We start from the raw sequence: 83315 nt of genomic DNA on the forward strand, positions 1-83315 counted from the left end.
GTGTGGACGTAAAGCGAAGCAGTCCACACAACCGGCCCCGGAGGACCGTCACCGCACCCAAAACAACCCCGCCCGCCGCTGGGGGTACCTCCCACGCCCTTTAGGCAGTGGGGGAGCAACGGCGAGCAACACCTGCGGTGCCGCAGACGGGTACGTGGGCGGCGCCGCAAAGCGCAACGGCGAGCAACCACCACGGCGCGAAAGCCAGGTACGTACGGGGGCGCCGCAAAGCGCAACGACGAGAAGCCCCGCGGCGGGAAAGCCAGGTTCGTACGCGGCCCCCCGCGGAGCGGCACCGCACGGTGGCCCAGCCGAAACCGTCCGTCGTCCCCCCGATACGCTCGCGGGGTGCAGAAGAACATTCCCGACTCCGCCTTCTCCGACGACGACGGCTCCGCCGATCCGGCCCTGGCCGCGGCCCTGGCGGCCTACGGAACCGACCGGTCCGCCGAGCCCGAGGTGCTGACCGCACTGGCCGGCGCCCGCCTCCTCGTGCCCGTCGTCGCCCTCCTCGGGGAGGTCGAGACGGGACCGGACGGGCTGCGTCGGGAGAAGACCAGCGACATGGCCGTGCCCACCCTCCAGGCCCCGGACGGCCGCCGGGCCCTTCCCGCCTTCACCAGCATGGCGACCCTGCACCGCTGGCGCCCGGACGCCCGGCCGGTGGCCGTGCCGCTGCAGCAGGCGCTGCTGGCCGCCTCCCACGAGAAGGCCGACACCGTCGTGATCGACCTGGCGGGACCGGTCACCTACCAGCTCACCGGGCCGGCGCTGCGCGCCCTCGCCGAGGGACGGACGACCGCCGACCCGCTCGCCGACCCGGCCGTCACCGAGGCCCTGCGCGCCCTCCTCGCCGCCGAGCCGGCCGTCCTCGTCGCCCGTCTGGCGCCGTCCCGGGAGACCGACGGGACCCTCGCCCTGGGCCTGGCCGCCGACGCCCCCACCGCCGAGGTCGCCCAGCGGCTGGCCCAGGCGCTGGCCTCCGACGAGGTCCTGCGCGCCCGGCTCGTACGGGGCCTGGACCTGGCGCTCCTGCCGCCCGGCGCGGCGACCACCGGGGAACCGCTCTACCAGCGCTGACGGGCCCAGCCGTCGGGCCCGTCAGCGAGGGCTCGCCGGGCAGTGCCACGTCGCCTCCCCGGACCGCCCCACCGCGATCCGGAAGATCGCCGACGGGCGGGTTCGTCTTCCGGGCCGCACAATGCGAGGAGAGCTCAAGATCCACGCGAGGAGGGCCCCTATGGAGACGACGGAGACCCCTTCGGTCGTGACCCGCACGGTCGTGTCCGAGTTCCTCGGCACGCTGCTCCTGGTGTTCTTCGCCGTCGGCTCGGCAGTGGTGGCCGGCGAGTACATCGGCACCTTCGGCATCGCCCTGGCCTTCGGTTTCGTCATGCTGGCCCTGGCCTACGCGCTCGGCCCGATCTCCGGCTGCCACATCAACCCCGCGGTGACCCTGGGCATGCTGCTGTCCCGCCGGATCACCCCGCGGACGGCCGTCGAGTACTGGGTGGCCCAGATCCTCGGCGCCATCGTGGGTGCCGCGCTGCTCTTCCTGGTCGCCAAACAGATCCCGGGCCTGCAGACCCACGCGGCCTTCGGCACGAACGGCTGGGGCGACCGTTCGGCGGTGCACCTCAACCTCGGCGGTGCCTTCGTCGCCGAGATAGTGATGACCTTCCTCTTCGTCTTCGTGGTGCTGGCGGTCACCCACCGGATCGCCGTGATCGGCTTCGACGGCCTGCCGATCGGTCTGGCACTGGCCACCGTCCACCTCTTCGGCATCCCGCTGGACGGCACCTCCGTGAACCCGGTCCGTTCCATCGGCCCGGCGCTGTTCGCGGGCGGCGCGGCCATCACCCAGCTGTGGCTCTTCATCGTCGCGCCCCTGATCGGCGGGGCGATCGCCGCGGTGGTCCACCAGGTCACCCACCCGCCCGAGGAACCGGTGCTCGTCGCCGACCAGGCCTCGCCCCGCGAACCGACCGCGGGCCCCGGCGAACGCGTCTGACCCCGCGCGACCCGGCGAACTCGTCCGACACGACGACGAGCCCCGGCCACAGCGGCCGGGGCTCGTCGTCGTGCGGTGCTGGGTGACGCAGAAGGGGCCGCCGGACCGGCGGCCGAGGGGGCTAGCCGTAGACCGGCCCGGTGAACTTCTCGCCGGGCCCCTGCCCCGGCTCGTCCGGGACGACCGACGCCTCGCGGAAGGCCAGCTGGAGCGACTTCAGGCCGTCCCGCAGCGGTGCCGCGTGGTACGAGCCGATCTCGGTGGCGCTGGCGGTGACCAGGCCGGCCAGCGCCTGGATGAGCTTGCGCGCCTCGTCGAGGTCCTTGTGCGCCTCGCCGTCCTCGGCGAGCCCCAGGTTGACCGCCGCCGAGCTCATCAGATGCACCGCGACGGTGGTGATCACCTCGACCGCCGGGACATCGGCGATGTCACGGGTCATGGCATCGAAGTCGGGGCCCGCCGCATGGGCGGCGCCGGACGGCTGCGGGGCGTCGGACGGCTGCGGGGTCTGGTCACTCATGTCTTAAGGGCTTCTTCCTGAGGAGGGGTCGTCCCCAGCCTATGGCCCCGCTCCGCGGACCCGGCGTCCGGGAGTGCCGCCCTCGTCCGGCCGGGCCCACGCAGCCGCGTACGAGTGGGGGCCAGGGCTTGACTCGTGTATTCTGGTGTTCCGACCGGCCGGACACTCATGTGACCGGCCCACAAGTGGAGGCTCCGTTCTCCCACCCGGCCAACCTCAGGTTGGCGGGTCAACGGTCCGGCTGCGCCCCGCGGAGACTTCGCGGCGGTGCTCCAGATCTATGTGGAGCCCCGCCTGTGTCCCGTCCGGGGCATTTTGCTTTTCATGTACCGGCGCGGTTGGTCACACCGAACAGACGTTACGCGGCAGTCCGCCAGGCCGTCGCGTGGTGCTACCGAGGAGGATCCATCAGCGCCGAGCCCCGCATCAACGACCGGATTCGCGTCCCCGAGGTGCGACTCGTCGGTCCCAGTGGCGAGCAGGTCGGCATTGTGCCGCTTGCCAAGGCCCTGGAGCTTGCGCAGGAGTACGACCTCGACCTGGTCGAGGTGGCGGCGAACGCCCGTCCGCCGGTCTGCAAGCTCATGGACTACGGAAAGTTCAAGTACGAGTCGGCCATGAAGGCCCGTGAGGCGCGCAAGAACCAGGCGCACACGGTCATCAAGGAGATGAAGCTCCGGCCGAAGATCGACCCGCACGACTATGACACCAAGAAGGGTCACGTCGTCCGGTTCCTCAAGCAGGGTGACAAGGTCAAGATCACGATCATGTTCCGTGGTCGCGAGCAGTCCCGCCCCGAACTGGGCTTCCGACTGCTGCAGCGGCTCGCGGAGGACGTCCAGGAGCTCGGCTTCATCGAGTCGAACCCGAAGCAGGACGGCCGCAACATGATCATGGTCCTCGGTCCGCACAAGAAGAAGACCGAGGCGATGGCCGAGGCCCGTGAGGCGCAGGCCGCCCGCAAGGCGGAGCGCCAGGGTGGTGCTCCCGTGGAGGAGCCCGCCGGGGAGCCCGCCGAGGCGTGATCCATGGGCGAGAGCCCCGGATTCATGCCGGGGCAACCCGCCCCGGACACCAACCGATACATCTGACGCTCCCGCCAGCCGGCCCGTGCCGGTGGGAGCGCCACTGACGAGGAGAGAACGGCGCATGCCGAAGAACAAGACGCACAGCGGTGCCAGCAAGCGCTTCAAGGTCACCGGCTCCGGCAAGGTGCTGCGCGAGCGCGCCGGCAAGCGCCACCTGCTCGAGCACAAGTCGTCCCGCGTGACGCGTCGCCTCACCGGCAACGCCGAGATGGCCCCGGGCGACGCCGCGAAGATCAAGAAGCTTCTCGGCAAGTGAGTCACCTCGCCCCGCCGACCGGGCGGGGTGCGTGACTCGGACCGGGACCCAATCGATTCGGGCCGTGTGACGACAACCACGGCCCCGCTACAAGGAGTTAACAAGTGGCACGCGTCAAGCGGGCAGTCAACGCCCACAAGAAGCGTCGGGCGATCCTCGAGCAGGCCAGCGGCTACCGCGGCCAGCGCTCCCGCCTGTACCGCAAGGCGAAGGAGCAGGTCACCCACTCCCTCGTCTACAACTACAACGACCGCAAGAAGCGCAAGGGCGACTTCCGTCAGCTGTGGATCCAGCGCATCAACGCCGCTGCCCGCGCCAACGGCATGACCTACAACCGCTTCATCCAGGGTCTGAAGGCCGCCAACATCGAGGTGGACCGCAAGATCCTGGCCGACCTCGCGGTCAACGACAGCAACGCGTTCGCCGCGCTCGTCGAGGTGGCCCAGAAGGCCCTGCCGAGCGACGTCAACGCCCCGAAGGCTGCCTGAACAGCCTGACGACGTGGCCGTGACGACCGACGCGGTCGTGACGCCGTCGTGATCGGACCCGCAGGCCCCGGGCCTGCGGGTCCGCCGCTTTTCCGGCCGGGCCGCCCGGCTCCGGCCCCCGCACCGAACCACAGAAGCGAGCCGCCGCCCATGGGCACCCCCGAGCTGATCTCCCCGCGTTCCCCGCGCGTCACCGCCGCCCGGCGGCTGGCCCGCCGCGCCTTCCGCGGCAAGGAGCGCCGGTTCATCGCCGAGGGCCCGCAGGCCGTACGGGAGGCCATCGCGCACCGCACGGACGGCGACGCCACGCTCATCGAGCTGTTCGCCACCGTCGAGGCCGCCGAGCGGCACCACGAGATCGTCGGGGCGGCCCGCGCGGCCGGGGTCCGGGTGCACCTCGCCGACGACCGGACCATCGGGGACATCTCCCAGACGGTCACCCCGCAGGGCCTGCTCGGCGTCTGCCACTTCCTCGACTCGCCGTTCGAGGAGATCCTCGCCGCCCGCCCGAGGCTGGTCGCGGTGCTCGCCCACGTCCGCGACCCCGGCAACGCCGGAACGGTGCTGCGCTGCGCGGACGCCGCCGGCGCGGACGCCGTGGTGCTCACCGACGCCTCCGTCGACCTCTACAACCCCAAGTCCGTACGGGCGTCGGTCGGTTCCCTCTTCCACCTCCCGGTCGCGGTCGGCGTACCGGTCGAGCAGGTGGTGTCCGGGCTCAAGGGCGCCGGCGCGCGGATCCTCGCCGCGGACGGCGCCGGCGACCGGGACCTGGACGCCGAGCTGGACGCCGGTTCCATGGGCGGGCCCACCGCCTGGGTCTTCGGCAACGAGGCCTGGGGCCTGCCCGAGGAGACCCGGGCGCTCGCCGACGCCGTCGTCCGCGTCCCGATCCACGGCAGGGCCGAGAGCCTCAACCTCGCCACCGCCGCCGCGGTCTGTCTCTACGCCTCGGCCCGCGCCCAGCGCGGCCCCGGTGGCTGCCGCGCCGCGTCACCCGCCTGAGGGGCGTCCACCGGAACGTCCCGGGTGGTACGAGCCGAACTAGTAGTCTTGCGTGCCCGGGGGCCCGGAAGGGGGTAACGGGGATGAGTGTGAGGACTTCCGGCATCACAGCACGCGCTGACGGCGGCCCGGCCGCCGGCCCGCGGCCGGCCCGCGCGGTGGCGTCCGCCGCCCCGGAGGCCGGGCTCGGGCTCGACCCCGACGACCTTCCGGACGGCCTGGTGGTCGCCGACGCGACCGGCCGGGTCGTCTGCTTCAACGCCGCGGCCGCCGGGATCACCGGCCTCGCCCCCGAGGACGCGCTCGGCCGCCCCCTGGAGGAGGCCCTGCCGCTCCAGGACATCGAGGGCCGCCGCTGGTGGCGGCTGACCGACCCCTACGGCGGGCTCGCCATCCGCCGCGGCCAGCCCGAGCGCAATCTGCTGCTCGGCGGCCGCGAGGTGCTGGTCTCCGCCCGCTACGTCCGCGGCCGGCCGGGCGGGCCGGTCGAGCGGCTGGTGATCGCGCTGCGCGGCACCGAGGCCCGGCGCCGCACCGAGCTCAGCCACGCCGAGCTCATCGCGACCGTCGCCCACGAGCTGCGCTCGCCGCTGACCTCCGTCAAGGGCTTCACCGCCACCCTCCTCCAGAAGTGGGAACGCTTCACCGACGACCAGAAGCGGCTGATGCTGGAGACGGTCGACGCCGACGCCAACCGTGTCACCCGCCTGATCGCCGAGTTGCTGGACATCTCCCGGATCGACTCCGGGCGGCTGGAGGTGCGCCGGCAGCGGGTCGACATGATCGCCGCGGTGCGCCGGCACGTCCAGGCCCAGACCACCGCGGGTCAGCGGCCGGACCGCTTCCTGATCCGGATGCGGGAACCACTGCCCGATCTGTGGGCGGACCCGGACAAGGTGGACCAGGTGCTGGGCAACCTCCTGGAAAATGCGGTGCGCCACGGCGAGGGAACGGTCACCATCGAGGTCGGACCGGCAACGGAAGCGACCAGCACGGAGGGGACGAGCGTCACCGTGAGCGACGAGGGCCCCGGCATCCCGGAGGAGTCGATGAGCCGCGTGTTCACCCGCTTCTGGCGGGGCAGCAAGCGCGGCGGCACCGGCCTGGGCCTCTACATCGTCAAGGGCATCGTCGAGGCCCACGGCGGCACGATCACGGTCGGCCGGGCACCCGCCGGCGGTGCCCAGTTCCGATTTAGCCTGCCCGTCGCGGCCCCGGCCTTCTTGGCGTAAGGGGAAGCGGCGGGCGCCCCGCACCGGGGACCTCGGGCCGGCCGCGCTGCCCGTCCCCCTTAGACTTGACCTTTGGCACCTTTGGCGCACAGGCATCGCGGGCGCAGCGCGGGTTCGGCCCTCACGACCCATGTGATCGAAGAGCCGAGACGAAGCGAGCCGAGCCAAGCCAGTCCACCGGAAGCACGGGAAGAGATGTCCGCACCCAATAAGTCGTACGACCCTGTCGAGGTCGAAGCCCTGAAACCGGAAGAGATCGCCGCCCGGCTGGACGAGGCGCTGGCCGCCATCGCCGCCGCGGCCGATCTGGAGGAGCTGCGCGAGGTGAAGGTCGCCCACGCCGGTGACCGCTCGCCGCTCGCCCTCGCCAACCGGGAGATCGGTGCCCTGCCGCCGCACGCCAAGGCGGACGCCGGCAAGCGCGTCGGCCAGGCCCGCGGCCGCGTCAACCAGGCACTCAAGGCCCGCCAGGAAGAGCTGGAGGCGGAGCGCGACGCGCGGGTGCTGGTCGAGGAGGCGGTGGACGTCACGCTGCCCTACGACCGCGTCCCGGCCGGCGCCCGGCACCCGCTCACCACGTTCATGGAGCGGGTCGCGGACGTCTTCGTCGCGATGGGCTACGAGATCGCCGAGGGCCCCGAGGTCGAGGCGGAATGGTTCAACTTCGACGCCCTGAACTTCGTGCCGGACCACCCGGCGCGCCAGATGCAGGACACCTTCTTCGTCAAGGCCAACGGCGCCACGTCCGACGGCGGCTCCGCCGCGGGCGATGAGTCCGGTGTCGTGCTGCGCACCCACACCTCGCCGGTCCAGGCCCGCACCCTGGTCGACCGCGAGCCGCCGGTCTACGTCGTCTGCCCGGGGCGGGTCTACCGCACCGACGAGCTGGACGCGACGCACTCCCCGGTCTTCCACCAGATCGAGCTGCTCGCCGTCGACGAGGGCCTGACCATGGCCGACCTCAAGGGCACCCTCGACCACATGGTCCGGGCGCTGTTCGGCCCCGGCATGAAGACCCGGCTGCGGCCCAACTACTTCCCGTTCACCGAGCCGTCCGCCGAGATGGACATGGTCTGCTACGTCTGCCGTGGCGAGTCCGTGGGCAACCCCGACCGTCCGTGCCGCACCTGCTCCAGCGAGGGCTGGATCGAGCTGGGCGGCTGCGGGATGGTCAACCCCAAGGTGCTCATCGCCTGCGGCGTCGACCCGGAGAAGTACAGCGGCTTCGCCTTCGGTTTCGGAATCGACCGGATGCTGATGTTCCGGCACAACGTGGAAGACATGCGCGACATGTTCGAGGGCGACGTCCGGTTCACCCGGCCGTTCGGGATGGAGATCTGATGCGGGTCCCGCTTTCTTGGCTGCGGGAGTACGTCGACCTGCCGGCGACGGCGACCGGCCGGGACGTACAGGAGAAGCTCATCACGGTCGGCCTGGAGGTCGAGACCGTCGAGCGCCTCGGCGCGGACCTCAAGGGTCCGCTCGTCGTCGGCCAGGTGCTGACCATCGAGGAGCTGGAGGGCTTCAAGAAGCCGATCCGCTTCTGCACGGTCGACGTCGGCCGGACCAACGGCACCGGTGAGCCGCAGGAGATCGTCTGTGGCGCGCGGAACTTCTCGGTCGGCGACAAGGTCGTGGTCGTCCTCCCCGGCGCCGTGCTCCCCGGCGACTTCAAGATCGCCGCGCGCAAGACGTACGGCAAGACGTCGCACGGCATGATCTGCTCCGGCGACGAGCTGGGCATGGGCGACGACGGCTCGCACGGCATCATCGTGCTGCCGCCGGAGACCGAGGTCGGCACCGACGCCATCGAGCTGCTGGAGCTCGTCGACGAGGTGCTGGACATCGCCGTCACCCCGGACCGCGGCTACTGCCTGTCGATGCGCGGCGTGGCCCGCGAGGCCGCCACCGCCTACGGGCTGCCGCTGCGCGACCCGGCGCTGCTGGACGTCCCGCCGCCGAACGCCACCGGCTACCCGGTCCAGGTCGCCGACCCGATCGGCTGCGACCGCTTCACCGCGCGGACGGTCACCGGCCTGGAGCCCGGCGCCCGCACCCCGCTGTGGATGCAGCGCCGGCTGCAGAAGGCCGGTATGCGCCCGATCTCGCTGGCCGTCGACATCACCAACTACGTGATGCTGGAGCTCGGCCAGCCGCTGCACGCCTACGACCGCGCCACGGTCGAGGGCCCGATCGGCGTCCGCCGGGCCACCCCCGGCGAGAAGCTGACCACCCTGGACGGCACCAAGCGCGCGCTGGACGCCGGGGACCTGGTCATCACCGACAACCGCGGCCCCATCGGCCTCGCCGGTGTCATGGGCGGCGCCAACACCGAGATCGCCGCCCCGGTCACCGACCCGGAGACCGGTGAGCTGCGCGGCACCACGGACGTCGTGATCGAGGCCGCGCACTTCGACCCGATCGCCATCGCCCGTACGGCGCGCCGGCACAAGCTGTCCTCCGAGGCGGCCAAGCGCTTCGAGCGCGGGGTGGACCCCGAGGCGGCGTCCGCGGCGGCCCAGCGCACCGTCGACCTGCTGGTGCTGCTCGCCGGCGGCACCGCCGGGGAAGGCGTCACCGAGGTCGTCTCGCCCCGCGGGCCGCGCACGATCACCATCCCGGCCAACCACCCGGACAAGGTCGCCGGTGTCACCTACGGCCGGGAGACCGTCGTCCGCCGCCTCCAGCAGGTCGGCTGCGACGTCTACGGCCAGGACGAGCTGGTCGTCACCGTGCCGTCCTGGCGGCCGGACCTCTCCGACCCCAACGACCTGGCCGAAGAGGTCATCCGCCTGGAGGGCTACGAGAACCTGCCCTCCACCCTGCCGAAGCCGCCGGCCGGCCGGGGCCTGACCGAGCGTCAGCGGCTGCACCGCAGGGTCGGCCGGGCGCTGGCCGGCGCCGGCTACGTCGAGACGCTGAACTACCCGTTCACCGGCTCGCACGTCCTCGACCAGCTCGGCATCGAGCCGGACGACCCGCGCCGCTCGGCGGTCACCCTCGTCAACCCGCTCTCCGACGAGGAGCCCGACCTCCGCACCACGCTCCTCCCCGGGCTGCTGGGCGCGCTGCGCCGCAACTACGGCCGGGGCACGCACGACCTGGCGCTCTTCGAGACCGGTCCGGTCTTCCGGGCGACCGGTGACGAGAAGCCGGCCAGCCGGCTGGTCGTCGACCGCCGGCCGACCGACGACGAGATCGCCTCGCTGGACGCCTCGCTGCCGCAGCAGCCGCGGCGCGCCGCGGTGGTCCTCGCCGGCCACCGCGAGCAGCCCGGCTGGTGGGGCGCCGGCCGCCCGTCCGACTGGGCGGACGCCATCGAGGCCGGCCGTACGGTCGCCCGTGAGGCGGGCGTCGAGCTGATCGTCCGTCAGGACCAGCACGCGCCGTTCCACCCGGGCCGGTGCGCGGCGCTGCTCGCCGTCGTCGACGGCGAGGAGGTCCTCGTCGGCAACGCCGGTGAGCTGCACCCGCGGGTCATCAAGACGCTGTCCCTGCCGGAGCGCACCTGCGCGATGGAGATCGACCTGGACCGTCTGGAGCGGGCCGGCACCGGCCCGCTGAAGGCGCCCACGATCTCCTCGTTCCCGGTCGCCACCCAGGACGTGGCGCTGGTCGTCGACGACACCGTCCCGGCGGCGGACGTCGAGGCCGCGCTGCGCGACGGAGCCGGTGAACTCCTCGAAGCGCTGCGGCTGTTCGACATCTTCACCGGTGAGCAGCTCGGCGCCGGCAAGAAGTCGCTGGCGTACGCGCTGCGCTTCCGCGCCGCGGACCGCACGCTGACCGCGGAGGAGGCCTCGGCCGCCCGGGACGCGGCGGTGGCGGCTGCGGTGGAGCGGACCGGAGCGGTGCTGCGCGGCTGACCCGCGCACAGGCCCGGACGAGGGCGTGGACGGCAACGGCCGGCCACGCCCTCTCGGCTATCCGGCCGACCGGCGGGCAGCTCGCCCGCAGAGCGTTGCGCCGGTGGACCCCTCGTCGCATGCGGTGCCGATTTGTCGACGATCCGATCCATACACCATCACCCAATCGGGTGGTGGTCTACGGTTCGTCGTGGAACGGACACGGAACGTCGCGAGAATCGTTCCGGTCGAGCCAGGACCACCGGCTGGGGGAACCATCGGCATGATCCGAGCCTGGGTGAGGACAGGCGCAAGCGCCGGGGCGCGGCGTGCCCGGCGGGGCTTCGTCCTCGTGCTGCCGGGACTCTGGGTGCTGGGGGTGGTCAGCTGGGAGCTCTGCCAGCCGACCAGCGGCCGGCTGCTGCAACTCCTCGCCGCGGCGCCGGCCATCGCCTGTGCGGGCACCGGCCGCCGGCAGTGCGTCCTGCTCGGCGGGGTCTGTGCGCTGGTCGCGCTGGTCCCGTTCGGCGTGGCCGGGGCCGGCCCCGGCCCGGGCACCCGCCTGATGACCTGCGGGGCGATCCTCGCGGTGGTCGGCGCCAGCTATCTGACGGCCGGTCGCCGGCTGCGATTGCTGCACGAGCTGGAGCGCACCCGCGAGGTCGCCACGGCCGCCCAGCGGGTCCTGCTGCGGCCGCTGCCGCCCCGGATCGGCGGACTGGTCCTGGCGGCCGACCACCTCTCCGCGAGCGAGGGTGCCGTGGTCGGCGGGGACCTCTACGAGGTCGTCGGCACCCGGTACGGCGTCCGGGCGGTGATCGGCGACGTCCGCGGGCACGGCCTCGCGGCCATAGGCACGGTCGGGGCGATGCTGGGCGGCTTCCGCGAGGCCGCGCACGACGAGCCCGAACTCACCGGCGTGCTGCGGAGGTTGGAGCGGACCCACCAGCGGCACCTGGGGGAGCGGGCGCGCCGGCCGGACCCGGCGGACGGCGGCGGTGCGGCGGGCCCGTCCGGGGAGGAGTTCGTGACGCTGCTGCTGGTCCAGATCACCCAGGACGGCTCGGTGACGGCGCTCAACTGCGGGCACCCCTGGCCGTACCGCCTCGTGTGGCGGGCGGTGGACCCGGTGGTGCCGCTCACCCCGGGTGAGCCGATGCCGCCGCTCGGGCTGTTCCCGCTCCCGGCGGACGCCGCGCCGGTGTGCTGCGGGCGGCTGCGGCCCGGGGAGGGACTGTTCCTGCACACCGACGGCGCGGTGGAGGCCCGGGACGGTACCGGGGAGTTCTTCCCGCTGGCGCAGCGGCTGCACAGCAGCGTGGCGACGGCCGCCGGGGCGCCCGGGCCCGCGCCGGCCGGGGTGGTGGACGACGTACGGGAGGCGCTGCTGCGGCATGCCGGCGGGCGGCTGCCGGACGATGTCGCGTTCGTCCTGCTCTGCGCGGACGGCACGGGCGGCGATCCGGCCGTACCGGTCACCGCCACGGGCGCGCACACCCCGTGGGAAGCCGGGTTCACCACGCTCAACGGGCGGAGTGGTTGAGGGAGATGGGGAAGGGCCGGCGGACGGTGTCCGCCGGCCCCGGGGTCCTGCCGGGCCCGGACTCAGTACGGGTAGAAGCCCGAACCGCTCTTGCGGCCCAGCCGGCCCGCGTCCACCATTCGCTGGAGCAGCGGGGGAGCGGCGTACAGGGGCTCCTTGTACTCCTCGTACATGGACGCGGCGACCGAGGCGACGGTGTCCAGGCCGATCAGGTCGGACAGCTTGAGCGGGCCCATCGGGTGGGCGCAGCCCAGCTCCATGCCGTTGTCGATGTCCTCACGGCTGGCGATGCCGGACTCGAACATCCGGATCGCGGAGAGCAGGTACGGGATGAGCAGGGCGTTGACCACGAAGCCGGAGCGGTCCTGGGCGCGGATGGCGTGCTTGTCCAGCACGTTCTGGACCAGCGCCTCGGAGCGCTTGATGGTCTCCTCGCCGGTGGTCAGCGCCGGGATGAGCTCCACCAGCTTCTGCACCGGCGCCGGGTTGAAGAAGTGGATGCCGATGACCTGGTCCGGGCGGGAGGTGGCCACCGCCAGCTTCACCAGCGGGATCGAGGAGGTGTTGGACGCCAGGATCGCGTCCGGGCGGCTGACGACCTGGTCGAGAACCTGGAAGATCTCGGTTTTGACCTGCTCGTTCTCCACCACGGCCTCGATGACGAGGTCGCGGTCGGCGAACTCCCCGAGGTCGGTGGTGAAGCTGAGCCGGTCGAGCGTCGCGTCGCGTTCCTCGGTGGTGATCTTGCCGCGTTCGGCGGCCTTGCCGAGGGAGTTGGTCAGGCGGGTACGCCCCAGCTCCAGGGCCTCGCCGGTGGTCTCGGCGACCATGACGTCCAGCCCGGCGCGGGCGCACACCTCGGCGATGCCTGCGCCCATCTGGCCGCAACCGACCACTCCGACGCGTTCGATGTCCGTCACCTCGTGCCTTTCGCTGATCTTCAGGACCGGCGGTACGCCGTAAGGGTCCGGCGGCCGCCTCGGCCCCGACGTTACTCCGCGCGGTGCTGGGCCACGGCTTCCGGGGCGGGCATTCTGAGCCCGCAGGACGGGACGAACCGGACAAGCTGGGGATTTTTGATGAGACGGATCACACGCAGGGTGTTCGGCAGGGCGGCGATCGGTATGGCGGGCTCCTTGCTCGGGGCGGCGGCCGGCGGACCGGCCGGGGGAGCGGCGCGGCGCGAGATGCGCGGGATGTGGCTGGCGACCGTCGGCAACCTGGACTGGCCCTCGCGCCCGAAGCTGACCGTGGCCGAGCAGCAGCGCGAACTGCGCGCCCACTTCGACGCGGCGGTCGCGCACCGGCTCAACACGGTGTTCTTCCAGGTGCGGGCCGCCGCGGACGCGCTCTGGCCGTCGCCGTACGAGCCCTGGGCCGCGTCGCTGACCGGGCAGCAGGGCCGCGATCCGGGCTGGGACCCGCTGGACTTCGCGGTCCGCGAGGCGCACCGGCGCGGCCTCGAACTGCACGCCTGGTTCAACCCGTACCGGGTCGCCAACCACGCCGATCCGGGCCGGCTGACCGCCGACCACCCGGCCCGCCGGCACCCCGAGTGGATCGTGCCGTACGGCGGCAAGCTCTACTACAACCCCGGTCTGCCCGAGGTCCGCACCTTCGTCCAGGACGCGATGCTCGACGCGGTGGAGCACTACTCCGTCGACGGGGTGCACTTCGACGACTACTTCTACCCGTATCCGGCCGCCGGCAAGAGCTTCGACGACGACGAGGCCTACGACACCTACGGCGAGGACTTCGACAACCGGGCCGACTGGCGGCGGGACAACATCGACCGGCTGGTGTACGAGATGGCGCAGCGACTCGACGACGGCGGTCAACAGGAGGACCGCGGGGTGCGGTTCGGCGTCAGCCCGTTCGCGGTCTGGCGCAACCAGGCCACGGACCCCAACGGCTCCCGCACCCAGGCCGGGGTCGAGACCTACGACGACCTCTACGCCGACACCCGCCGCTGGGTGCGTGAGGGCTGGCTGGACTACATCGTGCCGCAGGTCTACTGGCCGATCGGCACCAAGGCCGCCGACTACGCCGAACTGGTGCCGTGGTGGTCCCGGACCGTGGACGGCACCGGCGTCGACCTCTACATCGGCGAGGCGCTCTACAAGGCCGGCGACAGTCAGCCGGCGGCCTGGAAGAACCCGGCCGAACTGTCCCGCCATCTCACCTTCGCCCGCGACTACCCGCAGGTCGGCGGGCACGTCTACTTCTCGGCGAAGTCGGTGGCCAAGGACCGGGTGGGCGCGCTGGCCCGGGTCGTGCGCGACCACTACGGCAGCGCGGCACGGCCCTAGGGGCATCGCCCCGGGTCCGTCCGCGCGGCTCGGGTCGGGTGGCGGGGCCTCGCGGCCCCGGTGGTCCTCGGTCGGTGGGTCGAGGGGGTGTCAGCGGCCGGGTTCGACGTCGGAGGTCTTGGCGTGCCGGACGACCGAGTCGGGCCCGGGCGAGACGATCGCCTCATGTCCGTCCTCCGCGCGGACGCGGTAGGGCGGATCGCCGTTCGTGCCCAGTACCTCGACGATTTCCACGACCCGGTCGTGATGCCCGACGGTCCTGCCGTGCACCACCAGCCGGTCGCCCTTGGTCGCGTGCATCAGGGTCCTCCCCGCTTCGGGCGGCCATGCGACCCGAACGGCCGACGAGGGGACGGCCGAGCGGTTGAACGGCCAACGGATTTTGGGGTTTACGGGCCTCGCGCGGCCCGGACGGCGCGCTATCTGCCGTCGCGGCAAGTTTACGTCCGCGGGGCCGCGGCGCACCCGGGGAACGGGCCGCCGGTTCCGCTCGAACCGGCGGCCGGGCCCCGGGACGCCGCGGCCGGGCCGGTCACCCGCGGGCCCGCTGGGTGACCGCGATGCAGGCCAGGACCGCCAGTGCCGTCGCGGGCGCGGCCGGCGGCAGCCGTTCGCCGAGCAGCAGCACCGACCAGACCAGGGTCAGCAGCGGCTGGGCGAGCTGGAGCTGGCTCGCCTTGGAGACGCCGATCACGGCCATCCCGCGGTACCAGACCACCAGCCCCAGGAACTGCGAACCGGCCGCCAGCCACAGCAGTCCGGTGACCGCGTGCGCGGTCAGCCGCAGCGGCTCGGTGGTCAGCGCGACCGCCGCGCCCGCCACCGTCACCGGCAGGCACAGCACCAGCGCCCAGCCGATCACCTGCCAGCCCGGTATGTGGCGGGCCAGCCGGCCGCCCTCGGTGTAGCCGGCCGCGCACACCAGCAGCGCCGCGAACAGCAGCAGATCGCTGCGGCCCGGGGCGCCGCCGCTCTGCTGCACCGCGAAGCCGAGGACCACGGCGGCGCCGATCAGGGACGCCACCCAGAAGGTGCGGGACGGGCGGGCCCCGGTCCGCAGGGCCGAGCAGGCGGCGGTGGTCAGCGGCAGCAGGCCGACCACGACGGCCGCGTGTGACGTGGTGGAGGTTTGCAGGGCCAGCGTGGTCAGCAGCGGGAACCCGAGCACCACACCGCCCGCCACGACCGCGATCCCGGCCCAGTGGCGCCGCTCGGGGAGGCGCACCCGGAGGACGGCCAGCGCGCCGCCGGCCAGTACGGCGGCCAGCACGCTGCGCAGCATCACCACGGTCCACGGCCCCATGCCCTCAAGCGCCCAGGCGGTCCCGGGGAAGGTGAGGGAGAAGGACGCCACGCCCAGGCCGGCGAGCAGGACCCCGCGGGCGGCCGGGGTGCGGCCGGTGGCCCCGGCGGTCTCCGGGGCGGCGCCGCCGGCGGCGGTCGCGGAGGACGGGGCGGGGGCGTTCACCGCTACCGGAGCGGCGGCAGTAGCGCTATCGTTGGTTCTCATGCAAGAGCGTAGCAGTGTGGCAGAGCTGGCCGCGAGCCTGAGGAATGAGCTGGACCGCTACTCTCCCGGAGAGAAGCTGCCGTCGAGCCGGACCCTGGTGGAGCGGTATCGCGTCAGCCCGGTGACCGTCTCCCGGGCCCTCGCCGAACTCGTCGCCGAGGGGCTGGTCACCACCCGGCCCGGCGCCGGCGCCTTCCGGGCCGAGCCCCCGGCGGCGGCCCCCAAGCCGGTCGACACCTCCTGGCAGGAGATCGCGCTCAGCGCCGAACCGGGCGGCGACCAGGTGCCGCGCAGTGTCGACGCCTCGGGCGTGGTGGCCACCCTCGCCCGCCCGGCCCCCGGCGTCATCGAGCTCAACGGCGGCTATCTGCACCCCGACCTGCAGCCCGAACGCGCCCTCGCCGCCGCCCTGGCCCGGGCCGGCCGCCGGCCGGGCGCCTGGGCGCGGCCCCCGGTCGACGGCGTGCCGGAGCTGCGCGCCTGGTTCGCCCGGGAGATCGGCGGTCCCGGCGGCGCGCTCGCCGCGAGCGACGTACAGATCACCGCGGGCGGCCAGAACGCGCTGACCGCCGCGCTGCGCGCGCTCGCCGCGCCCGGCGCACCCGTACTCGTCGAATCGCCGACCTACCCCGGCATGCTCGCCGTCGCCCGGGCCTCCGGCCTGCGTCCGGTCCCGGTCCCGGTGGACGCGGACGGCGTACGGACGGACCTGCTCGCCGACGCCTTCCGGGCCAGCGGCGCCCGGCTCTTCGTCTGCCAGCCGCTGTTCCAGAACCCGACCGGGGCGGTGCTCTCCGCCGAGCGGCGGCGCGAGGTGCTCCGGGTGGCCCGGGCGGCCGGTGCCTTCGTGATCGAGGACGACTTCGCCCGGCTGCTGGTCCACGACGACGCGGCCGGGCTGCCGCCGACCCTGATGGCGGACGACCGGGACGGCACCGTCGTGCACATCCGCTCCCTGACCAAGGCCACCTCGCCCAACCTCCGGGTGGCCGCGCTGGCCGCCCGCGGTCCGGTCCGCGACCGGCTGCGCGCCATCCAGGTCGTCGACAACTTCTTCGTGCCCGGGCCGCTCCAGGAGACCGCCCTGGAACTGGTCGGATCGCCCGCCTGGAGCCGTCATCTCCGGTTCATCGCGGGGGAGTTGACCGTCCGCCGGAACGCGCTGACCACGGCGCTCGTGGACCGGCTGCCGGCCCTCGCCGGGCCCGGCGCCCCGTACGGCGGCATCGCCGGCCGGGACGGCGGACCGTTCGTGCCGTGCGGCGGCTACCAGCTCTGGCTGCGGCTGCCGGACGGCGCCGACGAGGCCGCGCTGACGGATGCCGCGCTGCGTGCCGGGGTCGCGGTCGCGGCCGGCCGCCCGTACTTCGCCGCCGAACCACCGGCCGGGCACCTCCGGCTCAGCTTCGCGGCCGCGGCCGGCCCGGCCGAGATCACCGAGGGCGTCCGACGGCTGCGCACGGCCTGCGACGAGCTGGGGGTGGCCGTCGCATGACGGCGCACGGCGGCACGGCGGCGGCCGGGGGCACACCGGTTCGACGCCGCCGCCGCCCGTCTGGGAATCTCCCGGCATGAACGCGCACGCCCTCGACGGCTACGAGATCTCCACCGACCCGGCCCGCCTGGACACCGACCTGGTCCACACCTGGCTCGCCACCGACGCCTACTGGGCCCTGGACCGGCCGCGGGCCCTGCACGACCGTGCCGTCGCGGGCTCGCTCAACTTCGGCCTGTACGCGTCCGGTTCCGGCCGCCAGGTGGCGTACGCCCGGGTCGTGACCGATCACGCCACCTTCGCCTGGCTCTGTGACGTCTACGTCTGCCGGGACGACCGCGGCAAGGGGCTGGGCACGGCCCTGGTCGAGGCCATCGCCGACCACCTGGCGCCCAGCGGGCTGAACCGGCTCACCCTCGCCACCAAGGACGCCCACGGCGTCTACGAGAAGGTCGGCTTCCGGCCGCTGGTGGCGCCCGAGCAGTGGATGACCCTAGGGCTGATCGACCCGGGCCCGCTCGGGATATGAGCGGCTCCGCTCGGGATCCGCGCAAGCGAGGTCCGGTCGGCCGGTCCTCCTCTTACCATCGGCGAATGAGCGTTCGCCTCACCCTGCTGGCCGCGGCCCGCAGCTCCGCGCTGCTCGCGACGCAGTTCGACGACGACCGCCCGCTCGACGCGATGGGCTGGCAGGAGGTCGAGCGGGCCGCGCCCGTGCTGTGCCGGCTCGCCGCCGCCGAGCTGCGCTACTGCTCGCCGTCCGCGCGCTGCCGGGAGACCGGGGAGGGGCTGGGCCTGCGCCCGCTGCCCCAGCCGGCGCTGCGCGACTGCGACATGGGGCGCTGGCGCGGCCGCACCCTGGGGGAGGTCACGGCCGCCGAGCCGGCCGCGGTCGAGACCTGGCTGGCCGACCCGCGCTCGGCCCCGCACGGCGGGGAATCGCTGCTGGCCTTCATCACCCGCGTCGGGCGCTGGCTGGACACCCGCCCGGTCGAGGACGCCGCGGGACTGCTCGCGGTCGGCGAGCCCGGCGTGGTCCGGGCCGCCCTGGTCTACGCCCTCCAGGCGCCGCCGCACGCGTTCTGGCGCATCGAGGTCCAGCCGCTGTCGGTGGTCACCCTCACCGGCCACGCCGGCAAGTGGGACCTCCGGCTGGAGTCATGAGGGGCCCCGTCCTCGGTCCTGCGCGTCTCCGGTCCCTGTTCGTCTCCGGCCCTGCGCGTCCTCGGTCCCGCGCGTCGCCGGTCCCGTCCTCACTCTCCGTCACGGACCGTCACCACCCGGAAAGCCCATCCCGGGTACTCCGCTGTCCGGGGCATGTGCACCCGCTGTGACCTGCGTGAACGGTGACGGCGGCGGCATCTTCCCAGGTCGCGGGCGGCGGCCGCGGCGCCCATCGAGGTGCGGGCCGGCGGGCGGGGCGCTTCTCTGTGGGGTATGCACATAAGCCACATTCCTCTCTATGCGCTGGCGGCCGGTGGTCTGGCGGTGTCCGTCCTGCTCTTCGGTGACGGGGACGGCGCGGACGCCGCCACCGACGCGGTGGGCGAGGCGGTGGGCGGCGCCGCGTCCAAGGCCGCCTCCGGCCTCGCGCCGGACGCCTCCGGTGCGGTCACCGTCCAGCCCGAGCGGGTGGCGCCGGGCGGGGCGTTCTCGGTGTACGACGGCGGCCTCTGCGCGGGCGGGTCCGCCGAGGCCCGCTTCGACGGTGCGGACATCCCGGTGCTGCGGCTGTCCGCGATGGGCAACCAGGCGGGCGCCACCGCGGCCCTGCCGGCGGGCGTCGCCCCGGGCACGTACCGGGTCACCGTCGTCTGCCGCGGCGGAACGGACACCCGGCAGCACCACGCGGTGTACGAGGCGGCCGGCGGCCGGGCGGCCGGTGGCAGCCGGGAGGACGGGGGGCGGAAGGCGGCGAAGGCCGCCACCGGCACCCTGACCGTCACGGACGGCCCGCTCCTGGCCACCCCGGTCTCCGACGGCACCGGGGCGTTCTCCGGCGGCGCGGACCCCGAGGACGGCGCCCCGGCGGACAGGGCGCTCTCCGACGATGCGCGGCTGGATGAATCCCGGCTCGATGATTCCGGGCTCGATGATTCCGGGCTCTCCGACGGGCCTTCCGACGACTCCGGCCGGTACCTCCCCCAGGGCGGCTCGCGCACCGGTCTCGGCGGGGCGGCCGACCGCGACGGCGACCGGACGGCGGCGGTGCTCGGCGGACTGGTGCTGGTCGGCGCGGCCGGCCGGGGCGTGTACGCCTCCCTCCGGCGCCCCCGCCGGGCCCAGGGCTGACGGCGGTGACCGGTCCACCGCCGCCCCGGCGTGCCCCGGCCGGCGGGCTGCTCCTCGGCCTGCTCACCGCCCTCCTCGCGGCCGGCACCGCCCTCCTCGTACTCGTCGTGCCCCCGCTGTACGGCCGGGACGCGACCAGCGAGGTCGACGACGGCACCCACACCGTCCCGCGCAGCGAGATCGCCCGCACCCTCAGCGGCCAGCTCACCCTCCCGTTCCGCACCGGCCCGGACGCGGTGCGCTGCTCGGGCGATCTGCGGCCGGTACGGTCCGCCGCGGTGCGCTGTACGGCGCACTTCCCGGTCGGCCGGGACCGCCACCTGACCGTCGAGGTCACCCACGTCCAGGACAACAAGGTGACCTACCGCCGGCGCTCCGTTCCCCACTGAGTCTCCCCACTGAGCCCCCTTCCGGCGGGCCGGCGGTCTCCGGCCCGCCGGGGACCCGGCCCGTCAGGTGAGGGCGGTGCGCAGCGCCGTCAGCCAGTGGTCGGTGGTGCGGCGGGCCAGGCCGGATTCCGGCGCGTACGCCTCGAAGAAGTGCCAGGCGCCGGGGACGTCCTTGACCTCGACCGGAACGTCCGCCTCCGTCAGGCGCCGGGCGTACTCCAGCCCTTCGTCGCGGAGCGGGTCGAGACCGCAGGTCAGGACGTACGCGGGCGGCAGTCCGGTGAGGTCGGTGGCCCGGCCGGGGGCCGCGTAGGCGGGGGTGTCGGGGCCGCGGTCGGGGCCGAGGTAGACGTCCCAGGTGTGCGCGATGCCCGGGCCGTTGATGATGCGCCGGTCCTCGATCCGCCGCCGGGAGGCGGTCCGGTCGCGGTCGTCGAGGCAGGGGATCAGCAGGCACTGGAAGGCGATCCGCGGCCCCTGGCGGTCGCGGGCCATCAGGCAGACGGCGGCGCTCAGATTGCCGCCGGCGGAGGCCCCGGTGACGGCGATCCGGTCGGGGTCGATGCCGAGTTCGTCCGCCGACGCGGTCATCCACTCCAGCGTGGCGTAGCAGTCCTCGACCCCGGCCGGATAGCGGTGTTCGGGGGCCAGCCGGTAGTGGACGTTGACCACCACCGCCCCCGCGGCGACACAGGCGTGGCGCGCCATCGGGCTGGGCCCGTCCAGCTCCCCGTACGCGAAGCCGCCGCCGTGCAGGTAGAGGACGCCGGGCAGCACCCCCTCGGCCCCGGCGGGGCGCAGCACCTGCACGTCGAGGGGGTTGCCGTCCGGCCCCTGGACGGTCAGTTCCCGCACGGTCACCCGCGGGTCGTGGGCCGGCATCAGCGGTGCCATGAGCTGCCGGAAGCCGCTGCGCACCGCCTCGATGTCGGCGTACGGGTCGGCGGGTCGTGGGGGCAACCGGTCGAGGATTCCGGCGAGTTCGGGATGCGGGCGGACGGTGGTCGTGGTGGTGCGGCCGGTCATGGGGTTCCCCGTTCCTGTGGTGCGTGCTTCCAACCATCTCATTGAGATGGTCTCGGTGAGAGGGAAGGTATGGTCTCAATGAGAGGGTGTCAAGGGGAGTGGGAGGCGGCCGAGGATGGCGGAGTACAGCCCGGCGAGATACGTCGTGCTCGGTCTGATCGCCCGGCACGGCGCGATGACGCCGTACGAGCTCAAGTCCCGTGTCGAGGACGACATCCAGCCGTTCTGGCCGATCCTGCATGCGCAGCTGTACCGCATCCCGGCGGAGCTGGCGGCGGCCGGTCTGCTGCGCGAGGAGACCGAGACGGCGGGCCGCCGCCGGCGGATCTTCCACCTCACGGCACCGGGCCGCGCCGCCCTGGAACGCTGGCTCGCCGACCCGGACACCCCCGAGGCGGAGACCCGCGATCCGGCCCAGCTCAAGCTGTTCTTCGCCGATCTCGGCGCCGCCGCGGACATCGTCGCGCTGGCCACCCGGCAGGCCGAACGGCACCGCGGATGGCTCGCCCACTACGAGTCGCTGCGCGCGGCCCTCGATCCGGCCCAGGACTCCCGGCAGCGCTCGCGGGCCCGGCTGCTGCGCCTCGGCGTGCTGCACGAGCGGGCCCACGCGGAGTTCTGGGAGTCGGTGGCCGCCGACCCGGACCGGCTGGACGACTGAGGAGGGCGGCAACCGCCGCTACCGGACCGACCGGACGACTGAGGCGGGCGGGCAACCGCCGCTACCGGACCGACCGGACCGCCGCCGCCTCCCGGGTCAGCCATGCGTTCGCCGCCTCGACCCGGCCGCCGACCCGCAGTTTCGCGTAGGCGTGCTCCAGGTGCTTGTCGACCGTGCGCGGGCTGATCGCCAGCCGGTGCGCGATCTGCTGGTTCGTCAGACCGCGGGCCAGCAGGGTGAGTACGGCGGACTCCCGGCGGGTGACCGGCGGCGGGGCGGGCGCCGCCGGGAGCCGGGTGAGGACCCGGGTGAGCCGGCTGCGCAGCAGTGCGGCGGTGGCCACGTCGTCGTCGGAGAAGTCGCTGCCGCCCCGGTTGATGACCACGCACACCTTGCGCGGCGGTTCGCCGGCGCCGCCGGCCGGGAACGACATCGCGAGCTGCTGCTCGGCGCCCAGCGGCCGGTACACGTCCGAGTAGGCGGCCAGCGCGTGGTACTCCCGGCAGGTCTGCAGCGTCGAGCGGCGCATCGGCGTACCGGGACCCACGGTGGTGTGCAGCACGAGCGGGTCGGAGCCCGCCTCGCGGGCGAAGGCGTCGCGGAGGTCCTGGCCCAGCAGTCCGGCGGGGACGGTGAGCGGGCGCTCCGCACTCCCGGCGTGCGGCGACCAGACGATGCTGTCGCCCGGGACCGCACCGAGCAGCAGCGGGAGCAGCACCGGAACGAGGGTGTCCTCGTCGACGGCATCGATGACGGCATCCATCAGGAGGTCCACGACGGCGAGGATCCGCCGCAGGCCGACCTCCGCGGCCGGGGTCATGTTTCCAGCGTGCCGAGGGGGGCCGGGGCCCGTCAAGGCAGGTCCGCCCGGCCCCCGGGGTGCCACCCGGCCGGCCGGGGGAAGACCGGCCGGGCGCGTCAGGCGCCTTAACGCCCGACGGCATAGACGCGGTTGACCGGGCTCTCGGCGGCGAGCCGCCAGTGGTGCAGCCCGGCGTGGTCGGCGATCGTGCGCATCGCCTCCTCACCCGCGTGGTTACCCAGCGCCTGCGGTCCGTGCTGGGCCAGCGCGGACGGCAGGCAGACGGCGACCGAGGCGGCGGTCAGCGCCCGGCCGACGGGGTTGGTGTTCTCCTGGGCGTTGCCCGACGCGTTCGGCTCGACGATCATGCAGGTGCCGCCGTCGGCCAGCGCGTGCTCGGCGTGCCGGAGCGCGCCGCCCGGGTCGCCGATGTCGTGCAGACAGTCGAAGAACGTGATCAGGTCGAAGTCCTCGCCCGGGAAGTCCTGTGCGGTGGCGACGTCGAAGCTGACCCGGTCGGCCAGTCCCCGCTCGGCCGCGATGCCACGGGCGGCCTCCACCGACGGGCGGTGGAAGTCGAAACCCCGGAAGGACGACCGGGGGAAGGCCCGGGCCATCAGCGTCGTGGACCAGCCGTAGCCGCACCCGACGTCGGCGACCCGCGCACCGCGCTCCAGCTTCTCCACCACGCCGTCCAGCGCGGTCAGCCACTCCGGTACCAGCGCGGCCGCGTAGCCGGGGCGGAAGAACTTCGCGGTGCCGGCGAACAGCGCCGGTCCGTGCTCCTCCCAGCCGACCCCCTCGCCGGTGCGGAAGGCGTCCATCAGGCTGTCCTCGGTGGCGTACACGGCCTGCAGCATGGTGAAGAACCCGGCGGCGTACGTGCTCCGGTCCGGGTCCGCCAGCACGGCGGCGTGCTCGTCGGGCAGCTGGTAGGTGTCGGTCCCGGGGGCGTAGGTGACGTACTCGCCGGCCACCTGGGCGTCGAGCCATTCGCGGACGTAGCGCTCGACCAGGCCGGTGCGGGCGGCGAGCCGGGCGGAGGTGACCGGACCGGCGCCGGCCATGGCCGTGTAGAGGCCCAGCCGGTCGCCGAGCGAGGTGCACAGCCCGGCCACCGCGGCCCCGCCGTCGGTGATCACCTTCTCCAGGAACTCCTGCACCCGCTCCTGGTCCACGGCGCCCAAGGGGGCGCCGGCCGAGGTCGAAGTCGCCACGTCCCGCACCTCCCGTCGCCTCCACGAGCGGCCACCCTCGCCTTCACGAGCGGCCACCAGGTCGTCTTCCACTCCACCAGCCCGGCGGTCCCGCGCGCCATACGGGATTCGCCGTATACGGCGGCCCCGGGCGCCCGCCGACACTGGGAGTGAGGAGGTGCGGCGCCATGCGCAAGAAGATCGACTGCCGTGACTACCCGAGCGAGACCAACTGCTCCCTCGTGATCTCCGGCGAGGAGGAAGAGGTGGTGCGCGCGGCCACCGAGCACGCGATATCCGTCCACGGCCACACCGACGGCCCCGAGCTGCGGGACCAGATCCGGTCCTCCCTGAAGAACGAGATGCCGCAGCCCGCCTGAGCCGCAGTCGCCCGAGCCGCGGCGCACCCGCCCGCCGGGGACCGCCGAGGCCCTCCGCCGCCCCGCAGCACGGGGCGGCGGCCGCACGCGCGGCCGGGAAAAGGGCGCAGCATCATCAAAAGGGTGCGGCATCAGCGCGTAACCTCAGGGCATTGCATAAAACTGCCACGGTCCGTATAGTCATGCCATCAACGAGGAGGGTCCATGACGGTACGAGCGGCAGTGGCCGGTGCGAGCGGGTACGCGGGCGGTGAAGTCCTGCGTCTGCTGCTCGCCCACCCCGAGGTGGAGATCGGCGCGCTGACGGCCAACTCGAACGCCGGGCAGCGCCTGGGCGCACTCCAGCCCCATCTGTTCCCGCTGGCCGACCGCGTCCTGGACGAGACCACTCCCGAGGTCCTCGCCGGCCACGACGTCGTCTTCCTGGCGCTGCCGCACGGCCAGTCCGCGGCCGTCGCCGAGCAGCTCGGCCCGGACGTCCTCGTCGTCGACATGGGCGCCGACTTCCGGCTGAAGGACGCCGGCGACTGGCAGGCCTTCTACGGCAGCGAGCACGCCGGGACCTGGCCCTACGGGCTCCCCGAACTGCCGGGTGCCCGCGCGGCGCTTGCCGGGTCCCAGCGCATCGCGGTGCCCGGTTGCTACCCGACGGCCGTCTCGCTGGCCCTCTTCCCGGCGTACGCCGCGGGGCTCGCCGAGAACGAGGCCGTGATCGTCGCCGCCTCCGGCACCTCCGGCGCCGGCAAGGCCCCCAAGCCGCACCTGCTCGGCTCGGAGGTCATGGGCTCCATGTCCCCGTACGGCGTCGGCGGCGGCCACCGGCACACCCCCGAGATGATCCAGAACCTCAGCGCGGTCGCGGGCGAGCGGATCTCGGTCTCCTTCACGCCCACCCTGGCGCCCATGCCGCGCGGCATCCTGGCCACGTGCAGCGCGAAGGCCAAGGACGGTGTCACCGGGGAGTCCCTCCGCGCCGCCTACGAGAAGGCCTTCGCCGACGAGCAGTTCGTGCACCTCCTGCCCGAGGGCCGGTGGCCGGCCACGGCGGCCGTGTACGGCTCCAACGCCGTCCAGATCCAGATCGCGCACGACGCGGCCGCCGGCCGCATCATCGTGATCAGCGCCATCGACAACCTCACCAAGGGCACCGCCGGCGGTGCCGTCCAGTCCATGAACATCGCCCTCGGTCTCGACGAGACCACGGGGCTCTCGACGATCGGAGTCGCGCCGTGAGCTGGGGGTCCCGCCCAGCGGTAGCTGGGGGAGCGCGCGCAGCCGCCGGGCCGCAGTTGACGACGAAAGCCGCGCCGCTGCGCTGCGCGGGCGACGGTGACATGAGCCGCTTCCGCGGCGGAGCGAACAAGGAGACACAGTGAGTGTGACGGCAGCCAAGGGGTTCACGGCGGCGGGGATCGCTGCCGGGATCAAGGACAGCGGGAACCCGGACCTGGCCCTCGTGGTCAACAACGGGCCCCGTCAGGCCGCCGCGGGCGTCTTCACCTCCAACCGCGTCAAGGCCGCCCCGGTCCTCTGGTCCGAGCAGGTCCTCAAGGGCGGCGCGGTCTCCGCCGTCGTCCTCAACTCCGGCGGGGCCAACGCCTGTACCGGCCCCAAGGGCTTCCAGGACACCCACGCCACCGCCGAGAAGGTCGCCGAGGTCCTCGGCCTGAGCGCGGGCGAGGTGGCCGTCGCGTCCACCGGCCTGATCGGCGTCCTGCTCCCCATGGACAAGCTGCTCCCCGGCATCGAGACCGCCGCCGCGCAGCTCTCCGAGCACGGCGGCGAGAAGGCCGCCATCGCCATCAAGACCACCGACACCGTGCACAAGACCGCGGTCCACCAGGGCGACGGCTGGACCGTCGGCGGCATGGCCAAGGGCGCCGGCATGCTCGCGCCCGGCCTCGCCACCATGCTCGTCGTGCTCACCACGGACGCCGACCTCGACGGTGACGTCCTGGACCGGGCCCTGCGGGACGCCACCAAGGTCACCTTCGACCGGGTCGACTCCGACGGCTGCATGTCCACCAACGACACCGTCCTCCTCCTCGCCTCCGGAGCCTCCCAAGTGGCCCCGGAATACGCGGAGTTCGCCGCCGCCGTACGGACCGTCTGCGACGACCTGGGCCAGCAGCTGATCCGGGACGCCGAGGGCGCCAGCAAGGACATCAAGGTCGAGGTGATCAACGCCGCGAGCGAGGCGGACGCCGTCGAGGTCGGCCGCTCCATCGCCCGTAACAACCTCCTCAAGTGCGCCATCCACGGCGAGGACCCGAACTGGGGCCGGGTGCTCTCCGCCATCGGCACCACCGCCGCCACCTTCGAGCCGGACCAGCTCAACGTCGCCATCAACGGCGTCTGGGTCTGCAAGAACGGCTCGGTGGGGGAGGACCGCGACCAGGTCGACATGCGCTACCGGGAGGTGCGGATCACCGCCGACCTCGCCGCCGGCACCGAGTCCGCGGTCATCTGGACCAACGACCTCACCGCCGACTACGTCCACGAGAACAGCGCGTACTCGTCATGACCACTACCCGCAAGCACACCGCGCTGCCCAAGGCCCGCACGCTCATCGAGGCGCTGCCCTGGCTCACCCGGCACCACGGCAAGACCGTCGTCATCAAGTTCGGCGGCAACGCGATGGTCGACGAGGAGCTCAAGCGCGCCTTCGCCCAGGACGTGGTCTTCCTGCGGCATGCCGGACTGCGCCCCGTCGTCGTGCACGGCGGCGGCCCGCAGATCAGCGCCCATCTGGACCTGCTCGGCCTGTCGTCGGAGTTCAAGGGCGGCCTGCGGGTCACCACCCCCGAGGCGATGAACGTGGTCCGGATGGTGCTGGCCGGCCAGGTGCAGCGCGAGCTCGTCGGGCTGCTCAACGAGCACGGTCCGCTCGCCGTCGGCATGACCGGCGAGGACGCCCATCTGATGACCGCCACCAAGCACTACGCCGACATCGACGGTGAGCGGGTGGACATCGGCCGGGTCGGCGAGATCACCGACATCGACCCCGGCGCGGTCCAGGCGCTGCTGGACGACGGCCGGATCCCGGTCATCTCCTCCATCGCCCGCAGCAACGACGAGGAGGACGTACAGCCGGGTGCGTCCGGTGCCTCCGGTGCCTCGGGCGTCTTCAACGTCAACGCCGACACCGCCGCGGCCGCCCTGGCCGCCGCCCTCGGCGCCGAGACGCTGATGGTCCTCACCGACGTCGAGGGCCTCTACGAGGACTGGCCGAACAGCGACGAGGTGATCTCCCGCCTGACCGCCGGCGAACTGGAGAAGCTGCTGCCCGACCTGGCCAGCGGCATGGTGCCGAAGATGCAGGGCTGCCTGTACGCGGTGCGCAACGGCGTGCGCACCGCCCGGGTCATCGACGGGCGGGTCCAGCACTCGATCCTGCTGGAGATCTTCACCGACGAAGGAATCGGCACGATGGTCGTGCCGGACGCGGAAACCGAGGGGGAGTCATGAGCCAGGAGGCGCACGATCAGGGCCCGTTGACCAACGAGGGCCTCACCCGGCGCTGGCAGGGCGCCATGATGGACAACTTCGGCACCCCGCGCGTCCCCCTCGTCCGCGGCGAGGGCGTCAAGGTGTGGGACGCCGACGGCAAGGAGTACCTCGACTTCCTCGGCGGTATCGCGGTCAACGCCCTCGGGCACGCCCACCCCGCCGTGGTCCGCGCGGTGTCCGACCAGATCGCCACCCTCGGCCATGTCTCGAACTTCTTCGTCGCCGAGCCCACCGTGGCCCTCGCCGAGCGGCTGCTCGCGCTGGCCGGCGGGCGTCCCGGCCGGGTCTACTTCTCCAACTCCGGCGCCGAGGCCAACGAAGCCGCCTTCAAGATCGGCCGGCTGACCGGGCGCACCCACATGGTCGCCACCGAGGGCGGCTTCCACGGCCGCACCATGGGCGCCCTCGCGCTCACCGGCCAGCCCGCCAAGCAGGCCCCGTTCGCCCCGCTCCCCGGAGACGTCACCCACGTCCCGTACGGCGACGTGGCGGCGCTCCGGGCCGCCGTCACCACCGACACCGCCCTGGTCGTCCTGGAGCCGGTCCAGGGCGAGAACGGCGTGGTCGTACCGCCGCCCGGCTACCTCCGGGCCGCCCGCGAGATCACCGCCGCCACCGGCACCCTGCTCGTCCTGGACGAGATCCAGACCGGCATCGGCCGGACCGGGCACTGGCTGGAGTCCCAGGCGCAGGGCGTCGAGGCGGACATCATCACCCTCGCCAAGGGCCTCGGCGGCGGCCTGCCGATCGGCGCCACGCTCGCCTTCGGCCCCGCCGCCGGCCTGCTCACCCCCGGGTCGCACGGCTCGACGTTCAGCGGCAACCCAGTCGTCTGCGCCGGTGCCCTCGCCGTCCTCGACACCATCGAGGCGGACGGAATCCTCGGGAACGTCAAGCGCGTCGGCGAGCGGCTGCGGGACGGGATCGAGGCGCTGGGCGACCCGATGGTCGGTCAGGTCCGCGGCGCGGGCCTGCTCCTCGGTATCGTCTTGACGGAGCCGCTCGCGCCACGCGTGCAGCAGGCGGCTCAGGACGCGGGTCTCCTGGTGAACGCGGTCGCGCCGGACGTCATCCGGCTCGCCCCGCCGCTGATCGTCTCCGACGACGAGGCGGACACGTTCCTGCGGAGGCTCCCCGCCGTCCTCAGCACGGTCCGCCAAGGGGCCGACGGGGAACAACGATCCGGAGACTGACGAGACCGATGAGCGAGCCGCAGGACAACGAGGCGTACAACGGCGGTCAGGCCGTACCGCAGACCCGCACCGCCCGCCACCGCCGGATCGTGGACATCCTCAACCGGCTGCCGGTGCGCTCCCAGAGCCAGCTCGCGAAGCTGCTCGCCGACGACGGCCTGTCCGTCACCCAGGCGACGCTCTCCCGCGACCTGGACGAACTGGGCGCGGTGAAGATCCGCAACACCGGTGGCGAGCTGATCTACGCGGTGCCCAGCGAGGGCGGCGACCGCAAGCCGCGCGCCCCGCTGGGCGAGTCCGCCAAGGAGGAGCGGATGCGTCGCCTCTCCGGCGAACTCCTCATCTCCGCCGAGGCGTCCGCCAACCTCGTCGTGCTGCGCACCCCGCCGGGCGCCGCCCAGTTCCTGGCCTCCGCCATCGACCAGGCGGAGCTGCACGACATCCTCGGCACCATCGCCGGCGACGACACCCTGATGCTCATCAGCCGCGACCCGCACGGCGGCCAGGCCCTCGCCGACCACCTGCTCCGCCTGGCCCAGAAAGCCCGCTGAACCGTCTCCCGCCTCACCGGCGGGAGCACAGGGAGGTGCCGGCGGTCGTTCCCTCTACACCTTCGCCTCGTGCCACGACACGCACACCAGTTGGTCGCCGCGCTTCTCCCACAGATCGCACAGCCGGGCGCGGACCACCGGCGGGTCGGTCCTACGGTCGTGGAACTCGGTGACGACCCGGTTTCCCTCGAAGCGCCGGACCGCGTATTTCTCTGCGAAGTCGATTCCGTGCTGGTGCTCCAGATCGAGGTTCGCGAGAGCGTAGCGCTGTGCCGTGTCGGGGTATTTCTCAAATACCTCCGTGATCGCGGAAAAGAATTCGGCATCCTTGTCGGGTGCGTAGGCCATGGCTTTCTCCTGTTCAACGGGAACGAGGTGGCCCCCCGTCCGACGGGCAGCCCTTGCAGCCGCCCGCCCGCCACCAGGCTGCTTCCGCCGTGTTCGGTGCGCCAGTTGAGCCGGCGATCGGTCCGTGCTGTGAGGCTGTACGGGTGATATCGGCGGCGCAGCGGGAGTCGCCCACTCAAGGAGGAGAATTCCCCGGCGTGCGGCGCGGACGTCGCACGGAGAGAAAGCGGCGGTCGCGCGGAGAAGAGGCGGCAAAAGAAAGCAGGGCGGCAAAAGAAAAGCAGGGGCGCTTGCTGTGGCATGAGAGAAGAGCGCCCCCGCATGGCAAAAGGCCCTGCCGCACAGAAGTGCGGCAGGGCCTTTCCTCGGGCCTTGGGCCCTTTGCACCGTCGGGACGACAGGATTTGAACCTGCGACCCCTTGACCCCCAGTCAAGTGCGCTACCAAGCTGCGCCACGTCCCGGTGCTGCGGCCGGCCGGAGTGGTCCCGGCCGGGGCGTGCAGAAGAAAAATACCCTGTCCCGGGCCGTGATTCCAAAGCGGGGTCCCCGAGGGGCGCTTCCCGGTCTCGCGGCGGGGTGGTGGCTTCCGTGTTTCGATGGGGGTATGGGTGAAATGTCCGACGGTGCGGGGATCCGGGCGCGGCGGGTGTACGAGCCGGCCGAGAAGGCGGACGGGGCGCGGGTGCTGGTGGACCGGCTGTGGCCGCGCGGGCTGTCCAAGGAGGACGCGCGGCTGACGGAGTGGTGCAAGGAAGTGGCGCCCTCCTCGGAGCTGCGGCGCTGGTACGGACATGAAGAGGGGCGGTTCGAGCGGTTCGCCGAGCGGTACCGCGCGGAGCTGGCGCGGGAGGAGGCGGTCGGGGCGGCGCTGGAGCGGCTGCGGGGGCTCGCCGACGAGGGCCCGCTGACGCTGCTGACGGCGACGAAGGAGCTCCCGCTCAGTCATGTCGCCGTGCTGATCGAGGTGCTGGAGAAAGGACTCTGAGGGGGTTCGGTATGCGGCTGATTCCTCCGCCCCTCGTCGACCGCACTTCGCTGACCTGGTCATTCCCCCGTTCATTGACGAAACATACGGTGGAGTGCATACTTATGCCTATCGAAGAATGCAGGTAAGGAGAGACCCGTGACCGAGCGCGTCGTACTCGCCTACTCGGGAGGCCTGGACACCTCCGTCTGCATCGGCTGGATCGCCGAGGAGACGGGCGCCGAGGTCATCGCCGTCGCCGTGGACGTCGGTCAGGGCGGCGAGGACCTGGACGTCATCCGCAAGCGGGCGCTCTCCTGCGGCGCGGTCGAGGCCGAGGTCGCGGACGCCAGGGACGAATTCGCCGACGAGTACTGCCTCCCGGCGATCAAGGCCAACGCGCTGTACATGGACCGGTACCCGCTGGTCTCCGCGCTCTCCCGGCCGGCGATCGTCAAGCACCTGGTGGCCGCCGCCAGGAAGCACGGCGCCACCACCGTCGCCCACGGCTGCACCGGCAAGGGCAACGACCAGGTCCGCTTCGAGACCGGCATCTCCTCCCTCGCCCCCGACCTGAAGTGCATCGCCCCGGTCCGTGACTACGCCATGACCCGGGACAAGGCGATCGCCTTCTGCGAGGAGAAGAACCTCCCGATCGCCACCACCAAGAAGTCGCCGTACTCCATCGACCAGAACGTCTTCGGGCGGGCCGTGGAGACCGGCTTCCTGGAGGACATCTGGAACGCGCCCATCGAGGACGTCTACGAGTACACCCGGAACCCGGCCACCCCGCGCGAGGCCGACGAGGTCGTCATCACCTTCCACGAGGGCGCACCGGTCGCCCTCGACGGCAGGCCCGTCACCGTCCTGCAGGCCATCAAGGAACTCAACCAGCGGGCCGGCGCCCAGGGCATCGGCCGGATCGACCTGGTCGAGGACCGTCTCGTCGGCATCAAGTCCCGCGAGGTGTACGAGGCGCCCGGCGCCATCGCGCTGATCACCGCCCACCAGGAGCTGGAGAACGTCACCGTCGAGCGTGAACTCGCCCGCTACAAGCGGCAGGTCGAGCAGCGCTGGGGCGAGCTGGTCTACGACGGCCTGTGGTTCTCACCGCTCAAGCGGGCGCTGGACGGCTTCGTCGACGAGGCCAACCGGTTCGTGTCCGGCGACATCCGGATGACGCTGCACGGCGGCCGCGCCGTGGTCACCGGCCGGAAGTCCGACCAGTCGCTGTACGACTTCCACCTGGCGACGTACGACACCGGCGACACCTTCGACCAGTCGCTCTCGAAGGGCTTCATCGAGCTCTTCGGCATGTCCAGCAAGATCGCGGCGCGGCGTCAACTGCGGGCGTGACCCGACGCGACCCGGCCGGAGCCCGGCTCGTTGGCCCGGCGACACTCCGTACCACGGCCGCCTCCCCGCCCAGCGGTGGGGAGGCGGCCGCACATCCCACCCCTTGCGAGGAGCAGCAGTGAGCAGCAACAGCGGTGACGTCCGGCTCTGGGGCGCTCGGTTCGCCGACGGTCCCGCCGAGGCCCTGGCCCAGCTGTCGGCGTCCGTCCACTTCGACTGGCGCCTCGCGCCGTACGACCTCGCCGGCTCGCGGGCGCACGCCCGGGTCCTGCACAAGGCCGGGCTGCTCAGCGACGACGAACTGGCGCGGATGATCGCCGGGCTCGACCAGCTCGAAGCCGACGTCGCCGACGGCTCGTTCACCGGAACCGTCGCCGACGAGGACGTGCACACCGCCCTGGAGCGCGGGCTGCTGGAGCGGCTCGGCCCGGACCTCGGCGGCAAGCTGCGGGCCGGCCGGTCCCGCAACGACCAGGTCGCCACCCTCTTCCGGATGTACCTGCGCGACCACGCCCGGATCATCGGCGGACTGATCGCCGACCTCCAGGAGGCGCTGATCGGCCTGGCCGAGGCCCACCCGGACGTGGCGATGCCGGGCCGTACGCATCTGCAGCACGCCCAGCCGGTGCTGTTCGCGCACCACGTGCTGGCGCATGTGCAGTCGCTGTCCCGGGACGCCGAGCGGCTGCGGCAGTGGGACGAGCGGACCGCCGTCTCGCCGTACGGCTCGGGCGCGCTGGCCGGTTCGTCCCTCGGGCTCGACCCGGAGGCGGTGGCCCGGGACCTCGGCTTCGAGCGCGGCAGCGCCGGCAACTCCATCGACGGCACCGCCTCCCGCGACTTCGTCGCCGAATTCGCGTTCATCACCGCGATGATCGGGGTGAACCTCTCGCGCATCGCGGAGGAGGTCATCATCTGGAACACGAAGGAGTTCTCCTTCGTCACCCTCCACGACGCCTTCTCCACCGGCTCGTCGATCATGCCGCAGAAGAAGAACCCGGACATCGCGGAGCTGGCGCGCGGCAAGTCCGGCCGCCTGATCGGCAATCTGACCGGCCTGATGGCGACGCTCAAGGCGCTGCCGCTCGCGTACAACCGCGACCTGCAGGAGGACAAGGAGCCGGTCTTCGACTCCTGCGACCAACTGGAGCTGCTGCTCCCGGCGTTCACCGGCATGATGGCCACCCTGACCGTCCACCGCGAGCGGATGGCGGAGCTGGCCCCGGCCGGGTTCTCGCTCGCCACCGACATCGCCGAGTGGCTGGTCAAGCAGGGCGTGCCGTTCCGGGTGGCGCACGAGGTCGCCGGCAGCTGCGTCAAGGAGTGCGAGGCGCACGGCATCGAGCTGGACCAGCTCACCGACGAGCAGTTCGCCAAGATCTCGCCGCATCTGACCCCCGAGGTCCGCGAGGTGCTCAACGTCCCCGGCGCGCTCGCCGCGCGCAGCGGCCGCGGGGGCACCGCGCCCGCCGCGGTGGCGGTCCAGCTCGCCGAGATGCGTGCCGACCTGGTGGGGCAGCAGGAGTGGGCGGCGGCCAAGCAGCCGAAGTAGGCAACGGCACGGATCCGTATCGGCGGCCCGTACCCGGAGGACATCCGGGTACGGGCCGCCGTGCGTGCAGCATGAATGCCTCTGGTGAGACATCAATGTCTCATTCGGCTATCCTCTGTCTCATGGCCGTGGATCGTGAACGCGTACTCAAGGAAGCCGCCGCGCTGCTGACCCGCCGGGCGTCGACGTCGATGGACGAGATCGCCCGGGCCGCCGGCATCAGCCGGGCCACCCTGCACCGGCACTTCGCCGGACGGGACGCCCTGATCAGAGCGCTCGAAGAACACGGCATCGCCCGGTTCACGCAGGCGATGGACACCGCCCGGCTCGACGACGGCGACGCCCCCGGCGCGCTGCGCCGGCTGATCCGGGAGGCCGAACCGGTCGCCGCCGTCCTCGCGTTCCTCTTCACCGAGAACCAGCTCTTCGAGGACGGCGAGATCAACGCCGGCTGGGCGGAACTCGACGCCCGCATCACCGCCCTCTTCCGGCGCGGCCAGGAGGACGGCGACTTCCGCCTCGACCTGAGCGCCGCCTGGTTCACCGAGGCCTTCTACGGCCTGATCGGCGCCGGCGCCTGGGCCGTCCACGAAGGACGGGTCGCCCGCAACGACCTCACCCACTCGATCGCCGAGCTGCTGCTCGGTGGCATCCGACGGAGCATGGAGAAATGACCGAGACCATAGCGTCAGGCCGGGCCGGTTCGGCCCATGTGGACGACCAGCCCCGCCCCGGACGCTGGCTCGCGCTCGCCGTCCTGGTCCTGGCCGTCCTGCTGGTCGGCGTCGACGCCACGGTCCTCGGCCTCGCCACCCCCTTCCTCAGCGAGGACCTCCGCCCGTCCGGCACCCAACTGCTGTGGATCGGCGACATCTACTCCTTCGTCATCGCCGGCCTGCTGGTCTCCATGGGCAGCCTCGGCGACCGCATCGGACGCAAGAAACTGCTGCTGATGGGCTCGGTCGCGTTCGGCGCGATGTCGGTGCTCGCCGCCTACTCCACCAGCCCGGAGATGATGATCGCCGCCCGGGCACTGCAGGGCGTCGCCGGCGCCACCCTGATGCCGGCCACCCTCGCGCTGATCCGCAACCTCTTCCACGACCCCAGGGAACGCAGCCTGGCCATCGGCATCTGGGGCGCGATGGCCTCGGCCGGCATGGCCGTCGGCCCGGTCCTCGGCGGCTTCCTGCTGGGCCACTTCTGGTGGGGCTCGGTCTTCCTCATCAACCTGCCGGTGATGCTGCTGCTGGTCGTGGTCGGCGCCAAGGTGATCCCCGAGTCCCGCAACCCCGACCCCGGCCCCTGGGACATCCCCAGCGTCCTGCTGACCCTGGTCGGCATCGTCGGCGTCGTCTACGCCATCAAGGAAGCCGCGGTGGACGGCTACCGCTGGGACGTCGCGGTGACAGCCGTCCTCGGCGTCCTCGCCCTCGTCGTGTTCGTCCGCCGGCAGCTCACCCTGGAATCCCCGCTGCTCAACATGAAGCTCTTCCACCACCGGGGCTTCTCCGGCGCCGTCCTCGCCGACCTGCTGACCATCCTCGGACTGTCCGGACTGGTCTTCTTCCTCTCCCAGTTCCTCCAGATGGTGCAGCTGCGCTCGCCGCTCAACGCCGGACTGGTCGAACTCCCGGCCGCGGTCGGCGCGGTGGGCGCCGGCCTCGCCGCCGGATGGGTCGCCCGCAAGCTGTCCGTACGGATCGTGGTGGCGGGCGGCCTGGCCATGGTCGGGATCGCGCTGGCCGGCTGCACCACCCTGCACGGCGACACCGGCACCGCCGCGATGTGCGTCATCCTCTTCGTCGTCGGCGTCGGCGCCGGCTTCTCCTTCACCGTCACCGCCGACGTCATCCTCTCCAGCGTCCCCAAGGAGGAGGCCGGCGCCGCCTCCGCGGTCTCCGAGACCGCCTACGAACTGGGCGCCGCGCTCGGCATCGCCCTGCTCGGCTCCATCGTCACCAGCATCTACCGCGGCTTCCCCGCCCCGGCGGGCATCCCCGAGCACGCCGTCGGCGCGGCCCGGGAATCGCTCGGCGGCGCCGTCGAGACCGCCGTCCAGCTCCCCTCCCACCAGGGCGCGGCCCTGATGAGGGCGGCTCAGCACTCCTTCGTGGGCGGCGTGGACGCCGCGGCCGCGGTCGCCTCCGGCGTACTGCTCGCCGCGGCGGTCGCCGCCTGGTTCCTGCTCCGCGGCCAGGAACTCGCCGACAGCCGGTAACCCCGCCGCACGCCCCTCCGCTCCGCCGGACGGCGGTCGCACCCCCGCCCCAGGGCGTGTCTGATGGATCACCCCGCCCCGCACCCGCGATGATCCACGGGACACGCCCTGGGGGCGACTGTCCCCCGCCCGTTCACGCCCGGTACGCGCGCTGGTGACCGGCCGTCAGGCGCGGCTCGTTTGACTCTCCGGTCGTCCCCCTACGGACGGCCCGCTCAGGAGAGTGACGCAGTGCGCGACATCGGACGACGGTCCTTCTTCACCGCCGCGGGGGCCCTGGCCACCGCGAGCGCCATCGGAAGCAACGCCTACGCCACCGGCCACGCCCGCGACGCGGCCACCGCCGACGAATACGTCGACGTCCAGCTCCTCAACATCACCGACCTGCACGGCTATCTGCAGGGCGCGCCCGGCGCCCACTCCGTCATCACCGGTGCCGGCGGGAAGACCTACACCGTGGGCGGCGTCGCCTACATGGCCGCCCACCTGGAGCGGCTGCGCGACGGCCGCCGCAACTCGCTCTTCTTCGCCCCCGGCGACCTCTTCTCCGGCTGGGAGTTCGACGCCGCCGCCTTCGCCGACGAGCCCACCATCGAGGCGCTCAACGCCATGGGCCTGGACTTCGCCTCCGCCGGGAACCACGAATTCGACAAGTCCGCGCGCTTCCTGACCTCGCACATGGAGGACGGCGACGCCTTCCCGACCGCCGGGCGCGACGACGACTTCAAGGACTCCACCGGACGCCGCTTCCGCGGCGCGGACTTCCCGTACTACAGCGCCAACATGGTGTGGAACGCCACCGGCGAACGCGTCCTTCCGCCGTACAACATCGTGCACGTGGACGCCGGCCGCGGGCGCCGGCTGCCGATCGGCTTCATCCATCTGACCGCCATCGGCACCGAGTCCTTCCCCGGCTCCTACCAGCCCGGCCTGCGCACCCTGGACGAGCTGGAGACCGCCAACCGCTGCGCCGCCGAGCTGAAGTCACGCGGCGTCAACGCGATCGTGCTGAGCATGCACGACGGCGCGGTGGCCGGCAGCGACTTCTCCAGCGGCAAGAACCCCTCCGGACCGGCCTACGAACTGGCGCTGCGCGCCTCGCCGGACATCGACGCCATCGTCACCGGCCACTGGCACTGCGCCTTCACCATGATGCTGCCCGACCCCGACGGCGAGCCCCGCCCCTTCGTCGAGGCCGGCTGCTACGGCCAGATCATCAACGAGATCAATCTGCGTCTCGACCCGGACACCGGGGCCGTCGTCCGGGAGCTGACCACCTCCGTCAACCACCCCAACACCCGCGATGTGGCGCCCGACCCGGACCTGCGGTCCATCGCCTCCTACTGGGCCGGCTACGGCAGCCGGCGGGCCCGCACCAAGATCGGCACCCAGACCGCCTCCTTCACCCGGCGCCGCAACGCGCTGGGGGAGTCCACCATGGGCAACCTCGTCGCCGACTGGGCCCTGTGGGCCGGCCGGCAGCCGCCCGGCCCGATGGCCGACCCGGCCGAGCACCCTGACACCCCCGCCGACCTCGCGGTCATCGCGGTCGCCCCGCGCGTCGGCCAGGCCGTGATCGCCGGGGACCTGATCCGTGACGAGGAGGCGGACGGCACCGTCACCTTCGCCCAGGCCTGGAACGCGGTCGGCTTCGGCGACCCGATCGTCACCGTCACCGTCACCGGCCGGCAGATCCACGACGCCCTGGAGGAACAGTGGGCGCCGACCCCCGGCGGCGGCCTCGGCTTCTCACCCCTCGCCGTCTCCGCCAACGTCCGCTACACCTTCGACGCCGCCGGCAGGGTCGGCCGCCGGGTGGACCCCGCCGACGTCCTCATCGACGGCACCGCCCTCGACCTCGAGCGCAGCTACCGCCTCGCCGCGCCCTCCTACACCCTCATCAACCAGGACGGTTTCAGCGCCTTCACCGGCTTCACCGCACCCGTGCGGCACACCCGCGACTTCGAGAGCTTCATCGCCTTCGTACGGACCCGCAAGCGGCTGGTGCCCGCCCCGCTCAACCGGGTCGCGGTCAAGAACGCCGACGCACGCGGCGCCCGCACCGGCACCGTCACCCAGCGCCAGCAACTGCTCCAGGACGGCAGTGTGGTGCCGCGCCCCGAGGCGGCGCTGCGCACCGCGCTGACCGGCGGCGCCGAGGGCCAGCGCGCCCCCGGCGGCTTCCGGGTGCCCTGCTGACACACCACGGGCCCCGCCCGCAGCTGCGGACGGGGCCCGGTGACCGTCGTGTCGGAGGCGTCGGCTCAGGCAGCGGCCCTGGCCTTGGTGGCGTAGATGTCGACGTACTCCTGGCCGGACAGCTCCATGACCTCGCTCATCACCTCGTCGGTGACGGCCCGCAGGACATAGCGGTCGCGGTCCATCCCGTCGTACCGGGAGAAGTCCAGCGCCTCGCCGAAGCGGATGGTGACCGGGGCGATCCGCGGCCGGCCCTTGCCGCCGGGCTGCACCTTGTCCGTGCCGATCATCGCGAACGGGACGACGGGCGCGCCGGTCATCAGGGCGAGCCGGGCGATACCGGTACGGCCGCGGTAGAGACGGCCGTCGGGGGAGCGGGTGCCCTCGGGGTAGATGCCGAACGCCTTGCCCTCCTCCAGGACCCGGCGGCCGGTCATCAGGGCCGCCACCCCGCCGTGGCCGCCGTCCCGGTCCACCGGGATCATGCCGGCGCTGGTGAAGAACCACGCCATCAGCCGGCCCTTGATGCCGGTGCCGGTGACGTACTCGTCCTTGCCGATGAAGTACACCGGCCGTTTGACCACCAGGCTGAGGAACAGCGAGTCGACGAAGGTGACGTGGTTGCCGGCCAGGATCACCGGTCCGGTCGCCGGAATGCGCTCCATACCCTCGACCTTCGGGCGGTAAAGGACACGCATGACGAATCCGAGAATCGCCTTGAGCACAATGCGGGACAACGGGTCCTCCGGGTCGTGGCTGGCCGGTCAGGGTCAAGCGGGCGCAGAACTCTGCAGCCCAGGACGATACTCGCGGGTCATTCCCGCGCGCACATCGGGTTCATGAGGTCGATACGCACAGTTGACTCACGGTTGACGTGTGTTACCACCATGTTCCCCCCGAAGTCGTCGTGCGTCTCCCCGGCATGACCCGTCCGTGCCTACGATCGGCCCGGTTCCGTGGGCGCCCTTGCAACACGCCTCGGCGCGGACCGGAAAACACCCGGAAAGCGCCCGGAAGCACCCGGAAGTACTGAAGCGCCCGGAACGCACGATACGACGCACAACAAGGAGCGTGGGTATGCAGAAGCGGCAGCAGCCGGGACGGCGGACGGTGCTGGGGGCGGCGGCCCTCGGCGCGGGGGCGGCGGTGTTCGGCGGGGCCGGGCAGGCGAGCGCCGCCGGGCCCGGCACCGCGGGCCGGGAACTGCCGGTCCCGCTGATCGTCGGCCACCGCGGCGCCAGCGGCTACCGCCCCGAGCACACCTTCGGCTCCTACCAACTCGCCCTCGACATGGGCGCGGACGTCATCGAGCAGGACCTCGTGCCCACCAAGGACGGCCATCTGGTCTGCCGGCACGAGAACGACATCACCGCCACCACCGACGTCTCCGCGCACCCGGAGTTCGCCGACCGCAGGACCACCAAGACCGTCGACGGCCAGCAGCTGACCGGGTGGTTCACCGAGGACTTCACGCTCGCCGAACTCAAGACCCTGCGCGCCAAGGAGCGCATACCGGGCACCCGCCAGCACAACACCCTCTACGACGGCCGGTGGCAGGTGCCCACCTTCGAGGAGGTCCTGCAGTGGGCCGAGCGGGAGGGCCGCAAGCGGGGCCGCCGGGTCTGGCTGCACATCGAGACCAAGCACCCCACCTACTTCCGCAAGCTCGGCCTCGGCCTGGAGGAGCGCCTCGCCAAGGCCCTGCGCGCCCACGGCCGGCACCGCCGCAACTCCCCGAACTTCCTGCAGTCCTTCGAGCCCAGCAGCATCCGGCGCCTCGGCGAGCTCGTCGACTGCCCCAAGGTGGTCCTGCTGGGCACGCTCAAGGACCGCCCCTGGGACTTCACCGAGGCGGGCGACCCGCGCACCGTCGCCGACCTGGTCACGCCCGAGGGTCTGAAGTGGATCGCCGGCTTCGCCGAGGGCATCGGCCCGGACCTGACCGTGATCATCCCGCGGGACAAGGACGGCAAGCTCGGCACGCCCACCTCCGTCGTCAAGGACGCGCACGCCGCCGGGCTGGTCCTGCACCCGTACACGGTCCGTAACGAGAACACGTTCCTGCCCGCCGACTACCGCCGCGGCACCGACCCCGACGCCTACGGCGACTCCCTCGGCGTCTTCAAGGCGTACCTCGGCACCGGCATCGACGGGCTGTTCTCCGACAACCCGGACACCGCGCTACTGGCCGCCGCCGAGTTCCGCACGGGCTGACCGGCCGCCCGCCACCGCCCGGCACCGGGCCCCTGACCTCCCCCGAACTCTCATCTGAGTTGGGAATGTCACAGAAGAGCTCGGTGCCGGTCCGTTCCGCTTGCCCCAATTGCCTGCGCAGAATGCTCCCGGCGGCGATTGCCGCCGCCACATTCCGGGGAGTCCGGAAGTCAGGGCACCACGTCCGGGCGCACACCCCTCTCACCCTCGCGCGCCCGGGCCAACCGAATAAGGGGAGGCATACGCGCATGGGCACGAGCGTGACCATCTCTGCGGCGACCGACGAGGACGCCGAGCAGATCCTCAAACTGCAGTACCTCTGTTACCAGTCGGAGGCCGCGCTGTACGACGACTACGGCATCGAGCCGCTCACCCAGACGCTGGCCGCACTGCGCGCCGAACTGAGCGAGGGTTGCGTGCTGGTGGCCCGGCTGGGCGACGAGGTGGTCGGATCCGTGCGCGGCACCGTCGACGCGGCCGGCACCGCGGCGATAGCCAAGCTCATCGTGCACCCCCGGCTCCAGCGGCACGGCCTCGGCGGCCGGCTGCTGGCCGCGGTCGAGCAGCGGCTGGCCGAGGAGCGCTCGGCCACCCGTTTCCGCCTCTTCACCGGCCACCGCAGCGAGGGCAATCTCCGGCTGTACCGCAGCCACGGCTACGCGCCCGTGGGTACCGAGCAGCTCAGCCGGCGGCTGAGCCTGGTCACGCTGGAGAAGGAGGCCGCGGCCGAGGAGTTCGTGGCCCAGGCGTAGCGGCTCGGAAGGGGAACGGGCCCGCGTGGGGGCGGGCCCGTCCACCGCCGGCCGGCCGTTCGTGCCGTCCCTGCCGGAAGGCGGCCGTTACGCCGTGCGCGCCCGGCGCAGCCACAGCATCCCGGTGACCGGCAGCAGGACCGGGATGAAGAGGTAGCCCATGCCGTAGTCCGACCAGACCGTGGCGTCGGGGAACGCCGACGGCTCCACCAGCGTCCAGGTGCCCACGGTCAGCACGCCCACCAGCTCCGCCGCACAGCACACCAGCGCCGCCCGGCGGGCCCGGTCGCCGCCGCGGACCAGCGAGTAGGTGATGAAGCCGTAGACCAGCCCGGCGAGCGCGGAGAGCGCGTACGCCAGCGGGGCCCGGTCGAAGTCCGTGGCGATCTGGAAGGCGGAGCGCGACACGGCTCCGACGACCATCACGCCGTACAGCCAGACCAGCAGGATCCCGGGGCCGCTGATCAGCTTCCGGCGGGTGCCCGGCGCCCCCTCCCCGGCGGTGCGGTCGGTCGCCGTCACCTCGGCTTCCCCGGATGCCGTCATGTCAGCCTCCCCAGATGTCGAACAGGCGCACCTCGAGCACGGCCAGCACCACGCCGCCGGCGGACACCGTCAGCGAGCCCCAACGGCTGCGCTCCGCAAGGGACATGAAGCCCGCGGCGGGAACACACGCGAACGCGCCGAGCAGATACGCCACGAAGATCGTCGTGCCCTGCGCGGGCTGCTCGCCGCGCGCCAGCTGGACGATGCCGACGACCAGCTGCACCACGGCGAGCAGCGACACCACGGCCATACCGATGAAGTGCCAGTCCATGGTCCGCTGGTCCCGGTAGGCGGCGAAACCGCACCAGGCGGCGAGCGCGAGCGCGGCCACGCCGATCGCGACCGTCAGGGCATCAAGCATGCCGAGACCCTATTACGGGCCGAAAAGCCCGATGCGCCCGCCCCTGGACCGCACATACGCTCGGTCCCCATGAAGATCCACGCGGACGCGCTCCTCTTCGACAACGACGGCACCCTGATCTCCACCCTCGACTCCGTCCACCGCTGCTGGACCCGCTGGGCCCAGGAGTACGGCATCGCCCCCGAGGACTTCGCCGGGGTCGAGCTGCACGGCCGCCCGGCGGCCGAGATCGCCGCCGACCTGCTCCCGGCCGGCAAGGTGCCCGGCGCGCTGGCGCGGATCGAACAGCTGGAGGTCGAGGACGTCGCCGGGGGAGTGACGCTGCTGCCCGGCACCCGCGCCCTGCTGGACGGCCTGCCCGCCGAGCGGTGGGCGGTGGTCACCTCCGCCACCCGGCGGCTCGCCGAGGCCCGCCTCGGCGAGGTCGGCATCCGGCCGAAGAAGCTGATAGCCGCCGACGACATCACCCGCGGCAAGCCCGACCCGGAGCCGTTCCTGCTGGCCGCCCGCCGGCTCGGCGTGGACCCGGCCCGCTGCGTCGTCTTCGAGGACGCCCCGGCCGGGCTGGCGGCGGGCCGCGCGGCCGGCATGACCACCGTGGCGTTGACCACAACCCACCCGGCCGCCGAGCTCCTCGCCGATGTCGTCGTCCCCGATCTGTCGGCGGTATCCGCGCAGGCCACGGACGGGACGATGGAGATCACCCTGGCCGGATGAGGCGCTGTCCACGGGCCGGTCGGTCCTGTCCGCAATCCGGACAGGTTTGATCGGCCCGCACAGCCGTCTGGTTTACTTGCCGCCATGACCACGACGAGCAACCGCACCCCTGCGACCGAGGCGAACCTGACGCCCGGTGCTCGTTGCATGTGTCGAATGTGTGACCGCTGAGGGCCCCCGCCTGAGCCTCGCGCCCCGAAGCGAGACCCATGCCGTGCACCGGTCCCCGACCGCGCCGGCCGCCCCGCGTCACCGGAACCAGGAGCCGGGCCCCGCGCCCGCCACCGCTCCCGTTCCCCCCTGCCGCACTCGCAAGAATGCCCCGTGCCCGGCGGCGACCCCGCCGAGCACTCGACAGTGACGGAATTCCCTGTGATCACCACAACGGGCCTGACCAAGGTCTACCGTTCAGGAGACCGCGACGTCACCGCCCTGGACGGCGTCGACCTGCACGTCCGCGAGGGCGAGGTGTACGGCGTCATCGGCCAGAGCGGCGCCGGCAAGTCCACCCTCATCCGCTGCCTCAACCTCCTGGAGCGACCCACCTCCGGCACGGTCACCGTCGCCGGCCAGGACCTCACCGCCCTCGCCGGGCGGGGCCAGCGCGCCGGCGCCGCACTGCGCGCCGCCCGCAGCCACATCGGCATGGTCTTCCAGCACTTCAACCTGCTGTCCTCGCGCACCGTCCAGGACAACGTCGAACTGCCGCTGGAGATCCTCAAGGTCGACCGCCGCGAACGCTCCCGCAAGGCCCTGGAACTGCTGGACCTGGTCGGCCTCGCCGACAAGGCCAAGGCCTACCCCGCCCAGCTCTCCGGCGGCCAGAAGCAGCGCGTCGGCATCGCCCGCGCCCTGGCCGGCGACCCCAAGGTGCTGCTCTCCGACGAGGCCACCAGCGCCCTCGACCCGGAGACCACCCGCTCCATCCTGACGCTGCTGCGCGACCTCAACCGCCAACTCGGCCTGACCATCGTCCTCATCACGCACGAGATGGACGTCGTCAAGACCATCTGCGACTCGGCCGCGCTGATGAAGAACGGCCGCGTCGTCGAGCAGGGCACCGTCGCCGAACTGCTCGCCACCCCCGGCTCCGAGCTCGCCCGCGAGCTCTTCCCGGTCGGCGGCGAGCCCTCGGGCGACGACCGCACCGTCGTCGACGTCACCTTCCACGGCTCGGCCGCCACCCGCCCGGTGATCTCCGAGCTGGCGCGCACCTACAACGTCGACATCTCGATCCTCGGCGCCGCCATGGACACCGTCGGCGGCAAGCAGATCGGCCGGATGCGGATCGAACTGCCCGGCCGCTTCGAGGAGAACGTCGTCCCGATCGGCTTCCTGCGCGAGCAGGGCCTCCAGGTCGACGTCGCCGACGTGGCCGACCTCGCCCCCGACACCGCCGCCGTGGCCGTCCCGGCGCCCGCCGCCGCCCCGCTCCTCAAGGAAGGTGCCAAGTGAGCTGGACCGAGATGCAGCCGCTGCTCTACGACAACACGCTCGACACCCTCTTCATGGTGTGGTGGTCGACGTTCTACGCGGTGCTCTTCGGCATCCCGGCCGGCGTGCTGCTGCATCTGACCGACCGCGGCGCCCTGCTGCAGAACGTCGTGGTGAACAAGGTCCTCGGCGCGATCGTGAACATCGGACGGTCCTTCCCGTTCCTGATCCTCATCGTCGTGCTGATCCCCTTCACCCGGCTCGTCGTCGGCGTCTCCATCGGCCCCACCGGCGCGGTCGTCCCGCTCGCCATCGCCGCCATACCGTTCTTCGCCCGCCTCGTCGAGGCCGCGCTGCGCGAGGTCGACCACGGCCTGGTGGAGGCCGCCCAGGCGATGGGCGGCGGCACCTGGACCATCATCTTCAAGGTGCTGCTGCCGCAGGCGCTGCCCGCGCTGGTCGCGGCCGTCACCACCACCGTCATCACGCTGATCGGCTACTCCGCGATCGCCGGTGCGGTCGGCGGCGGCGGACTGGGCAACCTCGCCTACACCTACGGCTACCAGCAGTACGAGACCGCCCTGATGATCACCACCGTCGTCGAGCTGATCGTCCTGGTCACCCTCGTCCAGCTGCTCGGTGACCTGATCGTCCGCCGGCTCGCCGGTCGCGGCACCCGCCCCTCCTCGCCCGTACGCGTCGGCCTGCGCCGCGCCCGCACCGAGGAGCCGGCGGCCGTCACCGAGGCCGCCTGACCCCACGAACCACCCGCGTCACCCGCACCACCCGAGAGCCCGGACCCTTTGCCGGGCGGACAGCACACGGACACTCCGTGTGGGAACAAGAAAGAGGCACTCTTCGTGCGCAACACCGTCAAGATCACCGTGGCCGTCGCCGCCGCTTCCGCCGTCGCCCTGGGCGCGAGCGCCTGCTCCGCGCCCTCCGACACCACCGCCAGCAGCGACAAGAGCGACAAGAACGCCCCCCTCGTCGTCGCCGCGAGCCCCACCCCGCACGCCACCATCCTCGACTTCGTCAAGAACAAGCTGGCGGCCGAGGAGGGCCTCAAGCTCGTCGTCAAGCCGTTCAACGACTACAAGATCCCCAACAAGGTCACCGACGACGGCCAGGTCGACGCCAACTTCTTCCAGCACAAGCCCTTCCTGGACACCTTCAACAAGGAGAACGGCACCCACATCGTGCCGGTCCAGAACGTGCTCATCGAGCCCCTCGGCCTGTACTCCAAGAAGATCCACAAGCTCTCCGACCTCAAGGCCGGCTCGACCGTCTCGGTCCCCAACGACCCGTCCAACGAGGGCCGCGCGCTCAAGCTGCTCGCCGACAACGGCGTGATCACCCTCAAGCCCGGCGTCGGCGCCGACGCCAAGCTCACCGACGTCAAGGACGACAAGGGCGTCAAGATCACCGAGCTGGAGGCCGCCCAGACCGCGCCGCGCATCGACGACGTCGACGCCGCCGTCATCAACGGCAACTTCGCCATCGGCGCCCACCTCAAGCCCTCCAAGGACGCCCTCGCGCTGGAGAAGGCCAAGGACAACCCCTACGCCAACTTCCTCGCCGTCAAGAAGGGCAACGAGAACGACCCGCGGATCAAGAAGCTGGCCAAGCTCCTGAACTCCCCCGAGGTCAAGAAGTTCATCGAGGACAAGTACAAGGACGGCTCGGTCATCCCCGCCTTCGGTCCCGCCAAGGCCTGACCCCCGACGGCCACCACCCGGGCCCCGGCAGCGCACCCCGCGCGGCCGGGGCACGGGCGCGTGGCACACCCACCGGCCCATGCTGCATGCTGGTGCATTCAAGACGGTCAGACGGCCCGTGACCTCGCGCTGAACCATCCCGCGACGTCCCGGAGCACCCACGGTCAACGGCGTTGGAGCAGCGGCATGACATCCACCTTTCCGGACATCTCCCTCAGCACGGACCGGCTGGTGCTGCGCCCCTTCGAAGAGGCCGACATCCCCGCCCTCGCCGAGATGATGACCGACGAGCTGGTCACCGCCTGGACCGCGCTCCCGCACCCGTACACCACCGCCGAGGCCCGCGCCTGGGCCACCGGCAAGGCCGACGCGCTCCGCACCACCGGCCGCGGCCTCGCCCTCGCCGTCACCGAATTCCTCACCCAGCGCCTGGTCGGCACCGTCCACCTCGACCACACCGACTGGCGCATCCGCTCCACCGAGATCGGCTACGTCACCGCCCACTGGGCCCGCGGCGAGGGCTACGCCTCGGAATCCGTCCTCGCCCTCGCGCAATGGCTCTTCCACGACCAGAAGTTCGAACGCCTCGAACTGCGCACCGCCGCCGACAACACCGCCTCCCAGCAGGTCGCCCAGAAGATCGGCTGCATCAGCGAGGGCGTCCTGCGCAACGCCTGGATAGCCCGCAGCCGCACGGAGGACGGCGGCTGGACGGACATCCGCACCGATCTGATCGTCTGGAGCCTGCTGCCCGAGGACCTCGACGGGGTCCCCGGCCGCATGGCCGACGCGAACGGATTCACCTACCCCGAGTGGAACTGACCCACGCCCGCGCCCAGGTCCGTACCTCTCGGGGTACCCTCGGCCTGCCGCGCACCCGCGCGACCAGCGCGGACCCGCGTCCGGCGCACCACAGTGGCGCGCCACCGGCCCGCGGCCACCCCGCGGCCGCCCCCGCCCGCGTACCCCCAGCAGCCCCAGGAGACTGACGAGCATGGCCGACCGGGTCACGGTGATCGGATGGGACGGCTCTCCGCTGACCGCCGCCGCCCGCTCCGCCCTCGGCGCCGCCACACTGGTGGCCGGTGCCGCCCACCACCTCGCACTGCCCGAAGTGCCGCCGCACGCCGAACGGATCCGGCTCGGCAGCGTCACCCTGGCCGCCCGCCGGATCGCCCAGCACCGCGGCACCGCCGTCGTCCTCGCCGACGGCGACCCCGGCTTCTTCGGCGTCGTCCGCACCCTGCGGGCCCCCGAGCACGGCCTGGAGGTCGAGGTCGTCCCGGCCGTCTCCTCCGTCGCGGCCGCCTTCGCCCGGGCCGGCATGCCCTGGGACGACGCCCAGATCGTGGTGGCCCACAGCCGCGACCTGCGCCGCGCGGTCAACGTCTGCCGCGCCCACACCAAGGTCGCGGTGCTCACCTCGCCCGGCGCCGGCCCCGCCGAACTCGCCCTGCTGCTCGGCGGCGTCCACCGCACCTTCGTCATCTGCGAGGAACTGGGCACCGAACGCGAGCAGGTGACCGTCCTCACCTCCGACAAGGCCGCCGACCACGTCTGGCGCGACCCCAACGTCGTCATCGTCGTCGGCGGTTCACCGGGCGGCGCGGCGGCCCAGGGCACCGGCTGGATCGCCGGCCACGAGGTCGGCCACCCGACCGGACCGCGCGGCTGGGGACTGCCCAACCGCGCCTACGGCGGCGCCCTCGCCGAGGGCGAAACGGTCCAGCTGCGCACCGCCCAACTCGCCCGTCTCGGCCCGCGGGTGGGCGACCTGGTCTGGGACATCGGCGCCGGCAGCGGAGCCGCCGCCGTCGAGGCCGCACGGTTCGGCGCCGCGGTCATCGCGGTCGACGCCGACCCGGACGCCTGCGGGCGCACCGCCGCCGTCGCCCGCCGGCACGGCGTCCAACTCCAGGTCGTGCACGGGCGGGCGCCGCAGATCCTGGAGGACCTGCCCGAACCCGACGTGGTACGGATCGGCGGCGGGGGAGCGGAGGTCGTCACCGCCTGCGCGGCCCGCCGTCCCGAACGGATCGTCACCCACGCCGCCACCCGCGACGAGGCCGAGCTGCTCGGCCGGGCACTGGCGGACGGCGGGTACGACGTCGAGTGCGCCCTGTTGCAGTCCGTGGACCTGGACACCTCCGTCTGGGTCGAACGCGAGCGGTCCGTGGTGTTTTTGCTCAGCGGGTATCGCGTTCCTCACCCGTGACCAGGAAGGCAACCCGCGCGAGGTAGGCTGGCGGATCGTTGCGCCGCCGTTCCACGTTCGGCTTCGTACGCCAATATCCGGAAAATGCCGTGGTTTTGGACGAATATGAAGCTCTGAGCGTGGACGTGCCGCGAGGCGTGCTCGCTCGTTCTAGCTATCGGGGCGTCGGGGCGCCCCGGTCGAGCGTGTCGCACGAGCGGTTGGAAGGAGCACTACCAATGGGCGAGGGGTACGCATGACCGACACCGGCCAGGTCCCGGGCGAGGGACAGCCGGAGAACGCAGGCGGACATCCCGGGCAGCCGCAGCCGGCGGCCGCTCCGTCCCCTGCCGACGCCGGACCCACGGAGCTGCCGGGCATGGTGACCCCTCAGGGCGACTACCCCTACCTCGACCAGGCCGACCCCGGCGTCGAGGACGACGACCTGCTGCTCATGCCGGGCGCCCAGGGCGCCTGGAGCGAGCAGTCCGCGACCCAGCCGCTGCCGCACGAGGCCCACCAGGGCGCGGCGCAGCAGCCGCAGCACGGTGTGCCGTTCGACGCCGCCCAGGGGGCCGCCGGCTACGAGCCGATGCCCCCGCAGGCCGGCGACCACGAGAGCGGCGGCCGGGATTCCGGCTCCGTCGACCTGAGCGCGGTCCGCATCCCGCAGCCCGCCGCTCCCCAGCAGCCGGACCGGGCCCGCGCGGCCGCGCCCAGCCGCCGTCCGCTGCACATGGGCCCGCCGGTGCCCGACGCGACCGGCGGAGTGGTCCGCTCGCTCGCCGACCGCGGCCCCGCCGACGCCCCCGCCCCCGCCCGGCACGCCGCCCCGTCCGCCGGCACCCCCGAATACTTCGACGCCGCCGCGCCCGTACAGCAGGCCCCCGGCGCACCCCAGGACGCCCAGCCGGCCCCGGCGCAGGCGTACGCCGAACCGCAGCCGCAGCCCGAGGCGGTGCCGTACGCCGAGCCGATGTACGGCGGCCAGTCCTACGGTGGGCAGTTGTCCCCCGAGCAGACCTACGGGGCCGCCGGCCAGGGCCCGTTGCCCGGCCCGCAGCTCGGCGAGATCCCGGCCCAGATGCCGGCCTGGAACGACGCCCCGGCCCAGGCCGCCCCGGCCCCCGCGCCCCAGCCGGTGCCGGCCCCGGAACCGGCCGTGATCGCCGAGCAGGCACCGGTGGCCGAGCAGATGCCGGCGGCCGACCAGGTGTCGGTGGCCGATCAGCTGTCGCCCGTCGCGGAGGCCGCAACGGCCGTGGAGGCGGCCCCGGTTGTCGACGCGGCACCGGCGGCGGAAACGGCCGCGCCCGCGGAGCCGGTCGCCGCACCGGCGGACGAGGCCGCACAGCCGGTCGCGCAGCCCGTGGCCCAGGACCGCGAACTGCCCGCAGAACAGCAGCAGCCCGCCGACCAGCAGCCCGTGGTGCAGCCGCAGGCCCAGTCCCAGCCGGTGGTGCAGCCCGCGGAGGGCGTCGTCGAGGAGGCGGCAGCGGCCGTGGACGGCCCGGCAGTCGCCCCGGCGGAGCCCGTACCGGCCGAGGCCGTCGAGGCCCCGGCGGCCGAGCAGCCGACCGGGCAGCCGACCCCGCAGACTCCGGACGTACGGACGCCGGACGCTTCGGCCCAGGAGGCTCCGGTCCAGGACTCTCCCGCCGCCCAGGAAATGCCCGTACCGCACGTTCAGGATGCTCAGGGCATTCAGGACGTGTCTGAGCAGGGTGTGGCCGAGGTCGCGGAGGGGAACGTCGCGGCCGACGCCGCCCCCCGGCCGCAGCCCGAGGCCGTCGCTCCGGAGGCCGTCGCCCCCGAGGCCGTCGCGGCGCCGCAGGGCCCCGTGGCCCTGCCCGGTGCCGAGGACGGCGCACCCGTCGAGCAGGTGGTCACCCCCGTCGAGCAGGAGCAGACCGTCATAGAGCCGCCCGAAGCGGTCACCCCGGTCACCCCGGACACCTCGGCAGCCCCTGCCGCCACGGACGCCCCCGAGGGCGAGGCGACCCCGGCCGCCGAGGCCGCAGCGCCCACCGTGGACGCCACGCCGGACACCCCCGCCGATGCGACCCCCGAGGCCGCAGTGACCGCTGAGGCGGAGGCCACAGTGACTGTCGAGGAAGCAGTGACTCCCGAGGCAGCCCCGACGCCGGAGCTCACCATGACGCCGGACCACGCGCCCGCCGAGCAAGCAGCCACGGCAGAGGCCGAAGCCCCGGCAGCAACGGACGAAGCGACCGCAGCGACGGACGAGGCGGCGGAGGCGGCAACGCCGGCCCAGGCAGCGGACCCCGCCCCGGCGCCCGAGCAGCCGCAGCCCGCCGGCGAGCAGCCCGCCACCCCGGCCGACGCCCCCGCCGAGCCCGCCGCCGCGGCCCGGCCCGGCATCGTCCACATCCCGGCCCAGGCCACCGCCGAGCAGTCCGCCGACGAGCAGCCGCAGGCCCCCGGGCAGCAGCCGCAGGCCGCCGCGGACGACACCGTTCCGCAGGCCCAGGCCCCCACCGGGACCCCGGCCGCCGCAGAGGTGCCCGCCGAGGCCCTCGCCGACGCCCCCCACCAGCAGGACGCCGAAGCACTCCTCCAGCGCGGTGAGGGCGCGGACGAGGACCAGCCGCAGGAGCCCGACGCGGCCCAGGCGGCCGAGCAGCCGCAGGCCGCCGACGAGCACCCCGCCGCCCCGGAGACCGACGCCACCGACGGCGCCCCCGAGGCGGAAGAGGCCCCGGCCGGCCCCCCGGCCGCCGGCTACGACGACTCCGAGCGCGCCGCCGTCCACCGCGTGATGCGCGAACGCCGCGACATCCGCAACGGCTTCCGCAGCGACCCGATCCCCAACGAGGTCCTGCTGCGCGTCCTGGAGGCGGCCCACACCGCCCCCAGCGTCGGCCACTCCCAGCCCTGGGACTTCGTCGTCATCCGGTCCGCCGAGACCCGCGAGAAGATGCACCAGCTCGCCATGCAGCAGCGCGACGCGTACGCCAAGTCGCTGCCCAAGGCGCGCGCCAAGCAGTTCCGCGAGCTCAAGATCGAGGCGATCCTCGAAACGCCGGTGAACATCGTCGTCACCGCCGACTCCACCCGCGGCGGCCGGCACACCCTCGGCCGGCACACCCAGCCGCAGATGGCCCCGTACTCCTCCGCGCTCGCCGTGGAGAACCTCTGGCTCGCCGCCCGCGCCGAGGGCCTGGGCGTCGGCTGGGTCAGCTTCTTCGACGAGCGCGAGATGGTCCGCGAACTGGGCCTGCCCGAGCACCTCGAAGTCGTCGCCTACCTGTGCGTCGGCTACGTCGACGAGTTCCCCGAGGAGCCCGAACTGCTGCAGGCCGGCTGGTCGAAGCGCCGTCCGCTGTCCTGGGTCGTCCACGAGGAGACCTACGGCCGCCGCGCACTGCCCGGCGAGCACCCGCACGACCTCCTCCAGGAGACCCTCCAGGGCATCCGCCCGCTGGACGCCAAGGCGCTCGGCGAGGCCTGGGAGCGCCAGAAGCGGATGACCAAGCCCGCCGGCGCGCTGGGCATGCTGGAGATCATCTCGGCGCAGCTGTGCGGCCTGTCCCGCAAGTGCCCGCCGCCGATCCCGGAGCCGGCCGCCGTGGCGATCTTCGCCGGCGACCACGGCGTGCACGCCCAGGGCGTCACCCCCTGGCCGCAGGAGGTCACCGGCCAGATGGTCGCCAACTTCCTGGGCGGCGGCGCGGTCTGCAACGCCTTCGCCAACCAGGTCGGCGCCGAGGTGTGCGTCGTGGACGTCGGCGTGGCGAGCGAACTGCCCGCCACGCCCGGCCTGCTGCCCCGCAAGGTCCGGGCCGGCACCGCCGACTTCACCCAGGGTCCCGCGCTGACCCAGGACGAGGTCCTCAAGGCCATCGAGGTGGGCATCGAGACCGCCCGCGACCTCGTCGCGGCCGGCAACAAGGCACTGCTCACGGGCGAGATGGGCATCGCCAACACCACCACCTCCGCCGCGCTGATCGCCGTCTACACCGGCGTCGACCCGGCCGAGGTCACCGGCCGCGGCACCGGCATCAACGACGAGACGCACGCCCGCAAGGTCGATGTGGTCCGCCGCGCGCTGGAACTCCACCAGCCCGATCCGGCCGACCCGGTCGGCGTGCTCTCCGCGGTCGGCGGCCTGGAGCACGCGGCCCTGGTCGGCCTGATCCTCGGCGGCGCCTCGCTGCGCACACCGGTGATCCTCGACGGCGTCAGCGCCGGCGCCGCCGCCCTGGTGGCCCGCGCCATCGCCCCCGAGGCGCTGGCCGCCTGCATCGCCGGTCACCGCAGCGCCGAGCCCGGCCACGTCGCGGCCCTCAACAAGCTCGGCCTGCGCCCGCTCATCGACCTCGACCTGCGCCTCGGTGAGGGCACCGGCGCCCTGCTCGCCCTCCCCGTCGTGCAGAGCGCGGCCCGCGCCATGCACGAGGTCGCCACCTTCGACTCCGCCGGAGTGACGGAGAAGAGCTGATGCGGTGCGGCCGGAACGCGGCCGCCCCGCATGACCCCCGGCCCGCAGCCCCCTAGGCTGTGGGCCGGGGCCGTACCCCCGAGGGTCGTATCTCCCTGATCAGCCGCTCCAGAGCCGCAGCGACCGATCCGGTCTCGAACTCGCACCATCCGCACAAGGAGCCGCACCGCCATGGCCGAGCACGTCGCCGAACACGCTGCCTACCCCGTCGGACTGCGGCTGTCCGGCCGCCGGGTGGTCGTCCTGGGAGGTGGGCAGGTCGCCCAGCGCCGCCTCCCCTCGCTGGTCGCCGCGGGCGCGGACGTCGTGCTCATCTCCCCGTCCGCCACCCCCTCCGTCGAGGCGATGGCCGACGCCGGCGAGGTCCGCTGGGAGCGCCGCCGCTACCGGGCCGGCGACCTCGCCGAGGCCTGGTACGCGCTGATCTCCACCGACGACCCCGAGGCCAACGCGGCCGCCTCCCAGGAGGCCGAGGAGCGGCGGGTGTGGTGCGTACGCGCCGATGACGCCGAGGCGGCCACCGCCTGGACCCCGGCCACCGGGCGCAGCGAGGGCGTCACCGTCGCGGTCCTCACCGGCCGCGACCCGCGCCGCTCGGCCGCCGTACGTGACGCCATCGTCGAGGGCCTGCGCGACGGCAGCATCGCCGCCCCGCACCACCGCCGCCCGCACACCCCCGGTGTGGCGCTGGTCGGCGGCGGCCCCGGCGACCCCGACCTGATCACCGTCCGCGGCCGCCGCCTGCTCGCCGAGGCCGACGTCGTCATCGCCGACCGCCTCGGCCCCCGCGACCTCCTCGCCGAGCTGCCCCCGCACGTCGAGGTCATCGACGCCGCGAAGATCCCGTACGGCCGGTTCATGGCCCAGGAGGCCATCAACAACGCGCTGATCGAGCACGCCAAGGCCGGCAAGGCCGTGGTCCGCCTCAAGGGCGGCGACCCGTTCGTCTTCGGCCGCGGCATGGAGGAGGCCCAGGCACTCGCCGAGGCCGGCATCCCCTGCACGGTCGTCCCCGGCATCTCCAGCACCATCTCGGTGCCCGCCGCCGCCGGCATCCCCGTCACCCACCGTGGCGTCGCCCACGAATTCACCGTGGTCAGCGGGCATGTCGCCCCTGACGATGAGCGCTCCCTGGTCGACTGGCCCGCCCTCGCCAAGCTGCGCGGCACCCTGGTCGTCCTCATGGGCGTGGAGAACAGCGGTGCCATCGCCGCCAAGCTCGTCGAACACGGCCGCCCCGCCGACACCCCGGCCGCCGTCATCCAGGAGGGCACCACCGCCACCCAGCGCCGGGTCGACGCCACCCTCGCCACCCTCGGCGAAACGGTCCGCGCCGAGGGCGTCCGGCCGCCGGCGGTCATCGTCATCGGCGACGTCGTCACCATCGGCACGACCACCGCGCCCACCACGGCCCCCACGACCGACTGACCCGCGCCCCCTACTGCCGACCGGGAGCGTCTCTCCGATCAGACCGGACCGACCGGGTTGAGCTGGGCCGGGCCGGGCTGGACCGGATCAGGCCGGGCCGGGCCGGACTGGACCAGACCGCGCTTGACCGGACCGGATTGGCCCGAACCGGACTGAACTGGACTGAACTGGCCCGGACTGGACCGGACCAATTCAGATCGGAACACATCAGATTTGATCGGCTCGGGGGATGCCCCCAGCCGATTCGTTCCCCCCGGCATTGGAACCCCGACACCGACAAGGCACTATCTCCCCGTGGCAGAAATCATCACCGTCGACGACCCGGACGACCCGCGGCTGGCCGACTACACCGGCCTCACCGACGTCGAACTGCGGCGCCGGCGCGAGCCCGCGGAGGGACTCTTCATCGCCGAGGGCGAGAAGGTCATCCGGCGCGCCCGGCACGCCGGCTACGAGATGCGCTCGATGCTGCTCTCCTCGAAGTGGGTCGACGTCATGCGCGACGTCATCGACGAGGTCCCGGCCCCGGTCTACGCCGTCAGTCCGGCCCTCGCCGAACAGGTGACGGGCTATCACGTCCACCGCGGCGCGCTCGCCTCCATGCAGCGCACCCCGCTGCCGACGGCCGCCGAACTCCTCGCCGGCGCGCGCCGCATCGTGGTCATGGAGGCCGTCAACGACCACACCAACATCGGCGCGATCTTCCGCAGCGCGGCGGCCCTCGGCATGGACGCGGTGCTGCTCTCCCCGGACTGCGCGGACCCTCTCTACCGCCGCTCGGTGAAGGTCTCCATGGGCGCGGTCTTCTCCGTCCCGTACGCCCGCCTGGAGAGCTGGCCCCGCGACCTGTCCGTCGTACGGGAAGCGGGCTTCAAGCTGCTCGCCCTCACCCCCGCCGAGAAGGCCGCCACCATCGACCAGGCCGCCCCGCACACGCTGGACCGCGTCGCCCTGATGCTGGGCGCGGAGGGCGGCGGCCTCACCACCGGTGCCCTGCGCGCCGCCGACGAATGGGTCCGCATCCCGATGGCCCACGGCGTCGACTCCCTCAACGTCGGCGCAGCCGCAGCGGTGGCCTTCTACGCAGTAACGTCGGGACGCCCCCCGACCCAGTAGGCCGCACGGCCCGTGCCACCGCGGCCCACGGCCTTACGGCGACCGGCTCAAACGGGCCATGCCGTCGCTCCACCAGGCCAGTTCGTCCGCTCGACGCCCCACCCCACGGCCCCGCGCGCGGCCGCCCCACCGGGCCACGCGGTTCCCACGACTTCTCGTACGTGGCCCCCACTGCTCGTACGTGGTCCCACCGCCACGGTGCCCTCTGGCTTCCTGCTGCTCGTAGGTGACCCCCACCGCCATCCTGCCGCGTGGCCCCACCGTCGCCGGGCTACGTGGTGCCCACCGTCACCGACCCAGGGAATACCTCCCCGCCCCGCCACGTTGTCGGCCCCGAGGGGGCCCTCGCGACCCTTAGGGGATCCGTTCCCCCACCCCTTAAGGTCCGCCCACCGCCCCCGCCCGACACGCTACGCAAAGCCCGAACCCCACCCCGCGGACGCACGCCACCGCCACTGCCACGGCCCTGCCCCCGGGCAGGCCAGCGCCCGCCGCCCGCACGCCTACCGCGCGCCCGCGGCCCCGCCCGGCGCCAGCCGACCGCTGCCCGCAGCAGCCGGGCTCCCCGTGGGCACAATCGGAGCAATCCGTTCCGCAGGACCCGCCCCCATCCCGCGGGCCGGCCCCTGGCAGCCCTGGGCCGCCGCGATACCCAGCGCGACCAGCAGCGTCACCACGACGAACACGATGACCCGTTGGCGCAGCAGCCGGCGGTCGGGGCCGGGCCGGCGACCGCCCGAGGTCGTACGGACCGGGGTGCGCGAACCGTTTCGCCCCGTCGGCCGCGACGCCGGGACACGTCGGGCGTTCCGCCCCGCGGTACGCGGATTCTTCCGCCCACCGGTGCCCGCACCAGCCCCCGCACCCGTACCTGCACCGGAAGCCGGACCGCCGGACCGCCCGACGGCCCCGTCCCGCGGCGCCGGCGGACGCGACGCATGCGGCCGCGGCGCGGAGCCGCCCGCGGTCCGCCGCTCGGTGCGCTGGCGCGCGTACTCCTCGGCCCGCTGTCCGGTCGGCCGCTCCGACGGACGGCGCTCCGTCCGGCCCCATCCGGCTCCGCCGCCGGACCCGTTGGGCAGGAGCCCGCCCGACAGTCCGCCCGACAGTCCGCCCGAAAGTCCTCCTGACAGACCGCCCGACAGACCGTGCGCCTCCCGGGCCGCGATCTCCTTGAGCCGCAACGACAGCGACAAGGTGCTGGGCCGGTCCGCCGGATCCTTGGCCAGACACGACGCGAGCAGCGGCGCCAGCGCGTCCGGCACCCCGGCGAGCTGCGCCTCCTCGTGCACCACCCGGTAGAGCATGACCTCCGAACTGCCCTGCCCGAACGGGGAGTCCGCGGTGCAGGCGTACGCCAGCGTGGCGCCCAGCGCGAAGATGTCGGTGGCCGGGGTCACCGCGGCCCCGCGTACCTGTTCCGGCGCCAGGAAGCCTGGCGACCCGACGGCCGTACCGACATGCGTGAGCGTGCTGGCACCGGTCGCCCAGGCGATGCCGAAGTCGATGATGCGCGGGCCCTTGGGCGACAGCAGGATGTTGGACGGCTTCAGGTCGCGGTGCACGACACCCGCGTCATGGACGGCCAGCAGTCCCTCGGACAGCGCCGCACCGACGGACGCGACCTGCGCGGGGGAGAGCGGCCCCTCCTCGTTGACCTTGTCGTGCAGCGACGGCCCGGGGACGTACTGGGTGGCGAACCACGGGCGGTCCGCGTCCAGATCGGCCGCGACCAGCCGCGCCGTACAGCCGCCGCGGATCCGGCGGGCCGCCGAGACCTCACGGGCGAACCGCGAGCGGAATTCCTGATCCTCCGCCAGGTCCGGCCGGATCACCTTCAGCGCCACCCGCTGCCCGCGCTTGTCCGAGCCGAGGTAGACCACGCCCATCCCGCCCGCGCCGAGCCGGCGGTGCAACCGGAACGTCCCGACGACACGCGGGTCCTCGCGCCGGAGCCGCATCATCGCCATGTCCGTCCCCTACCTGCGGTGGGAGGCCCCTCCGCTGCCAACCGTCTGACGTGGCACAGCTTACGGATTGACGGCTCGCTGTGCTGAGAGGCCGCGCATGCGTCGGCAACCGGATTGTCAGTGGCGGGTGCGATCCTCGGAGTGCGGGAGGGGAAAGGGGCGTGCGGCGGGCCCGGTTTCCCACCCGCGCGCCCAATGATCCATCACATAAGGGGGATTGACACGACGAAAGGTGATCGAGGACGGACAACGGGGGCGACGGGCGCGGCTCCCGGCGGCTGACGTTGCCGGCGTACGCGGCTGCCGGCGGCTCCCCGACGGCGGGGCGAGGGGCCGCCGCCGACGTGAGCGAGGTCACGCATGCGTGCACCCGGACGTGCGGGCCGTCGGACCTGCTGCCGCCGCGTCTGTGTGCGGCCGGACCTGCGGGTTCGCCGCACCGGCGGACCGTCGGACCTGCGGTCCGGTGGCTACCCCTGGGGGATGTCCCGGAGTTCTCAGGGGTTTTCTCCACCCAGGGGAGTACATGACGGCCCGTCCCGTCATCCTCCTGGAGGCCGACCAATAGGTACGACGGCATGACGCCCGCCCTCCGCCGCGTGCCTAGTGTTGTCATCAAGCGGCGGGCGCAGCACTCGTCCCCCGAGGTCAGACGCCCGCCGCTCCAGAGACGAAACGGGAGCGGACGATGGATCGGACCTCAGGACGGACGGCCCTTCGGGCGCAGGGGCGCAAGGCCGCCGCGGCGCTCGGCGGCCACCAGTCCTCGGGCACCCGCCATCCCCTCGTCGCGGTGGCCATGGTGCTGCCGTTGGCGTTCCTGCTCGCCGTGGTCTTCGGCGGCTGGGAAGCCGTCATCACACAGGCGTCGTCCGTGGCCGGAATGCTGGGGCGCTGAGCGGCACCCCAGGCCCCGGGAGAGCGGCCCGGGACGGGGACCTCCGGCTGAATACCCCGTGGGGACGGGGGTGCGGCGGACGGCACGAACGGCCGGGCATCTGGGGAGATGCCCGGCCGTCGAGCTTCCGCCCCCGCCCACCGAAGCACACCGCGCCCGCCCGCCGAAGCACACCTCCGACGAGCGCCCTCCCCGCGCACGCTCACGCCACGGTACCCCCCCGCGCCCCGCCCTCCCGCGTACGCACATCACGGCGCTGCCCTCACCGTCCCTTCCGCATACGCACACCACGGCGACGCCCCGCTCCGCCCCGCCCCTCCACGTACGCCCCTCACCATGACGCCCCACCCGCCCCTCCCGCGTACGCCGCCACCGCAACGCCCCACCCGCCCCCTCCCACGTGCGCCGTCACCGCAACGCCCCGCCCAACCCGCCGGTCCCGCCGCGTACGATCCCCCAGGGCCCGCCCAGGCAAGGCGCGCACACCGACCAGGCCCGGGGGAGGGGAGCGATGACCACGCCGCTGGCCGTCCGCCTCGCCGCCCTCGCCGCATCCCCCGGTCTCGCCGACACCCCACCCGCCCCGCCTGCCCCAGAAGCGCTCACCGACCACCCCGAGGCGATCAGCGACCACCCCGCCCACAACCCCGGGACGCCGGCCGACCACCCCAAGGCCCTCACCCCCGACCCCCACCACCCCCAAGTCCTCGCCGATCGCCCCGACGGCATGGTCGTCCGCAGCGGCCGTGCCGTCGCCAAGGCGCACGCCCCCGATGCCGACCCCCACGACCTCGCCGCCCGGTTGAGGATCGCCGCGCATCCGCTCCTGCACGGGATCCTGCTCCCCCCGCTCCCGCTCACCGCCCCCGGCGGGCTCCTCACCCTCACCGAGGACGGCCGGGCGCTCACCCGCTGGCCGTACGGCACCCCGGTCGCGCCCGACGACCCCGACGCGGCGCCCTGGGAGGACGCCGCCCGCCTACTGGCCCGGCTGCACTCCGTCGATCCGCGCCAACTCCCCGGCCCGGTCCCGCCGATGCGCGGCCCCGCCAAGGCGGCCCGCGCCCTGACCCGGCTGCGCACCGCGTTGGCCAACGGGTCCGCGGACGCCGTCCCGGGGTCCTTGCACGCGGCCGCCGCGGCCGTCGAGCGGGCCTGGGACGGGCTGCCGCCCTGGGCCCGGGGCGAGGCCCCGCCCCCGCGTGCGGCGTCCCTCTGCCACGGCGATCTCCACCTCGGCCAGCTGGTTCGCCACCCGGCCACCGGCGGCCGTTGGCTCCTGATCGACGTCGACGACCTGGGCCTCGGCGACGGGGCTTGGGACCTGGCCCGTCCCGCCGCCTGGTTCGCCACCGGCCTGCTCGCCCCGGACATCTGGACGCGGTTCCTGACCGCCTACCGCGCGGCGGGCGGACCGGCCCTGCGCCCCGACGGCGACCCCTGGCCCGAGTTGGAGGTCCCCGCCCGCGCCCTGACCGTGCAGACCGCCGCGCTCGCCGTCGCCAAGGCCGTCACCGGGGAGCGCCCGCTGGACGAGGCCGCGACCGCGGTCATCGACGCCTGCGCCCGGATGGCGCCCCGGCCGGAGCAGTTGGCACCCGGCGGGCCCGTCGTACGCTGAACCCCACGTCACCGGGAGGCCGTTCCGGTGGCGCCGCGCTGAGCGGCAGCGAACGAGTAGGAGTTGAGCCGACGATGCAGTGCCCCAAGTGCCATGCACCGATGCACACATACAACCGCAATGGCGTCCAGATCGAGCAGTGCGCCGGCTGCCGGGGGATCTTTCTCGACTACGGGGAGCTGGAGGCGCTGACCCGCCTGGAGTCGCAGTGGGTCCAGCAGGCCCCGCCGCCGCCCGCCCCGCAGGCGTACCCCGCCGCGCCCGCCTGGGGCGCCCCGCACCACGGCCACCACGGCCACCATGGGCACCACGGTCATCACCGCGGCCTCGGCCACATGCTGTTCTCGTCCTGAACGGTCACACCCGGCCCGGCCGGCGGCTTCCCGCCGGCGGGCCCGCGCCAAAGCCCGTGACCGGTAGGCACGGCACGGCACAAAAGCCGAGGGCCGGAGCGAAACGCTCCGGCCCTCGGGCTGCGGTGTGGACGATACTGGGATTGAACCAGTGACCTCTTCCGTGTCAGGGAAGCGCTCTCCCGCTGAGCTAATCGTCCTCGGGACCATGGATCACGAAGACCCACGGTTGCGTGCGCGATACTGGGATTGAACCAGTGACCTCTTCCGTGTCAGGGAAGCGCTCTCCCGCTGAGCTAATCGCGCGGGGGCCCGGCCGGAGCCGGACCAGTGGACGATACTGGGATTGAACCAGTGACCTCTTCCGTGTCAGGGAAGCGCTCTCCCGCTGAGCTAATCGTCCTTGGAGGTGGAGACGGGATTTGAACCCGTGTAGACGGCTTTGCAGGCCGTTGCCTCGCCTCTCGGCCACTCCACCAGGAGTGAGGGGGTTCGGGAAGATCCCCCACATCGAGCGGACGACGAGACTCGAACTCGCGACATCCACCTTGGCAAGGTGGTGCTCTACCAACTGAGCTACGTCCGCAGGTGTCTCTCCCAGACTACGTCCGGGAAGCTACCCGGCCCCCGGGGCGCTTCCGCGTCCCGGCGACGTGTTGAACTCTAGCGGATTCCGGGGCCAGTACAAAAACGCGTTTGTGCAGCGTGCTGCGCTGCTCGCCCGGCACAGGCGCGCCCGGGGCCCCCGCCATAGACTCGCTGACGTGCACGACTTCGCTCCCATGGCCCGCTTCGGCGGCCTGATAGCCACCGATCTACGGGACGTGACCAGCGATCCCGCGGCCCTCGACTCGACGGGCTGGTGGGCGGTGGCCGCCGACTTCGAGGGCCAGGTGGTCTGCGCCCGCTTCGCCGACGTACGCCCCGCCACCCCGGCCGACACCCCCGCCCCCAGCGCCTGGCACGGCCCCGCGCGCGAGGCCTGGATCAGCTCCCTGGACCGCGACGCCTATGTCCGCGGCGTACGGCGGGTCCGGGAATACATCGCGGCCGGCGACGTCTACCAGGTGAACCTCTGCCGGGTGCTGAGCGCGCCGCTGCCCGACCCGGACCGGGCCGACGTCGACGCGCTGTCCGCGGTGCTGGCCCGCGGCAACCCCGCCCCGCACGCCGGCACGATCCGGCTGCCCGGCCACGGCGTGGAGATCGCCAGCGCCTCCCCCGAGCTCTATCTGCGACGGGACGACCGCGCCGTGTGGTCCGGCCCCATCAAGGGCACCGGCCGGACCGCCGCGGACCTCTCCGACAAGGACCGGGCGGAGAACGTGATGATCGTGGACCTGGTCCGCAACGATCTCGGCCGGGTCTGCGCCACCGGAACCGTCACCGTCCCGGCACTCTGCGCGGTCGAGGAGCACCCCGGCCTGGTGCACCTCGTCTCCACGGTGCGCGGCGAACTGGACCCGGCCAACGAGAAGAGCGCCTGGACCGATCTACTGGACGCCACCTTCCCGCCCGGTTCGGTCACCGGCGCCCCCAAGTCCAGCGCCCTGCGGATCATCGACGAACTGGAGACCGCGCCCCGCGGCCCGTACTGCGGCGGCATCGGCTGGGTCGACGCCGACCGCCGCACCGGTGAGCTCGCGGTGGGCATACGGACCTTCTGGATCGACCGCACCCCCGCCGACGGGCCGGTCCTCCGTTTCGGCGCCGGCGCCGGGATCATCTGGGACTCCGACCCCGAGCGGGAATGGGCGGAGACCGAACTGAAGGCGAGCCGGCTGCTCGCGGTAGCGTCGGGGCGCAACGAGCCGAACGGAGGAGAGCGATGAGGATCTGGCTGGACGGGGCACTGCGGGACGCCGAGGACGCCCGGGTCTCGGTCTTCGACCACGGGCTGACGGTCGGCGACGGCGTCTTCGAGACCGTCAAGGCGGACCACGGACGCGCCTTCGCCCTCACCCGCCACCTGGAGCGCCTGGCCACCTCCGCCCGCGGCCTCGGCCTGCCCGAGCCCGACCTCGACGAGGTGCGGCGCGGCTGCGAGGCCGTCCTCGACGCCAACCCGGTGCCGCTGGGCCGGGTACGGATCACCTACACCGGTGGCGAGTCCCCGCTCGGCTCGGACCGCGGCGAGGCCGGCCCCACGCTGGTCGTCGCGCTCTCCGCGACCACCCGCCGCCCCGACACCACCGCCGCCGTCACCGTCCCCTGGACCCGTAACGAACGCGGCGCGCTGGCCGGCCTGAAGACCACCTCGTACGGCGAGAACGTGGTCGCCCTGGCGCGGGCCCGCGAACAGGGCGCCACCGAGGCGCTGTTCGCCAACACCGTCGGCGCACTCTGCGAGGGCACCGGCTCCAATGTCTTCGTCGTCCTGGACGGCGAACTCCACACCCCGCCGCTCACCTCCGGCTGTCTGGCCGGCATCACCCGCGCGCTGACCGTCACCTGGGCCGGCGCCAAGGAGACCGATCTGCCGCTGGACGTCCTGGAGCGGGCCGAGGAGATCTTCCTGACCTCCACCCTCCGCGACGTGCAGGCCGTGACCCGGATCGACGGCCGCCAACTGGCCGACCGGCCGGGCCCGGTGACCGCCGAGGCCATGCGGATCTTCGACGAGCAGTCCGCCGCCGACTTCGACCCGCGATGAGAACCGGCCCCCGTCCGGGGTGATGACGGGCCCGCTCAGGGGCGAGTAGAAAGTCCCCGTGACCACTACGCTGCGCCCCGCCGGACCCGAGGAACACCACGACGACGGCACCCGGGCCCGCCCGTACGACGTCTGCGTCAACAGCCGGCGGGTCGGCACGGTCCGGCTGTCGACCGACGCCCGTTTCGGGCCGACGGCGGGCCGGATCACCTACCTGGCCATCGACCCGCCGGACCGGCACCGCGGCCGGGCCACCGTCGCGGCGCTGGCCGCCGAGGAGGTGCTGCGGGGCTGGGGCTGCCGCCAGATCGAGGTGACCGTCCCGGCCGAGGCGGAGGCCGCGTTGCGGCTCGCGACCGCCCTGGGCTACACCGAGCGCAGCCGCACCCTGAGCAAAGCCCTCGACAGGCCGCCGCGGCTGCCCGAGGACGTCGCGGACCGGCCGCTGGGCGAGGCGGAGTACCCGGCCTGGCGGGAGGCCGCGCTCGCCGAGCACATCCGTACGCAGACCGACCAGGGGATGTCCCGGGCCCGTGCCGAGGAGATCGCGGTGAAGGGCCACCGCGCCCTGCTGCCGGACGGGGCGGAGACCCCCGACCAGGTCCTGCGGATCCTCTCCCACGACGGCGCGGACGTCGGCAGGCTCTGGCTCGCCCTGCGGATGCCGGACCAGCCGGGCGGCTACGTCGTCGATGTGCAGGTGGACCCGGCACACCGGGGGCGGGGGCACGGCCGCACGCTGATGCTGATCGCCGAGCGCGAGACCCTCGCGGCCGGCCGCACCACCCTCGGCCTCAATGTCTACGCGGGCAACGCGCCGGCCCTCGGCCTCTATGAGTCGCTGGGCCACCGGCCCACCGGATACCTGCTGTGGAAGCCGATCCTGTAGGGCGCCAGGCCGCGCTGCGACGCCCCCGGGCGGCCCGGTCCCGTCCGGCGCCGTCCTGACCGGCCCGGCCCTGACCGGCTCAGTCCTGACCGGCCAGCAGCCGGTCGGCGATCTCCTCGATCCGGGCGCGCAGCCCCTCCTGGCTCTTGCCGCCGTCCAGCCGCTCACCGCCGATCACATACGTCGGGGTGCCGGTCACGCCGATCGCCTTCCCCTCGGCCTCGTCGGCGTCGACGATCAGCAGGTGCCGCCCGTCGACCAGCGCGGTGTCCAGCTCCTCGGCGTCCAGACCCAGCTCCCCGGCGACCTCCAGCAGCAGCTTCTCGCCGCGGGCGGCGAGCTCCTCGGTGCGCGCCAGCACCGCCTCGACGTACGGCCAGCCCTGCCCCTGTGCCAGCGCCTCCTCGGCGGCCTGGGCCGCGGCGTAGGCGTGCTTGTGCTTCGCCAGGGGGAAGTGGCGCAGCCGGACGTCCAGCCGGTCGCCGTAGCGCTCGCGCAGCGCCCGCACATCCGCCAGCGCGGCGTGGCAGTCCGGGCACTGCAGCTCACACCACACGTCGAGGACGGGACGGGCGGGGGCGGGGGTGGTGGCGTCGTTCATGGGACCAGTCTTCCAGCCCGCCGCCTGGGGGCCGAACCCGGACCTGGGGATGAGGGTGACCCGGAGAAGACCCTGAAGCCGGTGCCGGAACATGGCCGGGGCGGGCCCGCACAGGGCAGGATGGAGGGGAGCAGAGGGACTGCTCGCCTTTCACCGGCAGGAGGACCGGATGCTGACCTCGACCGTCTGTGCCGCGGTGTCGGCAGCGGGCCTGGCCATCGCCGCGCTGACGGCGTACCGCAAGCGTTTCCTCGCCGCGACCCGCATCGCCGCCTATTCCCTGATCCCGATCGGCCTGGTGATGACCGGCGTCATCGACTGGGTCACCAACATCGTCTTCAAGCCCACGGTCTGGGCCGGCTTCGGCCTGCTCGCGCTCTCGTTCCTGCTCTTCATGATCAGCCGGGCCGTGGAGCGCCGCCGGGGCGGGATCGGTGCCCGCAGGGACCGCAAGGCGGCCGGAGGCGCCACGCCCGACGCGGTGGCTCCGGGGGCCTCCATACCGTCCCTCGGCGCGGGCCGTACGGCGGACCGGCCGGCCGGCAAGGGGAAGGCCCCGCAGGCCGGCAGCGCTCCCAAGGATGACTTCTCGGACATCGAAGCGATCCTGAAAAAGCACGGGATCTGATGAACTCCCGCTGCTGAGGCGCCATTTGGGCGCACTCTGAAGATCATGTGCGCCATGATGCGCGCGAGATGAACGATGAGTGCGCCCTCGCCCAAGACGACGCCCCGTCCCCCGAACCCCGCGGCTGCCTGTTCGCGCTGTCCCAGCCGCCGCTGATGCTCTTCCTCGCCGTCATCGGCTGCCTGCTCCTCCTCGGCGCCGTACACGACCTCTTCATCCTGTGAGGCCGGCGTACGGCCCGCCCGTACCGGCCGCACGAGCCGTCAGCCGGTCCGTACCGGCCGTCAGCCCGCGGCCTCCCGGCGCCGCGCGCGGTAGGCCGCGACATGCAGCCGGTTGCCGCAGGTGCGACTGTCGCAGTAGCGCCGCGAACGGTTGCGGGAGAGGTCGACGAACGCGTGCCGGCAGTCCGGCGCCTCGCAGCGCCGCAGCCGCTCGCGCTCACCGGCCACGACGAGGAAGGCGAGCGCCATCCCGCCGTCCGCGGCCAGCCGGTCGGCCACCGACGCGCCCGGCGCGAAATAGTGCACATGCCAGTCGTAGCCGTCGTGGTCGGTCAGCTGCGGGGTGGTGCCTGCCGAGGCGACCAGCGCGTTGAGCCGCGCGGCCGCGGTGCGGTTGTCCTCGGCGGCGAAGACCTCGGCGAACCGTGCGCGGACCCCGCGTACCGCCGCGAGGTCGTCCGGCCCGAGCGTGCCCACGTCGCTGAAGTTGTTGCGGCGGGCGAAGTCCTCGACGGCCGAGGCGTCGGTCAGGCTGTCCGGCGCGCCGGGCGACTCGCCCTCCGGAGCGGTGTTGAGCAGATCGACGACCGCGTCCAGCGCGCACCGGGTGTCATGGGTGATCATCACGGTTCCGCTCCCTGGCAGAGGGGCCGGACGGGTACCGCCCCCGGTGTCGTGGCCGAATGGTCGCCGACTCTAGCGCCTGGGACAAGCTTCGGCGCCGTCTCCCGCGGTGGCTCCGCGGCGACGACGCCGAACTCTGCCGTATGAACTTGTCGGTCCTGCGCCGTCTCCCCGAGTCGGACGGGCGCAAGTGTGAGCGGATGGGTGCTTTCGGTAACCGTGCTGCGTCTCAGCTCTCCGCGAGGATGTGGGACAGCTCCGTGTCGAGATCGAAATGCCGGTGCTCCGTACCGGGCGGTACGGCGGCATCCGTCCTTTTGAGGAACGACTCGAGAGCCCGCGCGGGGGCCTCGAGCAGGGCTTCGCCTTCCGGGGAGCTCAGGGCGATGCAGACCACGCCCTGCCCGTGGCTCCGGGACGGCCATACGCGGACGTCTCCGGTGCCCGTGGGCCGATGCAGGCCCTCGGCGAGGAGGTCGCGGGCGAACACCCACTCGACGGTCTCCTCGGCTCCGGTATGGAAGGTGGCATGCACGGCGTAGGGATCGGCCGTGTCATACCGCAGGCCCGCGGGTACAGGCAGTGAGGACTCGCTCGACACAACGAGGCGCAGGTGCAGCTCGCAGCTGACCGTGGTGTTCATAAGCGCCAGGGCCTTTCGCTCAGTGTGCGCTCGGGGATTCGCACGTCGGCGAAATCGACATGCCACCTACGGTGCCGTTGTAAACCCCTCTGACGGTTTTGGGTGGCTTCAGGTACCTCTTACGGCGGATTGCGAGATCGTCCTCGTCGGTAATTCCGCGGACCCCTCCCGTCCGGTAAGTTTGACGGTATGAATACGCTGAGTAACGGGGGGCCGGGGGTAGTCGAGGAGGAGACCGTGCCGCCCGAGCAGCCGCTCGGCTCGCGAGCGCCGCATTTCATCAAGCGCTCCCGGCCGCTGCACCTGAGCTGGCAGGTCGGCGTCTTCGTGGTCGGTCTCGCGGTGGTGGCCGGCGGAGTGATCATGCTCCCGCTGCCGGGTCCCGGCTGGCTGGTGATCTTCGCCGGCATGGCGATCTGGGCGACCGAATTCGTCTGGGCCCAGCTGGTCCTGCGCTGGACCAAACGCAAGGTCACCGAAGCGGCCCAGAAGGCGCTCGACCCCAAGGTGCGGCGCCGCAACATCATCCTGACCGCCCTCGGCGTGACGATCATCGCCGCCGGGGTCGCGGTCTACGCGTGGAAGTTCGGCCTGGTGCTGCCGTGGAACGTGGCCGAGTGACCGGAGCGACGAGTGGCCGGAACGTGGTCACAAGTGCCCGCCGACGTGGGGTAATGTTGGCGTTGCGCCCGGGCGATTAGCTCAGTGGGAGAGCGCTTCGTTCACACCGAAGAGGTCACTGGTTCGAACCCAGTATCGCCCACGTCACGAGGGGCGGCGGGTACTCGCGGACACCGCGGGTCACGCCGCCCCTTTTGCGCGTCCTGGTGCGTGCCGGCCCGGAGACCTCAAGTGCCCGGGCCCTCGCCGTCGTTGGGCGCCCGCCCTCCCGCGGGGCGCACACTGGGATCATGCCCGACTGGTCCCGCCGGCTGCACCGCTACCGCTTCCGCAGCGTCTGGCTGCTCGACGCCCCGCCGGCCGTCGTCTACGCCGTCCTGGAACGCGCCGAGAGCTACCCGCAGTGGTGGCCACAGGTGCGCGAGGTGACCCGGCTCGACGACCGGACCGGGACCGCCCGCTTCCGCTCCCTGCTGCCGTACGACCTCAGGGTGGTGGCCGCCGAGCGGGTACGGGACCCCGGCGCGGGCGTTCTGGAGATCGCGATGCACGGCGATCTGGCCGGCTGGGCGCGCTGGACGGTCCGCCCCGGCGCCGGCGGCACCCGCGCCGTCTTCGAGCAGGACGTCGAGGTCCGCAAGCCGTTGATGCGGCGCGTCGGGCTGCTCGCGCGGCCGCTGTTCCGCGCCAATCACGCCCTGATGATGCGGGCCGGGCGGCGCGGGCTGGCCGGCTGGCTGGCCCGGACCTGAGGAAATTTGATGGAACGCCCGCGCGGCCTGTATTGTTCAGGTCGTTCGCGAGGGAATCCCCGCCGGACACCCGGGCGATTAGCTCAGTGGGAGAGCGCTTCGTTCACACCGAAGAGGTCACTGGTTCGAACCCAGTATCGCCCACCGGGATCAAGAACCGGGCCACCAAAAGGTGGCCCGGTTCTTTTTGTTGAGTTGTGCGGGAGTGGAGTTCCGTAGTGGGGAGTTCCGTGCCGCAAAGTTCTGTTGCCGGTGCGTTCTGCCGCCGCGAGAAGCGACCCGGAAACGGAATTCCGCCTCTTTCTTTCCCGGCCGGCCGAGCGGTCGCCCGACCGGTTGCCGACCGGCCGGCCACGCGGAATTCCTGATGCCGAATCAGGCCGCGGCGGGGAGTTCCGGACGCAGCGGCCAGTGCGGATCCACCGATTCCGTACTGCCGCTGCGCGCGAACCACGCCTGCAGCCCACGGGCCTGGGCCGCGTACCAGACCGCCTGCCGGGTGTGCAGCTCCGCCGGGTGCAGGCCCTTGAGCCGATCCTCGAACCTGTGCCCCAGTGCACGCACCACCTGCAGCGCGGCCAGCGCGTCCGCGGCCGCGTCGTGCGCCTCGGTCAGCTCGACCTCGTACTGCACACACAGGTCGGCGAGGGTGCGGCGGCCCTTGCGATAGCGGTCCAGGTGTTTGTCCAGCACCCGCGGATCCAGTACGCGCAGCGGATGCGCGCCCAGATACGCGTCCAGCGAGCTGGCGCGGTGCCGCTTCAACTCGCGTTCCAGCAGGGTCAGATCGAACGGGGCGTTCATCACCACCAGCGGACGGCCGGCCACCGACTGGGCGGCCAGGGCCCGCGCCACCTCCTCCAGCACCGGCGCCGGCCAGCGGCCGTGCAGGGCGAGGTGGTCGGCCGTGAGACCGTGCACCGCGATGGCGGCTTCCGGTATCTCGACGCCGGGATTGATCAGCCAGCGGGTGACGCGGGGCGCCGAACGGGGGGTCTCCTGGACCACCAGCGCGGCGGAGACGATGCGGTCCCGCTCGACGTCGATCCCCGTCGTCTCGGTGTCGAAGGCGGCAAGAGGGCCGTCATACCAGCACGGCATCATCCCAACTCCTCGCGCTCGTACGGGGGATGGTGGCGCAAAGCCACCCGAGCAGGTGATACCCGAGCGCACCGGTGGTCGAACCGTCCTTGTTTGCGGACCACTTGACGCGGAGACAACCACAGTGACGGGCCACGCGATCCGCCGGTTCCCCGTCATTCGACGCATCCGTCCCCGCGCACCCACCGAGCCCGGAAGGCACGCCCGCGATGACCATCGCGCAGCCCGAACCGGGCGGGCTGTCCCCCGCAAGCGGGAGGTACCCCCCGCCCATCGCCACACCGCAGCGCGGCGGACTCGCGACGACCGCCTGCATGGAGACGCTCCAGGTGGGCTATCTGCACGCGGTCGCGGCCGCCTCCGGCTGCTCGCTGGCCCAGCCCTTCCCGGACAACGGCATCGACTGGCACGTCAGCCACGGCGCGCCCGGCCACACCGTCGACGACGAGGTGACCATCAAGGTGCAGCTCAAATGCACCTACCAGACCGCCCCGCACCCGCCCGGCCCGACCTTCGCCTTCACCCTCGACAACGACCACCTGGTGAAGCTGGCCCGCACGCCCGTGTCCGTGCACAAGATCCTCGTCGTGATGCTCGTCCCGCGGACCCAGGAGGAGTGGCTGCGGGCCTCCCACGACCGGCTCGAACTGCGCCACTGCTGCTACTGGATCAACCTGGCCGGCCATCCGGTGACCGGCCGGCGCAGGACCACCGTGCGGATCCCGACCACGCGGATCTTCGACGACCGCGCGCTCTGCGAGATCATGACCCGGGTCGGGTCGGGAGGGAGACCCTGATGTACCGGCCGATCGACCAACCCGATGCGCGGCCGCTGGACCCCGCGCGGCTCGACCCCGCCGTCCTCAGCGCCCTGCTGGCCCGGCACGGCTGGCGGCGCCGGGGCGGGGCCGCCGGTCACTACGCCCGCTGGACCCCGCCCGGCGGCCTCGGCGGCACCAGCCTGCTGGTCCCGCACGACCGCCGCTTCCCCGACAGCGCGGAGCTGCTCGCCGAGGCCCTGTCGGCCCTCGCGCGCTCCGCCGCACCCTCCGCCCGCGAGGTGCTGACCGGGCTGGCGGTGCCCAGCGACGAGGTCGGCTGGGAGCGCGAGATCCCCGACGGCGGCTCGGGCGCCGCGCACTGGGTCGCCCAGGAGCAGCTGCGCGGTGCGGCCCGCGCGATGCTGGTCGCCGGGGCGCTGGGGACGTACGGCCGGGCCGGCTACTACGGAGCCCGGCACAAGCGGCGGGCCGAGGGGTTCCTGAGCGATGTCCTGGTCGGGCCGGCGGCCGCCGGCCGGCGGCTGACCGCCTTCGTCCCGGTGAGCGGCGGGCGCGCGGCGGTCGCCGGGCTGCAGCGGGCCCTGCACGCGGCCCGGGACGCCACCGACTACCAGCGCGCCACCGGCGGCATGGAGGCGTACGACGCGGCCGTCGAGCTGGGTGTCTGCCACGAGCTGGTGCAGGCGCTGATCGCGCTCGTCAGGGACGCGGCGGGGGTGCGGATCGCGGTCGAGTGGTCACCGGCGGCCGGTCCGCCGGCCGGCTGCCCGGCCCGCCCCGAACCGGTCGAGTTCTCGCCCGGCGATCTGCCGGCGCTGGAGCAGGCCGCCCGGCGCTACGTCCGCGACGAGCCCTCGCTGTCGGTCCGGGTGACCGGCACGGTCGTACGGCTGCGGCGGGAGCGGCCCGGCGGCCCGGGCACGGTCCGGCTACGGGTGCTGACCGGGGCCGACGTGGTCCAGGTGCGGGTCGCGCTGGGGGAGGAGGACTACCGGATCGCGGGCCATGCCCATCTCGTGGGGCTGCCGATCCGGGTCAGCGGCAGACTGGAGAGCCGGGGCGGTTTCCGCCGGATCACCGGGGCCCGCGACGTCACGCCGGTCCAGGTCGACGAGGCGGAGCGGGACCGGCTGCTGAAGTCGCTCCAGGAGAATCTCGACTTCTTCGAGGAGGCGTGCGGCGCCGACGACTGACCGCCCGCGGACCGGCCCCCGGAATCCGTTTCGCGGTCGGGTGCGACGGCTCGGTACGATTCGGCTGCGCAGCAAACGCTGACGCGCAGGAGACATGAGTCAGGAGAGACCGGTGTCAGACGTCCGTGTGACCGTCCAACGCGATTCCGAGCGGGAAGAACGCGTGGTGACCACGGGCACTACGGCCGCCGACCTCTTCCAGGGTGAGCGCAGCATCGTGGCCGCACGGGTCGCCGGGGAGCTGAAGGACCTGTCGTACGAGGTCGCCGACGGCGACCAGGTCGAGCCGGTCGAGATCTCGTCCGAGGACGGCCTGAACATCCTGCGGCACTCCACCGCGCACGTGATGGCGCAGGCCGTGCAGGAGCTGTTCCCGGAGGCGAAGCTCGGCATCGGCCCGCCGATCAAGGACGGCTTCTACTACGACTTCGACGTCGAGACCCCGTTCCACCCCGACGATCTCAAGCGCATCGAGAAGAAGATGCAGGAGATCCAGAAGCGCGGGCAGAAGTTCGCGCGCCGCGCGGTCAGCGACGAGGCCGCCCGCGAGGAGCTGGCCGACGAGCCGTACAAGCTCGAACTGATCGGTCTGAAGGGCTCCGCCGCGGACGCCGCCGAGGGTGCCTCCGCCGAGGTCGGCGCCGGCCAGCTGACCATCTACGACAACCTCGACCCGAAGACCGACGAGCTGTGCTGGAAGGACCTCTGCCGCGGTCCGCACCTGCCCAGCACCCGCGCCATCCCGGCGTTCAAGCTGATGCGCTCGGCCGCCGCGTACTGGCGCGGCAGCGAGAAGAACCCGCAGCTCCAGCGGATCTACGGCACCGCCTGGCCGACCAAGGACGAGCTCAAGGCGTACCTGGAGTTCCTCGCCGAGGCCGAGAAGCGCGACCACCGCAAGCTCGGTGCGGAGCTGGATCTGTTCTCCATCCCGGAGGAGCTGGGCTCCGGGCTCGCCGTCTTCCACCCCAAGGGCGGCGTGGTGCGCCGGGTGATGGAGGACTACTCCCGCAAGCGGCACGAGCTGTCGGACTACGAGTTCGTCAACACCCCGCACATCACCAAGGAAGCGCTCTTCGAGACCTCGGGGCATCTGCCGAACTACGGCGAGGCGATGTTCCCGCCCCTGGAGTTCGACGGGCAGAACTACCGCCTCAAGGCGATGAACTGCCCCATGCACAACCTGATCTTCAAGGCGCGCGGCCGGTCGTACCGCGAACTGCCCCTGCGGCTCTTCGAGTTCGGCACGGTCTACCGCTACGAGAAGTCCGGCGTGGTGCACGGCCTGACCCGGGCGCGCGGCTTCACCCAGGACGACTCGCACATCTACTGCACCAAGGAGCAGATGGCGGACGAGCTGGACAGCCTGCTCACCTTCGTCCTCGATCTGCTGCGGGACTACGGCCTGACCGACTTCGAGCTGGAGCTGTCCACCCGCGACCCGGAGTCCGACAAGTTCATCGGTGAGGACGCGGAGTGGGAGGAGGCCACCGAGGCGCTGCGCGAGGCGGCCGAGAAGCAGGGACTGCCGCTGGTGCCCGACCCGGGTGGCGCCGCGTTCTACGGCCCGAAGATCTCGGTGCAGGCGAAGGACGCCATCGGCAGGTCCTGGCAGATGTCGACCATCCAGGTCGACTTCCAGCAGCCCGCCCGCTTCGGTCTGGAGTACACCGCGGCGGACGGCTCCAAGCAGCAGCCCGTCATGATCCACCGCGCGCTGTTCGGCTCCATCGAGCGGTTCTTCGCGGTGCTGCTGGAGCACTACGCGGGTGCCTTCCCGGCGTGGCTGGCCCCGGTGCAGGCGACCTGCATCCCGATCGGTGACGCGCACGTGCCGTACCTGGAGGAGTTCGCCGCGCAGGCGAAGGCCAAGGGGCTGCGGATCGAGGTGGACTCGTCCTCGGACCGGATGCAGAAGAAGATCCGGAACGCCCAGAAGGCCAAGGTGCCGTTCATGATCCTCGCGGGCGACGAGGACATGGAGCACGGTGCGGTCTCGTTCCGCTACCGCGACGGATCGCAGGAGAACGGCATTCCGCGTGACCAGGCGATCGCCAAGCTGCTGGACGTGGTGGAGCGTCGCGTCCAGGTGTGACGCCCGTTCCGTGAAGGGCCCCGGCGAGCATCCGCTCCCCGGGGCCCTGTCATGTCTCGCCCTCCTGGCGGAAGCGGCGCAGCAGCCAGGAGGAGAAGGAGCCGACGACCGCGCCGACCAGGGCGACGCCGAGCACCATCAGGACGGCGCCGGTGACCCGGCCGCGGGGGGTGATCGGGGTGACGTCGCCGTAACCGGTCGTGGTCAGGGTCGAGCACGCCCACCACACCGCGTCGCCGAAGGTGCGGACGGTGCTGCCCGGCGCGTACCGCTCGTCGTGGTAGACGGCCAGGCTGGCGGCGAAGCCGAGCAGCAGGGCGGCCAGGCCGGTGTAGGCCATCACGCGGGCTTCCAGGGCGAGCCGGGGGTGGGCCCGGCGGCGCTGCATCCGGTCGTGCGTCTCGATCAGCCGCAACGGCCGGAGCAGCGGCAGGACGATCACGAGGAGATCCAGCCAGCGGGTGCGGACGAACCGCTTCCGGTCGTCGCTGAACACCAGCCGGGCCAGGTATTCGGCGACGAAGAGGCCCCAGGTGACGAAGCTGACCAGGGACCAGAAGGCGTGCCAGCCGGGGGAGAGGCCGGGGATCAGCACCTGGACCGCGTAGGAGGCCAGGAAGAGCAGCGAGGCGGCGAGCAGGTACGGCTCGGAGGCGCGCTCCCAGTCCCGTCGCCGCTGTTCCCTGTCCACCGGCCCAGCATCGTCCAGCGGCCGGTGCGGTGCGCCCCAACGACACGCTGCCAATGGGCGACGCCATATGCTGGCCCGTATGACAAGCGAGCCGGAGCAGCAGATCGGAGTCGGGACGCAGGACGCCTTTCAGCGCCTGTGGACGCCCCACCGGATGGCCTACATCCAGGGCGAGAACAAGCCGAGCGGCCCGGGGGCCGACGACGGTTGCCCGTTCTGCACGATCCCGGAGAAGTCCGACGAGGACGGGCTGGTGATCGCCCGCGGTGAGCGCGTCTACGCGGTGCTGAACCTGTATCCGTACAACGGCGGGCACCTCATGGTGGTCCCGTTCCGGCACGTGGCGGACTACACCGAGCTGGACGAGCCGGAGACCGCGGAGCTGGCGGAGTTCACCAAGCGGGCGATGACCGCGCTGCGCACCGCGTCGGGGGCGCACGGGTTCAACATCGGATTGAACCAGGGCTCGGTGGCCGGTGCCGGGATCGCGGCCCATCTGCACCAGCACGTCGTCCCGCGCTGGGGCGGCGACACGAACTTCATGCCGGTGATCGGGCACACCAAGGTGCTGCCGCAACTCCTCGCGGACACCCGGGCGATGCTGGCCGCCGCCTGGCCCGCGTAGGGTGCCGCTCGCCGTCCGGGCGGTCCGTCGGGGACGGCCCGGAGGCGACACGTACGCGGGCGAATCGGATAGATCGCCCTAATTCGAATTAGTTGCCTCTCTAATGGGGTGGTGACTTCCCCAGATCGTCGCTCGGTGCTGCGCGCGGCCGCCTCGGCCGCCGCCGCGGGCGCGCTCGTGTCGGGCTGCGACCCCCACCGGGACGAGGAGCGCGGAACCGTACGATCCGCCGGCCCGAGCCCCTCCCCGGCGGGCCGGGAACCGCACCGGCCGACCCACGCCGCCCGCCCGCCCACCCGGGTGCCCGGCCTGCCCGTCCAGATCGAGAACGGCCCGCGCGACGCCCGCGCGGTCGCCCTGACCTTCCACGGCCGCGGCGACCCGAAACTGGCGACCGCCCTGCTCGGCGAGGCCGAGCGGGCCGGCGCCCGGGTCACCGTACTCGTCGTCGGCGACTGGCTCGACGCCCAGCCGCAGATGGCCCGCCGCATCCTCGACGGCGGCCACGAACTGGGCAACCACACCCTGCACCACCGCGACATCTGCGCCCTGCCGGCCGCCGACGCCTACGCCGAGATCACCGGCTGCGCCGACCGGCTGCGCCGCCTCACCGGGACCATCGGCAGTTGGTTCCGCCCCTCGCAGACCCGGCGGGCCACCGGCCTGGTGACCCAGCTGGCCCGTAAGGCCGGCTATCCGCACGTCCTCTCCTACGACGTGGACTCCCTCGACGCGAACGACCCCGGTGCCCCGGCCGTCCGGCGCACGGTCCTGGACGCGGTCCGGCCGGGCTCGGTCGTGAGCCTCCACCTCGGGCACGCCGGCACGGTGGCCGCGCTGCCCCCGATCCTCGACGGCCTCCGCCGGCGCGGACTGCGCGCGGTGACGACAACGGAGCTAGTGACCTGATGGCTGACCGGAACCGTACCCACGACCCCAAGAGCCCCCGCGTCCGCCGCCGGGCGGCCGCGCTGCTCGCCGTGGCCTGCGCGCTGGTGGCGGCGGCCTGCAGCGGGCAGGGCAAGCCGGCCGGGCAGAGCTCCCGGCCGGTCGAACGCGCCCCGGTCAAGGCCGCCAAGCCGGGACTGCCCGGCATGCCGCCGCTGATCGACGAGCACGACCTGTACGCGGCCGACCGGCCGGGCAAGCTCGTGCCGCAGGTCAAGGACTTCCCGTCGCGGATCTACGTACCGAACACCGGCTCCGACACGGTCAGCGTCATCGACCCCAAGACGTACAAGGTCATCGAGACCATCCCGGTGGGCATCCAGCCGCAGCACGTCGTGCCGTCCTGGGACCTCAAGACGCTCTGGGTCAACAACAACCGCGGGCACGACCTGACCCCGATCGACCCGGCCACCGGCAAGGCCGGCGAGCCGGTCAAGGTGCACGACCCGTACAACCTCTACTTCACGCCCAACGGCAGGTACGCGGTCGTGATGGCCTCGATGGACCGGCAGCTGGTCTTCCGGGACCCGCACACCATGGAGGTCCGCAAGACCCTCCCGGTCAACTGCGCCGGCGTCAACCACGCCGACTTCTCGCCGGACGGCCGGTACTTCATCGTCTCCTGCGAGTTCTCCGGGGAACTGATCAAGGTCGACACCGAGAAGATGAAGGTCATCGGCCAGGAGAAGCTGCCGTTCGACGGGGCGATGCCGCAGGACGTGAAGATCTCCCCGGACGGGAAGACCTGGTACATCGCCGACATGATGGCCGACGGCATCTGGGTCATGAACGGCGACACCTTCGACCGGCCCAGGCTCATGCCGACCGGCAAGGGCGCCCACGGCCTCTACGTCAGCCGTGACTCGCGGTACATGTACATCTCCAACCGCGGCGAGGGCTCCATCTCCCTGCTCGACTTCCGCACCGGGGAACTCGTCGACAAATGGCACATCCGCGGCGGCGGCAGCCCCGACATGGGCGGACTGTCCACCGACGGCAAGGTGCTCTGGCTGTCCGGCCGTTACAACTCCGAGGTCTACGCACTCGACACGAAGACCGGCAAGACCCTCGCCAAGATCCCGGTCGGCCAGGGCCCGCACGGCCTGGCCGTCTACCCGCAGCCCGGGCGGTACTCCCTGGGGCACACCGGCATCTTCCGGTGAACCCCAGGGCCCGTCCGGCCCCTGCCCGGCCCCCGGCTAGGCGTTGTACTCGTCGGCCTTCTGCGGGTCCACGCCCTGGATCATGCCGCTGAGCACCAGCGCACGGTTGGTGAAGCGCTCGGTGTCCACACCGTGCTCCTTCAGGACGCCCATGGCGGCGGCGTGGACCGCGCGCAGGACCGGGGTCGCGGCGCGCAGCGCGTCATCGGCCATGAAGCGGTGCCGCCAGGGCTTGTCCGCCCAGACGTGCCGCAGACCGAACGGCTCGGGCAGCGTCAGCTTCCCGCCGAGGAAGTCCAGCACCGGCGGGAACCACGTCAGCGGCGCCCGGGCGGCCAGCCGGACCACCTCCTTGGGCTCGATCAGCGGCAGCGTCTGGGTCTTGGTCTCCCAGAACTTGACGACCTTGGCGACGTCCTTGGTCTTGGGCTCCGGCTTCGTCGTGAACAGGCCGTTGACCGGGCCGAGGGCGTGGCCGGTCACCTCGATGCGCAGCGTCTCGTGCAGCACCGTCACCGTGATCATCAGCGTGATCACCAACTGGCCGTCCCACAGCACGAACTGCACACCGAGGTAGTGGCGGTTGCCGCTGCCGAACTGCTGCTCGTTGCAGATCCGCTCTATCTCGTGCCCCCGGATCTGGAACGCCTCCACATGCGCGCCCTCGGGGCGGGCGACGGCGGCGGCCTTCTCCCCGATCGGGGAGACGATCCAGTGGCGTACGGACGGGGTGGGGAAACCACCGGTGTGCAGCGGGCTGCGCTCCAGCAGCCGCAGCTTGTCATGGATCGCCCGGATCACGTCCCAGCTGCGGAACGGGTGGATCTCCGTGCCCTCCTGGAGCGGCTTGAGCTCCTCGGCGAGCTGCCAGCTGCCCCAGCGGGTGCCCATGCCGAGTATGCCCTTGGGACCGGCGTAGAAGACCACGTTGCTGTTCTGCTCGGCGGTGACCTTGGCGAGGTTCTGGCGGAGGGTCTCGGCGGCGGTCTGGTTCGGGTCCTGCGGCACCGCCTCGGGGATCTTCGCGGCCACCCCGCCGCCCTCCAACAGTCCCTTCCAGGACTCCCGCATGGCCACCGCGGTCTTCTCGCAGATCTGCTTGGCCCACCACCAGCCGATCATCGGCACGATCACCATGGCCCGCGCGTACATCGGCCAGAAGCCGGTCAGCGGCAGCTTGACCATGAAGAACAGCCCCAGCCCCGCCAGCACGGTCAGCAACGTCGCGCCGAGCAGCGAGACGCCGTTGCCCTCGCCGTCCTTGGAGAGCATCTTGCGCAGCTGGAAGACGCCCAGCCACAGCAGCACACCGGGCAGGAACACCACGCCGAACAGCACCATCAGCAGCGTCAGTTTGGAGTCCCGCTGCTTGCGGATGCGGGTCGCCGACAGACAGTGCTCGACGACGGTCTGCGGCTCGATGCCGAACGACTGGATCAGCGGTTTACGGCCGCCGCCGAGCATCCGCACCTGCACGGCACGCGCGAACGCCTCGCCCAGATTCGGCTCGAACAGCGACAGCTTCGGCTTCTTGATCTCGGACTTGGCGGTGTCGGAGTCGGCCTTGCTGATGGCGGCGAGCGGGTCGTCACGGTAGGCGGCCGAGGCCAGTGCCTGGGTCGCCGCCGTCTGACCGGCGCTCCCCGAGAGCGGCACCTGCGCCCCAGGACTGAAGTCAAAGCCGTCTGCCACTACCGCCCCCCACACCGCTCGCATCCGATGATGCGGCTCTTCCCGACTTCCGCCGACGGCACACCTGTGACCTCGCGTCGCCACCGCCGAACAGGTGTCCGTCCCCCTGGTCAACGGCAGGATCTCAGCGTACAGCCGCCGTCCACCCCAAGGGAGTTGAGCCGGACGACGGCTGATTCAGGTCTCCTCCAGCGCTGAAATGACGTCAACTACCCGCCGTTCCCGGCCTCTTCCCGCACCTTCGCGGCGAGCTGCGGCGGCATCGGTTCGTGCCGGAGGTAGACCCGGGAGAAACGGCCGGTGCCGTGCGAGAGCGACCGCAGGTCGACCGCATAGCGTCCGATCTCGATCTCGGGCACCTCGGCACGGACGACGGTGCGGCCGGCCCCGGACTGCTCGGTGCCCACGACCCGGCCACGCCGTCCCGACAGATCGCTCATCACCGGCCCCACGTACTCGTCCGGAACCATCACACCGACCTCGTAGAACGGCTCCAGCAGATCGATCCGGGCGTCGGCCGCCGCCTCCCGCAGCGCCAGCGCACCGGCCGTCTGGAACGCGGCGTCCGAGGAGTCGACCGAGTGCGCCTTGCCGTCGAGCAGCGTGACGCGGATGTCGACCAGCGGATGACCGGCGGCGACCCCGCGCCCGGCCTGGGCGCGCACCCCCTTCTCGACGGACGGGATGAACTGCCGCGGCACCGCACCGCCCACGACCTTGTCCACGAACTCGATGCCCGAACCACCCGGCAGCGGCTCGACCTCGATCTCGCAGATCGCGAACTGCCCGTGCCCGCCGGACTGTTTGACGTGCCGGCCGCGGCCCGTGGCGGACTCGCCGAACGTCTCCCGCAGCGGCACCTTGTGCGCGACGGTGTCGACCTGCACGCCGTAACGGGCCCGCAGCCGCTCCAGCGCCACGTCCACATGCGCCTCGCCCAGGCACCACAGCACCACCTGGTGGGTGTCCTGGTTGTGCTCCAGCCGCATCGTCGGATCCTCCGCGACCAGACGGGCCAGGCCCTGGGACAGCTTGTCCTCGTCGGCCTTGCTGTGCGCCTGGATGGCGACCGGCAACAGCGGGTCCGGCATCGACCAGGGCTCCATCAGCAACGGATCGTCCTTGGCCGAAAGGGTGTCGCCGGTCTCCGCGCGGGTCAGCTTCGCCACACACGCCAGATCACCGGCGATCGCCTGCGGCAGCGGCCGCTGCTGCTTGCCGAACGGGGCGGACAGCGCGCCGACCCGCTCGTCGACGTCATGGTCCTCGTGCCCCCGGTCCGCGAGACCGTGGCCCGAGACGTGCACCGTCTCGTCCGGGCGCAGGGTGCCGGAGAAGACCCGCACCAGCGAGATCCGGCCGACGTACGGGTCGGAGGAGGTCTTGACCACCTCAGCGGCCAGCGGACCGTCCGGATCACACGCGAGCGCCGGACGCGACCTGCCGTCCGGAGTGGTCACCGCGGGCACCTCGCGCTCCGCGGGCGTCGGGAAACCACCGGTGATCAGCTCCAGCAGCTCGACGGTCCCCAGCCCCTGTTTCGAGCCCTCCGCGGCCGGTGCCGCGGCCAGCACGGGGTGGAACGTGCCGCGGGCCACCGCCGTCTCCAGGTCCCCGACGAGCGTCTTGATGTCGATGTCCTCGCCGCCGAGATAGCGGTCCATCAAGGACTCGTCCTCGCTCTCCGCGATGATCGCCTCGATCAGCCGGCCGCGGGCCTCCTCGATCAGCGGCAGCTCCTCGGCGGTCGGCTCACGCTCGGTACGTTCCCCCGAGGAGTAGTCGAAGACCCGCTGGGAGAGCAGGCCGATCAGGCCGTGCACGGGGGCGTGGCCGTCGGCACCCGGCGTCCCGTACAACGGCAGGTACAGCGGCACCACCGCGTCCGGATCCTCCCCGCCGAAGGTGGCCCGGCACAGCTCGGTCATCTCGTCGAAGTCCGACCGGGACGCCTCCAGGTGCGTGATGACCAGCGCCCGCGGCATCCCGACGGCCGCGCACTCGTCCCAGACCATGCGGGTCGCACCGGCCACGCCGTCGGCCGCCGAGACAACGAAAAGGGCCGCGTCCGCGGCGCGCAGACCGGCCCTGAGTTCCCCGACGAAATCGGCGTATCCGGGGGTGTCCAGGATATTGATCTTGATCCCGCCCCAGTCCACCGGGACCAGGGAGAGCTGTACGGAGCGTTGCTGACGGTGTTCGATCTCGTCGTAGTCCGACAGAGAGCCGCCGTCCTCGACCCGTCCGGCCCGGTTGACCGCGCCGGACGCCAGCGCGAGCGCCTCGACCAGGGTGGTTTTTCCCGATCCGCTGTGGCCGACCAGCACCACGTTCCGTAGGGCCGTGGGCCGGCCGGCCGTTACCGCCCTTCCGGCGGCTCCCGGGTGTGTACTCGTCTTCTCGCTCATGTGTCTCGCCTCCAGGTCGACACTTTGCGGTGATTCGAGCTTTCCACCGTGGTCACCCGGCGTCCATAGGTGGCACAGCGCCCCCGCGCTCCCAAGGGCTCCGAGGGCCCAGCCGCGCGCCCGGAGGCGCACGCCGACCGGCCCGAGCCGCGGGATGCACCCTGCGCCGCGATGCCTTCGTGGTGGCCGAAGACCTCGTGGCTACGATGGGCCAGCCGGTGGCCCCTTGACCGCGCGGCCCGTATCGACCTCCGGGAAGGCCATGCTGAACAAGTACGCGCGTGCTTTCTTCACGCGTGTTCTCACGCCGTTCGCCGCCCTGCTCATCCGTCTCGGCGTCAGCCCGGACGCGGTCACCCTCATCGGCACCGGCGGCGTGGTGGCCGGCGCGCTGATCTTCTACCCGCAGGGCGAGTTCTTCTGGGGAACGGTCGTCATCACGCTGTTCGTCTTCTCCGACCTCGTCGACGGCAACATGGCGCGGCAACTGGGCCGCTCCAGCCGCTGGGGCGCCTTCCTCGACTCCACCCTCGACCGGGTCGCCGACTCGGCGATCTTCGGCGGCCTGGCCCTCTGGTACGCCGGCGGCGGCAACAGCCTGACGCTCTGCGCCATCGCGATCTTCTGCCTGGCCAGCGGCCAGGTCGTCTCGTACACCAAGGCCCGCGGCGAGGCCATCGGGCTGCCGGTGGCCGTCAACGGTCTGGTCGAGCGCGCCGAACGGCTCGTCCTCACCCTCGTCGCCTGCGGTTTGTCGGGTCTGCACAAGTTCGGGGTACCCGGCATCGAAGTACTGCTGCCGATCGCCCTGTGGATCGTCGCCATCGGCAGCACCGTCACCCTGGGCCAGCGCGTGGTGACGGTACGCCGCGAATCGGCCGAGGCCGACGCCGTCGCACAAGGGGGGAACAACGCATGAGCCCGCGGCTGCCGCGGATCGACACCGGCACACTCACCGACGCGCTCTACGGACTGGGCTGGAGCACCGTCAAGCGGCTGCCCGAAGGCGTCGCGGTACGCCTCGGCCGGCGGATCGCCGACACCGCCTGGAAGCGCCGCGGCAAGGGTGTCCGCCGCCTGGAGGCGAACCTCGCCCGGGTCGTCCCGGACGCCTCCCCACAGCGCCTGGCCGAACTCTCCCGCGCCGGAATGCGCTCGTACATGCGCTACTGGATGGAGTCCTTCCGCCTCCCCGCCTGGAGCGAGGACCGCATAAAGAACGGCTTCGCACCCGAGGACGTCCACCACCTCACCGACGGCCTCAAGAGCGACCGCGGCGTCATCCTCGCCCTGCCCCACATGGGCAACTACGACCTCGCCGGCGTCTGGGTCACCACCAAGCTCAACACCCCCTTCACCACCGTCGCCGAACGCCTCAAGCCGGAAACCCTCTACGACCGCTTCGTCGCCTACCGCGAGGCCCTGGGCATGGAGGTCCTGCCGCACACCGGCGGCGCCGCCTTCGGCACCCTCGCCCGCCGCCTGCGCGACGGCGGCCTGGTCTGCCTGGTCGCCGACCGCGACCTCTCCAGCTCCGGCATACCCGTCAAGTTCTTCGGCGAGGAGACCAAGATGCCCGCCGGCCCCGCGATGCTCGCTCTCCAGACCGGCGCCATGCTGCTGCCCGTCACCCTCTGGTACGACGACACACCCGTCATGCGCGGCCGGGTCCACCCCGAGATCGAGGTCCCCGAGACCGGCACCCGCACCGAGAAAGCAGCCCAGATGACCCAGGCGCTCGCCGACGCCTTCGCCTCCGGCATCGCCGACCACCCCGAGGACTGGCACATGCTCCAGCGCCTGTGGCTCGCCGACCTGGAACCCCGCGAGCCCGGAACGGAGGCCGCGTGAAGATCGGCATCGTCTGCCCGTACGCCTGGGACGTCCCCGGCGGCGTGCAGTTCCACATCCGCGACCTGGCCGAGCACCTCATCCGGCTCGGCCACGAGGTCTCCGTCCTGGCCCCCTCCGACGACGACACCCCGCTCCCGCCGTACGCCGTCTCCGCCGGCCGCGCCGTACCCGTGCCCTACAACGGCTCCGTCGCCCGCCTCAACTTCGGCTTCCTCTCCGCCGCCCGGGTCCGCCGCTGGCTGCAGAACGGCGCCTTCGACGTCATCCACATCCACGAACCGACCTCCCCCTCCCTGGGCCTGCTCGCCTGCTGGGCCGCCCAGGGCCCGATCGTGGCCACCTTCCACACCTCCAACCCGCGCTCCCGCGCGATGATCGCCGCCTACCCGATCCTCCAGCCCGCCCTGGAGAAGATCAGCGCCCGCATCGCGGTCAGCGAATACGCCCGCCGCACCCTGGTCGAACACCTCGGCGGCGACGCGGTCGTCATCCCCAACGGCGTCGACGTCGACTTCTTCGCCCGCGCCGAACCCAAGGCCGAGTGGCAGGGCCGCACGATCGGCTTCATCGGCCGCATCGACGAACCCCGCAAGGGCCTGCCGGTCCTCATGAAGGCCCTGCCCAAGATCCTCGCCGAGGTCCCCGACGCCCGCCTCCTCGTCGCCGGCCGAGGCGACGAGGAAGAGGCCGTCGCCTCCCTCCCCGCCGAACTGCGCCACCGGGTCGAATTCCTCGGCATGGTCAGCGACGAGGACAAGGCCCGCCTGCTCCGCAGCGTCGACCTCTACGTCGCCCCCAACACGGGCGGCGAATCCTTCGGCATCATCCTCGTGGAGGCCATGTCCGCCGGCGCCCCCGTACTGGCCAGCGACCTCGACGCGTTCGCCCAGGTCCTCGACCAGGGCGAGGCCGGCGAACTCTTCACCAACGAGGACGCGGATACGCTCGCCACCGCGGCGGTCCGGCTCCTCGGCGACCCCGCCCGCCTCGCCGAACTCCGCACCCGCGGCACCCGCCACGTCCGCCGCTTCGACTGGTCCACGGTCGGCGCGGACATCCTCGCCGTCTACGAAACGGTGACAGCGGGGGCGGCTTCGTCGGTGGCCCCAACGGTGTAGGGGGCCTTCCCACGTACCTGGCTGACCCGCCGCGGGGCGTCCCGCCGTTGCGCTTTGCGGCGCGCCCGCACGTACCCGTCTGTCCCGCCGCGGGGCTCGGTCGCCGTTGCGCCTGGCGGCGGGCGTGGGTTGTCGGGTGCGGTGCCGCTCCTCCGGACTTCGTCCTGCGGCGCGGCCCCTCCCGTGAGTGGGGGGGAGAGGTTGGTGGGGGCGTGCGTGGTCCCTGGCTGGTGTCCCGTCGTTGCGTGCGCTGTGCGGCGCCTCCCACGTTTTTGTCTGCGGCGC

General features: G+C 72.6%; 78 protein-coding genes and 8 tRNA genes. 61 read left to right on the top strand and 25 right to left on the bottom strand.

Annotated features, from left to right (window positions below; genetic code table 11):
• Nucleotides 1-348: 348 nt before the first annotated feature.
• Both ACFV1J_RS29380 and ACFV1J_RS29385 read left to right on the top strand, forming a co-directional pair.
• Entirely contained in the window at nucleotides 349-1080 is a 732-nt protein-coding gene (locus tag ACFV1J_RS29380) for an SseB family protein (RefSeq protein WP_385863060.1), read from the top strand.
• 160 nt (nucleotides 1081-1240) lie between these two features.
• Complete coding sequence (locus ACFV1J_RS29385; RefSeq protein ID WP_385863063.1) at nucleotides 1241-2011, top strand: MIP family channel protein; 771 nt, start codon at nucleotides 1241-1243, stop codon at nucleotides 2009-2011.
• Nucleotides 2012-2132: 121 nt separating this feature from the next.
• Here ACFV1J_RS29385 and ACFV1J_RS29390 read toward each other — a convergent pair whose 3' ends face one another.
• Entirely contained in the window at nucleotides 2133-2531 is a 399-nt protein-coding gene (locus ACFV1J_RS29390) for a DUF1844 domain-containing protein (RefSeq protein WP_385863065.1), read from the bottom strand.
• A gap of 338 nt (nucleotides 2532-2869) precedes the next feature.
• Between ACFV1J_RS29390 and infC the strand changes: the two genes are divergently transcribed.
• The 8 genes from infC to ACFV1J_RS29430 all read left to right on the top strand — a co-directional run bounded on the left by infC (nucleotide 2870) and on the right by ACFV1J_RS29430 (nucleotide 11988).
• Nucleotides 2870-3556 (top strand): translation initiation factor IF-3, encoded by a 687-nt coding sequence (gene infC, locus ACFV1J_RS29395; protein WP_385863066.1) that lies wholly within the window; start codon nucleotides 2870-2872, stop codon nucleotides 3554-3556.
• A 124-nt stretch (nucleotides 3557-3680) separates the two neighbouring features.
• Nucleotides 3681-3875, top strand: a complete 195-nt coding sequence (gene rpmI / locus ACFV1J_RS29400) for a 50S ribosomal protein L35 (RefSeq protein ID WP_016576627.1) — start codon at nucleotides 3681-3683, stop codon at nucleotides 3873-3875.
• A gap of 104 nt (nucleotides 3876-3979) precedes the next feature.
• Nucleotides 3980-4363, top strand: a complete 384-nt coding sequence (rplT, locus tag ACFV1J_RS29405) for a 50S ribosomal protein L20 (protein WP_030413047.1) — start codon at nucleotides 3980-3982, stop codon at nucleotides 4361-4363.
• A 150-nt stretch (nucleotides 4364-4513) separates the two neighbouring features.
• Complete coding sequence (locus ACFV1J_RS29410; protein WP_385863070.1) at nucleotides 4514-5368, top strand: TrmH family RNA methyltransferase; 855 nt, start codon at nucleotides 4514-4516, stop codon at nucleotides 5366-5368.
• Nucleotides 5369-5451: 83 nt separating this feature from the next.
• Nucleotides 5452-6600 (top strand): ATP-binding protein, encoded by a 1149-nt coding sequence (locus ACFV1J_RS29415; protein WP_385863071.1) that lies wholly within the window; start codon nucleotides 5452-5454, stop codon nucleotides 6598-6600.
• 195 nt (nucleotides 6601-6795) lie between these two features.
• On the top strand, nucleotides 6796-7941 hold the full coding sequence (pheS, locus tag ACFV1J_RS29420) for a phenylalanine--tRNA ligase subunit alpha (protein WP_385863073.1): 1146 nt from the start codon (nucleotides 6796-6798) through the stop codon (nucleotides 7939-7941).
• Nucleotides 7941-10466, top strand: coding sequence for a phenylalanine--tRNA ligase subunit beta (gene pheT, locus ACFV1J_RS29425; RefSeq protein WP_385863075.1), 2526 nt, complete (start codon nucleotides 7941-7943; stop codon nucleotides 10464-10466). Before pheS ends, pheT begins: the two co-directional genes overlap by 1 nt.
• A gap of 277 nt (nucleotides 10467-10743) precedes the next feature.
• Complete coding sequence (locus tag ACFV1J_RS29430) at nucleotides 10744-11988, top strand: PP2C family protein-serine/threonine phosphatase (RefSeq protein WP_385863076.1); 1245 nt, start codon at nucleotides 10744-10746, stop codon at nucleotides 11986-11988.
• Nucleotides 11989-12050: 62 nt separating this feature from the next.
• Here the strand turns inward: ACFV1J_RS29430 and ACFV1J_RS29435 are convergent, their stop codons facing one another.
• On the bottom strand, nucleotides 12051-12908 hold the full coding sequence (locus ACFV1J_RS29435; protein ID WP_385863078.1) for a 3-hydroxybutyryl-CoA dehydrogenase: 858 nt from the start codon (nucleotides 12906-12908) through the stop codon (nucleotides 12051-12053).
• Between the two features lie 159 nt (nucleotides 12909-13067).
• Here ACFV1J_RS29435 and ACFV1J_RS29440 point away from each other — a divergent pair, with 159 nt between their 5' ends.
• The gene (locus ACFV1J_RS29440) at nucleotides 13068-14297 is read left to right on the top strand and encodes a glycoside hydrolase family 10 protein (RefSeq protein WP_385863079.1); all 1230 of its coding nucleotides are present in this window, start codon (nucleotides 13068-13070) and stop codon (nucleotides 14295-14297) included.
• 90 nt (nucleotides 14298-14387) lie between these two features.
• Here the strand turns inward: ACFV1J_RS29440 and ACFV1J_RS29445 are convergent, their stop codons facing one another.
• Complete coding sequence (locus tag ACFV1J_RS29445) at nucleotides 14388-14597, bottom strand: DUF1918 domain-containing protein (protein ID WP_030413065.1); 210 nt, start codon at nucleotides 14595-14597, stop codon at nucleotides 14388-14390.
• A 232-nt stretch (nucleotides 14598-14829) separates the two neighbouring features.
• Entirely contained in the window at nucleotides 14830-15807 is a 978-nt protein-coding gene (locus ACFV1J_RS29450; protein ID WP_385863082.1) for a DMT family transporter, read from the bottom strand.
• Here ACFV1J_RS29450 and ACFV1J_RS29455 point away from each other — a divergent pair.
• From ACFV1J_RS29455 to ACFV1J_RS29475, 5 genes are all read left to right on the top strand, one after another.
• Entirely contained in the window at nucleotides 15806-17302 is a 1497-nt protein-coding gene (locus tag ACFV1J_RS29455) for a PLP-dependent aminotransferase family protein (RefSeq protein ID WP_385863084.1), read from the top strand. The two genes, ACFV1J_RS29450 and ACFV1J_RS29455, sit on opposite strands and share 2 nt — an antisense overlap.
• A 76-nt stretch (nucleotides 17303-17378) precedes the next feature.
• A complete protein-coding gene (locus ACFV1J_RS29460) occupies nucleotides 17379-17831 on the top strand; it encodes a GNAT family N-acetyltransferase (RefSeq protein ID WP_385863086.1) in 453 nt (150 codons plus the stop codon).
• A gap of 65 nt (nucleotides 17832-17896) precedes the next feature.
• Nucleotides 17897-18466: a histidine phosphatase family protein gene (locus ACFV1J_RS29465; protein WP_385863088.1), complete on the top strand. Its 570-nt coding sequence runs from the start codon at nucleotides 17897-17899 to the stop codon at nucleotides 18464-18466.
• A gap of 273 nt (nucleotides 18467-18739) precedes the next feature.
• Nucleotides 18740-19594 carry a hypothetical protein gene (locus ACFV1J_RS29470; RefSeq protein ID WP_385863089.1) on the top strand — a complete coding sequence of 285 codons (855 nt, stop codon included), beginning with the start codon at nucleotides 18740-18742 and terminating at the stop codon, nucleotides 19592-19594.
• 5 nt (nucleotides 19595-19599) lie between these two features.
• The gene (locus ACFV1J_RS29475; RefSeq protein WP_385863091.1) at nucleotides 19600-19983 is read left to right on the top strand and encodes a DUF4333 domain-containing protein; all 384 of its coding nucleotides are present in this window, start codon (nucleotides 19600-19602) and stop codon (nucleotides 19981-19983) included.
• Between the two features lie 63 nt (nucleotides 19984-20046).
• Here ACFV1J_RS29475 and ACFV1J_RS29480 read toward each other — a convergent pair whose 3' ends face one another.
• Entirely contained in the window at nucleotides 20047-21009 is a 963-nt protein-coding gene (locus tag ACFV1J_RS29480; protein WP_385863094.1) for an alpha/beta hydrolase, read from the bottom strand.
• Nucleotides 21010-21124: 115 nt separating this feature from the next.
• Here ACFV1J_RS29480 and ACFV1J_RS29485 point away from each other — a divergent pair, with 115 nt between their 5' ends.
• The gene (locus ACFV1J_RS29485) at nucleotides 21125-21670 is read left to right on the top strand and encodes a PadR family transcriptional regulator (protein ID WP_385863096.1); all 546 of its coding nucleotides are present in this window, start codon (nucleotides 21125-21127) and stop codon (nucleotides 21668-21670) included.
• Between the two features lie 61 nt (nucleotides 21671-21731).
• Here ACFV1J_RS29485 and ACFV1J_RS29490 read toward each other — a convergent pair whose 3' ends face one another.
• Entirely contained in the window at nucleotides 21732-22490 is a 759-nt protein-coding gene (locus ACFV1J_RS29490; protein WP_385863099.1) for a response regulator transcription factor, read from the bottom strand.
• Between the two features lie 107 nt (nucleotides 22491-22597).
• Nucleotides 22598-23689, bottom strand: a complete 1092-nt coding sequence (locus ACFV1J_RS29495) for a class I SAM-dependent methyltransferase (protein ID WP_385863101.1) — start codon at nucleotides 23687-23689, stop codon at nucleotides 22598-22600.
• A 167-nt stretch (nucleotides 23690-23856) separates the two neighbouring features.
• Here ACFV1J_RS29495 and ACFV1J_RS29500 point away from each other — a divergent pair, with 167 nt between their 5' ends.
• From ACFV1J_RS29500 to ACFV1J_RS29525, 6 genes are all read left to right on the top strand, one after another.
• A complete protein-coding gene (locus ACFV1J_RS29500) occupies nucleotides 23857-24048 on the top strand; it encodes a DUF1059 domain-containing protein (protein ID WP_385863103.1) in 192 nt (63 codons plus the stop codon).
• Nucleotides 24049-24252: 204 nt separating this feature from the next.
• Nucleotides 24253-25281 carry an N-acetyl-gamma-glutamyl-phosphate reductase gene (gene argC / locus ACFV1J_RS29505; protein ID WP_385863104.1) on the top strand — a complete coding sequence of 343 codons (1029 nt, stop codon included), beginning with the start codon at nucleotides 24253-24255 and terminating at the stop codon, nucleotides 25279-25281.
• 139 nt (nucleotides 25282-25420) lie between these two features.
• The gene (gene argJ, locus ACFV1J_RS29510) at nucleotides 25421-26572 is read left to right on the top strand and encodes a bifunctional glutamate N-acetyltransferase/amino-acid acetyltransferase ArgJ (protein WP_385863106.1); all 1152 of its coding nucleotides are present in this window, start codon (nucleotides 25421-25423) and stop codon (nucleotides 26570-26572) included.
• Nucleotides 26569-27516 (top strand): acetylglutamate kinase, encoded by a 948-nt coding sequence (gene argB / locus ACFV1J_RS29515; RefSeq protein WP_385863108.1) that lies wholly within the window; start codon nucleotides 26569-26571, stop codon nucleotides 27514-27516. The genes argJ and argB overlap by 4 nt, the downstream gene beginning before the upstream one ends.
• Entirely contained in the window at nucleotides 27513-28751 is a 1239-nt protein-coding gene (locus ACFV1J_RS29520; protein ID WP_385863110.1) for an acetylornithine transaminase, read from the top strand. The genes argB and ACFV1J_RS29520 overlap by 4 nt, the downstream gene beginning before the upstream one ends.
• 8 nt (nucleotides 28752-28759) lie before the next feature.
• Nucleotides 28760-29302, top strand: coding sequence for an arginine repressor (locus ACFV1J_RS29525; protein ID WP_385863111.1), 543 nt, complete (start codon nucleotides 28760-28762; stop codon nucleotides 29300-29302).
• 54 nt (nucleotides 29303-29356) lie between these two features.
• On the opposite strand, the gene ACFV1J_RS29530 is transcribed toward ACFV1J_RS29525, so the two are convergent.
• Entirely contained in the window at nucleotides 29357-29650 is a 294-nt protein-coding gene (locus tag ACFV1J_RS29530) for a hypothetical protein (RefSeq protein WP_385863113.1), read from the bottom strand.
• A 389-nt stretch (nucleotides 29651-30039) separates the two neighbouring features.
• A tRNA-Pro gene (locus tag ACFV1J_RS29535) sits at nucleotides 30040-30113 on the bottom strand.
• A 152-nt stretch (nucleotides 30114-30265) separates the two neighbouring features.
• Between ACFV1J_RS29535 and ACFV1J_RS29540 the strand changes: the two genes are divergently transcribed.
• The 6 genes from ACFV1J_RS29540 to ACFV1J_RS29565 all read left to right on the top strand — a co-directional run bounded on the left by ACFV1J_RS29540 (nucleotide 30266) and on the right by ACFV1J_RS29565 (nucleotide 37941).
• Entirely contained in the window at nucleotides 30266-30637 is a 372-nt protein-coding gene (locus ACFV1J_RS29540) for a DUF488 domain-containing protein (RefSeq protein WP_385863193.1), read from the top strand.
• Between the two features lie 138 nt (nucleotides 30638-30775).
• On the top strand, nucleotides 30776-31972 hold the full coding sequence (locus ACFV1J_RS29545; protein ID WP_385863115.1) for an argininosuccinate synthase: 1197 nt from the start codon (nucleotides 30776-30778) through the stop codon (nucleotides 31970-31972).
• A 118-nt stretch (nucleotides 31973-32090) separates the two neighbouring features.
• Entirely contained in the window at nucleotides 32091-33524 is a 1434-nt protein-coding gene (gene argH / locus ACFV1J_RS29550; RefSeq protein ID WP_385863116.1) for an argininosuccinate lyase, read from the top strand.
• A gap of 122 nt (nucleotides 33525-33646) precedes the next feature.
• Nucleotides 33647-34198 (top strand): TetR/AcrR family transcriptional regulator, encoded by a 552-nt coding sequence (locus ACFV1J_RS29555; protein ID WP_385863118.1) that lies wholly within the window; start codon nucleotides 33647-33649, stop codon nucleotides 34196-34198.
• A complete protein-coding gene (locus ACFV1J_RS29560) occupies nucleotides 34195-35742 on the top strand; it encodes an MFS transporter (protein ID WP_385863120.1) in 1548 nt (515 codons plus the stop codon). The genes ACFV1J_RS29555 and ACFV1J_RS29560 overlap by 4 nt, the downstream gene beginning before the upstream one ends.
• A 231-nt stretch (nucleotides 35743-35973) precedes the next feature.
• A complete protein-coding gene (locus ACFV1J_RS29565) occupies nucleotides 35974-37941 on the top strand; it encodes a bifunctional metallophosphatase/5'-nucleotidase (protein ID WP_385863122.1) in 1968 nt (655 codons plus the stop codon).
• Nucleotides 37942-38006: 65 nt separating this feature from the next.
• Here ACFV1J_RS29565 and ACFV1J_RS29570 read toward each other — a convergent pair whose 3' ends face one another.
• Nucleotides 38007-38678: a lysophospholipid acyltransferase family protein gene (locus ACFV1J_RS29570; RefSeq protein ID WP_385863124.1), complete on the bottom strand. Its 672-nt coding sequence runs from the start codon at nucleotides 38676-38678 to the stop codon at nucleotides 38007-38009.
• A gap of 340 nt (nucleotides 38679-39018) precedes the next feature.
• Between ACFV1J_RS29570 and ACFV1J_RS29575 the strand changes: the two genes are divergently transcribed.
• Nucleotides 39019-40155 carry a glycerophosphodiester phosphodiesterase gene (locus ACFV1J_RS29575; protein WP_385863126.1) on the top strand — a complete coding sequence of 379 codons (1137 nt, stop codon included), beginning with the start codon at nucleotides 39019-39021 and terminating at the stop codon, nucleotides 40153-40155.
• 248 nt (nucleotides 40156-40403) lie between these two features.
• The gene (locus ACFV1J_RS29580) at nucleotides 40404-40907 is read left to right on the top strand and encodes a GNAT family N-acetyltransferase (protein ID WP_385863128.1); all 504 of its coding nucleotides are present in this window, start codon (nucleotides 40404-40406) and stop codon (nucleotides 40905-40907) included.
• An 87-nt stretch (nucleotides 40908-40994) separates the two neighbouring features.
• Here the strand turns inward: ACFV1J_RS29580 and ACFV1J_RS29585 are convergent, their stop codons facing one another.
• Nucleotides 40995-41453, bottom strand: coding sequence for a hypothetical protein (locus ACFV1J_RS29585; protein ID WP_385863130.1), 459 nt, complete (start codon nucleotides 41451-41453; stop codon nucleotides 40995-40997).
• A gap of 1 nt (nucleotide 41454) precedes the next feature.
• Nucleotides 41455-41814: a hypothetical protein gene (locus tag ACFV1J_RS29590; protein WP_385863132.1), complete on the bottom strand. Its 360-nt coding sequence runs from the start codon at nucleotides 41812-41814 to the stop codon at nucleotides 41455-41457.
• A gap of 69 nt (nucleotides 41815-41883) precedes the next feature.
• On the opposite strand from ACFV1J_RS29590, the gene ACFV1J_RS29595 reads away from it, so the two are divergent.
• The 9 genes from ACFV1J_RS29595 to ACFV1J_RS29635 all read left to right on the top strand — a co-directional run bounded on the left by ACFV1J_RS29595 (nucleotide 41884) and on the right by ACFV1J_RS29635 (nucleotide 54883).
• Nucleotides 41884-42531, top strand: coding sequence for an HAD-IA family hydrolase (locus tag ACFV1J_RS29595; RefSeq protein ID WP_385863134.1), 648 nt, complete (start codon nucleotides 41884-41886; stop codon nucleotides 42529-42531).
• A 372-nt stretch (nucleotides 42532-42903) separates the two neighbouring features.
• Nucleotides 42904-43986, top strand: a complete 1083-nt coding sequence (locus tag ACFV1J_RS29600; RefSeq protein ID WP_385863136.1) for a methionine ABC transporter ATP-binding protein — start codon at nucleotides 42904-42906, stop codon at nucleotides 43984-43986.
• Nucleotides 43983-44720, top strand: a complete 738-nt coding sequence (locus ACFV1J_RS29605; RefSeq protein ID WP_385863138.1) for a methionine ABC transporter permease — start codon at nucleotides 43983-43985, stop codon at nucleotides 44718-44720. The genes ACFV1J_RS29600 and ACFV1J_RS29605 overlap by 4 nt, the downstream gene beginning before the upstream one ends.
• 105 nt (nucleotides 44721-44825) lie before the next feature.
• A complete protein-coding gene (locus ACFV1J_RS29610) occupies nucleotides 44826-45683 on the top strand; it encodes a MetQ/NlpA family ABC transporter substrate-binding protein (protein ID WP_385863140.1) in 858 nt (285 codons plus the stop codon).
• A gap of 186 nt (nucleotides 45684-45869) precedes the next feature.
• Nucleotides 45870-46505, top strand: a complete 636-nt coding sequence (locus ACFV1J_RS29615) for a GNAT family N-acetyltransferase (RefSeq protein WP_385863142.1) — start codon at nucleotides 45870-45872, stop codon at nucleotides 46503-46505.
• A 172-nt stretch (nucleotides 46506-46677) separates the two neighbouring features.
• Entirely contained in the window at nucleotides 46678-47898 is a 1221-nt protein-coding gene (gene cbiE / locus ACFV1J_RS29620) for a precorrin-6y C5,15-methyltransferase (decarboxylating) subunit CbiE (RefSeq protein WP_385863144.1), read from the top strand.
• A 235-nt stretch (nucleotides 47899-48133) separates the two neighbouring features.
• Nucleotides 48134-52339 (top strand): nicotinate-nucleotide--dimethylbenzimidazole phosphoribosyltransferase, encoded by a 4206-nt coding sequence (gene cobT / locus ACFV1J_RS29625; protein WP_385863146.1) that lies wholly within the window; start codon nucleotides 48134-48136, stop codon nucleotides 52337-52339.
• A gap of 171 nt (nucleotides 52340-52510) precedes the next feature.
• Nucleotides 52511-53767, top strand: a complete 1257-nt coding sequence (cobA, locus tag ACFV1J_RS29630) for a uroporphyrinogen-III C-methyltransferase (protein ID WP_385863148.1) — start codon at nucleotides 52511-52513, stop codon at nucleotides 53765-53767.
• Nucleotides 53768-54061: 294 nt separating this feature from the next.
• Nucleotides 54062-54883, top strand: a complete 822-nt coding sequence (locus ACFV1J_RS29635) for a TrmH family RNA methyltransferase (protein WP_385863150.1) — start codon at nucleotides 54062-54064, stop codon at nucleotides 54881-54883.
• A gap of 503 nt (nucleotides 54884-55386) precedes the next feature.
• On the opposite strand, the gene ACFV1J_RS29640 is transcribed toward ACFV1J_RS29635, so the two are convergent.
• Nucleotides 55387-56853: a serine/threonine-protein kinase gene (locus ACFV1J_RS29640; RefSeq protein WP_385863152.1), complete on the bottom strand. Its 1467-nt coding sequence runs from the start codon at nucleotides 56851-56853 to the stop codon at nucleotides 55387-55389.
• A gap of 688 nt (nucleotides 56854-57541) precedes the next feature.
• Between ACFV1J_RS29640 and ACFV1J_RS29645 the strand changes: the two genes are divergently transcribed.
• The 3 genes from ACFV1J_RS29645 (at nucleotide 57542) to ACFV1J_RS29655 (ending at nucleotide 59725) form a co-directional block, all read left to right on the top strand.
• Nucleotides 57542-57751 (top strand): hypothetical protein, encoded by a 210-nt coding sequence (locus tag ACFV1J_RS29645; RefSeq protein ID WP_385863154.1) that lies wholly within the window; start codon nucleotides 57542-57544, stop codon nucleotides 57749-57751.
• Nucleotides 57752-58262: 511 nt separating this feature from the next.
• On the top strand, nucleotides 58263-59372 hold the full coding sequence (locus tag ACFV1J_RS29650) for a phosphotransferase family protein (protein ID WP_385863156.1): 1110 nt from the start codon (nucleotides 58263-58265) through the stop codon (nucleotides 59370-59372).
• 74 nt (nucleotides 59373-59446) lie between these two features.
• Nucleotides 59447-59725, top strand: coding sequence for a zf-TFIIB domain-containing protein (locus ACFV1J_RS29655; protein ID WP_030813535.1), 279 nt, complete (start codon nucleotides 59447-59449; stop codon nucleotides 59723-59725).
• Between the two features lie 128 nt (nucleotides 59726-59853).
• On the opposite strand, the gene ACFV1J_RS29660 is transcribed toward ACFV1J_RS29655, so the two are convergent.
• The 5 genes from ACFV1J_RS29660 to ACFV1J_RS29680 all read right to left on the bottom strand — a co-directional run bounded on the left by ACFV1J_RS29660 (nucleotide 59854) and on the right by ACFV1J_RS29680 (nucleotide 60311).
• Nucleotides 59854-59925: transfer RNA gene (locus ACFV1J_RS29660), tRNA-Val, on the bottom strand.
• A 34-nt stretch (nucleotides 59926-59959) separates the two neighbouring features.
• A tRNA-Val gene (locus ACFV1J_RS29665) sits at nucleotides 59960-60031 on the bottom strand.
• A gap of 25 nt (nucleotides 60032-60056) precedes the next feature.
• Nucleotides 60057-60128, bottom strand: a tRNA-Val gene (locus ACFV1J_RS29670).
• Between the two features lies 1 nt (nucleotide 60129).
• Nucleotides 60130-60203: transfer RNA gene (locus tag ACFV1J_RS29675), tRNA-Cys, on the bottom strand.
• A gap of 35 nt (nucleotides 60204-60238) precedes the next feature.
• Nucleotides 60239-60311 (bottom strand) — tRNA-Gly (locus ACFV1J_RS29680).
• A 196-nt stretch (nucleotides 60312-60507) separates the two neighbouring features.
• Here ACFV1J_RS29680 and ACFV1J_RS29685 point away from each other — a divergent pair.
• Genes ACFV1J_RS29685 through ACFV1J_RS29695 form a run of 3 tightly spaced genes read left to right on the top strand, consistent with a single transcriptional unit; the run spans nucleotide 60508 to nucleotide 63267 of the window.
• Entirely contained in the window at nucleotides 60508-61557 is a 1050-nt protein-coding gene (locus ACFV1J_RS29685; RefSeq protein WP_385863195.1) for a chorismate-binding protein, read from the top strand.
• The gene (locus ACFV1J_RS29690; protein ID WP_385863158.1) at nucleotides 61554-62378 is read left to right on the top strand and encodes an aminotransferase class IV; all 825 of its coding nucleotides are present in this window, start codon (nucleotides 61554-61556) and stop codon (nucleotides 62376-62378) included. The genes ACFV1J_RS29685 and ACFV1J_RS29690 overlap by 4 nt, the downstream gene beginning before the upstream one ends.
• Before the next feature lie 58 nt (nucleotides 62379-62436).
• Complete coding sequence (locus ACFV1J_RS29695; RefSeq protein WP_385863160.1) at nucleotides 62437-63267, top strand: GNAT family N-acetyltransferase; 831 nt, start codon at nucleotides 62437-62439, stop codon at nucleotides 63265-63267.
• A gap of 79 nt (nucleotides 63268-63346) precedes the next feature.
• Here ACFV1J_RS29695 and ACFV1J_RS29700 read toward each other — a convergent pair whose 3' ends face one another.
• Entirely contained in the window at nucleotides 63347-63868 is a 522-nt protein-coding gene (locus ACFV1J_RS29700; RefSeq protein ID WP_385863162.1) for a DsbA family protein, read from the bottom strand.
• A 169-nt stretch (nucleotides 63869-64037) separates the two neighbouring features.
• Here ACFV1J_RS29700 and ACFV1J_RS29705 point away from each other — a divergent pair, with 169 nt between their 5' ends.
• Together ACFV1J_RS29705 and ACFV1J_RS29710 are read left to right on the top strand one after the other, a co-directional pair.
• The gene (locus tag ACFV1J_RS29705) at nucleotides 64038-64496 is read left to right on the top strand and encodes a hypothetical protein (protein ID WP_385863164.1); all 459 of its coding nucleotides are present in this window, start codon (nucleotides 64038-64040) and stop codon (nucleotides 64494-64496) included.
• A 68-nt stretch (nucleotides 64497-64564) separates the two neighbouring features.
• Nucleotides 64565-64720, top strand: a complete 156-nt coding sequence (locus tag ACFV1J_RS29710) for a hypothetical protein (protein WP_199812568.1) — start codon at nucleotides 64565-64567, stop codon at nucleotides 64718-64720.
• 60 nt (nucleotides 64721-64780) lie between these two features.
• Here the strand turns inward: ACFV1J_RS29710 and ACFV1J_RS29715 are convergent, their stop codons facing one another.
• A complete protein-coding gene (locus tag ACFV1J_RS29715; RefSeq protein WP_385863166.1) occupies nucleotides 64781-65347 on the bottom strand; it encodes a CGNR zinc finger domain-containing protein in 567 nt (188 codons plus the stop codon).
• Nucleotides 65348-65573: 226 nt separating this feature from the next.
• Nucleotides 65574-65987, bottom strand: coding sequence for an SsgA family sporulation/cell division regulator (locus tag ACFV1J_RS29720; protein WP_003959770.1), 414 nt, complete (start codon nucleotides 65985-65987; stop codon nucleotides 65574-65576).
• 189 nt (nucleotides 65988-66176) lie between these two features.
• Between ACFV1J_RS29720 and ACFV1J_RS29725 the strand changes: the two genes are divergently transcribed.
• The 4 genes from ACFV1J_RS29725 (at nucleotide 66177) to ACFV1J_RS29740 (ending at nucleotide 67504) form a co-directional block, all read left to right on the top strand.
• Nucleotides 66177-66608, top strand: a complete 432-nt coding sequence (locus ACFV1J_RS29725) for a TIGR02611 family protein (RefSeq protein WP_385863168.1) — start codon at nucleotides 66177-66179, stop codon at nucleotides 66606-66608.
• Nucleotides 66609-66678: 70 nt separating this feature from the next.
• Nucleotides 66679-66750, top strand: a tRNA-Val gene (locus ACFV1J_RS29730).
• Between the two features lie 148 nt (nucleotides 66751-66898).
• Nucleotides 66899-67360, top strand: a complete 462-nt coding sequence (locus tag ACFV1J_RS29735) for an SRPBCC family protein (protein ID WP_385863170.1) — start codon at nucleotides 66899-66901, stop codon at nucleotides 67358-67360.
• Nucleotides 67361-67432: 72 nt separating this feature from the next.
• Nucleotides 67433-67504 (top strand) — tRNA-Val (locus ACFV1J_RS29740).
• 231 nt (nucleotides 67505-67735) lie between these two features.
• Here the strand turns inward: ACFV1J_RS29740 and ACFV1J_RS29745 are convergent.
• The gene (locus ACFV1J_RS29745) at nucleotides 67736-68461 is read right to left on the bottom strand and encodes an exonuclease domain-containing protein (RefSeq protein WP_385863197.1); all 726 of its coding nucleotides are present in this window, start codon (nucleotides 68459-68461) and stop codon (nucleotides 67736-67738) included.
• A gap of 209 nt (nucleotides 68462-68670) precedes the next feature.
• On the opposite strand from ACFV1J_RS29745, the gene ACFV1J_RS29750 reads away from it, so the two are divergent.
• The 3 genes from ACFV1J_RS29750 to thrS all read left to right on the top strand — a co-directional run bounded on the left by ACFV1J_RS29750 (nucleotide 68671) and on the right by thrS (nucleotide 72531).
• A complete protein-coding gene (locus tag ACFV1J_RS29750; protein WP_385863172.1) occupies nucleotides 68671-69258 on the top strand; it encodes a DUF4365 domain-containing protein in 588 nt (195 codons plus the stop codon).
• Complete coding sequence (locus tag ACFV1J_RS29755; protein ID WP_385863174.1) at nucleotides 69258-70436, top strand: hypothetical protein; 1179 nt, start codon at nucleotides 69258-69260, stop codon at nucleotides 70434-70436. Before ACFV1J_RS29750 ends, ACFV1J_RS29755 begins: the two co-directional genes overlap by 1 nt.
• Before the next feature lie 112 nt (nucleotides 70437-70548).
• Nucleotides 70549-72531 (top strand): threonine--tRNA ligase, encoded by a 1983-nt coding sequence (gene thrS / locus ACFV1J_RS29760; RefSeq protein ID WP_385863176.1) that lies wholly within the window; start codon nucleotides 70549-70551, stop codon nucleotides 72529-72531.
• 49 nt (nucleotides 72532-72580) lie between these two features.
• On the opposite strand, the gene ACFV1J_RS29765 is transcribed toward thrS, so the two are convergent.
• A complete protein-coding gene (locus ACFV1J_RS29765; RefSeq protein ID WP_385863178.1) occupies nucleotides 72581-73222 on the bottom strand; it encodes a potassium channel family protein in 642 nt (213 codons plus the stop codon).
• Between the two features lie 67 nt (nucleotides 73223-73289).
• Here ACFV1J_RS29765 and ACFV1J_RS29770 point away from each other — a divergent pair, with 67 nt between their 5' ends.
• The 3 genes from ACFV1J_RS29770 (at nucleotide 73290) to ACFV1J_RS29780 (ending at nucleotide 75958) form a co-directional block, all read left to right on the top strand.
• Entirely contained in the window at nucleotides 73290-73847 is a 558-nt protein-coding gene (locus tag ACFV1J_RS29770; protein ID WP_385863180.1) for an HIT family protein, read from the top strand.
• 135 nt (nucleotides 73848-73982) lie between these two features.
• On the top strand, nucleotides 73983-74756 hold the full coding sequence (locus tag ACFV1J_RS29775; RefSeq protein ID WP_385863198.1) for a polysaccharide deacetylase family protein: 774 nt from the start codon (nucleotides 73983-73985) through the stop codon (nucleotides 74754-74756).
• Nucleotides 74756-75958, top strand: a complete 1203-nt coding sequence (locus ACFV1J_RS29780; RefSeq protein WP_385863182.1) for a YncE family protein — start codon at nucleotides 74756-74758, stop codon at nucleotides 75956-75958. Before ACFV1J_RS29775 ends, ACFV1J_RS29780 begins: the two co-directional genes overlap by 1 nt.
• Before the next feature lie 36 nt (nucleotides 75959-75994).
• Here ACFV1J_RS29780 and ACFV1J_RS29785 read toward each other — a convergent pair whose 3' ends face one another.
• Together ACFV1J_RS29785 and ACFV1J_RS29790 are read right to left on the bottom strand one after the other, a co-directional pair.
• Nucleotides 75995-77674, bottom strand: a complete 1680-nt coding sequence (locus tag ACFV1J_RS29785; RefSeq protein WP_385863184.1) for a hypothetical protein — start codon at nucleotides 77672-77674, stop codon at nucleotides 75995-75997.
• Nucleotides 77675-77859: 185 nt separating this feature from the next.
• The gene (locus tag ACFV1J_RS29790; protein ID WP_385863186.1) at nucleotides 77860-80058 is read right to left on the bottom strand and encodes an elongation factor G-like protein EF-G2; all 2199 of its coding nucleotides are present in this window, start codon (nucleotides 80056-80058) and stop codon (nucleotides 77860-77862) included.
• Between the two features lie 262 nt (nucleotides 80059-80320).
• Here ACFV1J_RS29790 and pgsA point away from each other — a divergent pair, with 262 nt between their 5' ends.
• From pgsA to ACFV1J_RS29805, 3 genes are read left to right on the top strand one after another with little or no spacing between them, the layout of a single operon-like run.
• Nucleotides 80321-80977 (top strand): phosphatidylinositol phosphate synthase, encoded by a 657-nt coding sequence (gene pgsA / locus ACFV1J_RS29795; protein WP_385863187.1) that lies wholly within the window; start codon nucleotides 80321-80323, stop codon nucleotides 80975-80977.
• Entirely contained in the window at nucleotides 80974-81909 is a 936-nt protein-coding gene (locus ACFV1J_RS29800) for a phosphatidylinositol mannoside acyltransferase (protein ID WP_385863189.1), read from the top strand. The genes pgsA and ACFV1J_RS29800 overlap by 4 nt, the downstream gene beginning before the upstream one ends.
• On the top strand, nucleotides 81906-83030 hold the full coding sequence (locus ACFV1J_RS29805; protein WP_385863190.1) for a glycosyltransferase family 4 protein: 1125 nt from the start codon (nucleotides 81906-81908) through the stop codon (nucleotides 83028-83030). Before ACFV1J_RS29800 ends, ACFV1J_RS29805 begins: the two co-directional genes overlap by 4 nt.
• Nucleotides 83031-83315: the final 285 nt, after the last annotated feature.

This window comes from Streptomyces sp. NPDC059649 (assembly GCF_042734445.1).
Lineage (GTDB): Bacteria > Actinomycetota > Actinomycetes > Streptomycetales > Streptomycetaceae > Streptomyces.

What these genes read in the sequence shown, in the direction of transcription:
- ACFV1J_RS29385 (WP_385863063.1), top strand. Translation starts at nt 1,241, where the DNA reads ATGGAGACGACGGAGACCCCTTCGGTCGTGACCCGCACGGTCGTGTCC.
- ACFV1J_RS29390 (WP_385863065.1), bottom strand. Translation starts at nt 2,531, where the DNA reads ATGAGTGACCAGACCCCGCAGCCGTCCGACGCCCCGCAGCCGTCCGGC.
- rpmI (WP_016576627.1), top strand. Translation starts at nt 3,681, where the DNA reads ATGCCGAAGAACAAGACGCACAGCGGTGCCAGCAAGCGCTTCAAGGTC.
- ACFV1J_RS29410 (WP_385863070.1), top strand. Translation starts at nt 4,514, where the DNA reads ATGGGCACCCCCGAGCTGATCTCCCCGCGTTCCCCGCGCGTCACCGCC.
- ACFV1J_RS29415 (WP_385863071.1), top strand. Translation starts at nt 5,452, where the DNA reads ATGAGTGTGAGGACTTCCGGCATCACAGCACGCGCTGACGGCGGCCCG.
- pheS (WP_385863073.1), top strand. Translation starts at nt 6,796, where the DNA reads ATGTCCGCACCCAATAAGTCGTACGACCCTGTCGAGGTCGAAGCCCTG.
- pheT (WP_385863075.1), top strand. Translation starts at nt 7,941, where the DNA reads ATGCGGGTCCCGCTTTCTTGGCTGCGGGAGTACGTCGACCTGCCGGCG.
- ACFV1J_RS29440 (WP_385863079.1), top strand. Translation starts at nt 13,068, where the DNA reads ATGAGACGGATCACACGCAGGGTGTTCGGCAGGGCGGCGATCGGTATG.
- ACFV1J_RS29445 (WP_030413065.1), bottom strand. Translation starts at nt 14,597, where the DNA reads ATGCACGCGACCAAGGGCGACCGGCTGGTGGTGCACGGCAGGACCGTC.
- ACFV1J_RS29455 (WP_385863084.1), top strand. Translation starts at nt 15,806, where the DNA reads ATGCAAGAGCGTAGCAGTGTGGCAGAGCTGGCCGCGAGCCTGAGGAAT.
- ACFV1J_RS29450 (WP_385863082.1), bottom strand. Translation starts at nt 15,807, where the DNA reads ATGAGAACCAACGATAGCGCTACTGCCGCCGCTCCGGTAGCGGTGAAC.
- ACFV1J_RS29460 (WP_385863086.1), top strand. Translation starts at nt 17,379, where the DNA reads ATGAACGCGCACGCCCTCGACGGCTACGAGATCTCCACCGACCCGGCC.
- ACFV1J_RS29465 (WP_385863088.1), top strand. Translation starts at nt 17,897, where the DNA reads ATGAGCGTTCGCCTCACCCTGCTGGCCGCGGCCCGCAGCTCCGCGCTG.
- ACFV1J_RS29470 (WP_385863089.1), top strand. Translation starts at nt 18,740, where the DNA reads ATGCACATAAGCCACATTCCTCTCTATGCGCTGGCGGCCGGTGGTCTG.
- ACFV1J_RS29480 (WP_385863094.1), bottom strand. Translation starts at nt 21,009, where the DNA reads ATGACCGGCCGCACCACCACGACCACCGTCCGCCCGCATCCCGAACTC.
- ACFV1J_RS29485 (WP_385863096.1), top strand. Translation starts at nt 21,125, where the DNA reads ATGGCGGAGTACAGCCCGGCGAGATACGTCGTGCTCGGTCTGATCGCC.
- ACFV1J_RS29490 (WP_385863099.1), bottom strand. Translation starts at nt 22,490, where the DNA reads ATGACCCCGGCCGCGGAGGTCGGCCTGCGGCGGATCCTCGCCGTCGTG.
- ACFV1J_RS29500 (WP_385863103.1), top strand. Translation starts at nt 23,857, where the DNA reads ATGCGCAAGAAGATCGACTGCCGTGACTACCCGAGCGAGACCAACTGC.
- argC (WP_385863104.1), top strand. Translation starts at nt 24,253, where the DNA reads ATGACGGTACGAGCGGCAGTGGCCGGTGCGAGCGGGTACGCGGGCGGT.
- argB (WP_385863108.1), top strand. Translation starts at nt 26,569, where the DNA reads ATGACCACTACCCGCAAGCACACCGCGCTGCCCAAGGCCCGCACGCTC.
- ACFV1J_RS29520 (WP_385863110.1), top strand. Translation starts at nt 27,513, where the DNA reads ATGAGCCAGGAGGCGCACGATCAGGGCCCGTTGACCAACGAGGGCCTC.
- ACFV1J_RS29525 (WP_385863111.1), top strand. Translation starts at nt 28,760, where the DNA reads ATGAGCGAGCCGCAGGACAACGAGGCGTACAACGGCGGTCAGGCCGTA.
- ACFV1J_RS29530 (WP_385863113.1), bottom strand. Translation starts at nt 29,650, where the DNA reads ATGGCCTACGCACCCGACAAGGATGCCGAATTCTTTTCCGCGATCACG.
- ACFV1J_RS29540 (WP_385863193.1), top strand. Translation starts at nt 30,266, where the DNA reads ATGTCCGACGGTGCGGGGATCCGGGCGCGGCGGGTGTACGAGCCGGCC.
- ACFV1J_RS29555 (WP_385863118.1), top strand. Translation starts at nt 33,647, where the DNA reads ATGGCCGTGGATCGTGAACGCGTACTCAAGGAAGCCGCCGCGCTGCTG.
- ACFV1J_RS29560 (WP_385863120.1), top strand. Translation starts at nt 34,195, where the DNA reads ATGACCGAGACCATAGCGTCAGGCCGGGCCGGTTCGGCCCATGTGGAC.
- ACFV1J_RS29575 (WP_385863126.1), top strand. Translation starts at nt 39,019, where the DNA reads ATGCAGAAGCGGCAGCAGCCGGGACGGCGGACGGTGCTGGGGGCGGCG.
- ACFV1J_RS29580 (WP_385863128.1), top strand. Translation starts at nt 40,404, where the DNA reads ATGGGCACGAGCGTGACCATCTCTGCGGCGACCGACGAGGACGCCGAG.
- ACFV1J_RS29585 (WP_385863130.1), bottom strand. Translation starts at nt 41,453, where the DNA reads ATGACGGCATCCGGGGAAGCCGAGGTGACGGCGACCGACCGCACCGCC.
- ACFV1J_RS29590 (WP_385863132.1), bottom strand. Translation starts at nt 41,814, where the DNA reads ATGCTTGATGCCCTGACGGTCGCGATCGGCGTGGCCGCGCTCGCGCTC.
- ACFV1J_RS29595 (WP_385863134.1), top strand. Translation starts at nt 41,884, where the DNA reads ATGAAGATCCACGCGGACGCGCTCCTCTTCGACAACGACGGCACCCTG.
- ACFV1J_RS29615 (WP_385863142.1), top strand. Translation starts at nt 45,870, where the DNA reads ATGACATCCACCTTTCCGGACATCTCCCTCAGCACGGACCGGCTGGTG.
- cbiE (WP_385863144.1), top strand. Translation starts at nt 46,678, where the DNA reads ATGGCCGACCGGGTCACGGTGATCGGATGGGACGGCTCTCCGCTGACC.
- cobT (WP_385863146.1), top strand. Translation starts at nt 48,134, where the DNA reads ATGACCGACACCGGCCAGGTCCCGGGCGAGGGACAGCCGGAGAACGCA.
- cobA (WP_385863148.1), top strand. Translation starts at nt 52,511, where the DNA reads ATGGCCGAGCACGTCGCCGAACACGCTGCCTACCCCGTCGGACTGCGG.
- ACFV1J_RS29640 (WP_385863152.1), bottom strand. Translation starts at nt 56,853, where the DNA reads ATGGCGATGATGCGGCTCCGGCGCGAGGACCCGCGTGTCGTCGGGACG.
- ACFV1J_RS29645 (WP_385863154.1), top strand. Translation starts at nt 57,542, where the DNA reads ATGGATCGGACCTCAGGACGGACGGCCCTTCGGGCGCAGGGGCGCAAG.
- ACFV1J_RS29650 (WP_385863156.1), top strand. Translation starts at nt 58,263, where the DNA reads ATGACCACGCCGCTGGCCGTCCGCCTCGCCGCCCTCGCCGCATCCCCC.
- ACFV1J_RS29655 (WP_030813535.1), top strand. Translation starts at nt 59,447, where the DNA reads ATGCAGTGCCCCAAGTGCCATGCACCGATGCACACATACAACCGCAAT.
- ACFV1J_RS29685 (WP_385863195.1), top strand. Translation starts at nt 60,508, where the DNA reads ATGGCCCGCTTCGGCGGCCTGATAGCCACCGATCTACGGGACGTGACC.
- ACFV1J_RS29690 (WP_385863158.1), top strand. Translation starts at nt 61,554, where the DNA reads ATGAGGATCTGGCTGGACGGGGCACTGCGGGACGCCGAGGACGCCCGG.
- ACFV1J_RS29700 (WP_385863162.1), bottom strand. Translation starts at nt 63,868, where the DNA reads ATGAACGACGCCACCACCCCCGCCCCCGCCCGTCCCGTCCTCGACGTG.
- ACFV1J_RS29705 (WP_385863164.1), top strand. Translation starts at nt 64,038, where the DNA reads ATGCTGACCTCGACCGTCTGTGCCGCGGTGTCGGCAGCGGGCCTGGCC.
- ACFV1J_RS29710 (WP_199812568.1), top strand. Translation starts at nt 64,565, where the DNA reads ATGAACGATGAGTGCGCCCTCGCCCAAGACGACGCCCCGTCCCCCGAA.
- ACFV1J_RS29720 (WP_003959770.1), bottom strand. Translation starts at nt 65,987, where the DNA reads ATGAACACCACGGTCAGCTGCGAGCTGCACCTGCGCCTCGTTGTGTCG.
- ACFV1J_RS29725 (WP_385863168.1), top strand. Translation starts at nt 66,177, where the DNA reads ATGAATACGCTGAGTAACGGGGGGCCGGGGGTAGTCGAGGAGGAGACC.
- ACFV1J_RS29735 (WP_385863170.1), top strand. Translation starts at nt 66,899, where the DNA reads ATGCCCGACTGGTCCCGCCGGCTGCACCGCTACCGCTTCCGCAGCGTC.
- ACFV1J_RS29745 (WP_385863197.1), bottom strand. Translation starts at nt 68,461, where the DNA reads ATGCCGTGCTGGTATGACGGCCCTCTTGCCGCCTTCGACACCGAGACG.
- ACFV1J_RS29750 (WP_385863172.1), top strand. Translation starts at nt 68,671, where the DNA reads ATGACCATCGCGCAGCCCGAACCGGGCGGGCTGTCCCCCGCAAGCGGG.
- ACFV1J_RS29755 (WP_385863174.1), top strand. Translation starts at nt 69,258, where the DNA reads ATGTACCGGCCGATCGACCAACCCGATGCGCGGCCGCTGGACCCCGCG.
- ACFV1J_RS29770 (WP_385863180.1), top strand. Translation starts at nt 73,290, where the DNA reads ATGCTGGCCCGTATGACAAGCGAGCCGGAGCAGCAGATCGGAGTCGGG.
- ACFV1J_RS29780 (WP_385863182.1), top strand. Translation starts at nt 74,756, where the DNA reads ATGGCTGACCGGAACCGTACCCACGACCCCAAGAGCCCCCGCGTCCGC.
- ACFV1J_RS29785 (WP_385863184.1), bottom strand. Translation starts at nt 77,674, where the DNA reads ATGCGAGCGGTGTGGGGGGCGGTAGTGGCAGACGGCTTTGACTTCAGT.
- ACFV1J_RS29790 (WP_385863186.1), bottom strand. Translation starts at nt 80,058, where the DNA reads ATGAGCGAGAAGACGAGTACACACCCGGGAGCCGCCGGAAGGGCGGTA.
- pgsA (WP_385863187.1), top strand. Translation starts at nt 80,321, where the DNA reads ATGCTGAACAAGTACGCGCGTGCTTTCTTCACGCGTGTTCTCACGCCG.
- ACFV1J_RS29800 (WP_385863189.1), top strand. Translation starts at nt 80,974, where the DNA reads ATGAGCCCGCGGCTGCCGCGGATCGACACCGGCACACTCACCGACGCG.